This window comes from Halorubrum sp. Atlit-26R, assembly GCF_003666015.1.
In the GTDB taxonomy this organism is placed as follows: Archaea; Halobacteriota; Halobacteria; order Halobacteriales; family Haloferacaceae; genus Halorubrum.
In genome coordinates, this window is record NZ_QPLT01000006.1 from 111797 (window position 1) to 201567 (window position 89771).

General features: G+C 69.5%; 93 protein-coding genes, 1 tRNA gene and 3 pseudogenes (1 of these 97 cut by a window edge). 53 read left to right on the forward strand and 44 right to left on the reverse strand.

Features of this window, described 5'->3' with window-relative positions:
- The 5 genes from DVK07_RS08545 to DVK07_RS08565 form a co-directional block, all read left to right on the forward strand.
- On the forward strand, window positions 1-1388 hold the 3' portion of the coding sequence (locus DVK07_RS08545) for an NAD(P)/FAD-dependent oxidoreductase (protein WP_121596654.1). 148 nt of this gene lie to the left of the window's left edge; 1388 of the gene's 1536 nt are visible here — the last part of the coding sequence; its start codon lies beyond the left edge, outside the window; its stop codon occupies window positions 1386-1388.
- 250 nt (window positions 1389-1638) lie between these two features.
- On the forward strand, window positions 1639-2457 hold the full coding sequence (locus tag DVK07_RS08550) for a bacteriorhodopsin (protein ID WP_121596655.1): 819 nt from the start codon (window positions 1639-1641) through the stop codon (window positions 2455-2457).
- Between the two features lie 100 nt (window positions 2458-2557).
- Window positions 2558-2896 carry a peptidyl-tRNA hydrolase Pth2 gene (pth2, locus tag DVK07_RS08555; protein ID WP_121596656.1) on the forward strand — a complete coding sequence of 113 codons (339 nt, stop codon included), beginning with the start codon at window positions 2558-2560 and terminating at the stop codon, window positions 2894-2896.
- Window positions 2897-4390, forward strand: a complete 1494-nt coding sequence (gene truD, locus DVK07_RS08560) for a tRNA pseudouridine(13) synthase TruD (protein ID WP_121596657.1) — start codon at window positions 2897-2899, stop codon at window positions 4388-4390.
- A gap of 121 nt (window positions 4391-4511) precedes the next feature.
- The gene (locus tag DVK07_RS08565) at window positions 4512-5066 is read left to right on the forward strand and encodes a GMP synthase subunit A (protein WP_121596658.1); all 555 of its coding nucleotides are present in this window, start codon (window positions 4512-4514) and stop codon (window positions 5064-5066) included.
- A 22-nt stretch (window positions 5067-5088) separates the two neighbouring features.
- Here the strand turns inward: DVK07_RS08565 and DVK07_RS08570 are convergent, their stop codons facing one another.
- The 6 genes from DVK07_RS08570 to DVK07_RS08595 all read right to left on the reverse strand — a co-directional run bounded on the left by DVK07_RS08570 (window position 5089) and on the right by DVK07_RS08595 (window position 7119).
- Window positions 5089-5514 carry a universal stress protein gene (locus DVK07_RS08570; RefSeq protein WP_121596659.1) on the reverse strand — a complete coding sequence of 142 codons (426 nt, stop codon included), beginning with the start codon at window positions 5512-5514 and terminating at the stop codon, window positions 5089-5091.
- Window positions 5515-5629: 115 nt separating this feature from the next.
- Window positions 5630-5935 (reverse strand): DUF3194 domain-containing protein, encoded by a 306-nt coding sequence (locus DVK07_RS08575; protein ID WP_121596660.1) that lies wholly within the window; start codon window positions 5933-5935, stop codon window positions 5630-5632.
- Between the two features lie 4 nt (window positions 5936-5939).
- Window positions 5940-6326 (reverse strand): prefoldin subunit beta, encoded by a 387-nt coding sequence (locus DVK07_RS08580; protein WP_007344826.1) that lies wholly within the window; start codon window positions 6324-6326, stop codon window positions 5940-5942.
- Window positions 6327-6434: 108 nt separating this feature from the next.
- Window positions 6435-6692 (reverse strand): KEOPS complex subunit Pcc1, encoded by a 258-nt coding sequence (locus tag DVK07_RS08585; protein WP_121596661.1) that lies wholly within the window; start codon window positions 6690-6692, stop codon window positions 6435-6437.
- A gap of 21 nt (window positions 6693-6713) precedes the next feature.
- Entirely contained in the window at window positions 6714-6848 is a 135-nt protein-coding gene (locus tag DVK07_RS08590) for a DNA-directed RNA polymerase subunit P (protein WP_007994536.1), read from the reverse strand.
- 4 nt (window positions 6849-6852) lie between these two features.
- The gene (locus tag DVK07_RS08595) at window positions 6853-7119 is read right to left on the reverse strand and encodes a hypothetical protein (RefSeq protein ID WP_004596544.1); all 267 of its coding nucleotides are present in this window, start codon (window positions 7117-7119) and stop codon (window positions 6853-6855) included.
- A gap of 487 nt (window positions 7120-7606) precedes the next feature.
- Between DVK07_RS08595 and DVK07_RS08600 the strand changes: the two genes are divergently transcribed.
- The 10 genes from DVK07_RS08600 (at window position 7607) to DVK07_RS08645 (ending at window position 17652) form a co-directional block, all read left to right on the forward strand.
- Entirely contained in the window at window positions 7607-8542 is a 936-nt protein-coding gene (locus tag DVK07_RS08600; RefSeq protein ID WP_121596662.1) for a thiazole biosynthesis protein, read from the forward strand.
- A gap of 471 nt (window positions 8543-9013) precedes the next feature.
- Window positions 9014-10771 (forward strand): pyruvate kinase, encoded by a 1758-nt coding sequence (pyk, locus tag DVK07_RS08605; RefSeq protein ID WP_121596663.1) that lies wholly within the window; start codon window positions 9014-9016, stop codon window positions 10769-10771.
- Window positions 10772-10903: 132 nt separating this feature from the next.
- The gene (locus DVK07_RS08610) at window positions 10904-11191 is read left to right on the forward strand and encodes a hypothetical protein (RefSeq protein WP_121596664.1); all 288 of its coding nucleotides are present in this window, start codon (window positions 10904-10906) and stop codon (window positions 11189-11191) included.
- A 100-nt stretch (window positions 11192-11291) separates the two neighbouring features.
- The gene (locus DVK07_RS08615) at window positions 11292-11933 is read left to right on the forward strand and encodes an NfeD family protein (RefSeq protein ID WP_121596665.1); all 642 of its coding nucleotides are present in this window, start codon (window positions 11292-11294) and stop codon (window positions 11931-11933) included.
- Window positions 11934-12014: 81 nt separating this feature from the next.
- Window positions 12015-12752 carry a YIP1 family protein gene (locus DVK07_RS08620; RefSeq protein WP_121596666.1) on the forward strand — a complete coding sequence of 246 codons (738 nt, stop codon included), beginning with the start codon at window positions 12015-12017 and terminating at the stop codon, window positions 12750-12752.
- Between the two features lie 80 nt (window positions 12753-12832).
- Window positions 12833-13456 (forward strand): dCTP deaminase, encoded by a 624-nt coding sequence (dcd, locus tag DVK07_RS08625; protein ID WP_121596667.1) that lies wholly within the window; start codon window positions 12833-12835, stop codon window positions 13454-13456.
- On the forward strand, window positions 13453-14361 hold the full coding sequence (locus DVK07_RS08630; protein WP_121596668.1) for a thiamine-phosphate synthase family protein: 909 nt from the start codon (window positions 13453-13455) through the stop codon (window positions 14359-14361). Before dcd ends, DVK07_RS08630 begins: the two co-directional genes overlap by 4 nt.
- A gap of 79 nt (window positions 14362-14440) precedes the next feature.
- The gene (locus DVK07_RS08635; RefSeq protein ID WP_121596669.1) at window positions 14441-14893 is read left to right on the forward strand and encodes a pyridoxamine 5'-phosphate oxidase family protein; all 453 of its coding nucleotides are present in this window, start codon (window positions 14441-14443) and stop codon (window positions 14891-14893) included.
- Between the two features lie 318 nt (window positions 14894-15211).
- Window positions 15212-17377, forward strand: coding sequence for a methionine--tRNA ligase (gene metG, locus DVK07_RS08640; protein ID WP_121596670.1), 2166 nt, complete (start codon window positions 15212-15214; stop codon window positions 17375-17377).
- A gap of 68 nt (window positions 17378-17445) precedes the next feature.
- Window positions 17446-17652 (forward strand): hypothetical protein, encoded by a 207-nt coding sequence (locus DVK07_RS08645; protein ID WP_121596671.1) that lies wholly within the window; start codon window positions 17446-17448, stop codon window positions 17650-17652.
- Between the two features lie 41 nt (window positions 17653-17693).
- Here the strand turns inward: DVK07_RS08645 and DVK07_RS08650 are convergent, their stop codons facing one another.
- Entirely contained in the window at window positions 17694-18128 is a 435-nt protein-coding gene (locus DVK07_RS08650) for a VOC family protein (RefSeq protein ID WP_121596672.1), read from the reverse strand.
- A gap of 39 nt (window positions 18129-18167) precedes the next feature.
- The gene (locus DVK07_RS23265) at window positions 18168-18293 is read right to left on the reverse strand and encodes a transporter (protein WP_199719444.1); all 126 of its coding nucleotides are present in this window, start codon (window positions 18291-18293) and stop codon (window positions 18168-18170) included.
- A 118-nt stretch (window positions 18294-18411) separates the two neighbouring features.
- On the opposite strand from DVK07_RS23265, the gene DVK07_RS08655 reads away from it, so the two are divergent.
- From DVK07_RS08655 to sppA, 3 genes are all read left to right on the forward strand, one after another.
- The gene (locus DVK07_RS08655) at window positions 18412-19089 is read left to right on the forward strand and encodes a 2,5-diamino-6-(ribosylamino)-4(3H)-pyrimidinone 5'-phosphate reductase (RefSeq protein WP_121596673.1); all 678 of its coding nucleotides are present in this window, start codon (window positions 18412-18414) and stop codon (window positions 19087-19089) included.
- A 248-nt stretch (window positions 19090-19337) separates the two neighbouring features.
- On the forward strand, window positions 19338-20261 hold the full coding sequence (locus tag DVK07_RS08660; RefSeq protein WP_121596674.1) for a coiled-coil protein: 924 nt from the start codon (window positions 19338-19340) through the stop codon (window positions 20259-20261).
- Between the two features lie 141 nt (window positions 20262-20402).
- Window positions 20403-21338 carry a signal peptide peptidase SppA gene (sppA, locus tag DVK07_RS08665; RefSeq protein ID WP_121596675.1) on the forward strand — a complete coding sequence of 312 codons (936 nt, stop codon included), beginning with the start codon at window positions 20403-20405 and terminating at the stop codon, window positions 21336-21338.
- Between the two features lie 240 nt (window positions 21339-21578).
- Here the strand turns inward: sppA and DVK07_RS08675 are convergent, their stop codons facing one another.
- On the reverse strand, window positions 21579-22628 hold the full coding sequence (locus DVK07_RS08675) for an RNA-guided endonuclease TnpB family protein (protein WP_121596676.1): 1050 nt from the start codon (window positions 22626-22628) through the stop codon (window positions 21579-21581).
- 220 nt (window positions 22629-22848) lie between these two features.
- Between DVK07_RS08675 and DVK07_RS08680 the strand changes: the two genes are divergently transcribed.
- Together DVK07_RS08680 and DVK07_RS08685 are read left to right on the forward strand one after the other, a co-directional pair.
- Complete coding sequence (locus DVK07_RS08680) at window positions 22849-23985, forward strand: DUF373 family protein (RefSeq protein ID WP_121596677.1); 1137 nt, start codon at window positions 22849-22851, stop codon at window positions 23983-23985.
- Window positions 23986-24061: 76 nt separating this feature from the next.
- Window positions 24062-24886 carry a shikimate dehydrogenase gene (locus tag DVK07_RS08685; RefSeq protein WP_121596678.1) on the forward strand — a complete coding sequence of 275 codons (825 nt, stop codon included), beginning with the start codon at window positions 24062-24064 and terminating at the stop codon, window positions 24884-24886.
- A gap of 473 nt (window positions 24887-25359) precedes the next feature.
- Here DVK07_RS08685 and DVK07_RS08695 read toward each other — a convergent pair whose 3' ends face one another.
- Window positions 25360-25818 (reverse strand): transporter, encoded by a 459-nt coding sequence (locus DVK07_RS08695; RefSeq protein ID WP_121596679.1) that lies wholly within the window; start codon window positions 25816-25818, stop codon window positions 25360-25362.
- Window positions 25819-25921: 103 nt separating this feature from the next.
- Here DVK07_RS08695 and DVK07_RS08700 point away from each other — a divergent pair, with 103 nt between their 5' ends.
- The 5 genes from DVK07_RS08700 to DVK07_RS08720 all read left to right on the forward strand — a co-directional run bounded on the left by DVK07_RS08700 (window position 25922) and on the right by DVK07_RS08720 (window position 30928).
- Window positions 25922-26545 (forward strand): helix-hairpin-helix domain-containing protein, encoded by a 624-nt coding sequence (locus DVK07_RS08700; protein ID WP_121596680.1) that lies wholly within the window; start codon window positions 25922-25924, stop codon window positions 26543-26545.
- Between the two features lie 48 nt (window positions 26546-26593).
- Window positions 26594-28306, forward strand: a complete 1713-nt coding sequence (locus DVK07_RS08705) for an anthranilate synthase component I family protein (RefSeq protein ID WP_121596681.1) — start codon at window positions 26594-26596, stop codon at window positions 28304-28306.
- Window positions 28303-28959 carry an aminodeoxychorismate/anthranilate synthase component II gene (locus DVK07_RS08710; RefSeq protein WP_121596682.1) on the forward strand — a complete coding sequence of 219 codons (657 nt, stop codon included), beginning with the start codon at window positions 28303-28305 and terminating at the stop codon, window positions 28957-28959. The genes DVK07_RS08705 and DVK07_RS08710 overlap by 4 nt, the downstream gene beginning before the upstream one ends.
- A complete protein-coding gene (locus DVK07_RS08715; protein WP_233565391.1) occupies window positions 28952-29917 on the forward strand; it encodes an aminotransferase class IV in 966 nt (321 codons plus the stop codon). The genes DVK07_RS08710 and DVK07_RS08715 overlap by 8 nt, the downstream gene beginning before the upstream one ends.
- 540 nt (window positions 29918-30457) lie before the next feature.
- The gene (locus DVK07_RS08720; RefSeq protein WP_121596683.1) at window positions 30458-30928 is read left to right on the forward strand and encodes a Rieske 2Fe-2S domain-containing protein; all 471 of its coding nucleotides are present in this window, start codon (window positions 30458-30460) and stop codon (window positions 30926-30928) included.
- A gap of 32 nt (window positions 30929-30960) precedes the next feature.
- Here DVK07_RS08720 and DVK07_RS08725 read toward each other — a convergent pair whose 3' ends face one another.
- Together DVK07_RS08725 and DVK07_RS08730 are read right to left on the reverse strand one after the other, a co-directional pair.
- On the reverse strand, window positions 30961-31407 hold the full coding sequence (locus DVK07_RS08725; RefSeq protein ID WP_121596684.1) for a DUF5788 family protein: 447 nt from the start codon (window positions 31405-31407) through the stop codon (window positions 30961-30963).
- A gap of 52 nt (window positions 31408-31459) precedes the next feature.
- Window positions 31460-32569, reverse strand: a complete 1110-nt coding sequence (locus tag DVK07_RS08730; protein WP_121596685.1) for an ATP-binding protein — start codon at window positions 32567-32569, stop codon at window positions 31460-31462.
- Window positions 32570-32680: 111 nt separating this feature from the next.
- Here DVK07_RS08730 and DVK07_RS08735 point away from each other — a divergent pair, with 111 nt between their 5' ends.
- The gene (locus tag DVK07_RS08735) at window positions 32681-33481 is read left to right on the forward strand and encodes a YkgJ family cysteine cluster protein (RefSeq protein ID WP_121596686.1); all 801 of its coding nucleotides are present in this window, start codon (window positions 32681-32683) and stop codon (window positions 33479-33481) included.
- Window positions 33482-33507: 26 nt separating this feature from the next.
- Here DVK07_RS08735 and DVK07_RS08740 read toward each other — a convergent pair whose 3' ends face one another.
- The 3 genes from DVK07_RS08740 to DVK07_RS08750 all read right to left on the reverse strand — a co-directional run bounded on the left by DVK07_RS08740 (window position 33508) and on the right by DVK07_RS08750 (window position 37278).
- The gene (locus tag DVK07_RS08740; protein WP_121596687.1) at window positions 33508-34413 is read right to left on the reverse strand and encodes a dihydrodipicolinate synthase family protein; all 906 of its coding nucleotides are present in this window, start codon (window positions 34411-34413) and stop codon (window positions 33508-33510) included.
- A 151-nt stretch (window positions 34414-34564) separates the two neighbouring features.
- The gene (locus DVK07_RS08745) at window positions 34565-35668 is read right to left on the reverse strand and encodes a polymer-forming cytoskeletal protein (protein WP_121596688.1); all 1104 of its coding nucleotides are present in this window, start codon (window positions 35666-35668) and stop codon (window positions 34565-34567) included.
- Window positions 35669-35706: 38 nt separating this feature from the next.
- Window positions 35707-37278 (reverse strand): cytochrome P450, encoded by a 1572-nt coding sequence (locus DVK07_RS08750; RefSeq protein WP_121596689.1) that lies wholly within the window; start codon window positions 37276-37278, stop codon window positions 35707-35709.
- A gap of 91 nt (window positions 37279-37369) precedes the next feature.
- Here DVK07_RS08750 and DVK07_RS08755 point away from each other — a divergent pair, with 91 nt between their 5' ends.
- Together DVK07_RS08755 and DVK07_RS08760 are read left to right on the forward strand one after the other, a co-directional pair.
- On the forward strand, window positions 37370-38017 hold the full coding sequence (locus DVK07_RS08755; RefSeq protein WP_121596690.1) for a helix-turn-helix domain-containing protein: 648 nt from the start codon (window positions 37370-37372) through the stop codon (window positions 38015-38017).
- Between the two features lie 94 nt (window positions 38018-38111).
- On the forward strand, window positions 38112-38522 hold the full coding sequence (locus DVK07_RS08760; protein ID WP_121596691.1) for a TRAM domain-containing protein: 411 nt from the start codon (window positions 38112-38114) through the stop codon (window positions 38520-38522).
- 15 nt (window positions 38523-38537) lie between these two features.
- On the opposite strand, the gene DVK07_RS08765 is transcribed toward DVK07_RS08760, so the two are convergent.
- Window positions 38538-39257 (reverse strand): class I SAM-dependent methyltransferase, encoded by a 720-nt coding sequence (locus DVK07_RS08765; protein WP_121596692.1) that lies wholly within the window; start codon window positions 39255-39257, stop codon window positions 38538-38540.
- Window positions 39258-39393: 136 nt separating this feature from the next.
- Entirely contained in the window at window positions 39394-39786 is a 393-nt protein-coding gene (locus DVK07_RS08770) for a PPOX class F420-dependent oxidoreductase (RefSeq protein ID WP_096393735.1), read from the reverse strand.
- A 151-nt stretch (window positions 39787-39937) separates the two neighbouring features.
- Between DVK07_RS08770 and DVK07_RS08775 the strand changes: the two genes are divergently transcribed.
- The 4 genes from DVK07_RS08775 to DVK07_RS08790 all read left to right on the forward strand — a co-directional run bounded on the left by DVK07_RS08775 (window position 39938) and on the right by DVK07_RS08790 (window position 42587).
- Complete coding sequence (locus tag DVK07_RS08775; protein WP_007344851.1) at window positions 39938-40210, forward strand: helix-turn-helix domain-containing protein; 273 nt, start codon at window positions 39938-39940, stop codon at window positions 40208-40210.
- Between the two features lie 108 nt (window positions 40211-40318).
- Window positions 40319-41410, forward strand: coding sequence for a glycosyltransferase (locus tag DVK07_RS08780; protein WP_121596693.1), 1092 nt, complete (start codon window positions 40319-40321; stop codon window positions 41408-41410).
- A 46-nt stretch (window positions 41411-41456) separates the two neighbouring features.
- A complete protein-coding gene (gene hisF, locus DVK07_RS08785) occupies window positions 41457-42275 on the forward strand; it encodes an imidazole glycerol phosphate synthase subunit HisF (RefSeq protein WP_121596694.1) in 819 nt (272 codons plus the stop codon).
- A gap of 123 nt (window positions 42276-42398) precedes the next feature.
- A complete protein-coding gene (locus tag DVK07_RS08790) occupies window positions 42399-42587 on the forward strand; it encodes a hypothetical protein (protein ID WP_004596599.1) in 189 nt (62 codons plus the stop codon).
- A gap of 464 nt (window positions 42588-43051) precedes the next feature.
- On the opposite strand, the gene DVK07_RS08795 is transcribed toward DVK07_RS08790, so the two are convergent.
- The gene (locus tag DVK07_RS08795; RefSeq protein ID WP_121596695.1) at window positions 43052-45151 is read right to left on the reverse strand and encodes a glucan 1,4-alpha-glucosidase; all 2100 of its coding nucleotides are present in this window, start codon (window positions 45149-45151) and stop codon (window positions 43052-43054) included.
- A gap of 104 nt (window positions 45152-45255) precedes the next feature.
- On the opposite strand from DVK07_RS08795, the gene DVK07_RS08800 reads away from it, so the two are divergent.
- Both DVK07_RS08800 and DVK07_RS08805 read left to right on the forward strand, forming a co-directional pair.
- A complete protein-coding gene (locus tag DVK07_RS08800) occupies window positions 45256-47577 on the forward strand; it encodes an alpha-amylase family glycosyl hydrolase (RefSeq protein WP_121596696.1) in 2322 nt (773 codons plus the stop codon).
- A 64-nt stretch (window positions 47578-47641) separates the two neighbouring features.
- Window positions 47642-48703, forward strand: a complete 1062-nt coding sequence (locus DVK07_RS08805; protein WP_121596697.1) for a TrmB family transcriptional regulator sugar-binding domain-containing protein — start codon at window positions 47642-47644, stop codon at window positions 48701-48703.
- A gap of 40 nt (window positions 48704-48743) precedes the next feature.
- Here the strand turns inward: DVK07_RS08805 and DVK07_RS08810 are convergent, their stop codons facing one another.
- From DVK07_RS08810 to DVK07_RS08840, 8 genes are all read right to left on the reverse strand, one after another.
- Window positions 48744-49565, reverse strand: coding sequence for an FAD-dependent oxidoreductase (locus DVK07_RS08810; RefSeq protein WP_121596698.1), 822 nt, complete (start codon window positions 49563-49565; stop codon window positions 48744-48746).
- 163 nt (window positions 49566-49728) lie between these two features.
- A complete protein-coding gene (locus tag DVK07_RS23270; RefSeq protein ID WP_199719446.1) occupies window positions 49729-49905 on the reverse strand; it encodes a hypothetical protein in 177 nt (58 codons plus the stop codon).
- Entirely contained in the window at window positions 49906-51147 is a 1242-nt protein-coding gene (locus tag DVK07_RS08815) for an ABC transporter substrate-binding protein (RefSeq protein ID WP_121596699.1), read from the reverse strand.
- A gap of 85 nt (window positions 51148-51232) precedes the next feature.
- Entirely contained in the window at window positions 51233-52174 is a 942-nt protein-coding gene (locus DVK07_RS08820) for an ABC transporter ATP-binding protein (protein WP_121596700.1), read from the reverse strand.
- Entirely contained in the window at window positions 52175-53389 is a 1215-nt protein-coding gene (locus DVK07_RS08825; RefSeq protein WP_121596701.1) for an iron ABC transporter permease, read from the reverse strand.
- Window positions 53386-54402: an FAD-dependent oxidoreductase gene (locus tag DVK07_RS08830; protein ID WP_121596702.1), complete on the reverse strand. Its 1017-nt coding sequence runs from the start codon at window positions 54400-54402 to the stop codon at window positions 53386-53388. The genes DVK07_RS08825 and DVK07_RS08830 overlap by 4 nt, the downstream gene beginning before the upstream one ends.
- Window positions 54399-55664 (reverse strand): ABC transporter substrate-binding protein, encoded by a 1266-nt coding sequence (locus DVK07_RS08835; protein ID WP_121596703.1) that lies wholly within the window; start codon window positions 55662-55664, stop codon window positions 54399-54401. Before DVK07_RS08835 ends, DVK07_RS08830 begins: the two co-directional genes overlap by 4 nt.
- A gap of 324 nt (window positions 55665-55988) precedes the next feature.
- Window positions 55989-56285: a hypothetical protein gene (locus tag DVK07_RS08840; protein ID WP_121596704.1), complete on the reverse strand. Its 297-nt coding sequence runs from the start codon at window positions 56283-56285 to the stop codon at window positions 55989-55991.
- Between the two features lie 182 nt (window positions 56286-56467).
- Here DVK07_RS08840 and DVK07_RS08845 point away from each other — a divergent pair, with 182 nt between their 5' ends.
- The 3 genes from DVK07_RS08845 to DVK07_RS08855 all read left to right on the forward strand — a co-directional run bounded on the left by DVK07_RS08845 (window position 56468) and on the right by DVK07_RS08855 (window position 59850).
- On the forward strand, window positions 56468-57268 hold the full coding sequence (locus DVK07_RS08845) for a sulfite exporter TauE/SafE family protein (RefSeq protein ID WP_094553316.1): 801 nt from the start codon (window positions 56468-56470) through the stop codon (window positions 57266-57268).
- Window positions 57269-57407: 139 nt separating this feature from the next.
- Entirely contained in the window at window positions 57408-58856 is a 1449-nt protein-coding gene (locus DVK07_RS08850) for a cytochrome ubiquinol oxidase subunit I (protein WP_121596705.1), read from the forward strand.
- Complete coding sequence (locus DVK07_RS08855) at window positions 58849-59850, forward strand: cytochrome d ubiquinol oxidase subunit II (protein ID WP_121596706.1); 1002 nt, start codon at window positions 58849-58851, stop codon at window positions 59848-59850. The genes DVK07_RS08850 and DVK07_RS08855 overlap by 8 nt, the downstream gene beginning before the upstream one ends.
- 38 nt (window positions 59851-59888) lie before the next feature.
- On the opposite strand, the gene DVK07_RS08860 is transcribed toward DVK07_RS08855, so the two are convergent.
- Window positions 59889-60803, reverse strand: a complete 915-nt coding sequence (locus DVK07_RS08860) for a serine/threonine-protein kinase RIO2 (RefSeq protein ID WP_121596707.1) — start codon at window positions 60801-60803, stop codon at window positions 59889-59891.
- Between the two features lie 145 nt (window positions 60804-60948).
- On the opposite strand from DVK07_RS08860, the gene DVK07_RS08865 reads away from it, so the two are divergent.
- The 4 genes from DVK07_RS08865 to DVK07_RS08880 all read left to right on the forward strand — a co-directional run bounded on the left by DVK07_RS08865 (window position 60949) and on the right by DVK07_RS08880 (window position 64143).
- The gene (locus DVK07_RS08865) at window positions 60949-61800 is read left to right on the forward strand and encodes a biotin/lipoate A/B protein ligase family protein (protein WP_121596708.1); all 852 of its coding nucleotides are present in this window, start codon (window positions 60949-60951) and stop codon (window positions 61798-61800) included.
- A gap of 72 nt (window positions 61801-61872) precedes the next feature.
- Window positions 61873-62709, forward strand: a complete 837-nt coding sequence (locus DVK07_RS08870) for a deoxyribonuclease IV (protein WP_121596709.1) — start codon at window positions 61873-61875, stop codon at window positions 62707-62709.
- Between the two features lie 92 nt (window positions 62710-62801).
- Window positions 62802-63263, forward strand: a complete 462-nt coding sequence (locus DVK07_RS08875; protein ID WP_121596710.1) for a hypothetical protein — start codon at window positions 62802-62804, stop codon at window positions 63261-63263.
- A gap of 70 nt (window positions 63264-63333) precedes the next feature.
- Window positions 63334-64143, forward strand: coding sequence for a class I SAM-dependent methyltransferase (locus DVK07_RS08880; RefSeq protein WP_121596711.1), 810 nt, complete (start codon window positions 63334-63336; stop codon window positions 64141-64143).
- 386 nt (window positions 64144-64529) lie between these two features.
- Here the strand turns inward: DVK07_RS08880 and DVK07_RS08885 are convergent, their stop codons facing one another.
- The 3 genes from DVK07_RS08885 to DVK07_RS08895 are packed head-to-tail and all read right to left on the reverse strand — an operon-like array spanning window position 64530 to window position 67574.
- A complete protein-coding gene (locus DVK07_RS08885) occupies window positions 64530-65174 on the reverse strand; it encodes a hypothetical protein (protein WP_121596712.1) in 645 nt (214 codons plus the stop codon).
- Window positions 65175-65223: 49 nt separating this feature from the next.
- Window positions 65224-65766, reverse strand: a complete 543-nt coding sequence (locus DVK07_RS08890; protein WP_121596713.1) for a Mut7-C RNAse domain-containing protein — start codon at window positions 65764-65766, stop codon at window positions 65224-65226.
- Window positions 65763-67574 (reverse strand): helix-hairpin-helix domain-containing protein, encoded by a 1812-nt coding sequence (locus tag DVK07_RS08895; RefSeq protein ID WP_121596714.1) that lies wholly within the window; start codon window positions 67572-67574, stop codon window positions 65763-65765. The genes DVK07_RS08890 and DVK07_RS08895 overlap by 4 nt, the downstream gene beginning before the upstream one ends.
- A 108-nt stretch (window positions 67575-67682) precedes the next feature.
- Here DVK07_RS08895 and DVK07_RS08900 point away from each other — a divergent pair, with 108 nt between their 5' ends.
- Entirely contained in the window at window positions 67683-68105 is a 423-nt protein-coding gene (locus DVK07_RS08900) for a DUF2237 family protein (RefSeq protein WP_121596715.1), read from the forward strand.
- A gap of 31 nt (window positions 68106-68136) precedes the next feature.
- Here DVK07_RS08900 and DVK07_RS08905 read toward each other — a convergent pair whose 3' ends face one another.
- The 4 genes from DVK07_RS08905 to DVK07_RS08920 form a co-directional block, all read right to left on the reverse strand.
- Entirely contained in the window at window positions 68137-69363 is a 1227-nt protein-coding gene (locus tag DVK07_RS08905) for an MFS transporter (protein WP_121596716.1), read from the reverse strand.
- A gap of 455 nt (window positions 69364-69818) precedes the next feature.
- Window positions 69819-71213: a signal recognition particle protein Srp54 gene (locus tag DVK07_RS08910; protein ID WP_121596717.1), complete on the reverse strand. Its 1395-nt coding sequence runs from the start codon at window positions 71211-71213 to the stop codon at window positions 69819-69821.
- A gap of 751 nt (window positions 71214-71964) precedes the next feature.
- Window positions 71965-72735: a DICT sensory domain-containing protein gene (locus tag DVK07_RS08915; protein ID WP_121596718.1), complete on the reverse strand. Its 771-nt coding sequence runs from the start codon at window positions 72733-72735 to the stop codon at window positions 71965-71967.
- A gap of 32 nt (window positions 72736-72767) precedes the next feature.
- Window positions 72768-73727, reverse strand: a complete 960-nt coding sequence (locus DVK07_RS08920) for a pantoate kinase (protein ID WP_121596719.1) — start codon at window positions 73725-73727, stop codon at window positions 72768-72770.
- 125 nt (window positions 73728-73852) lie between these two features.
- On the opposite strand from DVK07_RS08920, the pseudogene DVK07_RS08925 reads away from it, so the two are divergent.
- The 3 genes and pseudogenes from DVK07_RS08925 (at window position 73853) to DVK07_RS08935 (ending at window position 76039) form a co-directional block, all read left to right on the forward strand.
- Window positions 73853-74375 (forward strand): annotated as a pseudogene (locus DVK07_RS08925) (zinc ribbon domain-containing protein).
- Between the two features lie 129 nt (window positions 74376-74504).
- On the forward strand, window positions 74505-74990 hold the full coding sequence (locus DVK07_RS08930; protein ID WP_121596720.1) for a FlaD/FlaE family flagellar protein: 486 nt from the start codon (window positions 74505-74507) through the stop codon (window positions 74988-74990).
- Window positions 74987-76039, forward strand: coding sequence for a cell division FtsA domain-containing protein (locus DVK07_RS08935; protein ID WP_121596721.1), 1053 nt, complete (start codon window positions 74987-74989; stop codon window positions 76037-76039). The genes DVK07_RS08930 and DVK07_RS08935 overlap by 4 nt, the downstream gene beginning before the upstream one ends.
- A 529-nt stretch (window positions 76040-76568) precedes the next feature.
- Here the strand turns inward: DVK07_RS08935 and DVK07_RS08945 are convergent.
- Window positions 76569-77072 carry a hypothetical protein gene (locus DVK07_RS08945; RefSeq protein ID WP_121596723.1) on the reverse strand — a complete coding sequence of 168 codons (504 nt, stop codon included), beginning with the start codon at window positions 77070-77072 and terminating at the stop codon, window positions 76569-76571.
- A gap of 233 nt (window positions 77073-77305) precedes the next feature.
- Here DVK07_RS08945 and DVK07_RS08950 point away from each other — a divergent pair, with 233 nt between their 5' ends.
- Entirely contained in the window at window positions 77306-77728 is a 423-nt protein-coding gene (locus DVK07_RS08950) for a low molecular weight phosphatase family protein (protein ID WP_121596724.1), read from the forward strand.
- A gap of 254 nt (window positions 77729-77982) precedes the next feature.
- Entirely contained in the window at window positions 77983-78150 is a 168-nt protein-coding gene (locus DVK07_RS24190; RefSeq protein ID WP_121596725.1) for a DUF1059 domain-containing protein, read from the forward strand.
- Window positions 78151-78415: 265 nt separating this feature from the next.
- Here the strand turns inward: DVK07_RS24190 and DVK07_RS08960 are convergent.
- Window positions 78416-78566: transfer RNA gene (locus DVK07_RS08960), tRNA-Gln, on the reverse strand.
- A 70-nt stretch (window positions 78567-78636) separates the two neighbouring features.
- Entirely contained in the window at window positions 78637-79227 is a 591-nt protein-coding gene (locus DVK07_RS08965; RefSeq protein WP_121596726.1) for an AsnC family transcriptional regulator, read from the reverse strand.
- A 127-nt stretch (window positions 79228-79354) separates the two neighbouring features.
- Here DVK07_RS08965 and DVK07_RS08970 point away from each other — a divergent pair, with 127 nt between their 5' ends.
- Together DVK07_RS08970 and DVK07_RS24320 are read left to right on the forward strand one after the other, a co-directional pair.
- Window positions 79355-79549 (forward strand): heavy-metal-associated domain-containing protein, encoded by a 195-nt coding sequence (locus DVK07_RS08970; RefSeq protein WP_007344879.1) that lies wholly within the window; start codon window positions 79355-79357, stop codon window positions 79547-79549.
- A gap of 43 nt (window positions 79550-79592) precedes the next feature.
- Window positions 79593-79829, forward strand: a pseudogene (locus DVK07_RS24320) (NAD-dependent epimerase/dehydratase family protein); the annotation flags it as partial.
- On the opposite strand, the gene DVK07_RS24325 reads toward DVK07_RS24320, so the two are convergent.
- Window positions 79821-80891 (reverse strand): DUF5305 domain-containing protein, encoded by a 1071-nt coding sequence (locus DVK07_RS24325; RefSeq protein ID WP_158603131.1) that lies wholly within the window; start codon window positions 80889-80891, stop codon window positions 79821-79823. The pseudogene DVK07_RS24320 and the gene DVK07_RS24325 overlap by 9 nt on opposite strands.
- Window positions 80888-82024, reverse strand: coding sequence for a S26 family signal peptidase (locus DVK07_RS08980; protein WP_121596727.1), 1137 nt, complete (start codon window positions 82022-82024; stop codon window positions 80888-80890). Before DVK07_RS08980 ends, DVK07_RS24325 begins: the two co-directional genes overlap by 4 nt.
- Window positions 82025-82205: 181 nt before the next feature.
- Between DVK07_RS08980 and DVK07_RS08985 the strand changes: the two genes are divergently transcribed.
- Window positions 82206-83060 carry a rhomboid family intramembrane serine protease gene (locus DVK07_RS08985; protein ID WP_121596728.1) on the forward strand — a complete coding sequence of 285 codons (855 nt, stop codon included), beginning with the start codon at window positions 82206-82208 and terminating at the stop codon, window positions 83058-83060.
- Window positions 83061-83094: 34 nt separating this feature from the next.
- Here DVK07_RS08985 and DVK07_RS08990 read toward each other — a convergent pair whose 3' ends face one another.
- Window positions 83095-84708 carry a PKD domain-containing protein gene (locus DVK07_RS08990; protein WP_121596729.1) on the reverse strand — a complete coding sequence of 538 codons (1614 nt, stop codon included), beginning with the start codon at window positions 84706-84708 and terminating at the stop codon, window positions 83095-83097.
- A 74-nt stretch (window positions 84709-84782) separates the two neighbouring features.
- Window positions 84783-86747 (reverse strand): hypothetical protein, encoded by a 1965-nt coding sequence (locus DVK07_RS08995; protein WP_147441086.1) that lies wholly within the window; start codon window positions 86745-86747, stop codon window positions 84783-84785.
- A 249-nt stretch (window positions 86748-86996) separates the two neighbouring features.
- Between DVK07_RS08995 and DVK07_RS09000 the strand changes: the two genes are divergently transcribed.
- Window positions 86997-87575, forward strand: a complete 579-nt coding sequence (locus tag DVK07_RS09000; protein WP_121596731.1) for a hypothetical protein — start codon at window positions 86997-86999, stop codon at window positions 87573-87575.
- A gap of 41 nt (window positions 87576-87616) precedes the next feature.
- On the forward strand, window positions 87617-88015 hold the full coding sequence (locus tag DVK07_RS09005; protein WP_199719448.1) for a hypothetical protein: 399 nt from the start codon (window positions 87617-87619) through the stop codon (window positions 88013-88015).
- A 136-nt stretch (window positions 88016-88151) separates the two neighbouring features.
- On the opposite strand, the gene DVK07_RS09010 is transcribed toward DVK07_RS09005, so the two are convergent.
- The 3 genes from DVK07_RS09010 to DVK07_RS09020 all read right to left on the reverse strand — a co-directional run bounded on the left by DVK07_RS09010 (window position 88152) and on the right by DVK07_RS09020 (window position 89489).
- Window positions 88152-88784, reverse strand: a complete 633-nt coding sequence (locus DVK07_RS09010; RefSeq protein WP_121596733.1) for a hypothetical protein — start codon at window positions 88782-88784, stop codon at window positions 88152-88154.
- 140 nt (window positions 88785-88924) lie between these two features.
- Complete coding sequence (locus DVK07_RS09015; RefSeq protein WP_121596734.1) at window positions 88925-89212, reverse strand: type II toxin-antitoxin system RelE/ParE family toxin; 288 nt, start codon at window positions 89210-89212, stop codon at window positions 88925-88927.
- Entirely contained in the window at window positions 89199-89489 is a 291-nt protein-coding gene (locus tag DVK07_RS09020; RefSeq protein WP_121596735.1) for a ribbon-helix-helix domain-containing protein, read from the reverse strand. Before DVK07_RS09020 ends, DVK07_RS09015 begins: the two co-directional genes overlap by 14 nt.
- Before the next feature lie 123 nt (window positions 89490-89612).
- Here DVK07_RS09020 and DVK07_RS23595 point away from each other — a divergent pair.
- A pseudogene (locus tag DVK07_RS23595) lies at window positions 89613-89771 on the forward strand (IS6 family transposase); the annotation flags it as partial.

Genomic DNA, 89771 nt, shown 5'->3' on the forward strand with positions numbered 1-89771 from the left:
TGGAGCTCGACGGGTTCCGGTTCGACACCGGCCCGTCGTGGTACCTGCTGCCGGGCCTGTTCGAACGGTTCTTCGACGACTTCGGCCGGTCGCCGGAGAACTTCTACGAGTTGGAGCGGCTCGACCCGCACTACCGCGTGTTCTGGGACGACGGCGACCGCGCCGACGTCCCCGCCGACACCGCGGCCGCCGCCGACCTGTTCGAGTCGTACGAGGACGGGGCGGGAGCGGCGTTCCGCGAGTACCTCGACGACGCGGAGCGGGCGTACGACGCCGGCATGGAGCGGTTCGTGCTCCCCGGGCGGTCGCGCTTCCGCGACTACCTCTCGCTGGACGTCCTCGCCGGGGGGCGGGAGCTGGACCTCTTGTCCAGCCTCGACGAGCGGGTCCGGTCGTACGTCGACCACCCGAAGCTCAGGCAGCTGTTAGAGTACACGCTCGTCTTCCTCGGCGGGTCGCCGCACAACACGCCGGCGCTGTACCAGCTGATGAGCCACGTCGACTACGGGCTCGGCGTCTACTACCCGATGGGCGGGATGTACGAGGTGATCGAGGCCGTCGAGACGGTCGCCCGCGACGCCGGCGCCGACGTTCACACGGGCGTCGAGGTGACGGGGCTGGAGCCGATCGACGGCGGCGTCGAGGCCGAGCTCGGCGGCGACCGCTACGTCCACGACCGGGTGGTCTGTAACGCGCCGCCCGCGCACGTCGAGCGCGAGCTGCTCCCCGAGGGGACGGTGCCGCGGCTCGGCGACTACTGGGACCGGCGGACGTACGGCCCCTCGGCGCACCTGCTGTACCTCGGCGTCGAGGGCGAGCTGCCGGAGTTAGAGCACCACACGCTCGCGCTCCCGACGGACTGGGACCCGCACTTCGCGGCCGTCTTCGACGACCCCGCGTGGCCGACCGGGGAGACGGAGCCGGTCGTGTACGTGAACGTCCCGTCGCGGACGGACCCGTCGGTCGCCCCCGACGGCCACGAGGCGGTCGTGACGCTCGTGCCGCTCGCTCCGGGGCTCGACGACACGCCGGAGCGGCGGGCGGCGCTCAGGGAGCGCGTCCTCGACGCGGTGGCCTCGCGGGCCGGCGTCGACCTCCGCGACCGGATCGTCGCCGAGGAGTCGGTCTGCGTCTCCGAGTTCGCGGGGCAGTTCGACCAGCCCGGCGGGAGCGCGCTCGGGCTCGCCCACACGATGCGACAGACCGGGCCGCTCCGTCCCGGACCGCGCGTCCGCGGGACCGACCGGCTCTACTACGTCGGCGGGAGCGCGAACCCCGGGATCGGCGTGCCGATGTGCCTGCTCGGAGGCGAGCATTGCGCGGCCGCGGTCGAGGCGGACGCGGCCGGTGGGGGGCCCTTCGACCGGCTGCCGCTGGTGGGTCAGTGAGTGGCGCCGGGAAGGGCGGAGCAGAACGGAGCGGAGAGGAGGAGAGAATGGCGGGGACGAACAAAACGCCCGTCCACAGTTAGTGAGAAGAGAAGAAATATTTCGAAAAACAGGTCGCGAGATCGAAAACGGTTAGAAAACCTTACCAGTAAGGTTAGTACATTTAATAAATACGCCACGTGATTAGCACTGTCGCATGATCGAAACAGCAGCGGCTGACTTACTCGCAAGCGGAACAGTCCCGCTCGAAATGACCCAGACCGAGATATTCCAGTTCATTCAGAGCAACACGCTGTTGAGCGCGTCGCTCTGGGTGAACATCGCCCTCGCGGGCCTGTCGATCCTCCTGTTCGTCTACATGGGACGGAACGTGGAGGACCCCCGGGCACAGCTGATCTTCGTCGCGACCCTGATGGTACCGCTGGTGTCCATCTCCAGTTACACGGGGCTCGTCTCCGGACTCACCGTCAGCTTCCTCGAGATGCCGGCGGGACACGCGCTCGCCGGCGCGGGCGCCGGCCCCGAAGGCGGCGTGTTCACCCCGTGGGGCCGATACCTCACGTGGGCGTTCTCGACGCCGATGATCCTCGTCGCGCTCGGCCTGCTCGCCGGGTCGAACCTGAGCAAGCTGTTCACCGCCGTGGTGGCCGACGTCGGGATGTGTATCACCGGGCTCGCGGCCGCGCTGACCACGTCCTCCCTCCTGCTGCGGTGGGTCTGGTACGCGATCAGCTGCGCGTTCTTCGTCGTCGTCCTCTACATCCTGCTCGCCGAGTGGGCGCGGGACGCGGAGGTCGCCGGCACCGCGGACATCTTCAACACGCTGAAGGTGCTCACCGTGGTCCTCTGGCTCGGCTACCCGATCTTCTGGGCGCTCGGCGCGGAGGGGATCGCGGTGCTCGACGTCGCGATCACCTCGTGGGCGTACAGCGGGATGGACATCATCGCGAAGTACCTCTTCGCGTTCCTCCTGCTGCGCTGGGTCGTCAACAACGAGCGGACCGTCGCCGACATGGCGTCCGGCCTCGGCGCGGCCTCGCGCGGCGGCGCGGCGCCCGCCGACGACTGACCGCGCGATTCGGGCCCTCCGCTCTACTCCGCCCGGAGACGAGCCCGCGACGGGGAGACCGAGAGAAAAGCGCTAAACCCGCGGCGGCGGTGGAGACGGTATGAAACAGGCCATCGTCGCCCGGACGGACATCGGCATGGGCGAGGGGAAGCTCGCCGCGCAGGTCGCGCACGCGTCGCTGTCCGCGTACCAGGACGCGGGCAAGCGGGCGCGGAAGAAGTGGCAGGGCGAGGGGCAGAAGAAGGTCGTGCTGAAGGGGAGCTCCGAGAGCCAGCTGTTCGAACTGGCCGACAAGGCCGACAAGGAGGGGCTTCCGTACGCCATCGTCCGCGACGCCGGTCACACCCAACTCGAACCGGGCACCGTCACGGCGCTCGCGGTCGGCCCCGCCCGCGACGACAGCGTCGACCGCGTGACCGGCGACCTCTCGCTGTACTAGATGCCCGCCGATCACGCCCTCCGCGAGTCCCACCCGACCGAGCGCGCGGTCGGCATCGAGTACTACGCCAGCCGCGCCGACGGCATCGGCGGGCGGCTCCGCGAGTCGCCCGAGGACTTCCGGGTCCGCGAGTTAGAGGCGTTCGACGCGGAGCCGCTCGACGCCGACCCCGGAAGTTACCCCGAGCTCGTCCTCCGGGCGACGCTCCGCGACTGGGACACGAACGACTTCGCGCGCCGGCTCTCCGACGCGCTCGGAATCAGCCGCGAGCGCGTCTCGTGGGCGGGGACGAAGGACAAGCGCGCGGTTACCACGCAACTGTTCACGGTCCGCGGGGTCGACGCCGACGACCTCCCCGAGATCCGCGGCGCCGAGATCGAGGCGCTCGGCCGGGCGGGGCGGAGCCTCTCGTTCGGCGACCTCGCCGGCAACGCCTTCGAGATCCGGGTCGCGGACGCGGTCGACGACGCCCCCGACCGCGTCGCCGCCGCGGTGCGGGATCTCCGGGCGTTCGCGGGCGACGTAGGTGGGAGCGACGCGAGCGGGGGCGAAGGCGGCGCTACCGACGGCGACGGGCTCCCGATCGAGGCGACCGTCGGCGTCCCGAACTACTTCGGCCAGCAGCGGTTCGGCAGCTGGCGGCCGGTGACGCACCTCGTGGGGCTCGCGATCGCACGGGAGGACCCGCGCGAGGCGGTCCGGCTGTACGCCGGCAACCCGGCCGAGACGGAGCCCGACGACACCCGGGCCGCGCGCGACCGGGTCGACGCGGCGTTCGGCGTCGGCGGGGGCTCCGAAGCCGACGACGACCCCGCCGCCGACGGCACGGGCGACGGCGACTGGGCCGCCTGCCTCGACGCGATCCCCGGCAAGCTCCGGTTCGAGCGCTCGATGGTCCACCGGCTCGCCGACCGCGACGTCGACCCCGACGCGCCGCCGGACGACGAGGACTGGTGGCACGCCTTAGCGGCGGTGCCCTCGAACCTCCAGCGGCTGTTCGTCAACGCCGCGCAGTCGTTCCTGTTCAACCGGATCGTCAGCGAGCGGCTGCGCCGCGGGCTCCCGTTCGACCGCCCCGTCGCCGGCGACGTGGTGTGTTTCGCCGACGGCGACGCGCCCGAAGAGCTGTACGCGCCCGACACCGACCGGCTCCAGCGGGTCGACGCCGACCGGGTCGACGTGGTCTCGCGGCACTGCGAGCGCGGGCGGGCGTTCGTCACCGCGCCGCTCGTCGGCACCGAGACGGAGCTCGGCGACGGCGAGCCGGGCGAGATCGAGCGCGAGGTCCTCGCCGACGCCGGGATCGAGCCGGGCGACTTCGCGCTCCCCGGCGAGTTCGACTCCAAGGGGACGCGGCGTGCGATCCTCCTGCGCACGGACCTCGACGCGACGTTCGCGGACGGCGACCCGCGGTTCGCGTTCGCGCTCCCGAGCGGCTCGTACGCGACCGTGCTGCTCCGCGAGTTCACGAAGCGCGGCCCGCTCGACCTGTGAGCGGTCTCAGGCCGATATTGATCCGCGTTCGTGTATCATCGAGGGTGTACGACGGCGGAAAACACCACGTCGCTGTGTTCCGTTCCGAGCCGTTTTTGTGCGACAGCCGTCAATCGGTGCTATGACTCGGATCGTCGTCATCGACCTCCACGGCCAGTTCACCCACCTCGAACGGCGGGCGCTCCGCGACCTCGGCGTCGACACCGAGATAATCTCGGCGGAGACGCCGGCCGACGAGGTCGACGCGGACGGGGTCGTCCTCTCGGGCGGCCCGGACATGGACCGCGTCGGCAACGCGCCCGACTACCTCGACCGCGATATTCCCGTCCTCGGCATCTGCCTCGGGATGCAGCTGATCGCGAGCGAGCTCGACGGCGCGGTCGGCGCGGGCGACTACGGCGGCTACGCCGACGTCGACGTCCAGATAACCGACGACGAGGACCCCCTCGTCGGCTCGCTCGCGCCGGAGACGCGCGTCTGGGCCTCCCACGCCGACGAGGTGACGGGGCTCCCCGAGGGGTTCGCCCGCACCGCGACCTCCGACGTCTGCGACATCGAGGCGATGGCCGACCCGGACGCGGGGCTGTACGGCGTCCAGTGGCACCCCGAGGTCGCGCACACGGAGCGCGGCGAGGAGGTCTTCGAGAACTTCGTCGCGATCTGCGAGTCGGCGTAGACGCGCCGAAGGAAACCGAGCGTTACTCTCCGATGTGCGCCGTCAACACCGGGAGCTCGCTGTGTCGCACCACCCGCTCGGCGACCGACCCCGCCGTGACGAAGCGCCCGATCCCGGTGCGGCCGTGGGTCCCCATAACTATCAGGTCGGCGCCGTAGTCGGTCGCGGCGTCGAGGATCTCCTCGTGCGGGCGGCCACGACGGAGGTGGCTCTCGGCTTCGACGCCCCGCTCCGCGGCCGCCTCCGCGACCGCGTCGAGCGCGCGCTCGCCGCGCTCCTCCTCCCGTTCGACGACCATATCCCACTCGTCGGCGCCGGCGATACCCTCGTCGACGACGAACAGGGCGTGGATCCGGGCGCCCGTCAGCGCGGCGAGCCCGCAGGCCTGTTCGATCGCGGCGGCGCTCCCGGCGCTCCCGTCGGTCGGACACAGGATCGCGTCGTACATGTCGGTCCGATCAACGGTGCGTGAGATGTTAACAGTATCCGAGGTCGCGGACGCGACCCGCGGTCGCGCCGCTCGGCGGTTCAGGCGGCGAAGGTTCGGAAGAGACGGCGAGCGCCTACGCCGCGAACAGCTCGTCGACGGCCTCGCCCGCGGTCTCGACCGCCTCCTGCGCGACCGCTTCCGGGTCGGGGTCGGCGTCCTCGGGGGCGTTGAGGTAGACGTCGACGTCGAGGACGCCCTCTTCGAACGTGACGGTGACGTCGAGGTCCGTGACCGTGGACTGGTCGTAGTGTTTGAACACGATCCCCTCGGCCGCCTCGGCGGCGGTGCGAACGACCTCGTCGTCGCTCGGCTCCGCGGCGTCGTCCGCGGCTTCCGCACCGTCGTCGGCCGCGAAATCGTCGGTTCCGTCGTCGGTCACGGCCTTACGCGCCGCCGGCGCCCGGGCCGCCCGGTCCCATCGGGCCGCCGCCGCCCGCGCCGCCCTGGAGCATCTGCTGGAGCTCGCTCTGGAGGTCGTCGAACTGCTCCTCGACGCGCTCCTCCTGCTTCTCGAGCTGCTCGACGCGGACCTCGAGCGAGTCGACCTTGTCCTCGAGGTCGTCGTAGGCGGACTCGTAGTCCGTCTCGACGAGGACCTCGCCGATCTCGCGGTACATCCCCGCGTCCTCGTCGACGTCTTCGAGGGCGTCGAGGGCGGTCTTCGACTCGTTGAGCGCGGACTGCGCCTGCTCCTTCTGCTCGGCGACCTGCTGTGCGGTCTCCTGAAGCTCCTGCAGTTCCTCGATCTTCTCCTGTGCCTCGGGCGGCATGTTCCCTTGCATGGGCGGACCGAGGCGGCCCGGACGGAAAAACCCACTACATCTATCCCGCCCCGACAAGTCGGCAATACGAGGGGACTCGGGAGCGCTCGCGTCGGTTTAGCCGTCGAACGCGCCGACGCGCTCGGCGACCGCGACCAGCCGCGACCAGCTGTTGACGCCGGCGCGCAGCGCCACGAGGTCGTCGGCGAGCACGCGGACGCGGACCGCGTCGCCCTCGCGGTCGACGGTCGCGCTCGACCGGGCGTCGTCGATCTCGCCGATCTCGGGGCCGAGCGCGGCGGCCACGAGCCGGGCGCGTCGCTCGGTGGGGTAACTGAAAGAGAGGACCGTCTCGTGTGCGCGCGTCGCCGTCACGGTCCGAAGTGGAGGGGTCGCTTACTCGACGTCGACTTCCTTGATGTCGCCGCCGCGCTCCTTCAGGAGGACGCGGTGGCCGCAGTACGGGCAGCGCACGCCGCCGTACTCGTCGAGGGTGACGTCGCGCTTACAGCGGGAGCACTTGTAGCTCATCGTCCTATTCCTCGTCGGCGAGCGCGGCGCGGATGGAGCGGCGGACGGTGCGACCGCCGGGCGTCTCGGGGCGGTACGCGCCGCCCGTGAACGTCTCGCCGGTCTCCTCGTTGACCCAAATGCCGGTACCCACGCGCTTGACGTCGTCGCCGTCGACGGTCGCGTTGCGCATCTCCGCTTCGATGTCCTGGACCCGCTTGCGGGAGACCCGGCCGTAGCGAGCGCCGAATCGGCCCGCGCTGCCGGTGCTTCGAGCCTTGTCCTCAGCCATAGTAGCCACTTCTACCGCCAGCGTAGGTAAAAAGGCTGCGAGTTGCGGCGGTCGGAAAGGCACGCGCGACGATAGCAGACAACTGGACGCAGCGGTGGCGCGTGCCTGCGAGCGGCCGCCCTCGGCGGCCGCGAGGAGCACGCGCGAGGGACGCCGCGAGCGACCGGAGGGAGCGAGCGGCGAGGTTGGGGAGGTGTGAGGCTGCTGTGCGGGGCGGTGGGGGTGGGACTCAAAGGGGCAGTCGCGAGGACGCCGTAGGCGACGTAAGCACCGCAGGGAGCGAGTGGAACGAGCGACCGAGGAGCGCAGCGAGCGTACGGCGTCCTCGCGACTGGGGCTTTGGAGGTGTTCGTATCGAGAGCGTCTGTGTATCGCTGAGCGACTGAAGCTTTGGAGGTGTTCGCTGCTGGGGCGCCAACACGGAATATAAACGCAACCGCGTCCCCACCGTAACACCTATCACAACCAAGTAATACTACCAAGTTGTATGGAGGGATTCGACGGCTTCGCGGACGTGAGCGAGACCGACGTAACGAGAGCCATCGGCACCGAGTGGACGGACGGGTTCCTCGACTTCACGGATTCAGAGGTGATCGTCCTCGGCGGCGGCCCCTCCGGGCTGATGGCCGCGAAGGAACTGGCCGAGCGCGGCGTGAAGGTGATGATCGTCGAGAAGAACAACTACCTCGGCGGCGGGTTCTGGCTCGGCGGGTTCCTGATGAACACGGTGACGGTCCGGGATCCGGCCCAGGAGATCCTCGACGACCTCGACGTGGAGTACGAGCCGGTCGCGGACGTCGACGGCCTCTACACCGCGGCGGGGCCGGAGGCCTGCTCCGGGCTGATCAAGGCGGCCTGCGACGCCGGCGCGCGCGTCCAGAACATGACCGAGTTCACCGACCTCGTCGTCCGCGACGACCACGAGGTCGGCGGCATCGTGATGAACTGGACGCCGGTCCACGCGCTCCCGCGCGAGATCACCTGCGTCGATCCGATCGCGGTCGAGTCCGACCTCGTCATCGACGCGACCGGCCACGACGCCGTCGCGATCAGCAAGCTCGACGAGCGCGGCGTCCTCACCGCGCCCGGCATCGAACACGCGAAGGAGCACAACACCGGGATGGACCAGACGGGCGACGGCGAGTACGGCGCGCCCGGCCACGACTCGCCCGGCCACGACTCGATGTGGGTCGGCGAGAGCGAGGACGCCGTCGTCGAGCACACCGGCGTCGTCCACGACGGCCTGATCGCCTCCGGGATGGCGGTCGCGACCGCGCACGGCCTCCCGCGCATGGGCCCGACGTTCGGCGCGATGCTGGTGTCGGGGAAGCGCGCCGCCCAGTCCGCGCTCGACGAGTTAGAGGTCGACGCGCCCGAGGTGTCGCTGTCGGTCGGGAGCGGGCCCGCCCCCGCGGACGACTAATAAATCACCGCTGACGTTCCGGCAGCGGACTCCTCCACATATTCAGCCGCTTATTTATAAGAGGCTACCGACGAATCGACGGCGAACACCTCCAAAGCCCCAGTCGCGAGGAGCGCGGACGCTCGCTGCGGTCCTCGGTCACTCGCTACGCTCGTTCCCTGCGGTCCTTACGTCTCCTCCGCGCTCCTCGCGACTGCCCCTTTGAGTCCCGCCCCGCACAGCACCGCACCGCAGCCTCACGCCTCCCCAGCCTCGTCGGCCTCCCTCCGCTTCGCTCCGGTCGGCCGACTCCCTCGCGCGATGCTGCTCGGCCGCGGGGCGGCCTCGCAGGCACGCGCCACCGCGTGTTCATTTATAAATAGTCACCGCAGTCCAAGTCCGGAATCCGCCTCAGCGCCGTCCCTCACGAACGTTTACTCGGGAGCGACGCAACCGGGTGCCTTTTTCCGGCGCTACGTCGAACCCGGCGGTATGCGAAACGCCAAGATCGTCTGTACGATCGGTCCCGCCTCGGACGACCGGGACACGATCCGCGGCCTCGCCGACGCGGGGATGTCCGTCGTCCGGCTCAACGCCAGCCACGGAACGACCGACCACCGGGAGACGGTGATCGAGCGCGCCCGCGAGGTCGACGCCCAGATCGACGACCCGCTCGCGGTGATGGTCGACCTGAAGGGCCCCGAGGTCCGCACCGCCGAGATCGACGAGCCGATCTCGCTCGCGACCGACTCCGAGGTCACCTTCCTCGAAGGCGACGAGGCGACGCCCGAGCGCGTCGGCCTCACCCACTCGATCGGGGCCGCCGGACCGGGCGACACGATCCTGCTCGACGACGGCCGGATCGAGTGCCGCGTCGAGCGCGTCGACGGCGAGTCCGTGGTCGCGACGGTCGTCTCCGGCGGGAAGCTCGGCTCCCGGAAGGGCGTGAACCTCCCCGGCGTCGCCATCGACGTGGACCTGATCACGCCGGAGGACGAGGCGGAACTCGACCTCGCGGCCCGGACGAACGCGGACTTCGTCGCCGCCTCCTTCGTGCGCGACGCCGACGACGTGTACGAGATCGCCGACGAGCTTGAGGCCCGCGGCGGCGACGACATCCCGATCGTCGCGAAGATCGAGCGCGCCGGCGCGGTCGAGAACTTAGAGGGGATCGTCGACGCCGCCGACGGCGTGATGGTCGCCCGCGGCGACCTCGGCGTCGAGTGCCCGCTCGAGGACGTGCCCGTGATCCAGAAGCGCATCATCCGGACCTGCGTCAACGAGGGCGTCCCCGTCATCACCGCGACGGAGATGCTCGACTCGATGGTCACCTCGCGGCGACCGACCCGCGCCGAGGCCTCCGACGTGGCGAACGCCGTCCTCGACGGCACCGACGCCGTGATGCTGTCGGGCGAGACCGCGGTCGGCGACGACCCCGTCAACGTCGTCGAGACGATGGACCGGATCGTCCGGCAGGTCGAGGCCAGCGACGAGTACGCCGAGACGCGCGAGCAGCGCGTCCCGACCGCGGAGGAGGGGTCGCGCACGGAGGCGCTGGCGCGCTCGGCGCGCTACCTCGCGCGCGACATCGGTGCCTCGACGGTCGTCGCGGTCTCCGAGTCCGGCTTCACCGCGCGCAAGACCGCCATGTTCCGGCCGGGCGTCCCCGTCGTCGCGACGACGCCGAACGACCGCGTCCGCCGCCAGCTCGCGCTCTCGTGGGGCGTCCGTCCCGTCCTGACCGAGTACGCCAGCGACATGGAGGCGATCCTCGACAACGCGGTCGACGCCGCGCTCGACCGCGGCGGCGCGGAGTCGGGCGACACCCTCGTGGTCCTCTCCGGGATGCTCACCGAGCTGGAGGGGACGAACACGACGAACACCCTGAAGGTCCACGTCGCCGCGGAGACGGTCGTGACCGGGAAGGCGGTCGTCGCCGGCCGCGTCGCCGCCCCAGTCCACCGGACCGCGGACGGCGACCTCGACGCCGTCCCCGAGGGGTCCGTCGTCGCGCTCGGCCCGGGCTTCGACGGCGAGTTCACCGGCGACCTCGACCGGATCGCCGGGATCATCGACGCCCGCGAGGGGATGACCGGCTACCCCGCCGTCGTCGCCCGCGAGCTCGGCGTGCCGATGGTCTCGGGCGCCGACCTGCCCGACTCGGTCACGGACGGAACCACGGTGACCGTCGACGGCGAGCGCGGCGTCGTCTACGACGGCGACGTGCTCCGGGCGGCCCGCGAGCGGTAGGCCGCTCCGCCGAACTGGGACCGCCGTCCCGCTCCGCACCCGACGCGACCGACCCCCGCTCCCCGACCGCGCCGAACGGCTCGACCGCCCGCGCCCGCCAGCCATTTATTACGGAGCCGCGTACGTCCGGCCATGAGCGACGAATCCGGCGGCGACGCCCGCGACGGTGACTCGGCCGACTCCCCGGAGTCGGCGGAGTTCGGCGAGCGGAGCCGGGCCAACGACGCCGGCGACGAGGGCGCGGACGACGAGCGCGAGTGGCGCTTCGCGGTCGACGACGTCGGGCCCGACGGAGTCACGGAAGACACCGCCACGCCCGCGGACGAGCCGATAGAGCCCGGGGACGTCACCCTCGAACACGCGGTCTTCGTCGTCCTCGGGGTCGCGCTCACGGTCGGCGTCCTGCTGCTCGGCCTCTGAGCCAGGTCGCCGCCGGTCGGGCGCGAACCGGGCGGGGACGGCCGCTCGACCGACGCCGCGGCCGCGCACCACTTATCAGGCCGCGGCCGTAGGACCGAACATGAACGCGCTCGCACAGTCCGGGCTCCTCTCGCCGGACACCCTCCCGCTCCTGCTTCTGACCGCGGGGCTGCTGCTCTCGATGGCGGAGGCGCTCGCCCCGGGAGCGAACTTCATCGTCGTCGGTATCGCGCTCATCGGCGCGGGGCTCGGCGGGCTCCTCCTGGCCTCGTTCGGCGTCGCCGGCGCCCTCCTCACGCTGTTCATGGCGCTTTTGACGCTCGTCTTCGGCGCCGCCGCCTTCTACGGCTACCACGAGTTCGACCTCTACGGCGGGAAGGGCCAACAGCAGACCAGCGACAGCGACTCGCTGAAGGGGAAGACGGGGACGGTGACGGAGCGGGTGACGCCCACCGGCGGCGAGGTGAAACTCGCCGGCGGCGGGTTCAACCCCCATTACTCCGCCCGGTCGATCGACGGCGAGATCGACGAGGGCGAGGAGGTGATGGTGGTCGACCCCGGCGGCGGCAACGTCGTCACCGTGGAGTCGATGGGGTACGTCGAGGACGACATCGACCGCGAACTGGCGGCCGACCGCGCGCGGAAGGCCGCGGAGGACGAGGGGGGCGACGCGGCGGAGGAAGGGGGAGACGCCACGGAGGAATCCGACGCCGAGCGAGAGACCGAACTCGACCGCGAGTGACGTGGCGGGGTCGGAGCGGCGGTCCGCGGCGCGCGTCACCGAGCGGAAAAGCACTTCTCCGTCGGCGGCGATCCCCCGACGATGCCCTCATCGCTCGCCGTCCTCGCGAGCCTGCCCGGTAGCGCCCTCGACCGCGTTCGCGACGCCTTCGGCTCCCCCCGCGCCGGCGCGGTCGCGGTCGCGATGGTCGTCGTCGTCACGGTCGGCACCAGCGTCGGAATCCTCGCGCTCGGGGCCGTGTTCGACGCGACAGTCGACCAGCAGGTCACCGTCGACAACCCGGACCGTCCCCCGGAGTCGACCTGCGAGTCGTTCGGCGACGACTCCGTGTTCGCCGAGGAGTGCGACGAGCCGGAGCGGATCGAGGTCGACGCGGGGGAGGAACTACGCGACGCCGCGACCGGCTACCTCCACTACGGGCTGCTCGGGGTGCCGCTCTGGTGGACGCTGTTCGCGGTCGCGCTCCACGTCGGGGCCCGGGTCGCCGGCGGCTCCGGGTCGATCGGCGACTCCTTCGTGATCGCGGGCTGGGCGATCGGCGTCGAGCTGCTCCGGCTCGCCGCCGGGCTCGCCGGGATCTGGTACGCGCTCTCGAACGCGACGATATCGGGGGCAACGGGCGAGGCGGTGGCGGGCGACGTCGTCGGCGCGATCACGGGCGCGACCGGGCCGCTGCTCGCCGCGTCCGCGGTCGGCATCGCGGTCCAATGGGTCGTGGTCGTCGGCGGGTTAGAGGCCGAACACGACCTCGACCGCGGGGCCGCGGCGGGCGTGGCGACGGTCTTCGCCGCCGTCGCGCTGCTGCTCGCGGCGGTCTGAAGCGCCCCGGAACGTCCCGCCGCGCTCGCCGCGGCCGCGGATTCGGGAGTTTTTAAGCCGCCGGCGCTCCCCCTCTCGGTATGATCCTGTCCGACGCCGACATCCTCGACCGGCTCGCCGAGGGCGACCTCGCGATCGAGCCGCTCGACGACGTCGACCAGCAGGTCCAGCCCGCGAGCGTGGACCTGCGGCTCGGCGAGCGATTCCTGGAGTTCCAGCGCACCAACATCCCCTGTATCCACCCGACCGACGCGGGCGAGGTGAGCGAGTACGTGACGGAGACGACCGTCGCCGAGGGCGACGAGTTCATTCTCCACCCCGGCGACTTCGTCCTCGGGACGACGGCCGAGCGCGTCGCGATCCCGGACGACCTCGTCGCCCACGTCGAGGGGCGCTCCTCGCTCGGCCGGCTGGCGATCGTCGTCCACGCGACCGCCGGCCTGTGTGACCCCGGCTACGAGGGACAGATCACGCTCGAACTGTCGAACCTCGGGACCGCGCCCGTGGCGCTCTCGCCGGGGATGCGCGTCTCACAGCTCACCTTCACGGAGCTGAAACGGCCCGCCGAGCGCCCGTATGGGGCCGAGCGCGGCTCGAAGTACCAGGGGCAGGACGGGCCGCAGGCGTCGCGGATCGGCGACGACCCCGAGTTCGCGGGGGCAGACGGCGACGAGTCGGCGCCGTCGGGCGGTGATCGCGAATGAGGTTCATCGAGGAGGTCGTCGTCGACGAGTTCCTCCCGACGGTCCGCTCGATGCTCGCGGAGGACCTCCGCGACCGCGGGTTCACCCAGTCGGAGGTCGCCGACGCGCTCGGCATCTCGCAGTCGGCGGTCTCGAAGTACGCCGCCGGCGACGTGGCGAGACACGACCGGGTCGTCGCGGACGAGCGCGTGCGCGACATCGTCGAGCGCGTGGGCGAGGGGCTGGCGAGCGGCGACCTCACGCCCGTGGCCGCGCTCGTCGAGATCGAGGTGCTGATCCGGCAGTTGGAGGAGGGGGACCTCCTCGCGGACCTCCACGAGGCGGCGATGCCCGCGCTCGCCGACGCCGACGTGGAGTTCTCGGTCCACGACCCGGACAGCGGCCTCCGCGAGCGCGAGCGCGTCCTCACCTCGGTCCGGCGCGGCCTTCGGACCCTGACGAACGCCTCCGGCTTCGCCGGGCTCATCCCGAACGTCGGCGCGAACGTCGCCGAGTGTCTCGCCGACGCCGCGACGGTCGACGACGTCGCCGCCGTCCCCGGCCGGCTCGTCGACGTGAAGGGCCGGGCGATGGTGCCCGGCGAGCCGGAGTTCGGCGTGAGCGAGCACGTCGCGACGGTGCTGCTCGCGGCGCGCGAGGCGGGCGCCGACGTCCGGGGCGCCGTGAACCTCCGGTACGACTCGGCGACCGTCGAGGCGCTCGCCGCCGACCGCCCGACCGTCGAGTTCGACGCGGAGCGACCGACGCGCGAGGCGGTCGCGGACGCGGTCGCGGCCGCCGGCCTCCCGGCGGACGGCGAAACGCTCGTCCTGTACCAGACCGGCGCGGTCGGCATCGAGCCGATCGTGTACGTGCTCGCGCCGACGGCGTCCGAGGCGGCCGCGATCGTCCGCGGGATCCTGTAGGCGGGGCGCAGCGGGACGAAGCGGTCCGCCCGCCCGGACCGTGGTTGGTATTCATTAGCGTACGCCACGACGATCGCGTATGGAGAGCACGGACGCGGTTCGGATGGCGGACGACGAGCGCGACGAGTTCCTCGGGCGGTCGGGAACGGGGGTCCTCTCCCTGTCGACGGACGGGGACGATCCACCTCACTCGGTCCCGGTGTCGTACGGGTACGACCCGGTCGAGGAGGTGTTTTACTTCCGCCTCGCCGTCGGGAAAGAGAGCGGAAAGGCGAACCCTACCGACCGCGGCGTCACGTTCGTCACCTACGGGGAAGCGGACGGACGGTGGAAGAGCGTGGTGGCGAGCGGTCGGTTGGTGTCGACCACCGACGACGCGGACTCGACGGAGTCGCTCGCCGGCCTCGAACGCACGGAGCGGATTCCGATAGTCGACGTCTTCGGCGAGCCGACGAGCGAGGTGACGTTCGAGTTCTACCGGCTCGATCCGGACCGACTCACCGGCCGCGCCGAGCGGGCGATGGAGCCCTGAGGCCTCGGCCGAGACCGCCGTCAGCCCGGCTCGGGGCGACGCTTTTTAGACGGGACCGTCCGAAGCGTGAAGCGTGACACGGCGTCGACGGTCCGAGATGCGGATGCGCTCCTTTTAGCGACGGGTGGACCCGTCGCGTCGGCGCCGGCCGGTAACGCGGCCGGCGCCGACGCGGCGGCGAATCCCGTCGCCTTCCCGCAGCGCCCGGACCGTCGACATCGCGGACCGCGCAAACCCCCTCGCGACCTGCGCGATCTTCGTCGGCCCCGAACCAGCGGGCTTTAGACCCGATCGACCGACACACGATACACACACCACATGAGCCACGACGACTTCCCCACCGACCGCCCGGCGGTGGTGACCTGTGGACTGCCGTACGCCAACGGCGACCTCCACATCGGTCACCTCCGCACCTACGTCGGCGGCGACGTGTACAGCCGCGCGCTCGAACGACTCGGCCAACGGACCGCGTTCGTCTCCGGCTCCGACATGCACGGGACGCCCGTCGCGGTCAACGCCGAGCAGGCGGGCGTCTCCCCGGAGGAGTTCGCGCTCGACTGGCACGAGCAGTACGCCGAGACGTTCCCCGAGTTCAACGTCGACTTCGACAACTACGGTCACACTCACGACGAGACGAACACCGAGATCACCCAGCAGCTCGTCCGCGACCTCGACGAGGGGGGCCACCTCTACGAGAAGGAGATCATGGTCGCGTACGACCCCGTCGACGACCAGTTCCTCCCGGACCGCTACGTCGAGGGGACCTGTCCGTACTGCGGCGCGCACGCCCGCGGCGACGAGTGCGACGAGGGGTGCCAGCGCCACCTCGAACCCGGCGAGGTCGAGGACCCCGAGTCGACGATCACCGGCAACCCCGCGGAGTACCGCGAGCGCACCCACAAGTTCTTCGCGGTCTCCGAGTTCGCCGACTACCTCTCCGGCTTCCTCGACCGCCTCGAAGGCACCTCGAACGCCCGGAACCAGCCCCGCGAGTGGATCGAGCAGGGGCTTCAGGACTGGTGTATCACCCGCGACATGGACTGGGGGATCGACTACCCGGGCGGCGAGGCGACGGAGTCGCCTCGGGAAGGCGGCGAAGCCGCCGACTCCCAGGACCTCGTCTTATACGTCTGGGTCGACGCCCCGATCGAGTACATCTCCTCGACGAAGCAGTTCTCCGAGCGCGTCGGCGCCGACGCGTTCGACTGGGAGGCCGCCTGGAAGGAGGGCGTCAGCGACGAGCATCCGGAGGGCGGCGAGATCGTCCACGTGATCGGCCGCGACATCATCCAGCACCACACGATCTTCTGGCCCGCGATGCTTGAGGCGACCGACCACGCGGAGCCGCGCGCGGTGATGGCGAGCGGCTTCGTCACGCTCGACGGCAAGGGCTTTTCGACCAGCCGCGACCGCGCGGTGTGGGCGGACGAGTACCTCGACGAGGGGTTCCACCCCGACCCGCTGCGCTACTACCTCGCGACCAACGGCGGGTTCCAGCAGGACGTCGACTTCTCGTGGGAGAAGTTCGCCGAGCGCGTCAACACGGAGCTCGTGGGCACCGTCGGCAACTTCCTCTACCGCTCCCTCCTCTTCGCCCACCGCAACTACGAGGACGGCCCCGACGCCGACGCCCCGAGCGACGAGGTGGCGGCGCGGATCGACGAGGCCGTCGAGGAGTTCGCGGCCGCGGTCAACGACTACTCCGTCCGCGCGCTCGGCGACGCCGTCACCGACCTCGCGCGCTACGGCAACGAGTACATCCAGCGCAACGAGCCGTGGAAGCTCGTCGACGAGGAGCCCGAGGAGGCGGAACGGGTCATCTACGACTGCGTCGCGCTCGCGAAGGCGATCGCCGTCCTCTTCGAGCCGCTGGCACCCGAGAAGAGCGAGCGGCTCTGGGCCCAGCTCGGCGAGCCCGGCTCCGTCCACGAGGCGACCGTCGAGGCCGCCCGCGAGGGACCCGCCGGCGACCTGAGCGAGCCGACCGAGCTGTTCGAGCAGATCGAAGACGAGCGCGTCGAGGACTTGAACGAGAAGCTCGAAGCGCGCGTCGCCGCGTCGGAGAGCGACGACGGCGACGAGACCGACGACGACAAGAGCGACGACGAAACCGACACCGACGACACCGACGACACCGACATGACCGACATCGAACCCCTCAGCGACGACCGCATCGGCTTCGAACAGTTCCAAGAGATGGACATCCGCGTCGGGCGGATCGAGGCGGCGGAGGGGATCGAGGGCGCCGACGACCTCGTGGAGCTCACCGTCGACCTCGGCGCGGAGACCCGGACGATCGTCGCGGGCCTCAAGCAGCTCCACGACGTCGACGAACTCTCCGACACGAAGGTGATCGTGCTCGCGAACATGGAGAAGGCGGAGCTGTTCGGCGTCGAGTCGAACGGAATGGTGCTGGCGGCCGGCGAGGAGGCCGACCTCCTCACCACCTACGAGGACGCCGCGCCCGGCACGAAGGTGAAGTGAGGCCGCGGCGCCACCCTCACGCCGACGGTTCTCGAAGTTTTATCTGACTGACGTGCGACGATCCGGGTATGGCCCTCCTCCGTCGGTTCGAGGCCCTCTCGTTTCAGGCACAGCTGATCGCCGTCGCGGTCGTCTGCGACCCGATCGGGTTCGCCGCCGGCTACCTCCTCGCGCCCGAGTTCGGCGTCGAGCCGATCCTCGGCGGCGTCTACGGGCTCGTGGCCGCGAGCGTCCCGATGTCGCTGCTCGTGCTCCGCGAGTCGATGACGGGGTAGGCCGGCGCACGGTCCGACTGCCGCGCGGTCCGGCGCTCTCCTCAGGCGTCCAAGACTTCGATCAGGTTCCCCTCCGGGTCGCGTACGAACAGCACCGTCGTCCCGATCTCGGTCGTTCGCGGCGGGCTCAGCGTCTCCACGTCGTCCGCGAGGTCGGCGTAGAACGCCTCCACGTCGTCGACCGTGAGCCCGAGGTGGGTCGCGCCGGGGCGGTTCAGGTCGGGGTCGTCGGTCGCGGAGTCGTCGTCCGACTCGACCGCCGCGTCGTACGCGACGAGTTCGACGACCGCGCCGTCGGCGTCGAGGTGTACGAACTCGGCGGACGCGCCCTCGACGGCGACCGCCTCGGCGAAGGCGTCGCCGCCGACGGCGAACTCGGCGACGACGTCGAGGTCGAACGTCGTTGTGTAAAACTCGACGGCTCGGTCGAGGTCGGTGACGGTGACCCCGACGTGGTGCGCGGTTGGGTCGGACACGGGCGGTCGGACGGTCGCCGCCCGGGAAACCGTGTCGGGTCAGAGCCCGAACAGGCGGGCGGCGAGCCCGGCGAGCACGACGAACGCGCCGAGGATGAACGTGCCGGGGATCGGGAGGAGGAACAGGGCGACACCGATCAGGACGACGATCGTCGACGTTCTCATGACGCGCCAGCTTCGGTCCCGCGTCGGATACGCTTTGGGTCGCGGCGAACTCCACGGCCGACGGTCGCGCGACCTCGCCGACCGAAACGACCATTCCGCGTCCGGACGACCCTCGCGTATGCACGTGGTCGTCAACGCGGCCCAGAGCGTCGACGGGAAGCTCGCCACCCGCCGCCGGGAACAGCTCCGGATCTCCGGGCCGGAGGACTTCGACCGGGTCGATCGCGTCCGAGCGGCCGCGGACGCGGTGCTGGTCGGGGTCGGAACCGTCATCGCGGACGACCCGCACCTCACGCTCGACGAGGAGGACCGCCGCGTCGAGCGCCTGCGGAACGGGCGGCCGGGCGACCCCGCCCGCGTCGTCGTCGACTCCACCGGCCGGACGCCGACCGACGCCCGGATCCTCGACGACGTCGCGACGACGTACCTGCTCGTCTCGGCCGCGACCGACCGGGACCGACGGGAGGCGCTCGCCGACGCCGGCGCGGAGGTGATCGTGGCCGGCGAGGAGCGCGTCGACGTCGCCGAGGGGCTCGATCGGCTCGCCGACCGGGGCGTCGACCGCCTGATGATCGAGGGGGGCGGCGAGGTGATCTTCTCCTGCTTCGAGGCGGGCGTCGTCGACGAACTCCACGTCTACGTCGGCTCGCTCGTGATCGGCGGCCGCGACGCGCCCACGCTGGCGGACGGCGCCGGCTTCACGGAAGGATTCCCCGACCTGACGCTCACGGGGACGGAGCGGCTCGACGACGGCGTCGTCCTCTCGTACGAGGTCGGGGACAACGGCGGGGCCTGATCGGCGGTCGTCGATCCCCGTCCCCGTGTGAACAGTAACCACGGAAATCGTCGGGTACACGCGCCGTGGCACCGGTACGCACGAGAATCACCGAAGTATTTATGTATCGCCCGGGGGTAGTTGCGGGTACCAGAACGCCTCTGGCGCTGGTGGAATCGCACGCTGAAATGAACGGGAGTTCTTGCAGACGGCCCGACGCACCACAGCGAGCGTTCGCTATCGCCGGAGCGGTGATGGAGAGATAACAAATGGTAACGAAAGAAGAAGTCATCGAGCAGTACGACGTGGAACCGATGGACGAGGCGGACAACGTGGACCTTTCTGAGGACGACCTGGAGAACGGCTCCAAGGGCCAGCTCATCAAACGCGCCGGCCAGCTGCGGGACCGACGCAACGAGCTGAACCAGATGGCGTCCGAGCGCGCCTCCGAGCGCGACGACCTCAACGCGAAGACGCGCGAGAAGGTCGACGAGGCCCAGGAACACCGCGAGAAGCGCGACGAGCTCAACGAGCAGGTCCAGGAGCACAAGGACAAGCGCAACGAGCTCAACGCCGAGGCCAACGAGCTGTTCGACGAGGTCGAGGAGCTCAAACAGGACATGGAGCTCGGCTCCGGGAAGTCCATCGAAGAGCTCGAAGAGGAGATCGAGGACCTCGAGTTCCGCCAGCAGACCGAAGTGCTCGACGCGGAGGACGAGCGCGAGCTGATCGAGAAGATCGACGACAAGCGCGAGAAGCTCGCCGAGAAGAAGGAGAAGGTCGACGACACGAGCGAGCTCGACGACCTCGTCGAGGAGGCCGAGGAGGTCCGCTCCGAGGCGTCCCAGCACCACCAGAAGGTGACGGAGCTCGCGGACAAGGCCCAGGAGCACCACAACCAGATGATCGAGGCCTACCGCGAGGCCGACGACATCCGCGACGAGGCCGACGAGATGCACGAGCTGTTCGTCGAGGCCCAGGAGGCGGCCGACCGCCACCACGAGGACTTCGTCCGCGTCCAGAAGCGCCTGCGCGAGCTCGACAAGAAGGAGGAGGAAGAGCGGCAGGACGAGCGCGCCGAGAAGCGCGAAGAGGAGAAGGAGGAGGCCGAGGAGATCTACCAGAAGTTCAAGGAGGGCGAGACGCTCGACACCGAGGACCTGATGAAGCTCCAGAAGACCGGCCTCCTGTAAGCCGGCCGAGACGCGGTTCGACGCGGTTTTCTGCGGTTTTTCACGGTCGACAGCGACGCGCTCGTCGAACGCGGCCGCCCGACCTCGGCGGCCGGCGCCGTCCACGGCAGCATATAAACGGGAGCGCCGCCAACCGTCGGTATGGACGACGCCTCGACGGACGGACGGAAGGGGTTGCTCGCGGCCGCCGCGGTGGGCGCGGCGACGACGATCGCGGGCCGCGCGCTCCTCGGGCGGCTCACCGGCGGGCGGTTCGGTGACGCCGACGAGTACAACGCCGCGAAGGTGACGGTCTCGGGACCGATCCGACGGCGACAGGGCCGCCCCTCCCCGCTGTCTGGGTCGGGCGGTACGACCGCGGACGACGTGGTCGAGCAGATCGAGGCGGCCGACGAGGACGAGGACGTCGAGGCGCTGCTCGTCGAGCTCAACACGCCCGGCGGCGAGGTCGTGCCCAGCGACGACATCCGGCGGGCCGCCGCCGACTTCGACGGGCCGACGGTGGCGTACGCGACCGACACCTGCGCGTCGGGCGGCTACTGGATCGCGAGCGGCTGCGACGAGCTGTGGGCGCGCGAGGCGAGCCTCGTCGGCTCCATCGGCGTCGTCGGGTCGCGGCCGAACGCCAAGGGGCTCGCGGACAAGCTCGGCATCTCCTACGAGCAGTTCACCGCGGGCGAGTACAAGGACGCCGGCGTCCCGCTGAAGGAGATCGAGGAGGACGAGCGCGAGTACCTCCAGGGGATCATCGACAGCTACTACGAGCAGTTCGTCGAGACCGTGAGCGAGGGGCGCGACATGGACCCGGAGGAGATCCGAGACACCGAGGCGCGGGTGTACCTCGGCGATGACGCCGCGGAGATGGGGCTCGTCGACGAGCTGGGCACCGAGGACGACGTCGAGGACCGGCTCGCCGACCTGATCGGGGCCGAGCCCGAGGTGCGCGAGTTCACGCCGGAGCGCGGGCTCGCCGAGCGGCTCGGCATCGGCGCCGAGCGCGTCGCGTTCGCGGCCGGGAGCGGGGTCTCGGACGCCTTCGTCGACGACGGCGGCGACATCGACGTGGAGTTCCGTTGACATCCTCCCCGCGCTAAAGCGCGAGGATTCCCCGAAGGGGATATTCAGGTTGCGCGTTTCCTCGGGCCTCAAGGACGCTTTCGCGTGGGCCGTCAACGGTCGCCACCGAGTTGTGACCAACGGTGTGCTTTCCAGCGCGTACAGCCCTGTCAATGGGGCCTTCCTCCCCGCATACAGCGAGCGTCGAAGACGGCTGGCTATTCAACCAGCGAGGTAGTACGGTTCGCGTCAGCCGAACTGCTACGCCGTACATGGTTCTCCCTCCCGTTGTGCGATGTTCTCTGAAGCGTTCAGGTCTGCGTGGCGTCCTCGACCGCACTCCGAACACGAAAAGTGGTCGCCATCACGGGTTCCCATCGAACCACACGCTGAACACCGCTGGCTGGTATGGTACGCATCGACCTGTTCAACACGAATCCCAGCGCGTTCAGCTTTGTACGTGATGAATTGTTGGAGTTGGTGGAAATGCCACGAGTGAACACCTGACCATGAGCTGTTCTCGCGGATACCTTTGAGGTCTTCCATCCGGATGACGGGATTCTCGAACTGTTCCGCGAACGTGATGAGCCGACGGGAGAGTTTGTGGTTCAAGTCCGCGATTCGACGCTGTTCTTTGTCACCTACACGGTTACGTGCGCGAAGCGCACCCGCTTCCGAGAGCGAATCGCGTAGGGAACGATATTTGCGTCGAACGTACTTCGCCTCACCACCAGACACCAGCATTGATTCGTCCTCACCGTAGGCGGTCACAGCGAGGATATGCCGTTCACCAATATCGACACCGATAGGCGTCTCACCCGACGCGTCGGCGTCGTATTCGACGTTGAACGTACAGTACCAGTCGTCGCCACGGCGGTAGACCTGTAGACGAGTCTTGTCGGCGTCACCTTCGACAAGTCGGGCTACGGGGTCGGCAATATCGTCGTACACCTCAATCGGAGTGTACCACCATTGAGAGACGCACGGGAAGCCGACGACGACCGTGCCGTTCTCAGTCGTGTCGATTTCCCAGTTCTGGTTGTTGATGGCGAACGGTTGACTTTCTCGGTAGCGAACCTCCCCGTCCTTGCTGTGGTCGGATTTCGCCTCTCGGATGGCTTGGTTCTGAATAGCCGAGTAGAGGTCGTTGTTGATGCTGGACGTGGTCACGGACTTCCCGAAGTCGCCGTTCTCCCATCCGTCAATACAGAACTGTTTGGTATCACGGTAGAGACGAGAGGCGCGTTGCCACTCTTTCCGTCGTGAGAGGGATGGATTGTGGAACTTGGCGGTGACAGCCACCGTGACCATTACATCTGTAATTAGACGTGCCATCATTATGTATCTGGTGGAATATCGGGCGCGATATGGTCGGTGGTTCGTGTCATCGACTGTCGGATTCATCCCCGCGCTAAAGCACGGGGCTTTCTCCTCACACTTCCGTAACGGGCGGGAGAGGGGCCGCGGGGGCCGAACCGCACGCGGCGGTCGACGGGGAGGATTTTTGTCCGGTCGCGGTGTGGGACGACACGTGACGACGCTGGTCATCTGCGTCGACCGGTCCGGAGCGATCGGTCGCGCCACCAACGTCCCGATGCCGGTCGCCGGCTGGGAGGCCGTCCGGTCGCTGGTCACGGACGCCGGGCTGGACGACCCCGAGGACGCCAGCGTGAACTGCCTGCTGGAGTCGCTGCGCGTCGCGCGCGACCTCCGGGACGAGCGCGAGGAGTCGGTGGTGGCGGTCGTCTCCGCCGAGAGCGACACCGCGGTGGGCGCCGACCGCTCGATCGCCTCCCAGCTCGACGACCTCGTGGAGCGGTACGACCCGCGGGCCGCGATCGTCGTCGTCGACTCCGCCGAGGACGAGCGCGTCCTCCCGGTCGTCGAGTCGCGGGTCCCCGTCGACTCCGTCGACCGCGTCGTCGTCCGGCAGGCCCGCGACATCGAGTCCACCTACTACCTGCTCAAGCAGTTCCTCGCCGACGAGCAGCTGCGCTCGACGATCCTCGTGCCGTTCGGCGTCGCGCTGCTTCTGGTCCCCGCGCTGTTCTACTGGTTCTCCGCCGGCGAGGCGGTCGCGGGCGTCGCCGGCCTGCTCGGCGCCGCACTGCTGTACAAGGGCCTGGCGATCGACCGGTTCGTGGCGGGGATGCCCGAGCGGGTCCGCGAGGCCCTGTACGCCGGGCAGGTGTCCGTCGTGACGTACGTCGTCGCCGGCGGGCTCGCCTTGGTCGGCGGGTTCTTCGGCTTCCTCGCCGCCTCGGACTTAGGGCCCGGATCGTCCCGGCTCGTCGAGGTCGTGGAGTTCGCCTACGCCGCGGTCCCGTGGTTCGCGGTCGCGGGCGTGACCGCGGCCGTGGGGCGGCTGCTCGACGAGCTGATCCGCGACGAGGGGATCCGGACGCCGTACCTCAACCTCCCGTTCGTCATCGGCGCGGTCGCCCTCGTCGTTCGCGGGTTCGCGGGCTACTTCCTCGCGCAGGAGGCGATCCACGAGCCGCTGTCGATGTACGGGATGACGATGACGCCGGTCCAGCAGCTCGCGGCGTTCATCGTCGGCGGCATCGTCGTGTCGCTCGTCGGCGTCAAGGTCGCCAGCGACGTGGGGACCGAGACCCTCGAAGACGTCATCGACGCCGAGCGGGACGCCGAGGGGCAGCGAGAGTGAGACCGCGGGCGGAACCGGGGAAGCGGATCCGCCCGCGACCGACCGCCTTTTGTCGGTCGCGGCCGCGTGAGCGGGCATGGACGTGTACGGACTGATCGGGAACCCGGTCGGCCACTCGCTGTCGCCGCCGATGCACGAGGCGGGCTACGAGGCGCTCGGCCTCGACGCGCGGTACGTCACCTTCGAGCCGGACGCCGACGCCGCGGCCGCGGCGATCGCGGGCGCCGCCGACCTCGGCGTGGCGGGGCTCAACGTGACGGTTCCGTTCAAGCAAGACGCGCTCGACGCGGTCGACGCGGCCCCGCTCGCCGAGCGCATCGGCGCGGTCAACACGGTCGATTACGGGCCGGTCCGCGCGGGCGAGGCCGACCACCCACGAGGCCACAACACCGACGCCGCCGGGGTGACGCGGGCGCTCGCGCACCACGACGTGACGGTCGACGGCCGCGACGCGCTCGTCGTCGGCGCGGGCGGCGCGGGGCGGGCGGCCGCGTTCGCGCTGGCCGACGCGGGGGCGACGGTCCACGTCGCGAACCGGACCGCGGAGCGCGCGGTCGAGTTGGCCGGGGACGTTCCGGGCGCGACCGGCGGCGGCCTCGACGACCTGGGCGACCGCGTCGCGGCCGCCGACCTGCTCGTCAACGCGACGAGCGTCGGGATGGAGGCGCCCGACGAGACGCCCGTCCCGGCCGAGCACCTCCACGGCGACCTCGCCGTGCTCGACGCGGTGTACGCCCCGATCGAGACCCGGCTGCTGCGCGAGGCCGCCGCAGCGGGCGCGACGACGGTCGACGGCGCGTGGATGCTCCTGTACCAGGGGGTCGAGGCGTTCGAGATCTGGACCGGCGAGGACGCGCCGGTCGAGGCGATGAACGCTGCGCTGCGCGCGGAGCTGGAGTGAGGGAGCGGCACGATCATTTATAAATAGAACCGCGGTGGCGCGTGCCTCCGAGCGTCCGAAGGACGCGAGGAGCACGCGCGAGGGAGTCGGGCGCGACGAGGGCGACCGCAGGGAGCCCGAAGACGTGCCCGACGAGGCTGGGGAGGCGTGAGGTGCGGTGCGGAGCGGTGTGGGGCGGGACTCAAAGGGGCAGTCGTGAGGCGGGCGCAGGCGACGCAAGTACCGCAGGGAGCGAACGAAGTGAGCGACCGAGGAACGCAGCGAGCGTGCGCCCGCCTCACGGCTGGGGCTTTGGAGGCGTTCACCGGCGATCCGCAGTCAGCCGTTTATAAGCGAGCGACCGAAGCTATGGAGGCGTTCACCGGCGATCCGCAGTCAGCCGTTTATAAGCGAGCGGCTGGGACTTCGGAAGTGTTCGCCGCGCGGTCGACAATACCCTAAATGAGAGTATCGACAGCGGCGCGCGAGTGTTCTTAAAACAGTCCCGGACTCGCCAGCAGCCCCGCGGTGACGATGAGTCCGACGGAGACGGCGGACGCGCCGTAGAGGAACGGCTTGGCCTCGCGGGCGGGCTCGCGGAGCTTGTCGGCGTCGAGGCCGTCGGCCAGCTTCGAGCCGCCGACCTCGACGAGCCCGGTGCCGACGAACCACAGCCCGAGCATCGTCAGGACGAGGTGGCCGCGGGGCGTCCCCGTCAGCGCCTCGAACGTGTACAGCGTGCCGGCCATGTGCCCGCCGGTGGCGACGAACGCGACCGCGCCGATACGGGTGATCCAGCGCAGGCGGCCGACGAGGGAGCCGAGCGCCTCGGTACCGATGTCGCCGCGGAGCGCGGGCGGCAGGACCGCGAGGGTGACGAACAGCACGCTGCCGACCCAGAGGACGGCGAAGCCGACGTGGACCGACCACATCACGGGGTTGAGAACGTCCATACCATCGGAACGCGCCGGCCCCACTTATAAACCGGCGAGACGGAATCGCGGTTGGTTGCGTCGGAAAGGGTTTTTAAATATCTCGCATGTGTAGCCGTCGGCAATGGCGCTACTTCAGAAGCTCAAAGAGAAGCTCGGATTCGGGAGCGGTTCGGGCGAGCGCGAGTCCGGGGAGACGGAAGTGACGGTGGAGCGGGAATCGGAGCCGGCGGCCGACGCGTCCGGGACCGACGGCACCGAGGCGAGCGAACCGGTCGAGACGACGGAAGCGGCGGCTGAAGCGGAATCGGCGGCTGAAGCGGAATCTGCTGAAGAACCGGAACCTGCGGGGAGCGAGGCCGACGAGACCGACGAGACCGGCGAGAGCCCCGAAACCGAGGCCGACGAAGCCCCGGAGACCGACGAGGAGGCGGTCGCCGCCGAGACGGAGGCCGCCGCCTCGACCGAGTCGCTCGTCGACGACGAGGGCGCGGGTGCCGACGAGGCGGCCGAGCAGGCGGAGGCCGCGGCGGGCGAGAGCGACGACGTCGCGGTCGACGACGACGACCGCGGCCCGAGCGTCGAGGAGATCAAGGGTATCGGCCCGGCGTACGCCGAGCGCCTCGCGGAGATCGGCATCGAGACGGTCGACGACCTCGCCGACGCGGACGCCGCCGAGGTGGCGGAGGGGACGAGCGTCGGCGAGAAGCGCGCCGCGACGTGGATCGACCGCGCGAGCGAGTTCTGAGGGTCGACCGACCGCAACTGTTTCGTCGTCCCCGCCGAACGGAACCCCATGAGGCGAACGGTACACACCGATCGGGACCGGTTCCGCGCGGTCGCGGCCGCGGCGTCGGACGGCGCGCGGGTCCCGGTCGAACTCCGGGTCGCCGTCGACGACCCCTTCGCGGCGTACCGCCGGGCGCGCGACGGCCCCGGCGGCGTCTTCTACGAGACGACCGGCGGCCAGTCCGGCTGGGGGTACTTCGGCGTCGACCCCGTAGAGCGGCTGACGGTCTCCGGCGAGGCGGTCGTCGCGGACGCGGGGGATCCGGAAGCGCCGGAGCTGGACGACGGGGCGGACCCGGGAGGCGACTACCGGCGCCCGTCGCCCTCGCTGTCGGCGCTGGAGGGCGTCCTCAACGGCGAGCGGCTGGCGCGCGGCGACTGCGACGTGCCGTACCCCTGCGGCGCGTTCGGCTGGCTCTCCTACGACGTCGCCCGCGAGTTAGAGGCGTTCCCGCCCGCGGCGCCCGACGGTCCGGGAGCGGTCGACGACCGCGGGCTCCCGCGGCTTCAGGCCGCGCTGTTCGACCGGATCGCGGCGTGGGAATGTCCCGTCGACGAGAACGACGAACCCGTCACGCTCCGCGTGACCGCCTGCCCCCGGGTGCCGGCGGGGCTCGACGACCCCCACGCCGACCGCGACGGGCTCGACGCGCTGTTCGACGAGGGGCGGGCGCGGGCCGGGAATCTGATAGATCGGATCGAGGGCGGCGATCCGGCCTCGGGACCGGCGCCCGATCCGACCGCCGAGAGCGCGACCTTCGAGAGCGACGTGGGCCGCGAGGGGTACGCCGACGCGGTCCGGCGGGTCAAGGAGTACGTCCGCGAGGGCGACACGTTTCAGGCGAACGTCTCCCAGCGGCTCACCGCGCCGGCCGCGGTCCACCCGGTCGAGGCGTACGGCGCGCTCCGCGGGGTGAACCCGGCTCCGTACTCCGGGCTGATCGAGTTCGGCGGGCGCGGAGAGGCCGAGACCGGCGAACCCGAGTCCGACCGGCCGAGCGGCGTCGACCTCGTGAGCGCGAGCCCGGAGCTCCTCTTGGAGCGCGAGCCGACCGACGACCCGGAGCGCGGCGCGCGCCTCGTCACGGAGCCGATCGCGGGGACGCGGCCGCGAGGCGACTCGGAGGCGGCGGACGCCGAGTTGGAGACCGAACTCACCGGCGACGAGAAGGAGCGCGCCGAGCACGCGATGTTGGTCGACCTCGAACGCAACGACCTCGGGAAGGTGTCGCGGTTCGGCACGGTCGAGGTGAGCGAGTACCGGCGCGTCGACCGCTACAGCGAGGTGATGCACCTCGTGAGCCTGGTCGAGGGGGAGGCCCGCTCGGACGCCGGGTTCGCGGACGCGGTCGCGGCCTGCTTCCCCGGCGGGACCATCACGGGCGCGCCGAAGCCGCGGACGATGGAGATCATCGACGAGTTAGAGCCGACGCGCCGCGGGCCCTACACCGGGTCGATGTTCGCGGCCGGGTTCGACGGCCGCGCGACGCTGAACATCGTCATCCGGACGCTCGTGCGCCACGCGGCGGAGTACCACCTCCGGGTCGGAGCCGGGATCGTCCACGACTCCGACCCGGAGGCGGAGTACGCGGAGACGCTCGCGAAGGCGCGCGCCCTCGTGAGCGCGGTCGACGAGGCGCTCGCCGCCGGCGGGATGGCGGTCGGCGAACCGGACATGGAGGCGACCGAGGAGACGGCAGAGGAGGCGGTCGAGCGATGACGGAAACCTGTGCTGGCGGTGAGCCGGAGGGTACAGCCGAGGGCGGCTGGCGCCCGGGCGCGGGCGACGCCGACGCGCGGGTCCTCGTCGTCGACAACTACGACTCGTTCGCGTACAACCTCGTCCAGTACGTCGGCGAGGTCGCCGGCGCAGTGACGGTCCGGCGCAACGACGCGGTCGATCTCGCGGGGATCCGCGCGCTCGACCCGGACGGCGTCGTCGTCTCGCCCGGGCCGGGGACCCCGGCCGAGGCGGGGATCTCGACCGCGGTCTTCGAGCTCGACCGACCCGTGTTCGGCGTCTGCCTCGGCCACCAGGCGCTGTGCGCGAGCCGCGGGAGCCGCGTCGGCCACGCGCCCGAGGTCGTCCACGGGAAGCCCTCGACGATCAGCCACGACGGCGAGGGCGTCTTCGACGGTCTCCCCGACCGGCTCCGAGTCGGGCGGTACCACTCGCTTTGCGTCGAGCGCGAGGACCTCCCGGACGAACTGATCGAGACCGCCCGTACCGAGGACGAGCGCGAGGTCGTAATGGGCGTGCGCCACCGCGAGAAACCTCACGTCGGCGTCCAGTTCCACCCGGAGAGCATCCTCACGCCGCGCGGGAAGCGCATGGTCCGGAACTTCGTGGAGGTGTGCGAGGACCATGAGTGACGACGGCAAACGGTCCGAGTCGATCGACGGCGAACGGTCCGAGGCGACCGACGGCGACACCGAGCGGCTGTACCACGTCGACGGCGAGCTCGTCCCCGCTCCGGAGGCGACCGTCTCGGTGGAGGACCGCGGGTTCGCCTACGGCGACGCCGCCTTCGAGACGATGCGCGCGTACGGCGGGGATCTCTTCCGGTGGAACGCGCACGCCGACCGGCTCCACGACACCTGCGAGACGCTCGCGCTCGACCACGGGATCGCCGACGCGGAGCTGAAGCGGCGGGTCGACGAGACGCTGGCCGCGAACGACCTCGCGGACGCGTACGTGAAGCTCTCGATCACGCGCGGCGTCCAGCCGGGGACGCTCGATCCCGACCCGGAAGTCGACCCGACCGTCGTCGTCATCGCGAAGCCGCTCCCGCGGGGCGGCGTCGGGAGCGACCCGGTCCACGACGGCCCGGCCGCGCTCCAGACGACGAAGACGCGCAAGCCCGCGGACCGCGCGATCCCGGCCGCGGCGAAGACCCACAACTACCTCAACGGCATCCTCGCCCGGCTCGAACTCCGGGTGACCGGCGCCGACGAGGCGCTGATGCTCGACCCGGACGGCAACGTCGCGGAGGGCGCCACTTCGAACCTCTTCTTCGTCGACGGGACGGCCCTCAAGACCCCGTCGCTCGACGGGCCGATCCTGCCCGGCGTCACCAGAGCGACCGTGATCGATATCGCCGAAGACGAGGGGATCCCCGTCGAGGAGGGGACGTACGCGCCGGACGCGGTCCGTGAGGCGGACGAGGCCTTCCTCACGAACTCGACGTGGGAGATTCGACCCGTGGGGACCGTCGACGGCATCGCGGTCGACGGCGACGGCGAGGGGGTCGCCGGCCCGCTCACGACGCTCCTCTCGCGGCTGTTCGACCGCCGGATCGAGGAACGGCACTACGACGGCGCGCGGCTGTGACGGTCGGCGACCGGTGCTGATCGACGTCCCCGTCCCCGATCGTCGTCGCTCGCGGCACCGTATTTAAAAACGGCGTGCGGTGCGGTGGCGCGTGCCTCCGAGTGGCCGCCGAAGGCGGCCGCGAGGAGCACGCGCGAGGGAGTCGCGAGCGCAGCGAGCGACGAGGCTGGGGAGGCGTGAGGCGCTGTGCGGTTGCGGTCGGGCGGGACTCAAAGGGGCAGCCGCGAGGGCGTCGTAGGCGACGCAAGGACCACAGGGAGCGAGCGGAGCGAGCGACCGAGGACCGCAGCGAGCGTACGACGCCCTCGCGGCTGGGGCTTTGGCGGTGGTCTTTGCCGATCCGTCAGCAACCGTTTATAAGCGAGCGGCTGGGGCTTTGGAAGCATCCTCGGCGGGAGCGACCGCGCATCGCCGACCGGGTGCCGCCTCGGAGGCGTACGGGATCTACCCGCCACGCACCATTTATAAATAGGCGACCGAGCGGCCGAATCGATCAAGGGCGACCACAGCGTTCAAATCGAGCCCACGCCACCGACTCGTATGGACGAGGCTCGCCGGATGGCCGGCGTCGAGGAGGTTCCCGAGGAGAGCACGCTGCTCGCGACGCTGCGACCGACCGACCCGGACGCCGTCGACGAGGGCGAAGGCGACCTCGGCGAGGGCGAGGACGGCGGGCCCGAGGTGGAGGCGATCCTCACGCGGGCCGCCGGCGAGGTGCGCGCGTTCCGGAACTACTGTCAGCACTGGACGGACGTCCGCCTCGACAAGGACGACGGGGCGTTCGTGCGCAACGGCGAGGTGTTCTGTCAGACGCACGGCGCGACGTTCGAGGCCGACGGCGGCTACTGCAACTTCGGCCCCTGCGAGGGCGCCGTCCTCGAATCGGTCGACGTGACGGTGGCGGACGACGCGGTGTACCTCGACGACGACGCCTACGAGTTCGTCCGGCTCGGCCCCTCCGACGGGAAGGGGGGCGGGAGCGGCTCGCGGATCGACTTCACCGGGAACTGAGCCGCGCGGTCGGTTGCCGCGAGCGCACCCGATCAGAAGCGCGTGCGACCGCCGCCCCCGCTCGCGTCGTCGCGGCCGAGCGCCTTCTTTAAGAAGTTCATCCAGCGCTTCCGGTCGGCGGCCTCCTGCCGCTTCGCCTCGGTCTCCGGGTCGGGCGCGTCAAGCCCCTCTAGGGCCTCCAGCGCGCGGTCGATGCCGATGATCGACGCGGCCAGCTCCTCGCCCGCCTCGTAGCTCACCTCGTTCTCCTCGATGGGCTCCAGCCGGTCGAGCCGCTCGCGGCGGAGGTTCCGCTTCGCGCGCTCGACGCGGTCGCGCTCGCCGGGCGGCACCGAGTCGCGCCGCTTGATCTCGAAGACGAACGACCGCAGGTCGATCGACTCGCCCTGGATCTCGATCGACTCCGGGATGTCGGCGCCGACCGTCGCGGACTCCCGGTTGACCCGCTCTAAGATCTGTTTCCGCTCGTACTCCTTCACGCCAGTCCGGTAGGGAGCGGGCGCACTTCGCTCCTTCGCCCCGCGGATCGGGTCAGACCGACGCCCCCGACCGCTCCCGCGGCGGGAGGTACAGTCGGACGACGTTGCCGCGCGGCTCGCGCCGCTCGAACTCCAGTTCGCCCCCGAGCGACTCGATACACCACTTCATGACGAAGAGGCCGACGCCCGTTCCGTGGCGCGTGCTCGTCACTTCGCCGAACGCGTCGAGGGCGTCGGTCTCCGCCTTCGGGATGTGCGGGTTCGCGTCGGCGACCCGGATCTCCACGCGTCCCGTGTTCGGCGAGGGCCGGACGGTCACCTCGACGGTCGGCTCGGGGTCGGCGGCGTGCCGGGCGGCGTTCTCGATCGCGTGGCGGAGCGCGTGGTCGAACGCGGCGTCGACGTGGACCCGCATCGGCCGGCGTTCCGTCACGAGGAACTCGGCGTCCGGGTACGACGGCTCGAGCGCGGCGACGACGTCGCGGACGGCGTCGGCGGCAAACCGGTACGAACGGGACGTCTCGGACCGGCTGACGGCCTGCTGGATCTCCTTGACGGACGTGGCGACCGCGCCGAGCCCAGTCGCGGCCGACCTGGCGCTCGCGGCGGCGGCGCGCACGTCTCCGTCGTCGGTCCCGCGCAGTATCTCGCCGGTGTACCCGATGATCTTGTTCGCCTCGTTCCGAAGGTTGTGGCGGAGGACACGCCAGAACAGCGTCTCCCGACGGCTCGCGGCGTAGTGTTCGGTGATGTCGCGTAATTCGGCGAGGACGAGTCGCTCAGCCACCTCGTTCCCGGGTCCGTTCCCGTGGTCGTCTTGGCCACCCTCGCCCCGGTCACCGTCGCCCCGCCACTCGGAGAGCGAGACCCGGACCCAGACCAGTTCGCCGTCGGACCGCTTGATCCGCCACGTGAACTCCGGCGAGTCGCCAGCGGTGGCATCGCGGAGGCGTTCGGCGAACTCCGACTCCGAGAACCGGTACGTGTTCGCGGTGTACCGGCCGACGGGCAGGTCACGCAGCTCCTCGGTCGGGTACCCGACGAGCGACTCCAAGCGCCCGTTCGCGCTCGCGACGGTGGCGTCGGCTGGATCGAACAGCGCGATTCCGACTCGAAGCGCGTCGTACGCCGGGGGCAGTCGCGCGTGCGGCCTCGTAGCCATACGACCGATGTCGTCGCCGGCGCGGTGATGGACCTTGCTAAGAGCGGTATATAGGGCTCCGGTGACCTCGTGACCGCCGGGGTTTTGCGCGCGCGCCGCGAACAAGTTCGCATGAACTCGCTCGAAGCCGAACTCGCCGCGGCCCGCGACCTCGACGTCGCGGAGCTAGCGGACGCCATCGAGTCCATCGGCTTCGAGTGTACGCGCTGCGGCGGATGCTGTACGGGCTACGCGCCCGACGAGCCGGGGGGTGCGCCCGCGGGAGAAGGCGCGGACGAGGACGACGGAGCGGGAAGCGCCGAGAGCGGCGCCGGGTGCCACGACGACGGCGCGGACGGCGACGCCGACTGCGAGCCCCACACCGCGACGGTCTTCCCGGACGAGGTCCGACGAGTCGCCGACGCCGCAGAGGACGAGTTCGGCGAGGCGTACGACTGGCGCGACGTGGCCCGGCCGATGCCGTTCGGGCTCGACGCCGACGCGGACGGCGATCCGACCGGCGAGACGTTCGAGTGGGCGCTCGCGACCGACGGCTGCGGCGACTGTACCTTCTACGAGGAATCGGACGGGCAGGGGGCCTGTACGGTCCACGACGCGCGCCCGCTCATCTGCCGGACCTACCCGTTCAGCGTCGCCGTAGAGGGGACCAGCCAGCCGATGGGCGAGGCGGTCGACGAGGCGGGCGTCGTCCGCGCCCACGAGTGCGAGGGGCTGGGCCGCGACATCTCGCGCGAGGACGCCGAGGAGCTCGCGGCCGCGCTGAAGGAGCGCGCCGTACGGGAGCTGGAGGAGGCGATCGGCGTCCGCGACGGCTACGACCCCGGCGCGCGCGAGCGGGCCGACGGCGACGTCGTCGTCTTCGACTCGGAGGGGCCGAAGGAGGCGGACGGGACCCCGATCGGCGGCGAGTAACCGTTGGCTGTCGGATTTTGCCCCGCTCAGACCACGTCGAGCGCCGCGTCCACGTCGGCGCGGATCGACTCGCGGGCGGCCTCGTCCGGGAGCGTGAGCGGCGGGCGCACGGCCGGGTCCGGGATGAAGCCGCGGTGGGCGGCCGCGACCTTCGTCGCGGGCGCGAAGCCGTGGTCGCCGCAGCGGGCGAACAGCGGCCTGACCGCGCGGCGGTGGAGGGTCAGCGCGCGCTCGTCGTCGCCGTCGCGGATCGCCTCGCCGAGCGCGACGAAGACCTCCGGGATCGCCTGCGAGAGCGCGTGTATCCCGCCGTCGACGCCGAGGCTCGCGCTCGGGTACAACAGCGCGTCGACGCCCTGGAAGACCGTGAACTCGTCCGGCGTCCGGTCGACGGCAGTGTCGACCGCCGAGACGTCGCCGCTGGTGTCCTTCAGCCCGACGATCGAGTCGCGCTCGGCGACGGCCGCGAGGACGTCCGGATCGATCGGCTCGCCGACCGTCGAGGGGATGTCGTAGAGGTAGACCGGGAGCGGCGCAGTGTCGGCGACCGCGTCGAGGAAGGCACGCTGTCCCGCCGGCGCCGTCGAGTTGTGGTAGTACGGGAGGGTGACCAGCGCCGCGTCCGCGCCGGCCGCGTCGACGGCGTCGAGGCGCTCGCGGACCGCCGCGACCGAGGTGTCCGCCGCGCCGGCGATCACCGGGATCCGCCCGTCGACCGCGTCGACGACGGTCTCGACCACGGTCCGCCGCTCCGCGTCGGTGAGGCTGGCGAACTCGCCCGTGGTCCCGCAGGGGACGATCCCGTCGAGCCCGGCGTCGACGAGCGCGTCGACGTGGCCCGCGAGCGCGTCGGTGTCGACGTCGCCGTCGGCGTCGAACGGGGTGACGATCGGTGGCGAGACGGCGCCGTGTCGGAACTCCGGAGCTGTCATGGGGGGCGATTCGACCGGGCGTGACAAAGGTCTTGGTTCGGTGGCAGGGGGTGCGGGAGAGAGCGGCGACGGAGAAAGAGAGCGGCGACGGAGAAAGAGAGCGGCGACGGAGAAAGAGAGCGGCGACGGAGGAAGAGAGCGATCGGCGCCGTCAGTCGACGTCGACCGGGTCGCGCTCGGGGACCCTCGCGTCGGCCGTGCCGCGGTACCGGTCTCGGAGCCCTCCCGCGAGGGCGCCGAGGCCGAGCAGGAGGACGGCGAACTCGACGAGCCCGCCGACCCACGGGAGCAGGCCGATCAGGGCGATCGCGACGGTCCCGAGCAGGAGCGCCGCCCACCGGTTCGAGCCGCCGGCCCGGCCGAGCACCCACGCGCCGATCGCGTACCGACCGTACACGGACCCGACCCAGAGCGCGACGACGTAGGCCGCGACCCCGGCGAGCGCCAACGGGATCCCGACGATCGTGATCGCCACGAGGACGAGAGCGATCGGGGCGAGGACGAGCGCGAGGAGACCGATCCCACCGCTGACGAGCGGATCGGCGCCGACCCCGTCCTCGACCGCTCGGGAGAACCGGGGGAACGCGAGCAGCAGGACCGCGCCCAACACGAGGTTGGCGGCGACGCCGTACGCGGAGCCGGCCCACGAGGGCAGGCGATCGACCCCGCCGGCGACGCCGGTACCGCGGTCGCCCCCGAGGCTCGCGTCCTCGACGACGCCGCCGGCGACCGCCGCGTCCGGGCTCTCGGTGAACTCGCCGGCGTCGTACCGGAACTCGCCGTCGACGACCGCGTTCGGCCCGAGCACGACGGAGTCACCGCTCGCGCGGACGTCGCCGCCGACCGCGCCGTCGACCCGGACCGACCCCGCGCCCACGTCGAGCGATCCGGCGATACTGCCCGTCTCTGTCAGTTCGAACGAGCCGGCACCGACCTCCGCGTCGCCGCCGATCTCACCGGCGACGACCACGGTCCCGGCGGCGGCCTGAACGCTGCCCCCGACGCGGCCCGTCTCGGCGATCCGGATAGACCCGGCCGCGCCGGAGACGTCTCCCTCGACGGTGCCGCGCACGACGACCGTCGCGGCCACGGTCTCGACGCCGTCGACCGTCTCGCCCTCCTCGACGACGACGGACCCGGACGGACCCTGAACCGACTGGGCCGTCGCGAGACCCATCGCGAGCGGCGAGAAGAGCGCCATCGCCGCGAGCACGACGGCGATTCGACGACGGGTGCTGCTGTCTGAAAGGACCATGCGCGGTGAATCGCTGTCTGGATACATATGTGTGTTCGTCAACTAGTGACCGCCGGATCGGTCTCTTCGGACGATTCGTCCCGCGTGCGAACGCGCACGCGAACCGGCTCGGCCGGCCGCGTGTTCGCGCTCGCCCGCACCGACAGGTCGGCCGTCACCGGCTCCAGCCGCAGCCGCCGGAGCAGCGTCGCGGTCGCGAGCCGGAGCTCCTGTCTCGCGAAGCGCATCCCGATGCAGTGGCGCGGTCCGCCGCCGAACGGGAAGTACGCGTACTCCGGGCGCTCGCCGACCGCCGGTCCAGGGGCGTCGTCGCCGTGGACGGGGCCCGCCGCCTCGTCGCCGCGGTCGGATCCCGCCGACCCGTCGCGGAGCCAGCGCTCGGGGCGGTACGCCTCGGGGTCGTCCCACCACCGCTCGTCCCGGTGGACCGTCCACGGCGAGAGCGTCACCACGACGCCCGCCGGGACGCGGTGGCCCCCGAGCGTCACCGGCTCCGTCGGCTCGCGGAAGAAGGAGTGAACGGGCGGGTACAGGCGGAGCGCCTCGTCGACGGCCGCGGTCAGCGCGGGGCACTCCCGGAGCTCCGCGGGCTCGGGGTCGCCGTCCAGCGCCGCGACCTCGCGCCGGACTCGGTCCTGAAACGCGGGGCGGTCGGCGAGGCAGTAGAGCGCGTACGTGAGCCCGAGCGCGCTCGTCTCGTGGCCGGCGAACAGGAACGTCACCGCGTTGTCGACGAGCCGGTCGTCGTCCATCGCTCCCATGTCGGCGGCCGCGACGAGGGTTCCAAGGAGGTCGTCCGCGGCGCCGGGGTTCGCGGGCGGGCCGGCCGCGCGGCGCTCGGCGACGAGGTCGCGGATCGTCGACCGGAGGGCGGCCAGCCGCCGCCGGTAGCGGCGGTTCGTCGGGGTCGGCACCCACGCCGGGAGGAACGAGGTCAACCGCCGGGTGTCGAACCGCTCGGTGACGCTCTCGGCGGCCGCGCGGACGGTCTCGCGCTCCCGTTCCACGTCGCTCCCGAGCAGGCTCTCGGCGAGGACGTCGAACGCGTACTCCGTCGCCGCGGCGTGGACGTCGACGACGTCGCCGTCGTCCCACGACGCCGCCGCGCGGCGGGCGCGGTCGACCATCGGGTCGCCGTACTCGGCCACCCGCTCGCGGAAGAACGCGGAGCGGATCGCCGTCCGCTGGTCCCGCCAGTCGTCTCCCTCTGCGAGGAACAGCCCGTCGCCGAGGAGCCCGCCGAGCCGCTCGCGGGGCATCGACCCCTTCTCGTACCGGTCGTGCTCGTCGACGAGAATTCGACGGACCGCCGCGGGGTCGGTGACGAGGTAGCTCTCCGTGCCGAACACGTCGTACCGGACGACGCCGCCGTGCGCTGCGGCGCGGCGCTCGTAGAAACCGAGCGCGTCGCTCGCCAGCTCGTGAACGTTCCCGAGCAGCGGGAGTCCCCCGGGCGCCGGCGGTCGGGTCGAGTCGGCGTCGTCGTCGCGGTTCGTCGGCGGGTCGGCCTCGTTCTCGTCTGTGCGCTCCGATCTCGGGGCGGCCTCGGCGGCGGCGCGACTGGTCCCCGGATCGGTCTCGTCGTCCGCTCGGGTCGTCGTCTCGCCCATACGGATCGATCGGCGCCGCGACGGACTGAGCCTTGGCACGGACACGTCCGTGTATTTTAAATTAAAGTGTGTAGCGCCGCGTGTGGGGCCCATGCGCTACGTCCACGTCGAGTTCGAGTTCCCGCCGGCGGTCCGGCACCCGATGCACGACTTCCTCGACGGCGGCGACGGCCGGCGCAGCGAGCTGGTGACGTGGCGGCGGCTGCCCGACGGGACGCTCGCGACGCTGTTCCGGATCGCGGCCCCGCGCGAACCGTACCTCGAGCGACTGCGCGAGATCGACGCGATCGAGCGGTTCGAGACGGCGCCGGGGGAGGCGCCGTTCTACCTCAAGGCGTACGAGCGGCTGGGCGGGCCGACGGAGACCTTCCTCGACGCGTTCGCCGACACGGAGTTCCTCTCGGTCCCGCCCGTCGTGTTCCGGCCGGCGGGCCGGCTGTCGTTCGGACTGATCGGACCGCCGGACCAGCTGCGCGACGCGCTCGCCGCGGTGCCGGACCCGATAGCCGTCGAGGTCGACCGAATCGGGTCGTACGGTGGCGGTCGACGGCCGGCCGGCGTCCGGATCACGGAGCGCCAGCGAGAGGCCCTGCGGGCCGCACACCGCGTCGGCTACTACGAGGTCCCGCGTAGCGGGTCGGTGGACGACGTGGCGGCGGCGATCGGCTGCTCGTCGTCGACCGCGGGCGCGCACCTCCGCAAGGCCGAGGCGGCGCTGGTCGACGCGTTCTTGCGGTGACGGGGGAGTCGCCGCGACGCCGATCGGCGCGACGCCTGACTGTGTCGGCGGTACAACTATACTGGCCCGCGCCCAGCATCCGGTGGAGTCTACTATGGAAATCTCCGAGAAGCTCCTCTGTCTGTTCAGCGCGGAAGTTCGCGAGACCGACGACGGCGAGTACGTCGTCGACGTGCCGAACCGCGAGATCGAGGCCGGATCGCTGGAGCCGGGCGAGACGTACCGCGTCGCGCTCGTCGCCCGAGACGGGTCCGCGGAGGGGACGGCCGACGCCGACGCCTCCCCCTCGCGGAACGACGACGGGCCGCAGCCGCCGGTCGAGCCCGGCGAGATGCGGTACGTCGAGATCGAGGACCTCGGCAAGCAGGGCGACGGGATCGCCCGCGTCGAGCGCGGGTACGTGATCATCGTCCCCGACACCGAGGTCGGCGAACGGGTGAAGATCGAAGTGACCGAAGTGAAGTCCAACTTCGCCGTCGGCGAAGTCGTCGAAGAGGCGGGCTGAGCGGCGGCGAGACGGCTACTCTTCCTTCGGCACCCGGGCGTCCCAGTACGACACCGAGGCGACGTAGTCGCCGGGAACCGTGTCGCCCGCGAGCTCGTCGAGGAGTCGGAACGGCTTCGCGACGGCGCCCGGGAGCTCGCGGTAGAAGCCGTACGGCAACACGAAGTCGTGCTCCTCGTTCGCGAGCGCGAGCCCCGCCTCGCCGAGCATCGCGGCGACCTGCCGCTCCGAGTAGAGCCGCGAGCCCATCGGGAGCAGCCAGGTGTACAGCGTCCGCAGGCTGCGGCCGTTGAACGTGTCGAAGAACACCTGATCGCGGCTCACCCGGCGGAGCTCCTTCGCGAACGGGACCGGGTCGTCCATGAGGTGGAAGAATCGCATCGCGACGACCGTGTCGAAGTGGTCGTCCGGGAACGGGAGCCGCGAGGCGTCGCCGCGGAGGAACTCGACCGTGTCGGCGTAACCGGCGGCGGCGACCTTCTCGCGGGCCTGTTCGAGCATCTCGCGGGAGACGTCGAGCCCGACGACGTCCGCCCCTTGGTCGGCGAGCATCGTCGTGAACCGCCCGGTGCCGCAGGCGACCTCCAGCACGCGGTGGCCCGGGTCGATCGGGCCCAGCGCGGCGAGGACGGCCTCCTTCTCCCGGCGGTCGATGAGCTGTCCGCCGCCGGAGAAGCGGACGTCGTCGTACTCCTCGGCGACCTCGTCGGCCTGGTACCAGTCCTGTCCCTTCACGTTGTCCGTGATGGAGCCCGGACCGACAAAACCGTACTGGATGCGGTCCGGCGGTCGCCCCGATGTGAGCGGTCGGACGCGGTCCGGCGGCGGCCCGAATTCGGGCGGTCAGGGACGGCCCGGCAGCGATCCGGAGTCACCCGCTCGTGGCGACGTTCTCGGCGGGAATCTTGACGATAACGCGGGCGCCCTCCTCCTCGTCGTGGTGCGGGTACTCGTCGACGCCGAAGTAGCGGCGGGCGAGCTCGTCGATGTGCTCGCGAGCGCCCTCCTCGGTCAGTTCGGCCTCGCCGCGGACGGAGACGTACCGGTACGGGTCGTCGGGGTCGAGCACGCTGACGCCGACCTTCGGGTTGTGTCGGACGTTCCGCTCCTTGCGGCGCCCGCGGGCGGTGTTCACCAGGACGTACTCGCGGTCCTCGTGGTCGACCCACACCGGCGTGACGTGGGGGAGCCCGTCCGGTCCGACGGTCGCGAAGTGCGCGTACGACTCGGCTTCGAGGATGTCGACGTGGGACTCGGGTATCACGCGACGTGGTAGGGCCCCGCGTCGGAAAACCTGCCTGATAGATCGTCTATGATAGCCGGACGAGAAGTGATATTAACACATTATATTATCACAGGCAACTTCCCCTATATGTAGCCAACCTTTACCACTATCCACGGGATTCGTGTGAGACATGAGTACCAGTCCCGCGGAGACCGCTGACCAGGACCGCCTGTCGGAGACCGAGTACCGCGACCGCCTGCGCGAGCTTCCCCCGAGCGCGAAGCTCGTCGCGAAGGTGCTGGAGGGGGACGCCCCCCTCTCGCAGGGCGGCCTCGCCGAGGAGTCGCTGCTGCCCGACCGCACCGTCCGCTACGCGCTCAACCGCCTCGAGGAGGAAGGCCTCGTCGACTCGCGGTACAGCTTCAAGGACGCGCGCAAGCAGGTGTACTACCTGACGATCTAACCGGATCGCACCGCCCGGCCGTCCGGTGCCGACGCGGCGCCGATCCGGCCGCACCGCACCGACCGCACACGCAGTCCTTTTTACCTCCTCGCCACGATAGCCGCTCGTATGGACCTCTCGGTCGTCGTCCCGACGCTCAACGGTCGGGACCGGTTGGCCGCCTGCCTCGACGCGCTGGCGGCCGACGCGCCCGACGCCGAGGTGATCGTGGTCAACGGTCCCTCGGCCGACGGCACGACCGGCATGGTTCGCGACCGCGACGACGTCGACGTGTTAGTGGAGATCTCCGACCGCACCGTCAACGTCGCCCGCAACGCCGGCGTCGAGGTGGCGACGGGCGACGCGGTGGCGCTGGTCGACTACGACAACCGGATCGAGCCCGGGTGGCGCGACGCGGTCGCCGACGGCCTCGACGCGGCGCCGGTGGTTTCCGGCCCCGTGACGCCGATCCCGCCGAGCGAAGGGGACGCGGGAGCTGACCGCCCGGACGACGCGGCGGCCGACGACTCGACCGAGCCGGAGCGCAACCCGAGCGAGCCAGAGCGCAACCGGATCGCGGGCCGGGACGTCACCTACTTCGAGAGCGGGAACGTCGCGTTCCGCCGGGACGCCCTCCGGGACCTCGACGGCTTCGACGAGTACCTCCGGGTCGGCGGCGCGCGCGACGCGGCCCACCGGCTCGCGCGCATGGACCGCGAGGTGGCGTGGCGGCCGGCGATGGCCGCGCGGAAGGAGCTCCCGACCCCGACCGCCGCGGACGGCGGGCGCAGCGCCCACGAGTGGGGCTGGAAGTACCGCGGGCTCGCCTACCGCCTGCTGAAGAACTACGGCGTGCGGCCGACCGCCCTCCTCCGGACGGGGTCGCACGCGGTCGGCGACGCGCTCGGTGCGGCGCGGGACGTGGTCCGCGGCGAGTCGACGCCGACCCGCTGGGCCGCGACGGGCCGCGACGTGCTGGTGGGGCTCACCGGCGGGAGCTCCGACGGGTTCGTCGCGCGGCGTCGCGACCGGAGTCCCGCGCGGAACCCGAACGGCATCTCGACGCGCGCTGACCGCGCCGTCGCGAAGTACGACCGGCGGCCGGAGGCGGACGACGACGACGGGAACAGGGCGGACCGCGACGCTGGGAGCGGAGCGGACCGCGACGGAGCGCGCGAGTCCGACGACGGCGAGCGCGAAGCCGAAGCCGCCGGCGAGTGAGCCCCGGGCCTTTTAACCGGAGCCGCGGCCTACGCTCCGGCAACGAATGGGACTCACGAAGCGCATCATCCCCTGTATCGACGTCGACCTCGACGAGGACGGCGACGCCGCGGTGTACACCGGCGTCAACTTCGAGAACTTGGAGTACACCGGCGACCCGGTCGAGTTAGCGAAGAAGTACAACGAGGCGGGCGCAGACGAGTTCGTCTTCCTCGACATCACCGCCAGCGCCGAGGGGCGCGAGACGATGCTCGACGTGGTCAACCGCGTCGCCGACGAGTGCTTCATTCCGCTGACGGTCGGCGGCGGCATCCGGACGAAAGCGGACATCAAGGAGACGCTCCGCGCCGGCGCGGACAAGGTGTCGATCACGACCGGCGCCCTCGAACGCCCGGAGCTGATCGAGGAGGGCGCGGCCGCGTTCGGCTCGCAGTGTATCGTCATCTCCGTCGACGCGCGGCGGCGGTACGACGACGAGGGCGAGCACTTCTACGAGGACGAGGACGGCGAGACGGTGTGGTTCGAGTGCACGAAGAAGGGCGGCCGCGAGGGCACCGGCGTCGACGCCGTCTCGTGGGCGAAGGAGGCCGAGGAGCGCGGCGCCGGCGAGCTGTTCGTCAACTCTATCGACAAGGACGGGACGAAGGACGGCTACGACATCCCCCTGATGAAGGCGGTGGGCGAGGCGGTCTCGACCCCTCTCATCGCCTCCTCCGGCTGCGGGAGCCCGGAGGACATGTACGACGTGTTCACCGAGGCGAACGCGGACGCCGGGCTCGCGGCCTCCATCTTCCACTTCGGCGACTACTCCATCGAGGAGACGAAGGCGTACCTCGACGAGCGCGGCGTGCCGGTGCGCCGCTGAGCGTGGGATCCCGGTGCGCCGCTGAGCGCGGCGTGTCGGTGGTGAGTTAACTACCGCTGTAGTGTCTATTTTTCCGCGTCCGAAACCAACAGTTATTATCCGACGGAGCGCGAACCGTGACGTATGTCCACGTCCACGTCACCCACGCGTGTTCGCGACGGCTCGCCGGAGCTCGTCTGTAAACGGACCGACGACGGTGACGACGGCGGCGAGGTGACGTTCTTCGAGCGGGACGTCGACCCGGACGAGCGGACCACCCGGTGGATCACGGTCCGCGAATCCGACTGCGTCTCCCGCGACGAGTGGCGATAAGATCGGGTTTGTCGTGTTTTTGGCGGTTATTTATAAATTGATACTAGCGGAGCGGCGGCGAGCACTTCCAGAGCTCCAGCCGCTTGCTTATAAATAGGCGACCACGGAACGGCGGAGAACACTTCCGTAGTGCCTGCCGCTTGCTTATAAATAGGCGACCACGGAACGGCGGAGAACACCTCCAAAGCCCCAGCCGTGAGGCCGCAGTACGCTCGCTGCGCTCCTCGTCACTCGCTTCGCTCGTTCCTGCGGTGCTTACGTCGCCTACTGCGGCCTCACGGCTGCCCCTTTGAGTCCCACCCCGACCGCGACAGCACCGCGGCCTCACGCCTCCCCAGCCTCGTCAGTCGCCTCCGCTTCGCTCCGGCGACTGACTCCCTCGCGCGTGCGGTTCGCGGCCTGACGGCCGCTCACCGGCACGCGCCGACCGCACTGGTCATTTATAAATAGTCGCAGAGGTCCGGTCAGTCGTCGTCCGCGGCGGCGCGGTCGGCGAACTGCGGGAGTTCGTCGTCGAGCAGCGCGACCGTCGCCAGTCGGATCGCGTGCGGCCAGCCGAGCGGGGTCGCGCTGTCGGGCGTCCCGTCGTCGAAGAACTGCTCGGGGAGGTACGTCGTCGGCTCGCAGAGGGAGCCGCCGGGCGAGACGTGCGCGAGCAGGTCGCGAGCCCGGGCCGTCATCTCGGCGGCGCGCGGGTCGTCGTGGGCCGCGAGCAGGGCCGCGAGCTCCGCGCAGGCGTTCGCGCCCCACGCGGTCGAGACGGTCCACACCTTCTCGGAGATCTGGTCCGCCCGTCGCCAGCCGTCCCCCTCGTAGCGGATCAGCCCGGTGATGTCGTCGGTCTCGTGGTGGAGCCCGTCGACGACCGTCTCCACGTGCGAGACCAGTCGGTCGAGGCGCTCGTCGTCGACCGCGCCGACGGCGTCGAACGAGCGGTGCGCGGCCGCGAGCGCCAGCGTCGCGGAGTCGAGCCGGTCGTCGATCCCGCCGTCGAGCGTCTCGCGGACCGCGTAACAGCCCCGCTCGGGCACCCAGAGGTCGTCGAGGGCGTCGTACACCTCGCGGGCCCGGTCGCGGGCGTGCGCGGCGAGGTCTTCGGGCAGCGAGTCGGCGGCGGGTACGGCGTCGGGGTCGTCGAGCGCGTCGGCGTCGAGCCCCTCGCCGTGGCGGCCCAGCTCGCTGTACGCCTCGAGGAACGTCGCGGCGGTGTGCGCGAACCGGCCGGCGGAGTCCTCCCACGCGTTCTGACAGACGACCGGGCGGCCGTCGGGTTCGAGGGTTCGGTCGAGCCCCGCGAGCGCGGCGACGAGCGTCCGGTCGAGGCCGTCGACGTCGACCCCCGCGGCGCGGGCCCGCGCGAGGTAGGCGACGACGCTGCCGGTCTGGTCTGCCTGGTAGTCGACGTCCGGCCCGTCTTCGATCCGGGCGTTCGCCCACCCGGGCGCGAGCGCGCCGTTCCGGGGCCACACCCGGTGGGGCCACGAGCCGTCCGGGCGCTGGGTGGCGACGTACATCCGCGCGGACCGGGCGTGCCAGTCGTCGAGGTCGAGGCCGACCGCGTCCGCGGCGCCGAGCAGGAAGCCGGATATCTCCGCGTCGTCGCGGAACCAGGTGTAGCCGTAGCCCCCGGAGTGCTCGTAGTAGGGGTCGAAGTCCGGCCCCGCGATCCGGAGCCCGCTGGGGGCGGAGAGCAGCGAGAGGACGCGCAGGTCCGCGACGACCGACTCGCGGGCGGGCGCGGACTCGGGGACCGTCGGGAGCGAGTCGGCGGCCGCCTCCCGCAGGGCGTCGACATCGTCGAGATCGGAAAAGAGCGCGTCGAGGCGGTCGCGGGCCGCCTCGCGGTCGGTCTCCCTCCGGTCCGTCAGGAGCGTGGCGACGGTCGCGACCCCGTCGTCGAACGGTACGTCGGCGATCACCTCGCCGGAGAGGCGCTCCTCCTCGTAGCGGTCGCCGTCGCGGTCGCGCGGGAGGTCCGTCGGGTCGTCGTCGAGCAGTTCGGGGAACGTGGCCGGGAGCTGCCCGCGGAGGTCGGCGAAGCCGGTCGCGCTCGCGAGGAAGTCGCGCTCGTCGGCGTGGTACACCTCGACGGCGTCGTCGTACCGGAGCTGCCCCACGCGGTCGTCGCGGCCGTCGGGCGCGAAGCGGGCGTAGACGACGAGCGAGGCGTCCGCGGGGTCGACCGCAGTCCCGTCCTCGAACTCGACCGACGCCCGGGTGAGATGCGCGTCGCCGAGGGTCGCGTCGTGGCGGGTCACCGTCGCGCGCGGCGTCTCGTGGACCGTCTCGACCAGCGCGGCGTCGCCGACGTACCGCTGGGTCGTCTCGGCCTCGTCGAGCCAGTCCACCTCGTCGCCGACGGCGAGCCCGATCCGGGACCGGACGAGCCCGGTCCGGCCGGTGAGCGGGTAGCCGAAGTCGCGGAGTTCGCCGTCGTCGCCGACGTGGACGAGCCGGCCGTCGCCGCCCGAAAACCGACCGGAGACGGTGCGCCGCTCGCCGGGGAAGCGCGTCCCGTCGCCGGCGTGGCGCTTGTAGTCGTCGAGCGCGTCGCGGAGCTGCATTACGCGAACACACGCCGCCGCTCGGTATGAAGCTTTGGTGTAATTATTGTTCAATCGTTTAGCGAACGGAAACCCTCAAACCGCGGCGCGACGAGAGGCGGAGCGTGCACGAACCCGGCCCTCCGCGAACGACGAGCGTCGGCGAGCCCGTCGAGTTAGCGCCGCGGTCCCCCGACCCCGACGGGACCTACCGCTGGACCGTCCGCGACGCGCCCGCCGACAGCGGCCTGTCCGCCGGAGACGGCCCGGACCCGGACGCGACCGGGCCGCCGAGTTCGGCGACCGCGGTCGGTTCGGATGGCTCGGCGACGGTGCTGCGCGCGGGCGAGACGAGCCGCGACGACGACCCGGTCGTCCACCTCGACCCGGACGCCCCGGGGACCTACGTCCTCGCGCTCGACGCCCCCGACGGCGTCCACCGCCAGCGCGTTCGCGTCTTCCCCGACGAGCGCCGCGAGGCGGCGATCCGCGTCCCGGCCGACGAACTCTCCGTCGAGAACGGCGACCGCGTCTCCCTGCTGTGGCCCCACAACGAGAACCGGCTCGCCCTCGACCGGGCCGAGCGCGACGGCGACGAGTGGGTCGCGTCGGTGCGCGTCCCGCCCGGCAGCCACGGCTTCGGCTTCGTCCCGAACGGCGACCGCTCGGCGGCGTTCCACGGAGAGTGCGAGGTCCCCGGCCCCGGGCGCCCGCGGCTCTCGCTCGACGCGGCGGTCGTCGAGGCCGACGACCCCGGAGCGAGCGACGGTCCCGAGGCGAGCGACCGGCTCCGCCTGACCGCCGCGGTCGAGCCCGCGCCCGCGGTCGACGACGTCGAGCGCGGCGGCGACCCGGAGGCACTCGGCGCGACGTTCCTCGTCGACGACCGGGACGCCGATCCCCAGACGGTCGCGGCGATCGAGTCGCGGGCGGACGGGCAGACGCTCTCGGTCCCGCTCGACGACCTCCCGGACGAGGTCCGGATCCACGCGGTCCCGCACGGCGAGCGGTACGGGGCCGCGGAGACGGTGCGGATCGAGACCGAACGCGGTGCGCTCGAAGCGGTCGACGGCGACAGCCTGGTCGCGGTCACCGACCCGAACCCGACGCCCGAGTGGGCTGCGTCGCCGACTATCTACGAGGTGTTCGTGCGGTCGTTCGCGGGCGACACGCTGCCGACCACGTTCCGCGAGATCGAGCGCCGGGTCGAGTACCTCGACCACCTCGGCGTCGACGCGCTCTGGCTCACCCCCGTCCTCGCCTCGCCGACGGACCACGGCTACCACGTCACCGACTACTACGACACGGCCGCGGACCTCGGCTCGCGCGAGGCGTTCGAGTCGCTCGTCGACGCCTGCCACGACGCCGGGATACGCGTCGTCTTCGACCTCGTGATCAACCACACCTCCCGCGACCACCCCGCGTTCCAGCTCCACTCCGCCGGCGTCGACGCGTACGCCGACCACTACCGACGCACCGACGCGAGCGGCGACGTGACCGGGATCGACTGGGCCGAGCTCGGCGAGGGGGACGCGCCCGACTACTACTTCGAGTGGGGTCGGATCCCGAACCTCAACTACGACAGCCCGGCGGTCCGCGAGTGGCTGCTCGACGTCGTCGACGAGTGGGCCGGCGTCGTCGACGGATTCCGCGCCGACGTGGCGTGGGGCGTCCCGCACGGCTTCTGGAAGGAGGTCGCCGACCGGGTCCCCGACGATACCCTCCTCCTCGACGAGACGCTCCCGCACGACCCGTTCTACGGTGAGGGGGAGTTCCACCGCCACTACGACACCTCGCTGTACGAGACGCTCCGTGCGATCGGCGCGGGCGACGAGCCGGCCGATGCGGTCGAGACCGCGCTCGCTCGCGGCGAGTGGCTCGGCTTCGACGACCCCGCTTCCCAGATGCGCTACGTCGAGAACCACGACGAGGACCGGTACCTCGCGGAGCACGGCCGAGACGCGCTCCGCGCGGCCGCGGCCGTCACGTTCACGCTGCCCGGCGCGCCGATGATCTACGCGGGACAGGAGCGCGGCAACGAGACGTACCGCGGCCCGATCCGGTGGCACGACGGCGACAACGACCTCACCGAGTTCCACCGCGAGCTGGCAGCGCTGCGCGGGGCCGAGCCGGTCCTGCGGACGGGCGCGGTCGACTTCGGCGGTCGCGCGGCCGACGCCCGCGTCGTCGAGGGCGACGCCGAGCGCGTGGTCGCCTACGAGCGCACGCCGCCGGAGGAGAGCGGCGTCGACGCCGCGGACGGCGACCCCCTGCTCGTCGTCGTCAACTTCGCCGAGGGGCCGGCGACGGTGGCGGTCCCCGACGCGGTCGAGGCGGACCTGTTCGGGGGCGAGGAGGGGATGACCGGAGCGAGCGACGCGGGCGACGGTGACGCCGGCGACGGCGAAACCAGAGTCGAGGTCGACGCGGTCGCGGTCCTCCGCTGACCCCCGGCCTCGATCGGACGCCCCGGACCGACCCTTATAAGTGTCGCTCGGAAGAGGCGTGCGTATGGACGACCGGACGCTGACCGACCTCCTCCGTCGCTTCGGGCTCTCCGACAAGGAGGTCGACACCTATCTCAGTCTGCTGGAACACGGCGAGGCGAAGGCGAGCACGGTCGCCGACGCGGCGGGCGTCTCGAAGCGGTACGTCTACAGCGTGAGCGAGTCGTTAGCGGAGCGCGGCTTCGTCGAGGTGAACGACCACGTCGTGCCGACGACGATCCGCGCGAACCCGCCGGACGAGGTCATCGACCGGCTCCGGTCCGACGTGGACGCGATGCGGCCCGGGTTAGCGGAGCGGTACTCCCGCGTGGAGCGCCAGGCCGAGCAGTTCGAGGTGATCAAGTCGCGGGCCACCGTCATCAAGCGGATCCGCTCGCTGCTCGCGGACGCCGAGTCGGAGGTGGCGCTGTCGATCACCGCGAAGCAGCTCCCCGAGGTGAAGGAGGCGCTCGTCGACGCGGTCGACCGCGGCGTCCTCGTCCTCCTCGTGGTCTCCGACGCGGCCGCGGACCTCGACGCGGACGACCCCGCGCTGGAGGGCGTCGCGAACGTCGTCCGGACGTGGGGCGAGGCGATGCCGACCCTGCTCACGGTCGACTCCGCGGCCGGCGTCGTCGCCCCGCCCGAGCTCCTCCGGCGGTCGACCACCGACCGGCAGGCCATCGCCTTCGCGCAGGAGCAGCTCGCGCCCGTGATCGTCGGCTCCTTCCTCGGGAACTACTGGCCCGCCGCGACCGAGCTCGCCGTCGCGGACCCGGCGCCGCTCCCGGCCGAGTACACGGACTTCAGGCACACCGTCCTCCAGGCGACGCTGCGGCTCCGCGCCGGCGACCGGCCGCGGGTGACCGTCGGCGGCCGGTGGACCGACGACGACGAGCCGGCCGAGGTCGTCGGCCGCGTCGTCGAGACGAGACAGGGGATGGTCGAGCCGACGAACAACGAATTCCCGGTCGAGCACTCCCTCGTGGTCGAGACCGACGACGGCGACGTCACCGTCGGCGGCCAGGGCGCGTTCGTCGAGGACGTCGAGGCCGACCTCGTCCGGATCGAGTCCGACGCGGAGTAAACCGGCCTCACGAGCCGTCCGAACCGCCCGAGTCGCTTCCCTACTCCTCCAGGCTCGGGTGCGTCTCCTGCGGGTCGGGGTGCGGCTCGGCGAACCGGTCGCGGGTCGCGTCGAGCGCGGTCGCCTCGCGCGCCTCGCGCTCCGCGGCGTCGATCTCCTCGCAGCCGGGCGGCACCTCCCGGTCGCGGTCGGTGAAGTACCCCTCCGGCGCGACCCAGTCGTGGTAGAACGGTAGCTCCGCTTCTTCGAGCAGCGTCACCGCGACCTCGGCGCCGTGGCCGGCGCACACCGCCGCCTGATGCGGTTTGCGAGCGAGCCGCCCCGCGGCGTACAGGCCGTCGACGCCGGTCCGGCCGCGTTCGTCGGCGTCGACGTACGCCTTTCCGCGGTCGACGATCGCGACGCCGTCGAGATCCGCCAGGTAGCCGACCTCGTTCTTCGTCGCGGCGACGACGTGCCGCGCCCGGATCCGATCGTCGCCGTCGGTCGCGACGACGAAGCGGGCGGACCCGGTGCGCGCCTCGTCCGACTCTCCACCATCACCGTCGACGAGCGAGACCCGCGTGACGCGGGCGTCCAAGCGGTCCGCGCCCGCGGTCTCCGCCTGCTCGCCGAGCAGGTCGAGCAGTCGACGCGCGTCGACGCCGAGCGGGAAGCCGGGGAAGTTCTCCAAGCGGGCGTTCCGCCGGAGGATCGAGCCGCCGGGGTCGACGACGAGCGTATCGAGGCCCTGCCGGGCGGTGTAGACGGCCGCCGAGAGGCCGGCGACCCCGCCGCCGACGACCACCACGTCCCGCGCGGCGGGTGTCCCGGTTCTCGGAGCCGTCGAGTCCTCGCGCGCCTCGGTCGTCTCCTCGGTCATCGGTCGATCACCCGGCGGCGTCGTCGCGGGCCGTCTCCGACCCGTTCGCGGTTCGAGTCCATACCCGTCGATGCGGCCGAGACGAGATACGGGCGTCGGTCTCGGGCCGCGTCGGTCGCGCCGAACCGAGGGAGCGGGGGCGGAATCGGTCGGGGACGCCCGGTCACCGGCGCACCCGAACCGGACGGTCCGCGGCGATGAACGGCTCGTCGCGGTCGGCCGCTGCGAACGCGATCTCGCCGGCCTCCCCGCGCTCGACGCGCCAGGTCGGCAGCGCCGGGACGTCGTAGTCCGTCGGGTCGCCATAGGTCGCCGCGACGGCCCACTCGCGGGCGCGCATTTACAGGTCCCCGTTGATGGCGTCCGCGACGCGCTGACGATCGAACAGCCGCTCCGCCGCCGGGATCTCCGGGTACGGGCCCTCCTCGTAGCGGGGCCACTCGCCGAACGCGTCGGGGTAGAGCTGCTTCGCGGTCATCTCCAGCTGGAAGAGGTTGAGGATCGGTCCCTGATACCGGGCGCCCTGCGGGTGGATCCGGTCGTTCTTCACCGCCGTGACCTCCGAACCGACGGGGTCCTCCTCGAAGGCGGCCCGCCGCCCAGCCATGTCGGTCTCCGGCTCGAAGCCGCCGAGATAGAGGATGACCTCGGGGTCCGCCTCTAAGATCGTCTCGAAGTCGACGACCGTACCGGACTCGACGCTCCCCTCGAAGGCGTCGCGCGGGCCGAGCGGACGCGTGTGGGCCGTGAGGAAGCCGGGGTTGCTCAGGGTGTACGCGTAGATCTCCTCGATGTCGGCGGCCGCGACCATGATCGCGGTCGGGCGCTCCGCCTCCCGCGGGAGCCCGTCCTCGATCGTCGCGAGGAGGTCCTCGCGGACCTCCGCGAGCGCCTCGTAGCGCTCGCGCTCTCGGAACGCGTCGGCGACGATCTCGAACTGCTCCCAGAGGCCGTAGTACTGGTAGCCGTCGGCCCACTGGCCTGTCGGCTCCTGATGGCGGTCGCTGAGCGAGTTGCCGAACCACGGCGAGACGCGCTCGGCGATCTCGTCGACGTCCTCGCGGCTCCACGCGTCCTGTCGGGTGATCCACGCCGGGTCCGCGAGGTGGACGTCGCTGTCGAGCTCGTACAGCTTCTCCTTGTCCGGCTGCCAGGAGGAGTAGAGCCCGGACCAGTCGAGCGAGACGCCGGGGAGGCGCGCGACGAACTGGTTCCAGAGACCGTCGTAGTAGTCCGGGGCGTGCATCGCGGTGAGCCCGTCGCTCCGCCCCAGCGCGAACGCCATGTCCGCGTGGTGGGTGAGCCGGGTGAACACCGTCTCCGGCGGCGACTCGAAGGTCACCTCGCCGGTCGGCGAGATGGACGCGGTGTAGCTCCCGTCGCCGTCGTCGGTCGAGGAGACGTCCGAATCGCCGGTCTCGCCGTCGGTCGAGTTCCCGCCGTCGCCGTCGGAACCGGATGGGCCGTCCCCGGCGTCGCCGCCGGTACACCCGGCGAGCAGGCCGCCGAGAGCGACCGTACCGCCGTACTTCGCGAACGCTCTGCGGGTCGATTCCTCGGGTACCGCGTCCTCGTTGGGCATACTTTTAGGCCACCCTAAACCAATTTAACCGTTCCGATTTTAGGCCGGCTTAAACTTAATTGACACGCCGGCGCCCGCGGGCCGGCTACTCCTCGTGGCGCGCGCGGATCGGCGCCACTCGCGGGCCGCGGTCGGTGGCCACGACCTCGGCGTCGACGCGGAACACCTCGGAGAGCAGCTCCTCGGTGACGACCTCCTCGGGCGGGCCGCTGGCCCGTATCTCGCCGTCCGTGAGCGCGACGACGCGGTCGGCGAGCCGCGCGGCCTGCTCGATGTCGTGGAGGACGACGACGACGGTGACGTCGCTCTCGTCGCGCAGCGTCTCGATGATCTCCATCACCTCCATCTGGTGGTGTAAATCGAGGAACGTCGTCGGCTCGTCGAGCAGGAGCACGTCGGTATCCTGCGCGAGGACCATCGCGATCCACGCCAGCTGTTTCTGCCCGCCGCTGAGGCTCCCGACTTCGCGGTCGCGCAGGTGGCCGCAGCCCGACAGCTCGATGGCGCGCTCGACCGCCCGGGCGTCCTCGGCGGTCGTCCGCTCGAAGAACCCTCGGTGCGGATAGCGACCGTGGTACACGAGGTCCTCGACGGTGATGCTGTCCGGCGAGGTGCTCTCCTGTGAGAGCAGGCCGAGCTGCTTCGCGAGCGCCTTCGTGTCCATCGAGTGGACGTCGCGGCCGTCGAGCAGCACCGAGCCGTCGTCGGGTTCGATCTGGTCCGCGAGCCCCTTCAGGAGGGTGCTCTTCCCGGACCCGTTCGGCCCGACGAGCGCGGTCACCGCGCCCGGCTCGGCCGCGATCGACTCGCCGTCGATCACCGGCTCGGGGGCCGTCGGGTAGCCCAACACGAGGTCCTCGGCGTCGAGGTCGCTCGCGTCGGCCGCCGCGTCCGACTCGGTCGGTTCCGCTGCGCCGCCCGGGCCGTCCGCCGCCGGATCGGTCGCGGCGCCCGGACCGTCCGCCGCCGAATCGGTCGCGCCGCTCTGTTCCTCCGACTCGGTCGCGTTCGCGCCGAAGATGGTCATTTAGAGGTCACCCACGTTCCGCCGTCGCCGCATCAGATACAGGAAGTACGGCCCGCCGACCAGCCCGGTGACGATCCCCACCGGGATCTGCGCGTCGGCGCCCGTGAGCACGCTCATCCCGAGGCGCGCGCCCACGTCGGCGCCGACCATCAGCGCCGGGCCGACGAACAGGCAGCCGACGATCACCCGCTTGTAGTCGCTGCCGACGAGGTTTCGGACCACGTGCGGGACGATGAGGCCGACGAAGCTCACGATCCCCGCCACCGCGATGCTGGCGGCCGCCGCCAGCACGGCGACGCCAGAGAGCGCGAACCGCACCTTCTCGATCGACATCCCCAGCGACTTCGCCGTCTGCTCGCCGAGCAGGAGGAGGTTCAGCTGCCGCGAGCCCGCGAGCGCCAGCCCCATCGCCGCGACCGTCCACGGGAGCGCCATCCGGACCTGCTCCCAGTCGGTCCCGGTCAGCGACCCGGTCGTCCACTGGATCGCCGACTGGACGACGCCGATGTCGTCGGCGAAGAAGAACAGCCCCGTCTGGAGGCTATTGAAGACGGTGCCGACGATGACGCCCGCCAGCACGAGCCGAACGGGGCTCGTCCCGTTCTTCCACGCGATGGCGTAGACGATCAGGAACGCGACCGACCCGCCCAGCGCCGCGATCAGCGGCAGGAACGCCGAGAGTCCGCCGAACACGACGAGCGTGAGCAGGATGGTCAGCCCGGCCCCAGAGGAGACCCCGAGGATGAACGGGCTCGCGAGCTCGTTCCGCGTCACCGCCTGAAAGATGGCGCCGGAGACGGCGAGGTTGGCCCCGACGACGACCGCGACGAGCACCCGCGGCAGGCGGATGTTCCAGACGATAAGCGTCTCGTGTGCGAGCTCGGGGAGCTCTCCCTGAAAACCCGTGACCGTCCGCATCAGCTCCTCGCCGAGGAGGAAGTTGAGGAACCACCGCGGGTCGAGGAGGACGGCGGGGTCGAGGACGGCCCGCCACGCCTGCCCGGCCGTCATCGAGTACGCCCCGAAGCTCACCTGAACGAGCCCCGCGGCGACGACCAGCAGGAGGCTCGCGGCGGCGACGGTCAACAGCCGCGGCTCGAACAGCCACCCGAGCCGGTTCCCCTCGACCGGTTGCCGGCGGGAGCCGCCGCCGATCCGCCGGCCCTCGTCGCCGGTCACCGATCCTCCGTCGGTCGCCGGTCGCTCGCCGCTCATCGGGATCCCTCGTCGGCTTGTGGTGCGTCCAGCCCTTCGTCGCCCGCGTACGCCGCGATCGCCTCGTCGTCGATCGCGTCGAGCAGCGCGTCAGCCCCGTACGCGTCGACGACCGCCTCGGGATCAAGGCGTTCGGCGAGCGCCCGGTGGCCGGCGGCGGCGCGGGCCCGCTCCTCGTCGGCGTCGACGTACGCCGCCAGCAGGTCGTCGACCGCAGCCTCGCGGACGCGCGCGAACCGCTCCGAGTTGGGGTCGACCGGCCCGTCGGCGTGCTCCGCGTCGAACCACTCGACCCACCGCTCGCGGTCGGCCCACTCGCCGTCGAGTTCGGCCTCGCGGCGGAGCCAGTCGACCCCCTCGGCCGCCTCGCGCCACCAGCCGTCGTCGATACGGGCGTCGGCGACGACCCGCTTGCCGACCCGCGCACCACGGCCCGCGGCCGTGATCGCCTGGCGGTCGGCGTCCGACGGGGACGCGACGTACAGCCCATCGACCGGGGTCGTCCCGTCGCGGTCGGCGTACTCCCGGTCGAAGTGCTCGTGCGTCTCGCCGCCGTGATCGTGGACCTCGAACATCGGGTGGTCGTCGTCGAGCCCGCGGAGGTACTCGCCGTCGTAGCGCGTCGCCGCGACCACGCGGCGGGTGGTTACCGGCTCGCCCGTCTGCGGCGTGACGACGAAGCACGGCTCGTCGGGGGCGTCGCCGAAGTCGTCGCCGGAATCGTCGGCGTCGCCGCACTCGTCCTCCGCGCGCTCGACGGACTTGACGAGGTCCCCGACGACCGAACAGCCCGCCCGCTCGGCCTGCTCGCGCATGAGTTCGGAGAGCGTCCCGGCGTCGATACCGGCCGGGAACCCGGGGTAGTTCTCCAGGTGCGCGCACTGCGCAAGCGACGACCGACCGCGGTCGAAGACGGCGACGTCGAGCCCGTCGCGCGCGGCGAACACCGCGGCGGCGCAGCCGGCCGGGCCGCCGCCGACAACGACCACGTCGCGGTCGAGCGCGGCGCTCATTCCGCCCCTCCGGCGACGATCGAGGTGACCTCGTCGCGGTCGAACAGCCGCTCGTCGGCGGGGATCTCGGGATAGTCGTCGCCGTACTCGTAGCCCGGCCACTCGCCGAACCGGTCGGGGAACAGCTGTTTCGCGGTCATCTCCAGCTGGAACAGGTTCATGATCGGCCCCTGGACCGGGTCACCAGAGGGGTAGAAGCGGTCGTTCGCTATCGCGGCGAGCTTGCCGGCGACCGGGTGGTTGGACAGCTCTTCGCGGATCGCCCCCACGTCGTAGTAGGAGGCGATCCCGTACTGGTGGAAGATTACGTCGGGGTCGACCTCCAGCAGCTGCTCGTGGTCGTAGGCGGTCTCGTAGGTGACCTCCTCGGCGGCGAACGCGTCCGGAACCTCGAACGGGCGCACGTGCGCGTTCGCGAACCCCGGCTCGTCGGTCCGAGAGGGGTAGTAGGTCCCGTCCATGTAGATGAGCGCGGCGACCGTCGGGCGCTCCGACTCCGGCGGGAGGTCGCTCCGGATCGTCTCGACCAGGTCCTCGCGGACCGCGTCGAGCGCGGCGAACCGCTCCTCCTCGCGGAACGCGGCGGCGACTCGCTCGCCGATCTCGGGGAGGGCGTAGTACTCGTACCGGTCGCGGTACGGCTCGGGCGGCTCGGCGTGTCGGCGGCTGTAGACGTTCCCGAACCACGGCCCGACCCTGTCCCGGATCTCGGCCACGTCGTCCTCGTCCCAGCCGTCGAAGGAGGCGAACAGGGCCGGGTCCGCGAGGTGGAGGTCCGAGTCGAGCTCGTAGAGCAGTTCGCGGTCGACGGAGATGCCGCCGCCCGAGCCGGCGTTGAGCTGCGTGAGTCCCTCGCGGTCGAAGGAGACGCCGTCGAGGGCCGCGTAGTAGGCGTCGAGCGTGTTCCCGCCTGCGTCGGCATCGAAGCCGAGCGAGTTGACCGCGTCGCCGTGGCCGAGCGCCACCGCCAAGTCGGCGTACAGCAGGCTGTACACCATGACGTCTTCCGGGACCGCGTCGAAGGAGACCTCGCCGACCGGCGCCATCGCGGCGGTGTACGAGTCCGAATCGGCGTCCCCGTTCGTCGAATCGCCCTCGCCGGCACCGGCGTCCGCCGAACCGTTCCCGCCGTCAGATCCGTCCCCGCTCGACGCCGCCTCCCTCCCGCTACACCCTGCGAGCAGTCCCGCGCCGGCGACGGCGCCGGCGTACCTGATCGCGTCGCGTCGCGTGCCGACGGGTCGGTCCGCGTCTGGGCCCATACTTTTTAGGCCACCCTAAAGATTTAAAGCGGTTTCGAATCTTAGGTGACCCTAAATCCTCGACGCACGCTGGCGGTGACCGAGCGCGCGGCCCGCGATGGAGACCTGTCGGAACGTCAGACGAGGCAATAAGTGCCGCGCGGGAGCGAGACGCGCTCGGAGGGCGACAGAAGCCGAACGCGCAACACCTCCGACCGCCCCCGATCTCGGAGGACGGTATCGATGTGTGCCTTCTATTTTTTTACTTAAAAATGTGAAATAATATACATACGCCGGCTTCGCTAACTGTTGTGATTATTCTATTCCGTAGAAACAGGGTCACCCTCACTCGTCGGCGAGAACGACTCGACAGCACTCGATCGCTGCTTCGATGTGGCGGTCGGCGACGGCGTCGCCCGTTTCGTCGGCCGACTCAAGCAGTGTGGCGACTTGGCGGACCCGTTTCCGTCTGGTTTGCGTGTCAAGATCGTCACTGGTAGCGTCGCGGGCGACGGCTTCAGCCTCTCCGAGCCATCGGTTCGTCGCTGGCGGGACTGGGCGGTCTGCGGTCGCAGTCAGGTGGGTCGCCAGTGCGTCGACCGCAGCCCGCGGCTCAGTCGGGATGTCGATTTCGTCCGTCATTGTGGGTGTGTTGGCGCCCACCCTGAAGAATCGTTGCGCCAAGCCACACTCCAGATCCTTTCGAACGTCTCCAGCCGAGTGCGACCCCTTGTTCGCCTCCCGTGACACGTCCTCGGTATCTGTCCGGGCTCGTTCGAGAGACACACCAGACGACACAAATCCGTACGCAACCGAGAACGACTATGATCGAGTCGCTCCTCCGGATTGACGTCGTCCTCTTCGTTCTCATCGGCGTGCTGGGCGGCGCACACTGCATCGGGATGTGCGGTCCGCTTGTGACGATGTACTCGAAGCAGATGACGCCGCAGCCAGACGGCGGGACGGTGACAGCCAACGACGGGCGTGCCGGTCATCTCACGACCTACGAGGTTCGCCAGCACTTCCTGTTCAACGTCGGCCGGGCGACGACGTACGCGATTCTCGGGGCCGTCTTCGGCGCGCTCGGAAGCGTCGTGTTCGTCACCGCTGACCAGTTGACACCGATCGCCGACCTCCTGCGAGGTGTTGTCGGTCTCGCGGTCGGAGGGTTCATCGTGGCGACCGGCGTTCGATATGTCATCGGCGGAAGCGGAGGCGACATTCGAATACCCGGCGTCCAGCGCGTTACGTCGTGGCTCGCAACGAGAGTCCATCGGCACGTCAACAGCCCGAGTATTGTCGGGCTCGGCGCCGTCCACGCGTTCCTTCCCTGCCCGATGCTGTATCCCGCGTATCTGTTCGCCTTCGCGAGCGGCTCCCCGACCACCGGGGGAATCGCTCTCGGTGCCCTCGGCATTGGGACGATCCCGGCTGTCTTCCTCTATGGAACGATTATCCAGTCGATCGACGTTGCCCACCGGCGTCGCGTTCATCGGCTGCTCGGCGTGGTGTTCGTCGTACTGGGGTACGTGCTGTTCGCGCACGGATTGATGGCGCTCGGTGTTCACCTTCCACACCCGATGTTCCCGCATTACCAGCCCCTCGGGGGCGCGATGGGGCACTGAACTCCGCCTCCGGCGCTACCCGTGACCGTCTCGTATTGACTACAGAAACTACGGCTCTGCGGATATAAGCTACCGTAGTACAGTCCTCGAACGGGGGAATTACACAACTTCTCTTTTACTTCCGTGAGAAAATATATCTATGTTCTCGACGGCGCTTCCCGACGTCTTGATTCAGGGATGGGCGCTGCAGCTCTCGCCGGAGCTTGCGAGCCGTGCGCAGTTCGGCTGGACGATCAGCGTTCACATCATTTTCGCCTCGCTCTCGGTCGGGTTAGCGCCGTTCATCGTCTACTTCACTTGGAAGGACGTTCGGACCGACGACGAACGGTTCACGCGGCTGCGATCATTCTGGGTCAAGGTGTTCGCCGCCGGATTCGTCATGGGAACGGTCACCGGCATCCCGATGAGCTTCCAGTTCGGAACGAACTTCCCACAGTTCGCCGAGGTGGCTGGCGAGCTGATCGGTGGGCCGCTCGCGTTCGAAGCGAAAATGGCGTTCTTCCTTGAGGCTGTTTTCCTCGGGGTACTGCTGTTCGGTCAGGAACGCGTCAGCGATCGGACCTACGTCCTCTCGTCGGTACTGGTGGGAGTCGGGGCGTGGCTGTCGGCCTTCTGGATCCTGATCGTCAACGCTTGGATGCAGACTCCACGGGGCTTCGAGATGATCACGCGTAACGGTATGGAGGTCGCGAAGCTAACCGACCCGCTGGCTGCGTTCTTCACGCCCCGGATGCCGTGGATGTATGTACACATGGTCAACGCGTCGGTCATTTCCGTCGCGCTGCTGGTCGCCGGGGTCTCGGCGTACATCGTCTGGAAGAAGCGAGACGCCGCTGCGTGGAACACTGCGTTGAAACTCGCGGTTATCATCCTGCTCGTCACCGCTCCTCTACAGGCAGTCCACGGTGACGCGTATGGGCGTCACGTCGCAGATACACAGCCACAGAAGTTCGCAGCCATGGAAGCTCACTACGAGACCGGCACGGCGGACTTACACCTGCTCGCGTTCCCGAAGAGCATTGACGCGATCACCGACCCGAAAGCCGAGAACCTCTTTACTGTGAGTCTCCCGGGCGTCGGGTCGTTCCTCGCTAGCGGTGGCGACTTCGACGCCGAAGTGCTCGGATTAAACGAGTACGAGGAGAACCCGCCCGTAGCGATGGTGTTCTGGTCGTTCCGGTTCATGGTCGGACTCGGATTCCTGTTCATCGGGTTGGCGCTGTGGGGCGGGTATCTCATCTACAACGGACGCCTCTCGGAGAGCAATCGATTCCTGAAGACGATGATCGCTGCGTCGCCGCTCGGCTACGCGGCGCTTCTCACGGGGTGGTACGTCACAGAGATCGGTCGACAACCGTGGGTCATCCAGGGCGAACTCAGAACTAGTGAGGCCGTTTCCTCGACATTGAGCGGAACCGAAGCGACTCTGACGCTCGTTGGCTTCGTCGTTATCTATATCGGACTGATCTTGGTAGCCCTTCATGTGCTGCGGTGGCTGGTCGAAGACGAGCTCCGGGAACTCGGAGCGAAGGTATCGGACGACGACCGCTGGTACGGTCCGGTCCCGAAGGTGAGCGACGATGACTGAGCTCGTGTTGCTCGTCGACGCGTATCTTGTCGACGCGCTCCCCGAGATCTGGTTCGGTGCCGTCATGTTTGCGCTGGCGATGTACGTAGTCCTCGACGGGTTCGACTTCGGAATCGGAATGCTGTACGCGACTCGCGACGACGAACGCGAGAAGGAGACACTCTTGACGGCGTTCGGTCCGGTTTGGGACGCAAACGAGGTGTGGGTCGTCGCCTTCGGAACGATGCTGCTAGCGGCGTTCCCGCGAGTGTACTCGCGGGTCCTGGCCGATCACTACCTGCTCGCGCTCGGGTTCGTGCTCGCGCTGCTGTTCCGCGGGCTCGGCCCGGAAATGCGCGAACAGCGCGACGACGAGCGCTGGAAGCGGTACTGGGATTACTCCTTTATCGGAGGGAGCTTTCTCGCGCCGCTGCTGTTCGGGACTCTCGCCGGTCGGTGGATCTTCGACGCGCCGACACTGTCGCTGCCGGCGCTGCTGACTGGTGTCGGCCTCGTAACTGTCTCGGTCGCCACCGGCGCGGCCTTTCTGACAGCTAAGACCAGGCCACGGTTAGCGTCAGACCTGCGCACGTACGGAATCGTCGCGACGCTGGTGTACTTGATCGGAGTTGTCGCTCTGCTGACGACGGTTGTCGTAACTGATGCCGGAGGTGCCGCCGAAACCGTTCTTTCGCTTCCCGTAGGTGCGATTGTCGTCTTGTCGGTCGTTGCGGGAGGAGGGGGAAGTGTTCTCGCTCTGCGCGGCAAGTACCGTGCTTGGCTGGTGAGCGCACTCGGGCTTCCTGCGCTACTGAGTCTGCTGGTCGCGCTCCTGCTGTATCCGACGATCTATCCGCCGACCGGCTTGACGGTTCGAGAAGCGATCGTCTCACCGTTAGCGCTGAATCTCGTGACGATTCTCGGATTTCCGGCGCTTCTCCTCGTACTGTGGTACTTCAAATTCCTCTATGGCGTGTTTAGCGGTCCGATCGAGGGAGAGGGATACGAAAGTTGACCACCGGCGAAGTCAGATTTCGTATCGCGCTATGAGATTTATTCGGCGCCGAACCCCCGAACGCTCTCGAACGAGCCGTCGGCGATAGCGGCGGCGACTCCGTCGGTATCGGCGTCTCGGGGCACCTCGTGGGGGTATTTCCGAGCGAAGTACCGCAAGAGGTTCTCGACGTCGCGTTCGAGGAACTCCCGGGCGTTCTCGTGGTCGACGGACACCGCCTGCGGCCAGTCGAAGATCGTGATCCCGCTCTCGGCGACCGCGACGTTATGCTCGGAGGCGTCGGCGTGGATCCAGCCGAGGTCGTGGGCGGTCGCCAGCTCGCGGAGAATCAGATCGAGGACGCCGACCGCCTGCTCGGGGTCGAGTTTCGCGCGCGAGAGCTCGACGCCCGCGAACTTCTCCATCACGATGGCGTGCCGGTTGTGATCGACCGGTCGCGGGACGCTCACGTCGGGGTACAGCTCCTCCATCGCCTCGTACTCGCGTTCGGCCGCCTTGCGCGCGGTGTAGAGCCACGAGACGTGGTCCCGGTCGGCGGTGTACTCGCGCTCGCGGTTCACCTCGCGGAAGTTGGTGTACCCCTCGCGGTGGTACTTTAAGGCGAGCGGCCGGAACGACTGCGCCTCGTACACGTCGCCCTCCTTGCCGAGCCCCAGGGGGGACCCCACGCCGTCGATGGTCTCGCGCTCGGCGAACGTCCGGAGCGCCAAGGCGTCGTACCCCTCGAAGGTGAGCTGATACCCCTCGTACTGGATCGTCTTCCGCTCGATCAGCTCGCGGTCGAGACACCGGTCGATCCGGTAGTCGACCTCCTCGCGCGTGAGGTCGGCGTACTCCGGGAGCTTGTCGCGGCGGACCCACTCCGAGAAGCGCATCCCCTGCTCGACGCCCGAGAGGAGGTAGAAGTCCTCGGGGTCGAGCTCCGCCATGTCGCCGGCGACGTTTCGCACCATACGCGCCCCTACTCCGGCGATTCCTAAAAGGGACGCGCGTTCGGCGGGAGCGGGCGATATAGCGTATAGCGCGATAGCAAATCTGTTTCGTGCCGGTCGGACACCGAGCGCAACCGCTTTCGGCCCGCCGCTCCGAGACGGGGGCATGACCGCGCCCGCCGTCGACTGGCGGCTGATCCGGGAAGAGGAGCGACCGGGACCGATACAGATGGCGCTCGACGAGGTCGCGGCCGAGACCGCCGCGGCCGGGGGGCCGGCGACCGTCCGGACCTACCGCTGGGAGCCGAGCTGCCTCACCCTCGGCCGCCACCAGGATCCGGAGACGGTCGACTGGGAGTTCTGCGAGCGCGAGGGGATCGACGTCACGCGGCGGCAGACGGGCGGCGGCGGGATCTACCACGACGGGCGCGGGGACGTCGCGTACTCGATCGCGGTGCCCGCGGAGACGGTGCCGGGCGAACTCCTCGACTGCTACCACCTGCTCTGCGAGCCCGTCCTCGACGCGTTCGACCGACTCGGGGTCGACGCCGACTACGTCGACGAGCCGATGTCGGAGCTGTACCGCCCGGCCTGCTACCTCCGCGAGCTTCACCCGGCGCACGACGTGGTGGCCCGGGGTCCCGAGAGCGATCGACACCGCAAGATCGCCGGCAACGCGCAGTACCGCAAGCGGGAGGCGGTGATCCAACACGGGTCGCTGACGTTCGCGGTCGACGCGGCGCGCCACCTCGGTGTCTTCGCCGACCCGCCGGTGACGCCCGAGGGGTTCCGCGACCGCGTCGTCGGGATGGACGAGCTGGTCGACGTCGACCGCGCGGACGCGGTGGCCGCCGTCGAGGCTGCGCTCTCCGACTGGGCGGGAGCGGCGCCCGAGGCGACCGTGGACCTCGACGGGTCGTGGACGGACGCGGAGTTGGAGCGGGCCGAGGAGCTCGTCGCGGAGAAGTATCGGGACGAGGAGTGGATCCGGACGCGACCCGGGAGCGGCGGGAAGTAGCGGCTTCGAGGGTCGAAGCCGGGGTCCGCCCGGTTCCGAAGGGGCTTTTTCGACCGCCCCCCAGTGTTCGGTATGAGTCTCAAGGTCGGCGCGCACGTCTCCATCGCCGGCGGCGTGGACAACGCCGTGGGAAATCAGGTCGAGGTCGGCGGCAACTGCGGACAGATATTCACCCACTCGCCGCAGGTGTGGCAGGACCCGGACATCGGCGACGAGGAGGCCGAACGCTTCCGCGAGGGCACCGAACGCGACATGGAGGGGCCGTGGGTGATCCACACCTCTTACCTCGTGAACCTCTGTACGCCGAAGGAGGGGCTCCGCGAGAAGTCGCTCGACTCGATGCAAAAGGAGGTCGACGCGGCCGACAAGCTGGGAATCCCGTACGTCAACGTCCACCTCGGCGCGCACACGGGCGCCGGCGTCGAGGGCGGCCTCGACAACGCCGCGTCGGTGATCGACGACCTCGACGTGCCCGACGGCGTGACGATCCTGATCGAGAGCGACGCGGGCGCGGGGACGAAGCTCGGCGGCGAGTTCGAGCACCTCGCGGGGATCATCGACCGGACGGAGACGGACATCGACGTCTGCGTCGACACCGCGCACGCGTTCGCCGCGGGCTACGATCTCTCGACGCCCGCGGCGGTCGACCAGACGATCGGGGAGTTCGACGACGTGGTCGGGTTGGAGCACTTGGAGTACGTCCACCTCAACGACTCGAAACACGAGTGCGGCACCAACAAGGACGAGCACGCCCACATCGGCGAGGGACACATCGGCGAGGCGGGGATGGAGCGGTTCCTCAACCACCCCGACCTCGTCGACGTGCCGCTCGCCCTAGAGACGCCGACCGAGGACGGGAAGAGCTTCGCGTGGAACATCGAGCGCGTGCGCGAGCTCCGTCGCGACTGAGAGACCGACGCCCTGAGGGCGCCGCGGTCCGGATCCGACGGCAGTCGTCCGTCCGACGCGGATTTAAGTAACCTCGCGATCGATCCACGGACATGCCCACCACGAAGGCGTTGCTGTTCGGACGCCGCCGCGATCGGGCGGTCGGGCTGGTGGTCGGGTTCGCCGGCGTCGTGACGCTCGCGCTCGTCGCCGCGTTCCTCGGCGAGTCCGCGGACGTCGCGACGGCGACGGCGCTGACCGACCGGCTCCTGCCGCTCTTAGTGTTCTACGCGCCCGGGCCCCTCGCGGCCGCCGGCGCGTACGCGCGCTGCGGCGGGCCGGCGTGTATAGCCGTCGGCGTCGTTCCGGCGCTCGTCCTCGGCGGGTTCGTCCTCCTCGGGACGCTCGTCGGCGTCCCCGGCGTCAACGGCGGGAACCCGGCGATCGGCGACGTGACGGTGAGCTTCGCCGCGATCGGGGTGACCAGCGCGTTCGTCGGCTACTGCGCCGGCGTGACCGCCGTCCTCGCCGCCGACGTGCTGGGATTCGAGGGCAGCGACGGCGACGAGGAGTGAGAGGCCCGACACGGAATCGAGCCGCGACCGATCTCCGGACGTTTATTTCCGCCCGCCGCGAAGCGGGCCCGTGCGACGCTTCTCCGCCGAGTACCTCGAACACACCCGCCGCGGGATGTGGGATGACGGCCGCGACGCGCTCGCGGACCTGGAGCTGTCGAGCCGCGAGCGCGTCCTCGACGTCGGCTGCGGCACCGGGGAGCTGACCCGCGTGCTGGCCGCGGAGGCCGAGGGCGCGTCCGTGTACGGCGTCGACGCGGACCGCGACCTGTTGGCGGTCGCCCGCGACGCGAGCGACGACCGGACCGAGTTCCTCGCGGGCGACGCGACCCGGCTGCCGGTGAGCGACGACGCGGTCGACCTCGCGGTCTGTCAGGCGCTGTTGATCAACCTCCCGGACCCGACCGCGGCGGTCCGAGAGCTCGCCCGCGTCTCGAACGACCTCGTCGCCGCGGTCGAGCCGGACAACGCCGACGTGCGGGTGGCCTCGACGGTCGACGCCGAGGAGCGCTTGGAGCGCGAAGCGCGCGAGGCGTACGTCGCGGGGGTCGACACCGACGTGGCGCTCGGCGACCGGGTGCGCGAGGCGTTCGACGCGGCCGGGGTGGTCGACGTGCGCACCCGGCGCTACGTCCACGAGAAGCGGACCGAGCCGCCGTACGCGGAGGCCGCGCTGCGGTCGGCGGCGCGGAAGGCCTCCGGGGCGGGATTAGCCGACCACCGCGACGAGCTGGTGGCCGCGACCTCCGAGCGCGCTTACGACGACCTGCGCGGGCGCTGGCGCGAGATGGGCCGGGAGGTCGCGGCGGCGATCGACGCCGGCGAGTACGAGCGCGTCGAGTACGTCCCCTTCGACGTGACCGTCGGACGAGTGAACTGAGAGAGGAAACGTGAACCGGTGCGGTCAGGCGTTCATTTATAAGTTAGAGGGACGGGCACCGAGTGTGGTTTATAAATGGTTGCTGGCAGATCGGCGGCCAACACCTCCAAAGCCCCAGCCGCGAGGACTCGCGCGGCTTGTTGCGCGCCTCGCTCAGTCGCTTCGCTCCTTCGCTGCGGTGCTTACTGCGCCGTGCTTCGCCCTCGCGGCTGCCCCTTTGAGTCCCGCCCCGCACAGCCCCGCACCTCACGCCTCCCCAGCCTCGTCGCTGGCGGCTGACGCCGCCAGCGACTCCCTCGCGCGTGCTGCTCGGCCGCGAAGCGGCCTCGCAGGCACGCGCCACCGCACCGGCTTCTACTTATAAATAGCGTCACGGCGCGTCCGAATCAAACCATGTCGCCGCGGACCGAGGCCCCCTCCTGCTCGGCGCGCTGTTGTTTGAGCACGTCCGCGGCCGCGTTCGCGGCGTCCTCGTCGGCGCCGAGCATCCCGAGCGCGGCGGGCAGCGTCGGCATCGCCAGCGAGGCCTCGCGGAGGCGATCGAAGGCCTCGTCGTCGCGCTCGCCGTCGACCCACAGGCAGACGCCGCGGGGGTCGAGCACCTCCTCGTAGGCGTCGCGGGCGAGCGCCCCCTTCAGGCGCTGGCGAACGTTATCCTCGAAGCCCGCGTTACACACTTCGAGGTGGATCGGCTCGTCGTCGGCGACGAGCTCGGCCGCGAGACACTTCTCGGGCGCCGCGTACCCGTTGTCGCTCGTCCGCACGCGCTCCGGATGCGCCTCGGCCCACTCGGCGTCGACCGTCGTGCCGACGCCTTTCACGCCGTACTCGGCCTCGAACGCGGCGGCCGCGTCGGCGTCGCCGCCCATGATCACGTCCTTCGTGAGGTAGACGTCGAGCCGGTCGACCGGGTCGAGCCCGAGCGCGACGTCGCCGAACGCCCACACCTCGCGGACGGGCACCGGCATCGGCTCGCTCTCGACGCGGTCGACGAGCGACTCAAGGCGGTCGACGGCCCGTTCGCGTTCCATTGCCAGCGGGTACGCGGCGAGCGGGCAAACCCGTTACGCTCGGCCCGACTCACACGCGCTCCAGCCGGGCCGCCACGTCGTCCCAGTGCCCGCCCTTCCAGAACCACTGGCCGCACTCGGTACAGCGCCACCCGGGCCGGTCGGTCCCCACGTCGTCCGGGACGTAGTCGGGGCGGGCGAGCGAGGCGTCGCCGCGTCCGGAGCCGACGCGCTCGACCGGTCCGTTACAGTTCCCGCACCGCGTCGGCTCGTCGGCGAGCGCGACCGGGAACCCCGCCGCGTCGAGCTCGCGGAGCTGGTCGATCACGTCGCGCTCGGCGAGGAGGACGGCGTCGGGGGTCCCGTCGGCCGCGTCGGCGCGCGCCGCCAGCTCGCGGTCGCGGGTGAGCAGGGTCCGACCCTCGTCGGCCGCGGCCGCGAGGAGGCGGTCGTCGGCCTCGGCGTCCCGGTCGAGGGCGTACGCCGCGTCGTAGCCGCACAGTCGGAGGTAGGTGGCCAGCTTCCCGCACATGACGTCGAGGAGGACGGGCGGCTTTTCCTCGGTAGCGGACGGCGAGCCGTCGGGCGCGTCGCCGCCGTCGCCGTTCGTCATTCGAGCAGGAACGAGCGGAGCCCGTTGAGCGAGCGCGCGTTGAGCACGTTCGACGTCTCGGCCCACCCTCGCCGCGCCGTGTGGACCCCGTACCGGGCGTTGTCGAGCTCGCGCGGGGCGTGCGCGTCGGTGTTGACCGCGATCGTCGCGCCCGCCTCGACCGCGGCCCGCACGAACTCGCCGTCGGCGTCGAGCCGGGCGGGGTTCGCGTTCACCTCGATCGCGGTCCCGTTCGCGGCGGCCGCCTCGGCGACCGCCTCGACGTCCGGGTCGAGCCCCGGCCGCTCGTTGATCAGGCGCCCGGTCGGGTGGCCGAGGACGTCGACGTGCGGGTGTTCGACCGCGCGGACCAGCCGCTCGGTGCCTTCCTCCCGGTTCTGCCCGAGCGCGGCGTGGGGCGACGCGACGACCAGATCGAGGGCCGCGAGCGTCTCGTCGTCGGTCGCGAGCCCCCCGTCGGCGTCGATGTTGGCCTCGGTCCCGTGGAGGATCGGGATCTCGACCTCGTCGGCCGCCTCGGCGACCGCCGCGGCCTGCGCCTCGATGTCGGACTCGTCGAGGCCGACCCCGCCGACCATTCCCGGCCCGGTCGCGTGGTCGGTGACGACGTGGTAGTCGTAGCCACGCTCCTCGGCCGCCCGCGCCATCTCGGCGATCGAGAAGGCGCCGTCGGACCAGTCGGTGTGGGTGTGGAGGTCGCCGCGGAGTTCGCCCTCGTCGACGAGGAGCGGGAGTCGCCCCTCGGCGGCCGCCTCGACCTCGCCGCGGTCCTCGCGCAGTTCGGGCGCGACCGGGTCCATGTCGAGCGCGCGGTACACCTCGTCCTCGCTCTCGCCCGCGACGCGCTCGCCGGCTCGCGTCGAGTCGGTCTCCTCGCCGTCTCCGCCGTCTCCGCCCTCAACGTCGCCCTCGTCGGCGTCTCCGGAGGGGTCCTCGTCGAGGTCGCTCACGTCGAAGAGCCCGTACTCGTTCAGCTTGAGCCCGCGGTCGATCGCCCGGTTGCGGACGGCGACGTTGTGCGCCCGCGACCCGGTGAAGTACTGCAGCGCGGCGCCGAACTCGTCGGGGTCGACGATACGGAGGTCGACGCGGGTGCCGTCCGCGCGCACGCTCGCCTTCCCGGTTCCGGCCTCGATCGTCGCGTCCGCGGCCTCCCAGTCGGTGAACGCCTCGACGATCGGCTCGCGCTCCTCGCTGGCGACGAGGAGGTCCACGTCCCCGATCGTCGCCTTCCAGCGCCGGATCGAGCCGCACACCTCGGCTGATTCGACGGGGTCGAGGTCGGCGAGGTACGCGAGCGCGTCGTCCGCGAGCGGCCGGGCGTCGCCGAGGCGGGTTCGCTGGCGGGACTCCCGGGCGAACGGAATGTTGTCGAGGACGTTCTCCTCCGTCTTGGCGCCGAACCCGGACACCTCCTGGATCTCGCCCGCCTCCGCGGCGGCCTCCAGCTCGTCGAGGTCGGTGACTCCGAGCGCGTCGTACAGCGACCCGACCGTCTTCGGGCCGACGCCCTCCACCGCGGTCAGCCCGGCCATGTCGACCGGGAGCTCCTCGCGCAGGTCGTTCAGCTCCTCGATCTCGCCGGTCTCGACGTACTCGACGATCTTCGCCGCGATCGCGTCGCCGACCCGGTCGATCTCGGCGACCGCGTCCTCGCCGTCGGCCGCGAGCCCCTCGATCGGCGCGGGGTGGTCGCGGACGTTCTCGGCCGCCCGTCGGTAGGCGGTCGGCTTGTACTCGACGCCCGTCGCCTCGAGGAGGTCGGCGAACTCCTCCAAGCGGGTCGCGACCTCGTCGTTCCGGCTCATGCCGCGACCGTTCGACGGCGCGGCACTTATACCGCCGGCCGAACGCCCGACGGCCGGCCCGCGGCGGCCCGCCGGTCGCTTATGTTGTCGGCGGCCGAACCCCGTTCCATGTCGACCGACGACCGCGACGACCGCGATCCCGGCGACCGAAACGTGTTCGGCGGCGAACTGGTCCCGTGCGGCGACGATCCCGTCACGGGTTACCTCCGCGACGGCTACTGCCGCGACGTCGACGGCGACGTCGGCGAGCACACGCTCTGTGCGGTCGTGACGGCCGAGTTCCTTCGGTACAGCCGCGACCGCGGCAACGACCTGATCACGCCGCGCCCCGAGTTCGACTTCCCCGGGCTGGAGCCGGGCGACCGCTGGTGTCTCTGCGTCGGCCGGTGGACGGAAGCGGCCGAGGCGGGCGTCGCCCCGCCGGTCGTCCTCGAGGCGACGAACGAGTCCGTGCTGCGGGCGGTCGACGCCGACCGGCTCCGCGAGCACGAGTTCGACCCGGAGGCGTTCGAGCCCGAGAGCCTCGACTGAGCGCGGGCGCCGCGGGAGGACCGGCGACCAGTTACTCCGTCACCCAGAGCCCGGCGGCGACGACCGCCGCGAGCCCCATCGACCCGGCGAGCAGCGCGAAGGCGGGCCGGAAGCCGACCGCGTCGGCGACGATCCCGACCGCGCTCGGCGCGAGCGCGCCGGCCCCCATGAGCAGCGTCCGGACGACACCGAGCCCCCCGCCCGCCAGCCGCTCCGGGAGCAGCTCCATCAGGTAGGCGCTGCGCACCGGCTGGAACCCGTGCGAGCCGAGCCCGAAGAGAGCGACGACGACGGCGGCCGCGACGGCCCCGACGCCGAGGCTCGGGAGCGAGACGAGCGCGACGAGCGCCGCCGCCGCCAAGCCGAGCGTGCCGACCATCACGGGGAACCGCCCGACGCGGTCGGAGAGGTCGCCGGTGACTAACTGGACGAACGTCACCGCGAACACGAGCGAGTACAGCAGGTTCGCGGTCGCGGTCGGGAGCTCTGCGGCCTCGGAGAGGTACAGCGGGAGGAACGCGACGAGCCCGTTGTGCGCGAAGGAGAACCCGACGGTCACCAGCACGAACGCCGAGAACCGGGGGTTTCGGAACAGCCGGAGGTACTCGCGCGTGTCCGGGTCGTCGCCGTCGCTCCCGGTCGCGCCGGTCGCCGCCGGCGAGCCGGAGAGCCGGACCGCGGTCGCGACCGCGAGGCCGACCGCGAGGACGCCGGTGAGGAGGAACGGGGCGCGCCAGTCGGCGCCGGGGAGCCGCGCGAGGACGGCCGCGAGCGCGGGCGGCGCCGAGAGGACGGCGACGACGACCGCGGGCGCGGCGACCCCGCCCATCGCGCCGAGCGTGTCGTGCGCGCCGAGCATCCGCCCGGTGCGGGCGGGGTAGACGCGGGCGATCAGCCGCACCGAGACCGTCTTGTGGACGCCGGTGCCGGCCCCGATGACGAGCATCGCGGCGACCAGCGCGGCGAAGGGCGCGTCGAAGACGACGGCGAGCGACCCCGCGCCGGCGACGAGCGCGCCGGCGACGATCACGCGCACCGGGCCGAGGCGGTCCGCGACCGCGCCGCTCGGGAACTGGAGGAGCGCGTACACGATCATGAACCCGGTGAACGCGGTCCCGACGACGGCGTTGCTCACGCCGTAGGCGCCCTGGATCGACTCGAACAGCGGGGGGAAGAGGTAGCGGACGAACTTCCCGAGGAACCAGACGAGCGAGACGAGGATCAGAGCGTCGTACTCGCCGATCCGGTCCCGAGCCATCGACAAGCCGTAGCCCGGTCACCCGTATAAAGGGCCTGAAGCGCTCGGGGACTGCCGGTAGGGATCGATTTTGTCATCTCGGTTTCCGCGGTGGCGCGTGCCGACGAGCGCCCAGCGGGCGCGAGTCGCACGCGCGAGGGAGTCGGCCGACCGGAGCGAAGCGGAGGGAGGCCGACGAGGCTGGGGAGGTGTGAGGTGCTGTGCGGTCGCAGTCGGGGAGGGCTCAAAGGGGCAGCCGCGAAGCCGCAGTAGGCGACGTAAGCACCACAGGGAGCGAACGGAGTGAGCGACTGAGGAGCGCAGCGAGCGTACTGCGGCTTCGCGGCTGGGGCTTTGGAGGCAGTCTCCGCCGAGCCGCAGTCACCGAATTACAAGCGAGCGACTGGAGATTCGGAATAATTCGCCGTCGTCCGCGCGGGCGACGACTTGGGATCAGTTCGCGAACGAGACGTTATTTAAAACGGCCCCTTCCCGCCGCCCATCATGTCTCCGAGACCGCCGCCGCCCTCGCCGCCCATCTTCTTCATCATGCGCTGCATGTCGCCCTCGCCCATCCCCTGGAACTGGCCGATCGTCTCCTCCATCATCGAGTGCTGTTCGAGGAGCTGCTGGACCGTCTCCTCGTCGGTGCCCGAGCCGCGTGCGATCCGCTCCGTGCGCGACTGGCCGACGACGCGGGGGTTCTCTAACTCCTCCTCCGTCATCGAGTCCATGATGCGCTCGAAGCGCCGCATCCGGTCTTGGGTGACGTCCATCGCGTCGTCGGGCAGCTCGTCCATCATCCCGCCGCCGAGCCCGGGGATCATGTCCATCACTTGGTCGAGCGGCCCCATCTTGTTCATCGCGTCCATCTGCCGCTTCATGTCCTTCAGGGTGAACTCCCCCTTCAGCATGTCCTCCGGGTCCCAGTCCTCGTCCTCCTCCTGGGTCTCCTGCATCGCGCGCTCGACGCGCTCGGAGAGCTGCTTGAGGTCGCCCATCCCGAGCAGCCGCGAGATGAACCCCGAGGGCTCGAAGCGCTCGATGTCCTGGACCGTCTCCCCGGTGCCGAGGAAGGCGATGGAGGAGTCGGTCTCGTTGACGGCGGTGAGCGCCCCGCCGCCCTTCGCGGTGCCGTCGAGCTTGGTGATCACGACGCCCTCGATGCCGATCGACTCCTCGAACTGGCGGGCCTGCTCCTTCGCGCCCTGCCCGATCGCGGCGTCCAAGACGAGCAGCGAGCGGTCGGGGTCGACGACGCCCTCGATCTCCTCGATCTCGGCGATCAGGTCGTCTTCGAGCGCGTGGCGCCCCGCCGTGTCGACGATGTGAACGTCGGCGTCGGCGGTCTCTTCGAGGCCGGTCCGCGCGATGTCGACCGGGTCGTCGTTGTCGGGGTTCCCGTAGAAGTCGACCTCGGCGCGCTCGCACATCTGCTTCGCCTGGTCGTACGCGCCGGGCCGGAAGGTGTCCGTCTGGATCACCGCGGGGCGGAGCCCCTTCTTCGAGAACCACCACGCCATCTTCGCCGCGGAGGTGGTCTTCCCCGACCCCTGGAGGCCGGCCAGCAGGATCGTCTGGTTTTCGAGGGGGAGCTCCGTCGAGTCGCCCACCAGCTCGACCATCTCCTCGTAAACGATCTTGAGGACGTGGTCCTTCGCGGTGGTGCCGCCCGGCGGCTCCTCTTCGAGCGCGCGGGACTTGATCGAGTCCGACAGCTCCATCACGAGGGAGACGTCGACGTCGGCGGAGAGGAGGGAGCGCTGGATCTCCTTGACGATCTCCTCGACGTCGCTCTCGGAGAGTCGGGACTTCCCCTGGAGCTTGTCGAGGCTGCTCCGCAGGGACGTGCCGAGGTCGTCGAGTACCATTTGCCGGAGATAGGCGGGCGACGCGGTAAAGCTTTGTTCGTCGGCGGGCGCAGAATACGTTTCGAGAGTGTAGTCAGTGGGGAATGCTTTCTACACGCTCGTCGACCGCTTATAAATAGCCGACTACGGATCGGCGGCGAACACCTCCAAATTCCCAGCCGTTTACGTATAAAGGATTGCTGGCAGATCGGGTCGCGTTAAGTTAGTATCAACATCGCTTCAGTCATGCGATTTTATAGAAGTATTTTCGAATGATGTAGCCGATCGCGTTCTGTGGATCAACGGGAAGGAGAACTGAGAAGGCAGATCTGGTTCTTCGCGGAGTTACTACCTATTTTGAGTTTATAACTCAGCTTTTCCGAACTCGGCGAATACTCCCGCTGTCTTGCGTTTCTGCGTAACTTAACGCGAGGGCAGATCGGCGGCGAACACTTTCAAAGCCCCAGCCGGGGGGGCGGCGCACGCTCGCTGCGCTCCTCAGTCGCTCACTCCGTTCGCTCCCTGCGGTGCTTACGTTGCCTGCGCCGCCCCCCCCGGCTGCCCCTTTGAGTCCCTCCCCGTACCGCTCCGCACAGCGCCTCACGCCTCCCCAGCCTCGTCAGCCGGCCTCCGCTTCGCTCCGGCCGGCTGACTCCCTCGCGCGTGCTCCTCGCGGCCGCCGGGGGCGGCCGCTCGCAGCCACGCGCCACCGCAGAATTATTTAAATAAGGCTTGGGACCCAAAGCCGACCATTCTCCGCTGTCTTCCCACCTCAGACCTCTTCCGCGATGTACCGCTCGATCCGCGTCACCAGCTCCGGGCGGAACGTCCAGAACCCGTCCCAGACGTTGGGCTCGTCTTCGAGCGCGAGCAGCGCGACGTGGTCGCCCCCGTCGCCGCCGTCCAGCGGCGTGAACACGACGAACCACGACCGTCGGTACGGGTACGAGGTCCCGGTGTGGACCGTCACGGGGAGCCCCGACAGCGACTCCACGTCGCCGACACCGTACACGTGTACGTCGACGCCGGTGCCGGCGACCCGCTCGTACACGTCCCGGGTGCCGCGCTCGTCGTCGATCCGCGAGAGTCGCTGGAACGAGGCGCGAAGCGTGCCGCCGCCGTGCTCGGCCGCGATCCGCTCGATGACGCGCGAGACGACGATGAGGAGGAGCTTCTCCTTGTTCGAGGCGGGGTAGCCGCGCACCCGAAACGGGACCTCGTCGAGCCCCTCGAACACGGCCGGCAGCGCGACCTCGTCGAGCTCGATCGCACCGGACTTGTACAGGTCCGAGTTGATGAGCAGCACCGATTCGAGCAGTTCGTCGAGGGTCGAGCGCGCGACGACCGAGCCGTCCTCGACGAGGGCGACCACGTCGTCGTCCGCCGCGGTGTCGGCCTCGGCCTCGCTGACCGAGACTGGCTGGCCGTCGAGCAGCGAGTCCAGCAGGTTTCGGACCGGGTCCGGCGACGACCGGTTCAGGAGGACGAGGTGCCGGTCCGGCGCCTCGAGTTCGTCGAAGAACGAACGGAGCGATTCGGCCATGGGCGTTACTCCGGCCGAGCGAGACAAAGTCCTTACTCCCGGCCGCGCTCGTCGACGAGCCGCGCGCCCGCGGCGTCGATCCGACAGACGTCCGGGTCGTAGCCCGCGTCCGAGAGCCCGGTCCCGAGCGCGAAGACGGTACGGCCGAGCATCGCCATGGCGGCGCCGAGGTCGTCGGGCGACCCGGACGATTCGGGCGAGCCGCCGTCAGCGCCGACCGCCGCGATCGCCTCGGCCACCCCGGGGACGAGCAGGTCCGCCTCGCGGGCGAACCCCCGGGCCGCGTCCATCAGCGTCGGGAGTCGAGGGTCCGCGCGGAGGCGGTCCAAGGCGTCCTCGCCCGCCGCCGTGAGGGCGTCGGTGTCGCCGCCCAACACCGCCTCCGTCGACAGTTCGCCGAACGTGACGTACTCGACGCGGGCGGTCGCCGGGACGCCGTCGAGCTCGCCGACCCCCGGCGCCCCCGGTTCGAGGCGGACCGGAACCCCGCCGCGCGCCTGCGCGACCACGTCGCCGAGGCCGGTCCCGCGGCCGACCTCCGCGGCGTGGGCGATCCGGACGAGCTCGTTCTCGGACCGGCCGCGGTCGAACGCCTCGTTCGCGGCGAGGGCGGCCCCCAGCGCCGCGGCGCCCGAGACGCCGAAGCCGGCGCCGATCGGGAGGTCGGTCTCGACGGCCACGTCGGCGCCGCGCGCGTCGAGTTCGGCGAGGACGTCGTCGACCGCGCCGATCGATCCGGGCTCGCCGTCGATAGTACGGGACCCGGTCCCGTCGCTCGCGGCGTCGCCGTCCGCGCCGTCGCCGTCCGGACCGTCGCCGCTCGTCGCCGCATCGGTCTCGCCGTCCGCCGTCGACGCCCGAACGGTCACGCCGTCGGTGAGGGTCAGGCCCGCGCCGCGCGACCCGGCGACCGCCGGATCGTCGGCGGGGTGCGCGCTGAAGAAGGCGGTGACGTGGCCCGGGACGAACGCGGTCGCCCGCTGGCTGCTCATGTGGCCGCCGACGAGCGGGCCGCGATTAACGGTTGTTATCCGGGCCGAGTCGGTCGGGGAGGCGACCGCCGCGCGACGGCGACGACACCGCAGGCCTAAGTACCGGCCGGCCGAACCGCGGCCGTATGCGAAGCCAGTTGCGCCCCGTCCTCGCCGCCCTGCTCGCGCTGGTGTTCCCGGGGCTCGGCCACCTATCGTTACGCCGATGGGGGCGGGCGCTGCTGTGGCACCTGACGATCGTCGGCGGCGGGGTCGCGCTGTTCGCGCTGTACGACGTCGAACCGGTCGACCCCCTCGCCGACCCCGCGGCGGTGTCGGCCGCGGTCCCCACCGACGTGGCGCTCCCCATCGTCCTCCTGTCCGCGCTGTCGGCGCTCGACGCGTACCTCGTCGGGCGGGCGGGCGGACGCCGCCGAGCGCGACCGCGTCGACGCCGCCACCGAGGCGATGCGGCGGCGGGCCGCGAACGCGGACGGCGACGACGGACCGGGAGGGGGTCGGTCCCCGCCGGCCGCGGCCGGCGACGGCGAGGACGGGGAGACGCTAGAGGTGACCTGTCCCAACTGCGGCAAGGAGGTCGACGCCGACCTCGACTTCTGTCACTGGTGTACCGAGCCCCTCCCGTGGGCCGAGTCGGACGACCGGTGACGCGGGCGGCCCCGCCGGTACCGGGACAGCGTCACCCGCGGTAGTTTCTCACCGCTGATAACTGAGAGCCAACTATCATATAACCCCGCCGAGAGGGTTCGGGTACGGACGCGAACGACGGACGGAAACATGAGTCTGAATCCACGACGATACGACGTACGGGAGCTGCGCCGGATCGCGGACGCGCCGCGAGACGGTGCGGACGGAGCGCCTCGGGAGCGGGCGCTCCGGCGGCCGAACCGGAACCGGGCCGAGCAGGCGGCGCGCTCGGCCGCGTTCACGGAGCTGCTCCAGCGTCAGCGTGGTGCGCGGCTGAACGGGGGCGGGCCGGGAGAGAAGCCGTACCTGACGGCGATCCCGGCCTCGCCCGCGGCGGAACGCGAGATCGGCGAGTGGCTCGGCTACCTCGTCGACGTCGGCGGCCACGTGCGGAGCCGGGACGCGCTGTCCTACTACGGCGAGATCGACTGGGTCGGCGACGACGCGGTCGCGGCGCTGACGCGCCGCCTCGAGGGGTTCGACGCCCCGACGCGCGACCGGCCGTTCATCCCCGCGGACCACCGGATCAGCCTCGTCTCCATCGTCCGGATCGCTTCGTGTGCGAGTGACCAATGAGCGACGACGAATCCACGGACATCAACGAATCGGACGAATCGGCGGCGGTCGGCGTGAAACTCGGCAGCACCCGGACGGTACTCGACATTCCCGACGGTCGGGGCGGCCGCGAGCGCCACTCGATACTGACCTGCCTCGCGACCTACGAGGACGCCATCACCGGCGAGGAGAAGGTGCTGTTCGGCGAGGAGGCCGCGGTGGAGTACCCCGACCGCGTGCGCTTCATGCTGCGGTCGGGGCTCCCCGAGGACGACGACAGCGTCGCGGACGCGGAGCGCTTCTTCGAGGCGGTCGTGGACGCCCACGACGTGCCCGAGGACAGCGCGGTCGTCTACGCCGTGCCGACCATCGACAACGAGGCGGGCGTCGAGAACCTCAAGTCGGTGATCGAGGGATCCGCTATCGGCGATGTCGAGACGCGGAGCTACCCCGAGTCGCTGTGCGGGGCGATCCCCGCCTACGGCGACGATCTCGACGCGATCGACGAGGTGTTCGTCTCGGTGAACCTCGGCTCGACGACGATGGAGGCGTGCGCCTACCGGCGCGGCGAGCAGCTCTCGCCGTTCTCGACCGGCTCGGTGACGGGCAACGAGGTCGACCGCCGGATCGTCGCCGCCGTCGAGGAGGAGACCCAGGGCCGGGTCCACATCGACCGGACGACCGCCCGGGAGTACAAAGAGCAGCACGGCGACGTGTACGACTTCGACCCGTTCACGGACGTCGTCCAGCAGCCCGGCGGCGGGAGCCACGAGTTCACCGTCGACCGCGGCGTTCAGGAGCCGATCGACCGCTACATCGACGAGGCGGTCGACGTCGTCGCCAACGAGTTCCTCCCCGAGCTCGCGAACGACCACATGAAGCCCTACCAGCTGGCGCTCGGACGCCCGCTCGCCGTCACCGGCGGCATGGCGTGTATCCCCGGGCTCACCGAGGAGTTCGAGAAGCGCCTCAGCGAGGAGCTCGACCGCGAGGTCGAGGTCGTCTCCCCCGAGGAGCCCGCGCTCGCGGCCGCTGACGGCGCGGCGCGCATCGCGGCGCGGCTCGTTTGAGCGGCGCGCGAGCGGTTCGGGTTTTTATTATTTTTAAATCCAACAGCGGCCGATCCGCGCAACTCGGCTCGGGACCGATGCGGTGGCGCGTGCCTGCGAGCGGCCGGCAGGCCGCGAGCAGCACCGCGCGAGGGAGTCGGTCGCCCGAAGCGAAGCGAGGGCGACCGACGAGGCTGGGGAGGTGTGAGGTGCGGTGCCGTGTGGGGCGGGACTCAAAGGGGCAGCCGTGAGGGCGGCGCACGCTCGCTGCGCTCCTCACTCAGTCGCTAGCGCTCCTTCGCTGCGGTGCTTGCGTCGCCTGCGCCGCCCTCACGGCTGGGGCTTTGGAGGTGTTCTCCGCTGATCCACAGTCGGCTATTTATAAGCGAGCGGCTGGGGCTTTGGCGGTGTTCTCCGCTGATCCACAGTCGGCTATTTATAAGCGAGCGGCTGGGACTTTGGAGGTGTTCTCCGCCGATCCGCAATCAACGATTTATAAACGATCCGCCGCCACGTCGGCGACGCTCACACCCGACCCACTGCCCGCTATTTATACCTCGAAGAGTCGCTCGGCGTCGTCGGCCTGGCGTCGGTAGATGCCGCGGCCCTTCAGCCGCGGTACCTCGTGGCGGTGGAGCCGCTCCGCCTCGGTGTCGTACACGAGCGGGAAGACGTTCGTCCGCCGCTTCGCGACCGTGAACCCGGACATCGCGTCGAGCAGCGACGGGTCGGGGCCCGGAACCGCGAACGTCACGTACCCGATGGGCGTCGGCGCCTCGCCGCCGTCGGCGCGTTCGGGGCGGGCGTCGATCCGGTCGGCGACCACGTCGCGGAACGACGCCGCGACGTCGACGAGCTCCGCCGCGTCGAACCCGTTCGCATCGGTTTCGTCCGTCCCGACGAGCGTCGCCACCACCGCGACCTCGCCGAGCGTGTCGTCCGTCTCGCGGGTCGACCACAGGCGGTCGAACTCGGCCGCTCCCTCGTCGACCGACTCGAAGCCGTGGTCGCGCCGGTTCGAAGCGACCGCGTCCCGGTAATCGCTGATGTCCATAGAAGGGCCACGACCCGCATGGTAAAAAATAACATAGGTGGATCGGAGGCGGCGGGCGTCCGTCGTGGCGAGGCCGGTGCGACACCCGAGAGCCGTCGAAGTGACACCCGAGAGCCGTCGAAGTGACACCCGAGAGCCGTTGGAGCGGCCGCCGGACGACCTTCGGTCACTCGAACGTAGCCCTATATAGCCCTCTTAGGAACCGTTATCAGAGCCCGCCGGAACGGTCGCGTATGAACGACGACGTCGTCACGTTCGGGTTCGTCTGCGTCCAGAACGCCGGTCGCAGCCAGATGTCGGCGGCCTTCGCGGAGCGCGAGCGCCGCGAGCGAGGCCTCGGCGACCGCGTCGAGATCGTGACCGGCGGCACGCACCCGGCCGACGAGGTCCACCCCGAGGTCGTGGAAGCGATGCGGGAGCTCGACATCGACCTCGCCGACCGCGTCCCCCGGGAGGTCTCGACCGCGGAGCTCGACGCGTGCGACGTGGTCGCCACCATGGGGTGTTCGACGCTGACGCTGGCCGACGGCGTCGAGGGCCGCGACTGGGCTCTCGACGACCCCCACGGGCAGGACGTCGAGCGCGTCCGCGAGATCCGCGACGAGATCGAGGGACGCGTCCGAGATCTCTTCGACGAGTTCTTCGGCGAGGCGTAGGCGCGGTGAAAAGAAGGCTATTTATAAATAGTGTTTGTGGCTGATACGAACGCGCTCCTCCTCTCCCTGCTCGCTCCCTCCGGCCGCTCCCTGAGGAAGGAGACTCCGCGCTACCGCTTCAGTTGAACGTGCCGACCCATCGCGAGCACGCCCATTGTCGGTGGGGGGTTATACAGTCGGCCAAGTAGCGCGTGCGTATATTCCACTAGAGGCCAAATACCAATACTGCCGTAACACATCCCTACGGTCGGACTATGCAGAGACTCGAGTGCCCCATAGACGGATGTAGCGCGACCATCGAAGCTGAGACTGAACAAGAGGTCATGGCTCAAGCCGAAGAGCACGCGAACAGTTCACACCCCGATCTTGAACTGGACGACGAAACCGTCGAAAACATCAGATCGAGTATTATACAGGTCTGAGGGAAGGGACTGTACTGGTCGAAGCATCGGTCTCCTGTATCGGCCGATCCGACCGGCTGGCTTTCACGGAACACCTGTGCGAGGGACGCGCTCTGTATTCAGCACGTCTCCAAAAACATCTCTCCGATTGAGGACTTCAACAGAGCCGATTCACACCATTTTGGTAGTAGTCCCGGGCGGATTCGAACCGCGGTCACTCCGCTTCGCTCCGTTCCCTGCTTCGAATCCGTGGTCGGGACTATTCGTCCTCACTTCGTTCGGAGAATAGTCCCGGGCGGATTCGAACCGCCGTCAATGGCTGACTTCGGGCATCCGGCGGGCGTTCCGTCAGGAACGACCGACAGCCGCGCGTGAGCCGCAGACGCGGACGGATTCCCTCCAAAGGCCATTATGATTGGCCACTACACCACGGGACTGCGATTCCGGCTAACCGGCGGGCACTCAAGTAGGTTACTCTCCGCGGCGCGTCGAGAGACCGTCTCCCGACTACGCCCCCTCCTCGATCCGGTCGAACCGCTCCTCGAAGTTCTCCCGGCAGGAGCCGCAACAGAAGTGGTACAGCGTCCCGTCGATCCGGGCCGACTCCCCCTCCGCGGTGACCGTGTTGCCGCACTCGACGCACTCGACCGCGAGGTCCGCGTCTCCGACCGCGGGCGACCACTCGTGGGCGTCGAGCGGGCGCACCGACAGCTCGGTTACGCTCTCTAACCCGACCGCCTCGTCGACGAGGTCGCGAGCGGTCCCCTCCTCGACGCGCGCGACGACCGTCACCTCGCCGTCGGCGGTGAGGAACGCGTGCTCGACGCGCTCGTGACCCGCGACCGCCTCGTGGACGCGCTCGGCGTCCGCGGGCGCGACGGCGAGCGTGGCGAGGACTCGCAGCCCGTCGGAGAGCGCGTCGCCGTCGATCCGGAGCGTGAACCCCTCTATCACCCCGACCTCGCGGAGCCGGTCCACGCGGTCCGACACCGCGGGCGCGGACAGGTCCACGCGCTCGGCGATGTCGCTGTACGGCCGCCGCGCGTCGGCCAGCAGCAGCCGCAGGATCTCCCGGTCCGTCTCGTCGAGCGTTCGCATGACCGGGCGTTCGACCGGCGCGGGCAAAAGCGGTCCGGCGAGCGGAGGACGCGAAAACCACCCCGGGAACCGGTCGCTCACGGGGGCGACGGAAAGGCAGTTGTGCCCGCGGCGCCAATCGACGCGCATGACGACGATAGACGTCGACGGCATGTCGTGTACCGGCTGCGAGGACAACGTGACCGACGCGCTCGGCGAACTGCCGGGCGTCGAGTCCGCGAGCGCCGACCACGAGGCGGGCACCGCGACCGTCGAGGGCGACGTGGACGTCGACGCCGTCGTGGCCGCCATCGAGGACGCCGGCTACGAGGCGTCGGCGTAAGCGAATCGCTGCCCCTTTTCGGGCCGAACGCGCTCGCGGAGACATGGACACCGTACTGGTCACCGGGAGCGCGGGCGGCGTCGGCGCGTGGACGGTCGACGCGCTCGCCGACGCGGGCCGCGAGGTGGTCGCCGTCGACCGCGACGCGCCGCCGAGCGACGACCGCCGCGACGACGTGGAGTACAAAGGGGCGGATCTCACCGACTACGGGGAGACGCGCCAGGTGTTTGAACTACTGAGCATATTCATCGCTTTCGCCGTGGACAGGTCCTCATTCCAGTGGCGGTTCACAAACGTACATCCGATCGCCCTTGAACACGGCGTAGCGTTCCTGATTGGGATCGTACACTACCCGTTCACCCGCATCTGCAGCGACATTGACGAGGTCAACGAGCGACGACATTTCGATAGCACCCGAATCAGGAAGGTCGGGTTGTACAGAGAGGGATCCGACCGAGATCCACTCGGAATACTCTGAGTGAACCAGTTGATCGCGTTCCGTTGGCGACAGCGTGATCTGCTCGCGACGACGTGCGACGACGAGACCGCCGAGACCAGCCGCACTAAGGATCACCACGACCGGTCCGCCAAGGCGTCTAGCAGATGAGTACTCGCGTGTGGTAGTGATCGCCCGCGTTTGACGGCTGGTGTTCGTCACCTCTCCTGGGTCATTAACGACGAATGTATCACCGTCTGGAATTAACCGAAGCTCATCCGTGAATTCACGATTAACTGGCTGGCCGTTAATCTGGCCGGTTATACTGGTCTGTGCCTGTACGATCACGACCGGGTCGCCAGGTGTCTCACCAAATGTTTCCTCGACGCGTTCGAGCTGAACTCGTGTCTGGTTCATGTCGAACTCGAACTCGGTGGTCGCAGTCCCTCCTGGCTCGACCTCATCCGCAGTAACACTCCCGACATCGCGGGTCCGCTGCCAGAGGGCAGTCCCGTCGCTGCGGCCTTGAACGGTTGATTGAAGCCGAACATCTATATCGATATTGCCATCGTTACTTGCGGCGTATTGGAACCGATACTCGCCTGAGAGAACCGGTGAAATGAGTGGAAAGTACGCCCGCTGGTTTTGTAGACGCTGTCCCGTGTCGTATACTGGATTGTCTCCGGTGACCGTTGCGCCGTGGTCGAACGTCGCGGTCCGGCTCCACTGTGAGACGACTTCAGTTTCGGTCTGTGTTTCTGGACTCACGTGGGTCGTATAGCTAACCCACAGACCGGCCGTCATCAGCAGGACGAGAAGGCCGATGATGAGCACGTACTGGGTATCGATCGTATCCCGGATCCGCAAGAGAAGTTTGTCATCGGACTCACCGACCGCGTCGGTCATCGTCTGGGCCCTCCGAACAGACGGCTCGGACCGGAGCCCGCACCGGGTGAGCCGCGAATCCGCGGACGATTGCTGACGAACCGTACAGCGAGGAGAAACGGGATCGCCAGAACCGCGTCAAGAACGAGGATCGGAGCGAGCGGGCTGAACTCATAAAGGGTCTTGATAAGCGACGCAGGCATCACGAGCGGATACCGATACTCTTGGACGTACCGTCTGTACGCGCCCGTTTCAGGTGGTGCCGACAAACGGATCGTGGCGTTCGCCGAGTCAGTCGGTTGGATACGACCGGTACCGGTTCCGTTGAGTACCTGTACGCCGTCACTGGCCGGTTCGACGTAGTATTGAACTGGAAAGACCGTCCCGCCGGGTACTCGATACGTAGTCGTTTCTGTCTCGCCTGCGGCGATGACGCTCGGACCGGGTAAGTCGGCTTCAGCGCTTACGACCTGGTATTCGGTCGGCCCAAACGGAGCTAGGGCGCTCGCGGTCGCCGTTACGAGGACGACCGCTCCACACAGCAGGATGATTTCACGCGGTCCGATCGACAATCTCTGCCCGCTGTCGTGTCCGGGCGCACGGTCCCGGAGTGACGCCCGTTCCAAACGTCCGCCGCCACTACCGCTGGCCAACAGCACGACTAGGCCAGCGACACCAGCACCTATCCAGACGTGAGTCGGGATGCGTTGTTGGAGTCCGCCGCCGGCACTCCGAATCGCGACCGCGGCCGTTCCGAGTTCTGGAACAGTAACAAGATTGCCGGCGACGCGGACGCCGACGGCGACGACCTGCGGATCGCGAACCGGCGGCTCTCCGGCCGACTGGTCGGTGAACGGGTTCGCGTCACCCTGTGTCACGTATCCGCGATCGGTCTCACCGACGACACGGTGAGTGGTCAGGCCACCGCCATTCACCTGTTCTGCCCGGTAGACGATGACATCACCGGACGACGGTGAACCAACAACCTCGGGCGGTAGCGAAACGAATCCGTCGCCGGGCTCGAGCGTGGGCTCCATACTCCCCGTTTCGACGTATCCGAGCAAGACCGGCTGTCCGACTAGCTGTCCGGCAAGAAGGGTGACCGCAAAGAGGATGACGAGAGCCTCAATCAGCCGCTCTGCTGTTACCCGCATTCATCGTGGAACTATTATCACAGTGATATAAAAGTTGCCGATGTGGCGAATCCACGGAAAGCTAACCCAATGCGGGCTTCCGGATCGTGAACTATGAGAACACCCGTCGACCTACAGGGAGAATTATCAACACGACAATTTAGAGGGTGACACTTTACAGCGTTGGTGGTAACTTCGCGGTATGGGGAGGTCTCTACGCGAAGGGGTGCGGTTGGGCGCGCTCGCCGACGCGTGTCTGGTTGTCGGTCCCCCGGCACTCTATCTGCTCGTGTTTCTCGCGCCGAGCGAGACGCGACTCGCACTGTCGCTATCACACGCGGCGCCGAGTTTCTATTCGTTGTACACGTCCCATTTCGTCCACTTTACCGTGGCACATTTGACAGCGAACGTTGTCGGGTATCTCATCGCCACGATAGTCGGATATCTCCTCGCACGGACCGCCGGTGCTCGGGGGCGCTACCGCATCGCGCTCTTCGTTATCGTCACCGTCTTGCCACCAGTGTTATCCGTTCTTAACCTCGCAATCTCACGTCCGAGCATCGGATACGGCGCGTCGGGGGTAGTGATGGGTACGGTCGGTCTCGTTCCGGTGTTCGTGTTCGTCTACCTACATCACCGGCCGAGAATCGGTAGCAGCGTCGAGGACGCACCCGTTCTCTTCTTCTGCGGATTCGCAGTCGTCGGTGTCTCAGCGCCGATCGGGTGGCTCGGTGTCGGTATAAGCGCGGCGGCGCTCCTCTCTGCCGTGCTGTATGGTATCGACGTCCGGATAGACTTCGGGTCGCTCGCGGCGCTCCCGCCGGGACACCTCGAACTGCTCGTCGCCGGGGTAATAATCGGGGTCGGTTACCCGGCCGTGGCGTTTCCCTCGGACCCGTACGTCCAAGGCGGGCTGGTCAACCTCTATGTCCACCTCCTCGGCTACGCGTTTGGATTCATCCCGGCGTACCTCACGCCCAGTGTGGGGAGTAACGTACTGGTTACAGTCTCGAAGGCGTGGCGGCCTTCCGATTCATCGATAGAAGACGGCAGGTGACGGCGACAGCGATCGCAGCGTTACGTGCCGCGCCTCACTCTCGCCGGCGGATGCGGATGAAGCCCACCGCCGCCAAGATGGCCAGCACGGCCGCAATCACGAGGGTCGGGAGGAGACCGATGCCTCCGAGCTCGCCGTCCGGCGGCTGGTCGTCTGGGGCCGCCGCGCCGTCGGCGCCGTCGATGTCATCGGATGTATCGCCGTCGTCAGCGTCGTCAGCGTCGTCAGCCGGATTGTCGGCACCGTCGTCCACGTCATCGGCCGGATCGTCGGCACCGTCGTCCACGTCATCGGCCGGATCGTCGGCACCGTCGTCCACGTCATCGGCCGGATCGTCGGCACCGTCGTCCACGTCATCGGCCGGATCGTCGGCCGGATCGTCGGCACCGTCGTCCACGTCGTCGCCGCCACCGTCACCACCGTCACCGTCGGGATCCAGCGTCGGCGCGTCGGGGTTCACCGTCACCGCGAACGGCGAGAAGCCGGGCGTCTCGGCGACGAGCGTGATCGCGCCGTCGCCGGTGTTCTCGACGGCCGTGGGGAGCGTCTCCCACGCCGTGCCGTTGTACCGTTCGAGCGCGAGGTCGGAGGCCGGGGTCCCCGCTGGGACCGCCGAGGCGTCGGTCTCGACCGTGACCGTGGCGTCGACGTCTGGGTTGGCCGGAACCGAGATGTCGGCCGCGCCGACGACGGCCGACCCCTGCGGCGAGTTGCCGTCGGCGGCGTCCGCGACGGACTCCGGGGCGAGCGCGCGGACGGCGACGTCGCCGCTAGCCCCGCCAGCCAGGTCGGCGGTCAGCGACTCGATGGCCGGGTCGTCGCTCCCCGAGACGGTGTTCGGGAGCGTGATCGTCTCGCCGGAGCCGGCGGTCTGCGGCGGGCCGCGGACTACGACCTCCCGGGTGACCGAGTCGGAGCCGTTGGGCGCGCGCGGGGCGGTCTCCTCGACGGTGAGCGTCACGTTGTACGTCCCGGGGTCGGTGAAGGTGTGGCTCTCCTGCGGACTGGCATCGCCCGCGATCGTCCCGTCGTCGAAGTCGTAGGCGTACGCGATCGCGTCGCCGTCGCTGCCGGTGGCGTTGAACGTCACGGGCTCGTCGACGGTGGGCGTGCCCGTCTCGACCGCGAGGACCGCGTCGGCGATCTCGCTGACCTCCGCGACGACCGTCAGGGAGAGGTCTGTGGCCTCGAAGCCCTCACGAGTGTCGACCTCGAACCCCACCGGGGCGGACTCGCCGGTGTCGAGCCGGACCGCGTTGTCTTGGCCTTCGATCGGCGTGCGACCGCCGGGTGCGGTTCCGCGATAGAAGTCGAAGTCCTCTGCGGCCCCGCCCTCGTCGCGCACGTAGACGTACGCCTGCCGACCCTCAGCGTCGCCGGCGGTGTTAGTGTTGACCACCAACAAGACTCGGTCGAAGTGCGTGAGCGCGTCGGCCGGGAGGCTTCCGCCCGGCACGGCCGCGTCGCCGTCAAGCTGAATCGAGACCTGCCCATCGTCGCCGACCTGAGCGTACGCGCCGTTCGGCCCGTTTGCGGGCTGGATCGCAACGCCCTCGCCAATCTCGGCGGCCTGAGTGCTCGCGAGGGGTGCTGCGGCTCCGAGGAGGGCGAGCAGGGCGAGCGCGGCGACGAGGGGGCGGGCGTTCAAGGGTATGCTAAATTTGGTCGTTTATTCGGATTCTGATACGCCGATTCATCAACACTCACTACACGGTATGAACGCTAGACATCATCCGGATCGGCAAAGTCGATTCCAAGCGAATCGGCTTGTCCACCACCCGAGCCGATGAAGACAGTACCCTCAACGGTCACCATACCATCTGCTGGCACGTCGGTAAACTCAAACACCTTGAGCGGGCCCGACGTAGCCATCTTGTATCCACTCACTTCAGCATCTGCTCCGTTGATACTGAGATCTTTCACAGCAACCTTATTATTTCGGCTAATCAGGTTGACCGCGATATCAACCGTCGAAGGAACACCGTCGGGGAACTCCGTGTCCCCGTTCAGGTCGCCATTGGATCCCTCGCCGTCAGTCACGTCCTCATCAGTAACTGTTGCGCCGGCGGCGTTTAGTTCAACCGTATTGGCGCCGGGATCCAATGTGACGGTAAAGTCCGTTTCGCTACCGCTCAGCGATTCGTCAATTGGAGCGTTGTTCCCTCCGGTGGCCCCGTGGATCTCCAACTCGTCGAAACCGCCCCCGCTGTCGGCTATCAGATTGGCATTAAGGGACTTGTTAATTGAGATCGGAGAGAAATTTCCATCATTTTGGAAATTAGCGGTGATACCGTCACCACCGATAGTGTCGATATCACCGTCGACCTGAGCAGTCTTGACATCGTTCTCCTCAAGGATAGCGTTCAACTGGTCCTCGGTGCTGGTTTCGCCGTTGATTTCGTCCGGAGGTCCGTTGACGCCGACCTTGATTTCGGCGTTCCCGTTGCGGTTGGCGTCGTGGTTCTCAACCAGGTTGTTCTCGATTACGAAGTCCTTCGTGTCGCCGGAGTCGGTCTGGGCGTAGGCCCAAATACCCTCATCGATAACGCCGTTCACGTAGTTGTTCGTGATTGTAACTGTTCCACCGGCCTCCTTGTCGACAGCAATCGGACCGTTCGTCACCTCAGAATTAGTAACGGTTGGGTCCTGCCCTTGAAGATCCACCAGAGGGTCTCCATTGCTATTGTCCGCATTGTTTGGTGAATTAACTGTAACACCCTCAATGGTCACTCCATCACCTGACGCGAGGATACCTTGCTGGACATTTGGTCCGATATCGGCATCAGCCTTGAGAGTCAGATTCTGGAGTGTCACATTGTCACCCGAGGCTTGTATGAGATTTTCGACGGTATCACTGCTTGGGAGGTCCTGCGTGCCGTCAATAGTCGGCGTCCCTTCGAAGCCGGTGATAGTGACGCCGTCGAGATCGATATCGATAAGCGAAGATGGCGTCAACGGACTGCTACCAGCGTCGCCGCGAATCCCGATGACCGCTCCGGCCCCGCTCTGGTCGTCGTTCCGAGCTGCTTGGAGCGCAGACGCAATCGTCGCGTGCGTGTTGTCCTCAGCCGGCTGGCTGCCACCGCTCTCTGCTGCCGTCGGGTCGACCACGTACTGCGGCTCGGGAACGGTCTGCTCTGGCGCGGAGGCGCTTGCGTCCGCGTACAGAGTTGCCCTATCGAGCAACTGCCCGCTCACGTCATTGTTGAGCGTATCGACGGTCATCCCCACCACAACCTGCTCGCCGACCGCGAGTTCGGCCGAGTTGTCCGGGCCTTCAAGCGACTGCCCGCTCCCGCTGAACCCGTCTGCTGACCCGCTGACTCGGAACGTCACCGCGTCGCTGTCGTCCTCGAAGTAAACGCTGACCGGCTGTGAACCCTGATTGACAACCCGGAACAAGTCTTCGAGCTGTGTGACCGCGTCTTGGGTGACTCCCTCTCCTGGGCCGCTGTTGTCGCCGTCGAGTTCGAGTTCGACCGTATTGTCACCGCTCTCCGTGTTTACGTACTCGTCCGCATTTTCGCTGCTAAGCGGTTGGATCGCAATGAACGAACTCTGATCGCCCGCAACGCTGACGTCAACGTTACGCTCCGCCTGCACGCTGGTGAACGCCTCTGTGCCAAAGGCCGCGCTCCCGCCCGCCGCGGCCGCGCCGATGCCGATGAGTAGCTTTCGCCGTCTCATGCTACACCCGACCCTGTGGGCGGACACCACTTCGTTTTCGGTTCGTTGAAACGTCGAAACGAGTGGTTTCGATACGACAACCGCTCGGTGAGACCGCGTAACGAGTCGTTTACGCGGACTGAAACGACGCACGGCAGGGGTGTCACCCGAGACGCTTGGCGAGGAATGCGTGTTTTGATAGCTTCGCTAATGTCTCCCAAAAAATACAAAAATGATATATATTCTGTTGAGGGACATTAAGATGTCTTGATGAACCTGTCTTCCACCGACTGGTTGACGTCGGGTGCCGGCGTTGAGCTGGAGGAGGAAGTGGTCTTCTCCGTGTTGTCGAACCGACGTCGGCGGTTCGCGCTGCATGCGCTCTGCCAGCGCGGGGACGCGGCCGACCTCGGCTGGCTGGCCAAGCGAGTCGCCGCGTGGGAGGCGGGCGTCTCTCCCGCCGAGGTGGACTCGGACACCCGGAAGTCCTGTTACGTGTCGCTCCAGCAGAGCCACCTCCCGAAGATGGACAAGGCCGACATCGTCTCGTTCGACAAGCGTGCCGGCGTCGTGCGTCCGACGCCAGCCGCCGAGGAACTCGACATCTACTTCGACGTCGTCACCGAACCCGAGATCCCGTGGCACGGCTACTACCTCGGTCTCGCGGCGGTGGGCGCCGCGCTGTTGACGGCGCTGTGGACCGATGCGATGCTGTTCAGTGCGCTGCCCGACCTCGCGTGGATGGCCTTCCTCGTCGCCGCGCTCGTCGTCTCCGCGCTCGCACACACGTATTTCGCCCGGCGCAGAAAGCTCGGCGGCGACGGTCCGCCGCCGGAGGTGGAAGGGTGAGACACCGGCGGCTGATACTCGCGCTGTTCGTCCTCGCGACGGTGATCACCGGGACCGCCGGGTACAGCGCGATCCAAGCCGAGCGGTCGGTTGACGTCACCGTTGCCGACGACGAGAACGCCTACCTGGCCGTCGAAAATACGAACGATTCGATCGAGACCGGATCGACAAGGGGCGTACTCCGCGTCACCAATCAGTTCGGCCGAGAAGTCGATCTGACTGTTGACGACGTCGAGACGACCGGGAGTGTCGAGTACGACTCGGTGGGTGGAACGAATAGCGACGTGACTCTTCACGCCGACGAAGATGAAGAGATCAAAGCGTCGTGTACGGGGACCAGCGACGGGAAGCTAGAGGTGATGTTGTTCGTCGAGAGTGATGACAAAGAGCTCTCTGTCAGGACGATGCAGGTTGTTGATATCAGCTGCGAGTCCACGTGAGAAGGCCGAACGCCCCAGGATATCATAACAGGCTGAGCGTTCCAAATTTTGACCGAAAGCAGTTCGACGTGGGGCGTGACAGCCAGCACCGACCTGCTCTTTTCGCGCGCCGCCGCCGAGTCGAAACTTCCGCCGCTCAGAGTTCCCGCCACTCCGTCGGCTCCGGGTGCGCGACGCGGACCTCCCGGGCGTCCTCCGCGCGCCGCGTCTCGACTATCGCCTCGAACAGCGGAGCGAGTTGCGCGACCACGCAGTCGCCGTGTGCCGATCCATCGAGCCCGGCGACGACCGGGCAGTCCGACGCCGTGGCTTTCTGGACCACGACGTGGAGGAACCGGAACACGGCCGACGCGTCGGCGTACATCAGGAGCGGCGAGACCGTGTCTATCCCCACCGCGAGCGTGCCGTCGTCGCGCGCGTCGAGGAACTCCGTGAATGTGGTCCCGACCGAGGTGGGGTTGCTCGGGTGCTGGGCGTACTTCGTGTGCGGTCCGTCCGACGGCGATCTCCCGACCGCGCCAGTGACGCAGTCGACGATGAGGGGCGTCGGCTCGCCATCCGACCCTTCTGGCGTCTCGTCTGGCGCCGCCGACTCGCGGCCGACGATCCGCCGGTGCGTCCGGCGCGCGCTCTCCGCCGGCTGCCGCGTTGAGACGACGAGCGTGGTCCCGTCGCGGTCGTGGAGGAACTCGTGGACGACCCGCCGTTGACCTGACAACACTGAGCCATCGACGAGTACGGAGTCCACCTCGGGAACGGGGACTGTCATCTGCCCGAAAACATTGAATAACCGATAAATGAGTATGACGCACGGGGACAAGCACTATATAAATCGGGTGTAACCGTCGTCGGCTCCGAACGAGCCCTCCGCAGGCAACCGGGCGTCGTTCAGTGCGTTCGAACCGAGACTCAGTCGTCGCCCAGACGATACGCGCCCGACCGATGTTCGATGTCGTAGATCACCACGACCTCTCGATCGCGATCAGCGTCAGCTCCGAGGCGAAAATCACCGATACGGATCTTCCCGTGCGGAACGCCGGAGAGCGGTTCAACGTATTCGGGTGGATCCCGCCACTCGTCGGTCACGATGTCGTCGAGCTTCGAGACAATACGCTGCTGTATCGCCGTATCGAGCCCCTCGAACGCTCGTGTGGCGGGCGGCCGGAACTCCCACGTCCAGTCGTCACTCCTCGTCATCGATCATCTCGACGACCTCGGCGCGAGAGACGGTCTCACTCTCACCCTTCCGCATCGCGTACTCCTCAGCGGCGATGCTCGCCAACATATCGCGTGACGCGCCCGGGTTCTCTGTCGCGTCCCGGACCGCGTGCCGGAGGAACTCGCTTCGAGACGTGTATCCCTCTTCCTTCCAGGCCGCGTCGATCTCCGCCAGTTGGCGTTCGGTGACACGGATGTTGATCGTCGTCGTCTCGGGGTCGTCGATATCGCTATCGTTCGTACCCGTTTCAGACATACGTGTGTATTGTCTCTGCGGTAATATAATACTATCCAGTTGAAGATCGCCGTCCTCAATGTTGGGACAGCTAATCCCGCGGTGTTAAGTTAAGGAAGAGGCGGGACGAGGATTCAGTGCTCTATGCCGAAAACCGCCCGCCTCACCGAGTGTACCGAGTGGATCGACTTGGAGTTTGTGGAGCGAGAGCGGACACCCCGCGAGATCATTGAAAAGGGTATTCGCCACCATCTTGCTGGACTATCACTTTCGAATACAGTTATTCTTCTTGAGGAATTGGGT

What these genes read in the sequence shown, in the direction of transcription:
- DVK07_RS08980 (WP_121596727.1), bottom strand. Translation starts at nt 82,024, where the DNA reads ATGCGGGTAACAGCAGAGCGGCTGATTGAGGCTCTCGTCATCCTCTTT.
- metG (WP_121596670.1), top strand. Translation starts at nt 15,212, where the DNA reads ATGAGCCACGACGACTTCCCCACCGACCGCCCGGCGGTGGTGACCTGT.
- DVK07_RS08645 (WP_121596671.1), top strand. Translation starts at nt 17,446, where the DNA reads ATGGCCCTCCTCCGTCGGTTCGAGGCCCTCTCGTTTCAGGCACAGCTG.
- hisF (WP_121596694.1), top strand. Translation starts at nt 41,457, where the DNA reads ATGGGACTCACGAAGCGCATCATCCCCTGTATCGACGTCGACCTCGAC.
- DVK07_RS08595 (WP_004596544.1), bottom strand. Translation starts at nt 7,119, where the DNA reads ATGGCTGAGGACAAGGCTCGAAGCACCGGCAGCGCGGGCCGATTCGGC.
- DVK07_RS08920 (WP_121596719.1), bottom strand. Translation starts at nt 73,727, where the DNA reads ATGAGCAGCCAGCGGGCGACCGCGTTCGTCCCGGGCCACGTCACCGCC.
- DVK07_RS08685 (WP_121596678.1), top strand. Translation starts at nt 24,062, where the DNA reads ATGGACGTGTACGGACTGATCGGGAACCCGGTCGGCCACTCGCTGTCG.
- DVK07_RS08815 (WP_121596699.1), bottom strand. Translation starts at nt 51,147, where the DNA reads ATGCCCAACGAGGACGCGGTACCCGAGGAATCGACCCGCAGAGCGTTC.
- DVK07_RS08935 (WP_121596721.1), top strand. Translation starts at nt 74,987, where the DNA reads ATGAGCGACGACGAATCCACGGACATCAACGAATCGGACGAATCGGCG.
- sppA (WP_121596675.1), top strand. Translation starts at nt 20,403, where the DNA reads ATGGACGACGCCTCGACGGACGGACGGAAGGGGTTGCTCGCGGCCGCC.
- DVK07_RS08910 (WP_121596717.1), bottom strand. Translation starts at nt 71,213, where the DNA reads ATGGTACTCGACGACCTCGGCACGTCCCTGCGGAGCAGCCTCGACAAG.
- DVK07_RS08755 (WP_121596690.1), top strand. Translation starts at nt 37,370, where the DNA reads ATGCGCTACGTCCACGTCGAGTTCGAGTTCCCGCCGGCGGTCCGGCAC.
- DVK07_RS08860 (WP_121596707.1), bottom strand. Translation starts at nt 60,803, where the DNA reads ATGGTGCGAAACGTCGCCGGCGACATGGCGGAGCTCGACCCCGAGGAC.
- DVK07_RS08620 (WP_121596666.1), top strand. Translation starts at nt 12,015, where the DNA reads ATGCCCTCATCGCTCGCCGTCCTCGCGAGCCTGCCCGGTAGCGCCCTC.
- DVK07_RS24325 (WP_158603131.1), bottom strand. Translation starts at nt 80,891, where the DNA reads ATGACCGACGCGGTCGGTGAGTCCGATGACAAACTTCTCTTGCGGATC.
- DVK07_RS08760 (WP_121596691.1), top strand. Translation starts at nt 38,112, where the DNA reads ATGGAAATCTCCGAGAAGCTCCTCTGTCTGTTCAGCGCGGAAGTTCGC.
- DVK07_RS08790 (WP_004596599.1), top strand. Translation starts at nt 42,399, where the DNA reads ATGTCCACGTCCACGTCACCCACGCGTGTTCGCGACGGCTCGCCGGAG.
- DVK07_RS08900 (WP_121596715.1), top strand. Translation starts at nt 67,683, where the DNA reads ATGTCGACCGACGACCGCGACGACCGCGATCCCGGCGACCGAAACGTG.
- DVK07_RS08985 (WP_121596728.1), top strand. Translation starts at nt 82,206, where the DNA reads ATGGGGAGGTCTCTACGCGAAGGGGTGCGGTTGGGCGCGCTCGCCGAC.
- DVK07_RS08715 (WP_233565391.1), top strand. Translation starts at nt 28,952, where the DNA reads ATGAGTGACGACGGCAAACGGTCCGAGTCGATCGACGGCGAACGGTCC.
- DVK07_RS08705 (WP_121596681.1), top strand. Translation starts at nt 26,594, where the DNA reads ATGAGGCGAACGGTACACACCGATCGGGACCGGTTCCGCGCGGTCGCG.
- DVK07_RS09010 (WP_121596733.1), bottom strand. Translation starts at nt 88,784, where the DNA reads ATGACAGTCCCCGTTCCCGAGGTGGACTCCGTACTCGTCGATGGCTCA.
- DVK07_RS08695 (WP_121596679.1), bottom strand. Translation starts at nt 25,818, where the DNA reads ATGGACGTTCTCAACCCCGTGATGTGGTCGGTCCACGTCGGCTTCGCC.
- DVK07_RS08570 (WP_121596659.1), bottom strand. Translation starts at nt 5,514, where the DNA reads ATGTACGACGCGATCCTGTGTCCGACCGACGGGAGCGCCGGGAGCGCC.
- DVK07_RS08750 (WP_121596689.1), bottom strand. Translation starts at nt 37,278, where the DNA reads ATGGGCGAGACGACGACCCGAGCGGACGACGAGACCGATCCGGGGACC.
- DVK07_RS08740 (WP_121596687.1), bottom strand. Translation starts at nt 34,413, where the DNA reads ATGACAGCTCCGGAGTTCCGACACGGCGCCGTCTCGCCACCGATCGTC.
- DVK07_RS08995 (WP_147441086.1), bottom strand. Translation starts at nt 86,747, where the DNA reads ATGAGACGGCGAAAGCTACTCATCGGCATCGGCGCGGCCGCGGCGGGC.
- DVK07_RS08600 (WP_121596662.1), top strand. Translation starts at nt 7,607, where the DNA reads ATGGAGGGATTCGACGGCTTCGCGGACGTGAGCGAGACCGACGTAACG.
- pth2 (WP_121596656.1), top strand. Translation starts at nt 2,558, where the DNA reads ATGAAACAGGCCATCGTCGCCCGGACGGACATCGGCATGGGCGAGGGG.
- DVK07_RS08845 (WP_094553316.1), top strand. Translation starts at nt 56,468, where the DNA reads ATGATCGAGTCGCTCCTCCGGATTGACGTCGTCCTCTTCGTTCTCATC.
- DVK07_RS09015 (WP_121596734.1), bottom strand. Translation starts at nt 89,212, where the DNA reads ATGACGAGGAGTGACGACTGGACGTGGGAGTTCCGGCCGCCCGCCACA.
- DVK07_RS08970 (WP_007344879.1), top strand. Translation starts at nt 79,355, where the DNA reads ATGACGACGATAGACGTCGACGGCATGTCGTGTACCGGCTGCGAGGAC.
- DVK07_RS24190 (WP_121596725.1), top strand. Translation starts at nt 77,983, where the DNA reads ATGCAGAGACTCGAGTGCCCCATAGACGGATGTAGCGCGACCATCGAA.
- DVK07_RS08805 (WP_121596697.1), top strand. Translation starts at nt 47,642, where the DNA reads ATGGACGACCGGACGCTGACCGACCTCCTCCGTCGCTTCGGGCTCTCC.
- DVK07_RS08635 (WP_121596669.1), top strand. Translation starts at nt 14,441, where the DNA reads ATGGAGAGCACGGACGCGGTTCGGATGGCGGACGACGAGCGCGACGAG.
- DVK07_RS08780 (WP_121596693.1), top strand. Translation starts at nt 40,319, where the DNA reads ATGGACCTCTCGGTCGTCGTCCCGACGCTCAACGGTCGGGACCGGTTG.
- DVK07_RS08730 (WP_121596685.1), bottom strand. Translation starts at nt 32,569, where the DNA reads ATGGCTACGAGGCCGCACGCGCGACTGCCCCCGGCGTACGACGCGCTT.
- DVK07_RS08915 (WP_121596718.1), bottom strand. Translation starts at nt 72,735, where the DNA reads ATGGCCGAATCGCTCCGTTCGTTCTTCGACGAACTCGAGGCGCCGGAC.
- DVK07_RS08745 (WP_121596688.1), bottom strand. Translation starts at nt 35,668, where the DNA reads ATGGTCCTTTCAGACAGCAGCACCCGTCGTCGAATCGCCGTCGTGCTC.
- DVK07_RS08875 (WP_121596710.1), top strand. Translation starts at nt 62,802, where the DNA reads ATGCCCACCACGAAGGCGTTGCTGTTCGGACGCCGCCGCGATCGGGCG.
- DVK07_RS08590 (WP_007994536.1), bottom strand. Translation starts at nt 6,848, where the DNA reads ATGAGCTACAAGTGCTCCCGCTGTAAGCGCGACGTCACCCTCGACGAG.
- pyk (WP_121596663.1), top strand. Translation starts at nt 9,014, where the DNA reads ATGCGAAACGCCAAGATCGTCTGTACGATCGGTCCCGCCTCGGACGAC.
- DVK07_RS08835 (WP_121596703.1), bottom strand. Translation starts at nt 55,664, where the DNA reads ATGGGCCCAGACGCGGACCGACCCGTCGGCACGCGACGCGACGCGATC.
- DVK07_RS23270 (WP_199719446.1), bottom strand. Translation starts at nt 49,905, where the DNA reads ATGCGCGCCCGCGAGTGGGCCGTCGCGGCGACCTATGGCGACCCGACG.
- DVK07_RS08580 (WP_007344826.1), bottom strand. Translation starts at nt 6,326, where the DNA reads ATGCCGCCCGAGGCACAGGAGAAGATCGAGGAACTGCAGGAGCTTCAG.
- DVK07_RS08830 (WP_121596702.1), bottom strand. Translation starts at nt 54,402, where the DNA reads ATGAGCGCCGCGCTCGACCGCGACGTGGTCGTTGTCGGCGGCGGCCCG.
- DVK07_RS08615 (WP_121596665.1), top strand. Translation starts at nt 11,292, where the DNA reads ATGAACGCGCTCGCACAGTCCGGGCTCCTCTCGCCGGACACCCTCCCG.
- DVK07_RS08820 (WP_121596700.1), bottom strand. Translation starts at nt 52,174, where the DNA reads ATGACCATCTTCGGCGCGAACGCGACCGAGTCGGAGGAACAGAGCGGC.
- DVK07_RS08660 (WP_121596674.1), top strand. Translation starts at nt 19,338, where the DNA reads ATGGTAACGAAAGAAGAAGTCATCGAGCAGTACGACGTGGAACCGATG.
- DVK07_RS09000 (WP_121596731.1), top strand. Translation starts at nt 86,997, where the DNA reads ATGAACCTGTCTTCCACCGACTGGTTGACGTCGGGTGCCGGCGTTGAG.
- DVK07_RS09020 (WP_121596735.1), bottom strand. Translation starts at nt 89,489, where the DNA reads ATGTCTGAAACGGGTACGAACGATAGCGATATCGACGACCCCGAGACG.
- dcd (WP_121596667.1), top strand. Translation starts at nt 12,833, where the DNA reads ATGATCCTGTCCGACGCCGACATCCTCGACCGGCTCGCCGAGGGCGAC.
- DVK07_RS08855 (WP_121596706.1), top strand. Translation starts at nt 58,849, where the DNA reads ATGACTGAGCTCGTGTTGCTCGTCGACGCGTATCTTGTCGACGCGCTC.
- DVK07_RS08795 (WP_121596695.1), bottom strand. Translation starts at nt 45,151, where the DNA reads ATGCAGCTCCGCGACGCGCTCGACGACTACAAGCGCCACGCCGGCGAC.
- DVK07_RS08965 (WP_121596726.1), bottom strand. Translation starts at nt 79,227, where the DNA reads ATGCGAACGCTCGACGAGACGGACCGGGAGATCCTGCGGCTGCTGCTG.
- DVK07_RS08735 (WP_121596686.1), top strand. Translation starts at nt 32,681, where the DNA reads ATGAACTCGCTCGAAGCCGAACTCGCCGCGGCCCGCGACCTCGACGTC.
- DVK07_RS08885 (WP_121596712.1), bottom strand. Translation starts at nt 65,174, where the DNA reads ATGGAACGCGAACGGGCCGTCGACCGCCTTGAGTCGCTCGTCGACCGC.
- DVK07_RS08630 (WP_121596668.1), top strand. Translation starts at nt 13,453, where the DNA reads ATGAGGTTCATCGAGGAGGTCGTCGTCGACGAGTTCCTCCCGACGGTC.
- DVK07_RS08895 (WP_121596714.1), bottom strand. Translation starts at nt 67,574, where the DNA reads ATGAGCCGGAACGACGAGGTCGCGACCCGCTTGGAGGAGTTCGCCGAC.
- DVK07_RS08710 (WP_121596682.1), top strand. Translation starts at nt 28,303, where the DNA reads ATGACGGAAACCTGTGCTGGCGGTGAGCCGGAGGGTACAGCCGAGGGC.
- DVK07_RS08950 (WP_121596724.1), top strand. Translation starts at nt 77,306, where the DNA reads ATGAACGACGACGTCGTCACGTTCGGGTTCGTCTGCGTCCAGAACGCC.
- DVK07_RS08775 (WP_007344851.1), top strand. Translation starts at nt 39,938, where the DNA reads ATGAGTACCAGTCCCGCGGAGACCGCTGACCAGGACCGCCTGTCGGAG.
- DVK07_RS08550 (WP_121596655.1), top strand. Translation starts at nt 1,639, where the DNA reads ATGACCCAGACCGAGATATTCCAGTTCATTCAGAGCAACACGCTGTTG.
- DVK07_RS08675 (WP_121596676.1), bottom strand. Translation starts at nt 22,628, where the DNA reads ATGGTCACGGTGGCTGTCACCGCCAAGTTCCACAATCCATCCCTCTCA.
- truD (WP_121596657.1), top strand. Translation starts at nt 2,897, where the DNA reads ATGCCCGCCGATCACGCCCTCCGCGAGTCCCACCCGACCGAGCGCGCG.
- DVK07_RS08655 (WP_121596673.1), top strand. Translation starts at nt 18,412, where the DNA reads ATGCACGTGGTCGTCAACGCGGCCCAGAGCGTCGACGGGAAGCTCGCC.
- DVK07_RS08825 (WP_121596701.1), bottom strand. Translation starts at nt 53,389, where the DNA reads ATGAGCGGCGAGCGACCGGCGACCGACGGAGGATCGGTGACCGGCGAC.
- DVK07_RS08840 (WP_121596704.1), bottom strand. Translation starts at nt 56,285, where the DNA reads ATGACGGACGAAATCGACATCCCGACTGAGCCGCGGGCTGCGGTCGAC.
- DVK07_RS08850 (WP_121596705.1), top strand. Translation starts at nt 57,408, where the DNA reads ATGTTCTCGACGGCGCTTCCCGACGTCTTGATTCAGGGATGGGCGCTG.
- DVK07_RS08810 (WP_121596698.1), bottom strand. Translation starts at nt 49,565, where the DNA reads ATGACCGAGGAGACGACCGAGGCGCGCGAGGACTCGACGGCTCCGAGA.
- DVK07_RS08865 (WP_121596708.1), top strand. Translation starts at nt 60,949, where the DNA reads ATGACCGCGCCCGCCGTCGACTGGCGGCTGATCCGGGAAGAGGAGCGA.
- DVK07_RS08565 (WP_121596658.1), top strand. Translation starts at nt 4,512, where the DNA reads ATGACTCGGATCGTCGTCATCGACCTCCACGGCCAGTTCACCCACCTC.
- DVK07_RS08945 (WP_121596723.1), bottom strand. Translation starts at nt 77,072, where the DNA reads ATGGACATCAGCGATTACCGGGACGCGGTCGCTTCGAACCGGCGCGAC.
- DVK07_RS08610 (WP_121596664.1), top strand. Translation starts at nt 10,904, where the DNA reads ATGAGCGACGAATCCGGCGGCGACGCCCGCGACGGTGACTCGGCCGAC.
- DVK07_RS08700 (WP_121596680.1), top strand. Translation starts at nt 25,922, where the DNA reads ATGGCGCTACTTCAGAAGCTCAAAGAGAAGCTCGGATTCGGGAGCGGT.
- DVK07_RS08870 (WP_121596709.1), top strand. Translation starts at nt 61,873, where the DNA reads ATGAGTCTCAAGGTCGGCGCGCACGTCTCCATCGCCGGCGGCGTGGAC.
- DVK07_RS08905 (WP_121596716.1), bottom strand. Translation starts at nt 69,363, where the DNA reads ATGGCTCGGGACCGGATCGGCGAGTACGACGCTCTGATCCTCGTCTCG.
- DVK07_RS08720 (WP_121596683.1), top strand. Translation starts at nt 30,458, where the DNA reads ATGGACGAGGCTCGCCGGATGGCCGGCGTCGAGGAGGTTCCCGAGGAG.
- DVK07_RS08930 (WP_121596720.1), top strand. Translation starts at nt 74,505, where the DNA reads ATGAGTCTGAATCCACGACGATACGACGTACGGGAGCTGCGCCGGATC.
- DVK07_RS23265 (WP_199719444.1), bottom strand. Translation starts at nt 18,293, where the DNA reads ATGAGAACGTCGACGATCGTCGTCCTGATCGGTGTCGCCCTGTTCCTC.
- DVK07_RS08890 (WP_121596713.1), bottom strand. Translation starts at nt 65,766, where the DNA reads ATGACGAACGGCGACGGCGGCGACGCGCCCGACGGCTCGCCGTCCGCT.